Annotated in this window: 97 protein-coding genes and 1 riboswitch (1 of these 98 running past the window's edge); of the genes, 43 read left to right on the top strand and 54 right to left on the bottom strand. The window is 59.9% G+C overall.

Annotated features, from left to right (window positions below; all coding sequences use genetic code 11):
• Both BJ928_RS26705 and BJ928_RS26710 read left to right on the top strand, forming a co-directional pair.
• Nucleotides 1–1,134 (top strand): thioesterase domain-containing protein (locus BJ928_RS26705; RefSeq protein ID WP_245432558.1); only part of this gene is annotated, 1,134 nt, incomplete at its 5' end.
• Between the two features lie 127 nt (nt 1,135–1,261).
• The gene (locus tag BJ928_RS26710; RefSeq protein ID WP_052227811.1) at nt 1,262–2,287 is read left to right on the top strand and encodes an LLM class flavin-dependent oxidoreductase; all 1,026 of its coding nucleotides are present in this window, start codon (nt 1,262–1,264) and stop codon (nt 2,285–2,287) included.
• A 301-nt stretch (nt 2,288–2,588) separates the two neighbouring features.
• On the opposite strand, the gene serA is transcribed toward BJ928_RS26710, so the two are convergent.
• The gene (gene serA, locus BJ928_RS26715; RefSeq protein ID WP_047633674.1) at nt 2,589–3,827 is read right to left on the bottom strand and encodes a phosphoglycerate dehydrogenase; all 1,239 of its coding nucleotides are present in this window, start codon (nt 3,825–3,827) and stop codon (nt 2,589–2,591) included.
• 621 nt (nt 3,828–4,448) lie between these two features.
• Nucleotides 4,449–6,011 (bottom strand): sensor domain-containing diguanylate cyclase, encoded by a 1,563-nt coding sequence (locus tag BJ928_RS26725; RefSeq protein ID WP_047633672.1) that lies wholly within the window; start codon nt 6,009–6,011, stop codon nt 4,449–4,451.
• 128 nt (nt 6,012–6,139) lie between these two features.
• Here BJ928_RS26725 and BJ928_RS38600 point away from each other — a divergent pair, with 128 nt between their 5' ends.
• Complete coding sequence (locus BJ928_RS38600) at nt 6,140–6,454, top strand: hypothetical protein (protein WP_147413942.1); 315 nt, start codon at nt 6,140–6,142, stop codon at nt 6,452–6,454.
• A gap of 268 nt (nt 6,455–6,722) precedes the next feature.
• Here the strand turns inward: BJ928_RS38600 and BJ928_RS26730 are convergent, their stop codons facing one another.
• A complete protein-coding gene (locus BJ928_RS26730) occupies nt 6,723–7,634 on the bottom strand; it encodes a LysR family transcriptional regulator (RefSeq protein WP_047633670.1) in 912 nt (303 codons plus the stop codon).
• 89 nt (nt 7,635–7,723) lie between these two features.
• On the opposite strand from BJ928_RS26730, the gene BJ928_RS26735 reads away from it, so the two are divergent.
• Entirely contained in the window at nt 7,724–8,689 is a 966-nt protein-coding gene (locus tag BJ928_RS26735) for a nitrilase family protein (protein ID WP_052227810.1), read from the top strand.
• A 251-nt stretch (nt 8,690–8,940) separates the two neighbouring features.
• Entirely contained in the window at nt 8,941–10,539 is a 1,599-nt protein-coding gene (locus BJ928_RS26740) for a metallophosphoesterase family protein (protein ID WP_047633668.1), read from the top strand.
• A 100-nt stretch (nt 10,540–10,639) separates the two neighbouring features.
• On the opposite strand, the gene BJ928_RS38920 is transcribed toward BJ928_RS26740, so the two are convergent.
• Nucleotides 10,640–11,014, bottom strand: coding sequence for a hypothetical protein (locus tag BJ928_RS38920; RefSeq protein WP_183079457.1), 375 nt, complete (start codon nt 11,012–11,014; stop codon nt 10,640–10,642).
• 43 nt (nt 11,015–11,057) lie between these two features.
• On the opposite strand from BJ928_RS38920, the gene BJ928_RS26750 reads away from it, so the two are divergent.
• Entirely contained in the window at nt 11,058–11,819 is a 762-nt protein-coding gene (locus tag BJ928_RS26750) for a helix-turn-helix transcriptional regulator (protein WP_047633666.1), read from the top strand.
• Between the two features lie 38 nt (nt 11,820–11,857).
• Here BJ928_RS26750 and BJ928_RS26755 read toward each other — a convergent pair whose 3' ends face one another.
• The 11 genes from BJ928_RS26755 to BJ928_RS26805 form a co-directional block, all read right to left on the bottom strand.
• Nucleotides 11,858–12,796: a DUF3829 domain-containing protein gene (locus BJ928_RS26755; RefSeq protein ID WP_082011922.1), complete on the bottom strand. Its 939-nt coding sequence runs from the start codon at nt 12,794–12,796 to the stop codon at nt 11,858–11,860.
• A gap of 280 nt (nt 12,797–13,076) precedes the next feature.
• The gene (locus BJ928_RS26760) at nt 13,077–16,778 is read right to left on the bottom strand and encodes an autotransporter domain-containing protein (RefSeq protein WP_047633664.1); all 3,702 of its coding nucleotides are present in this window, start codon (nt 16,776–16,778) and stop codon (nt 13,077–13,079) included.
• 124 nt (nt 16,779–16,902) lie between these two features.
• Entirely contained in the window at nt 16,903–17,979 is a 1,077-nt protein-coding gene (ugpC, locus tag BJ928_RS26765) for a sn-glycerol-3-phosphate ABC transporter ATP-binding protein UgpC (RefSeq protein ID WP_047633663.1), read from the bottom strand.
• A gap of 12 nt (nt 17,980–17,991) precedes the next feature.
• A complete protein-coding gene (locus tag BJ928_RS26770) occupies nt 17,992–19,323 on the bottom strand; it encodes a D-tagatose-bisphosphate aldolase, class II, non-catalytic subunit (protein ID WP_052227809.1) in 1,332 nt (443 codons plus the stop codon).
• Complete coding sequence (locus tag BJ928_RS26775; protein WP_047633662.1) at nt 19,320–20,273, bottom strand: SIS domain-containing protein; 954 nt, start codon at nt 20,271–20,273, stop codon at nt 19,320–19,322. The genes BJ928_RS26770 and BJ928_RS26775 overlap by 4 nt, the downstream gene beginning before the upstream one ends.
• A gap of 12 nt (nt 20,274–20,285) precedes the next feature.
• Nucleotides 20,286–21,143, bottom strand: coding sequence for a carbohydrate ABC transporter permease (locus BJ928_RS26780; protein WP_047633661.1), 858 nt, complete (start codon nt 21,141–21,143; stop codon nt 20,286–20,288).
• A complete protein-coding gene (locus tag BJ928_RS26785; protein WP_047633660.1) occupies nt 21,143–22,060 on the bottom strand; it encodes a sugar ABC transporter permease in 918 nt (305 codons plus the stop codon). The genes BJ928_RS26780 and BJ928_RS26785 overlap by 1 nt, the downstream gene beginning before the upstream one ends.
• A complete protein-coding gene (locus BJ928_RS26790; protein WP_047633659.1) occupies nt 22,057–23,313 on the bottom strand; it encodes a sugar ABC transporter substrate-binding protein in 1,257 nt (418 codons plus the stop codon). Before BJ928_RS26790 ends, BJ928_RS26785 begins: the two co-directional genes overlap by 4 nt.
• Nucleotides 23,306–24,304, bottom strand: coding sequence for a BadF/BadG/BcrA/BcrD ATPase family protein (locus BJ928_RS26795; protein WP_052227808.1), 999 nt, complete (start codon nt 24,302–24,304; stop codon nt 23,306–23,308). Before BJ928_RS26795 ends, BJ928_RS26790 begins: the two co-directional genes overlap by 8 nt.
• Nucleotides 24,301–25,095 (bottom strand): DeoR/GlpR family DNA-binding transcription regulator, encoded by a 795-nt coding sequence (locus BJ928_RS26800; protein ID WP_047633711.1) that lies wholly within the window; start codon nt 25,093–25,095, stop codon nt 24,301–24,303. Before BJ928_RS26800 ends, BJ928_RS26795 begins: the two co-directional genes overlap by 4 nt.
• A gap of 185 nt (nt 25,096–25,280) precedes the next feature.
• Nucleotides 25,281–26,597 carry an alpha-glucosidase/alpha-galactosidase gene (locus tag BJ928_RS26805; protein WP_047633658.1) on the bottom strand — a complete coding sequence of 439 codons (1,317 nt, stop codon included), beginning with the start codon at nt 26,595–26,597 and terminating at the stop codon, nt 25,281–25,283.
• A gap of 110 nt (nt 26,598–26,707) precedes the next feature.
• Between BJ928_RS26805 and BJ928_RS26810 the strand changes: the two genes are divergently transcribed.
• Nucleotides 26,708–27,580 (top strand): helix-turn-helix domain-containing protein, encoded by an 873-nt coding sequence (locus BJ928_RS26810; RefSeq protein ID WP_047633657.1) that lies wholly within the window; start codon nt 26,708–26,710, stop codon nt 27,578–27,580.
• A gap of 3 nt (nt 27,581–27,583) precedes the next feature.
• Here BJ928_RS26810 and BJ928_RS26815 read toward each other — a convergent pair whose 3' ends face one another.
• Nucleotides 27,584–28,735 (bottom strand): MFS transporter, encoded by a 1,152-nt coding sequence (locus BJ928_RS26815; RefSeq protein WP_047633656.1) that lies wholly within the window; start codon nt 28,733–28,735, stop codon nt 27,584–27,586.
• Nucleotides 28,736–29,022: 287 nt separating this feature from the next.
• Here BJ928_RS26815 and BJ928_RS26820 point away from each other — a divergent pair, with 287 nt between their 5' ends.
• A complete protein-coding gene (locus tag BJ928_RS26820; RefSeq protein WP_147413943.1) occupies nt 29,023–29,928 on the top strand; it encodes a hypothetical protein in 906 nt (301 codons plus the stop codon).
• A gap of 137 nt (nt 29,929–30,065) precedes the next feature.
• Here BJ928_RS26820 and BJ928_RS26825 read toward each other — a convergent pair whose 3' ends face one another.
• Nucleotides 30,066–31,277, bottom strand: a complete 1,212-nt coding sequence (locus BJ928_RS26825; RefSeq protein WP_052227807.1) for an MFS transporter — start codon at nt 31,275–31,277, stop codon at nt 30,066–30,068.
• Between the two features lie 12 nt (nt 31,278–31,289).
• Nucleotides 31,290–32,114, bottom strand: coding sequence for an aldo/keto reductase (locus tag BJ928_RS26830; protein ID WP_047633654.1), 825 nt, complete (start codon nt 32,112–32,114; stop codon nt 31,290–31,292).
• Nucleotides 32,115–32,278: 164 nt separating this feature from the next.
• On the opposite strand from BJ928_RS26830, the gene BJ928_RS26835 reads away from it, so the two are divergent.
• Together BJ928_RS26835 and BJ928_RS26840 are read left to right on the top strand one after the other, a co-directional pair.
• Nucleotides 32,279–33,187: a LysR family transcriptional regulator gene (locus tag BJ928_RS26835; RefSeq protein WP_047633653.1), complete on the top strand. Its 909-nt coding sequence runs from the start codon at nt 32,279–32,281 to the stop codon at nt 33,185–33,187.
• A gap of 90 nt (nt 33,188–33,277) precedes the next feature.
• A complete protein-coding gene (locus tag BJ928_RS26840) occupies nt 33,278–34,720 on the top strand; it encodes a GAD-like domain-containing protein (RefSeq protein ID WP_063769466.1) in 1,443 nt (480 codons plus the stop codon).
• Between the two features lie 33 nt (nt 34,721–34,753).
• On the opposite strand, the gene BJ928_RS26845 is transcribed toward BJ928_RS26840, so the two are convergent.
• The 10 genes from BJ928_RS26845 to BJ928_RS26890 all read right to left on the bottom strand — a co-directional run bounded on the left by BJ928_RS26845 (nt 34,754) and on the right by BJ928_RS26890 (nt 49,598).
• Entirely contained in the window at nt 34,754–36,346 is a 1,593-nt protein-coding gene (locus BJ928_RS26845) for a bifunctional aspartate transaminase/aspartate 4-decarboxylase (RefSeq protein WP_047633652.1), read from the bottom strand.
• 27 nt (nt 36,347–36,373) lie between these two features.
• Nucleotides 36,374–38,062: an aspartate-alanine antiporter gene (gene aspT / locus BJ928_RS26850; protein ID WP_047633651.1), complete on the bottom strand. Its 1,689-nt coding sequence runs from the start codon at nt 38,060–38,062 to the stop codon at nt 36,374–36,376.
• Nucleotides 38,063–38,344: 282 nt separating this feature from the next.
• A complete protein-coding gene (locus tag BJ928_RS26855; RefSeq protein WP_082011927.1) occupies nt 38,345–39,178 on the bottom strand; it encodes an ATP-binding cassette domain-containing protein in 834 nt (277 codons plus the stop codon).
• 100 nt (nt 39,179–39,278) lie between these two features.
• Nucleotides 39,279–41,264 carry a Fe(3+)-hydroxamate ABC transporter permease FhuB gene (gene fhuB, locus BJ928_RS26860; protein ID WP_047633649.1) on the bottom strand — a complete coding sequence of 662 codons (1,986 nt, stop codon included), beginning with the start codon at nt 41,262–41,264 and terminating at the stop codon, nt 39,279–39,281.
• Nucleotides 41,261–42,163, bottom strand: coding sequence for an ABC transporter substrate-binding protein (locus tag BJ928_RS26865; RefSeq protein WP_052227806.1), 903 nt, complete (start codon nt 42,161–42,163; stop codon nt 41,261–41,263). Before BJ928_RS26865 ends, fhuB begins: the two co-directional genes overlap by 4 nt.
• 20 nt (nt 42,164–42,183) lie before the next feature.
• Nucleotides 42,184–44,547 carry a TonB-dependent siderophore receptor gene (locus tag BJ928_RS26870; protein ID WP_047633704.1) on the bottom strand — a complete coding sequence of 788 codons (2,364 nt, stop codon included), beginning with the start codon at nt 44,545–44,547 and terminating at the stop codon, nt 42,184–42,186.
• A 230-nt stretch (nt 44,548–44,777) separates the two neighbouring features.
• Nucleotides 44,778–45,713: a FecR domain-containing protein gene (locus BJ928_RS26875; RefSeq protein ID WP_047633647.1), complete on the bottom strand. Its 936-nt coding sequence runs from the start codon at nt 45,711–45,713 to the stop codon at nt 44,778–44,780.
• Nucleotides 45,714–45,808: 95 nt separating this feature from the next.
• Nucleotides 45,809–46,315, bottom strand: coding sequence for a sigma-70 family RNA polymerase sigma factor (locus BJ928_RS26880; protein WP_047633645.1), 507 nt, complete (start codon nt 46,313–46,315; stop codon nt 45,809–45,811).
• A 273-nt stretch (nt 46,316–46,588) separates the two neighbouring features.
• On the bottom strand, nt 46,589–47,038 hold the full coding sequence (cueR, locus tag BJ928_RS26885; RefSeq protein WP_047633644.1) for a Cu(I)-responsive transcriptional regulator: 450 nt from the start codon (nt 47,036–47,038) through the stop codon (nt 46,589–46,591).
• A 55-nt stretch (nt 47,039–47,093) separates the two neighbouring features.
• Nucleotides 47,094–49,598, bottom strand: a complete 2,505-nt coding sequence (locus tag BJ928_RS26890; RefSeq protein ID WP_047633643.1) for a heavy metal translocating P-type ATPase — start codon at nt 49,596–49,598, stop codon at nt 47,094–47,096.
• Between the two features lie 163 nt (nt 49,599–49,761).
• Here BJ928_RS26890 and BJ928_RS26895 point away from each other — a divergent pair, with 163 nt between their 5' ends.
• On the top strand, nt 49,762–49,965 hold the full coding sequence (locus BJ928_RS26895) for a heavy-metal-associated domain-containing protein (RefSeq protein ID WP_047633642.1): 204 nt from the start codon (nt 49,762–49,764) through the stop codon (nt 49,963–49,965).
• A gap of 245 nt (nt 49,966–50,210) precedes the next feature.
• Nucleotides 50,211–51,545 carry an acetyl-CoA hydrolase/transferase C-terminal domain-containing protein gene (locus tag BJ928_RS26900; protein WP_047633641.1) on the top strand — a complete coding sequence of 445 codons (1,335 nt, stop codon included), beginning with the start codon at nt 50,211–50,213 and terminating at the stop codon, nt 51,543–51,545.
• A gap of 181 nt (nt 51,546–51,726) precedes the next feature.
• Here BJ928_RS26900 and BJ928_RS26905 read toward each other — a convergent pair whose 3' ends face one another.
• The 4 genes from BJ928_RS26905 to BJ928_RS26920 form a co-directional block, all read right to left on the bottom strand.
• Nucleotides 51,727–52,818: a porin gene (locus BJ928_RS26905; RefSeq protein WP_047633640.1), complete on the bottom strand. Its 1,092-nt coding sequence runs from the start codon at nt 52,816–52,818 to the stop codon at nt 51,727–51,729.
• Between the two features lie 395 nt (nt 52,819–53,213).
• Entirely contained in the window at nt 53,214–54,419 is a 1,206-nt protein-coding gene (locus tag BJ928_RS26910; RefSeq protein WP_120296699.1) for an adenylate/guanylate cyclase domain-containing protein, read from the bottom strand.
• A gap of 28 nt (nt 54,420–54,447) precedes the next feature.
• Nucleotides 54,448–56,070: an MDR family MFS transporter gene (locus BJ928_RS26915; RefSeq protein WP_047633638.1), complete on the bottom strand. Its 1,623-nt coding sequence runs from the start codon at nt 56,068–56,070 to the stop codon at nt 54,448–54,450.
• A 77-nt stretch (nt 56,071–56,147) separates the two neighbouring features.
• The gene (locus BJ928_RS26920; RefSeq protein ID WP_047633637.1) at nt 56,148–57,374 is read right to left on the bottom strand and encodes an HlyD family secretion protein; all 1,227 of its coding nucleotides are present in this window, start codon (nt 57,372–57,374) and stop codon (nt 56,148–56,150) included.
• 137 nt (nt 57,375–57,511) lie between these two features.
• Between BJ928_RS26920 and BJ928_RS26925 the strand changes: the two genes are divergently transcribed.
• Nucleotides 57,512–58,414 (top strand): LysR family transcriptional regulator, encoded by a 903-nt coding sequence (locus BJ928_RS26925; RefSeq protein WP_047633636.1) that lies wholly within the window; start codon nt 57,512–57,514, stop codon nt 58,412–58,414.
• A 90-nt stretch (nt 58,415–58,504) separates the two neighbouring features.
• On the opposite strand, the gene BJ928_RS26930 is transcribed toward BJ928_RS26925, so the two are convergent.
• Complete coding sequence (locus BJ928_RS26930) at nt 58,505–59,587, bottom strand: LacI family DNA-binding transcriptional regulator (protein WP_047633635.1); 1,083 nt, start codon at nt 59,585–59,587, stop codon at nt 58,505–58,507.
• A 186-nt stretch (nt 59,588–59,773) separates the two neighbouring features.
• Here BJ928_RS26930 and BJ928_RS26935 point away from each other — a divergent pair, with 186 nt between their 5' ends.
• The 3 genes from BJ928_RS26935 to BJ928_RS26945 all read left to right on the top strand — a co-directional run bounded on the left by BJ928_RS26935 (nt 59,774) and on the right by BJ928_RS26945 (nt 63,393).
• On the top strand, nt 59,774–60,601 hold the full coding sequence (locus BJ928_RS26935; RefSeq protein ID WP_047633633.1) for an ABC transporter substrate-binding protein: 828 nt from the start codon (nt 59,774–59,776) through the stop codon (nt 60,599–60,601).
• Between the two features lie 68 nt (nt 60,602–60,669).
• Nucleotides 60,670–62,196 carry an amino acid ABC transporter permease/ATP-binding protein gene (locus BJ928_RS39750; protein ID WP_047633632.1) on the top strand — a complete coding sequence of 509 codons (1,527 nt, stop codon included), beginning with the start codon at nt 60,670–60,672 and terminating at the stop codon, nt 62,194–62,196.
• A 69-nt stretch (nt 62,197–62,265) separates the two neighbouring features.
• On the top strand, nt 62,266–63,393 hold the full coding sequence (locus BJ928_RS26945) for an FAD-binding oxidoreductase (protein WP_047633630.1): 1,128 nt from the start codon (nt 62,266–62,268) through the stop codon (nt 63,391–63,393).
• 110 nt (nt 63,394–63,503) lie between these two features.
• On the opposite strand, the gene BJ928_RS26950 is transcribed toward BJ928_RS26945, so the two are convergent.
• Nucleotides 63,504–64,337, bottom strand: coding sequence for an IclR family transcriptional regulator (locus BJ928_RS26950; RefSeq protein ID WP_052227804.1), 834 nt, complete (start codon nt 64,335–64,337; stop codon nt 63,504–63,506).
• A 130-nt stretch (nt 64,338–64,467) separates the two neighbouring features.
• Between BJ928_RS26950 and BJ928_RS26955 the strand changes: the two genes are divergently transcribed.
• From BJ928_RS26955 to BJ928_RS26990, 8 genes are all read left to right on the top strand, one after another.
• Entirely contained in the window at nt 64,468–65,553 is a 1,086-nt protein-coding gene (locus tag BJ928_RS26955; protein WP_052227803.1) for a succinylglutamate desuccinylase/aspartoacylase family protein, read from the top strand.
• The gene (locus BJ928_RS26960; RefSeq protein WP_047633628.1) at nt 65,550–66,488 is read left to right on the top strand and encodes a threonine/serine dehydratase; all 939 of its coding nucleotides are present in this window, start codon (nt 65,550–65,552) and stop codon (nt 66,486–66,488) included. Before BJ928_RS26955 ends, BJ928_RS26960 begins: the two co-directional genes overlap by 4 nt.
• Before the next feature lie 145 nt (nt 66,489–66,633).
• A complete protein-coding gene (locus BJ928_RS26965) occupies nt 66,634–67,653 on the top strand; it encodes a sugar ABC transporter substrate-binding protein (protein WP_047633627.1) in 1,020 nt (339 codons plus the stop codon).
• A 106-nt stretch (nt 67,654–67,759) separates the two neighbouring features.
• Entirely contained in the window at nt 67,760–70,330 is a 2,571-nt protein-coding gene (locus BJ928_RS26970) for an ATP-binding cassette domain-containing protein (protein ID WP_082011918.1), read from the top strand.
• A gap of 48 nt (nt 70,331–70,378) precedes the next feature.
• Nucleotides 70,379–71,353: an ABC transporter permease gene (locus tag BJ928_RS26975; protein ID WP_047633626.1), complete on the top strand. Its 975-nt coding sequence runs from the start codon at nt 70,379–70,381 to the stop codon at nt 71,351–71,353.
• Entirely contained in the window at nt 71,350–72,159 is an 810-nt protein-coding gene (locus BJ928_RS26980; protein WP_047633625.1) for a creatininase family protein, read from the top strand. The genes BJ928_RS26975 and BJ928_RS26980 overlap by 4 nt, the downstream gene beginning before the upstream one ends.
• Complete coding sequence (locus BJ928_RS26985) at nt 72,156–73,682, top strand: aldehyde dehydrogenase family protein (RefSeq protein WP_052227802.1); 1,527 nt, start codon at nt 72,156–72,158, stop codon at nt 73,680–73,682. Before BJ928_RS26980 ends, BJ928_RS26985 begins: the two co-directional genes overlap by 4 nt.
• Before the next feature lie 259 nt (nt 73,683–73,941).
• Nucleotides 73,942–75,699, top strand: coding sequence for a GMC family oxidoreductase N-terminal domain-containing protein (locus BJ928_RS26990; protein WP_052227801.1), 1,758 nt, complete (start codon nt 73,942–73,944; stop codon nt 75,697–75,699).
• 28 nt (nt 75,700–75,727) lie between these two features.
• On the opposite strand, the gene BJ928_RS26995 is transcribed toward BJ928_RS26990, so the two are convergent.
• The 7 genes from BJ928_RS26995 to BJ928_RS27025 form a co-directional block, all read right to left on the bottom strand.
• Nucleotides 75,728–76,021, bottom strand: coding sequence for a helix-turn-helix transcriptional regulator (locus BJ928_RS26995; protein ID WP_047633624.1), 294 nt, complete (start codon nt 76,019–76,021; stop codon nt 75,728–75,730).
• A gap of 62 nt (nt 76,022–76,083) precedes the next feature.
• Nucleotides 76,084–76,956, bottom strand: a complete 873-nt coding sequence (locus BJ928_RS27000) for a glycine betaine ABC transporter substrate-binding protein (RefSeq protein WP_047633623.1) — start codon at nt 76,954–76,956, stop codon at nt 76,084–76,086.
• Between the two features lie 67 nt (nt 76,957–77,023).
• Nucleotides 77,024–77,905, bottom strand: a complete 882-nt coding sequence (locus BJ928_RS27005; protein WP_047633622.1) for a proline/glycine betaine ABC transporter permease — start codon at nt 77,903–77,905, stop codon at nt 77,024–77,026.
• A 24-nt stretch (nt 77,906–77,929) separates the two neighbouring features.
• Nucleotides 77,930–79,162, bottom strand: coding sequence for a glycine betaine/L-proline ABC transporter ATP-binding protein ProV (gene proV / locus BJ928_RS27010; RefSeq protein WP_052227800.1), 1,233 nt, complete (start codon nt 79,160–79,162; stop codon nt 77,930–77,932).
• 449 nt (nt 79,163–79,611) lie between these two features.
• Entirely contained in the window at nt 79,612–80,619 is a 1,008-nt protein-coding gene (locus BJ928_RS27015) for an ABC transporter permease (RefSeq protein WP_047633621.1), read from the bottom strand.
• Nucleotides 80,620–80,744: 125 nt separating this feature from the next.
• Nucleotides 80,745–82,286: a sugar ABC transporter ATP-binding protein gene (locus tag BJ928_RS27020; RefSeq protein WP_047633620.1), complete on the bottom strand. Its 1,542-nt coding sequence runs from the start codon at nt 82,284–82,286 to the stop codon at nt 80,745–80,747.
• A 105-nt stretch (nt 82,287–82,391) separates the two neighbouring features.
• Nucleotides 82,392–83,348 (bottom strand): sugar-binding protein, encoded by a 957-nt coding sequence (locus BJ928_RS27025; RefSeq protein ID WP_047633619.1) that lies wholly within the window; start codon nt 83,346–83,348, stop codon nt 82,392–82,394.
• 370 nt (nt 83,349–83,718) lie between these two features.
• Here BJ928_RS27025 and BJ928_RS27030 point away from each other — a divergent pair, with 370 nt between their 5' ends.
• A complete protein-coding gene (locus BJ928_RS27030) occupies nt 83,719–84,861 on the top strand; it encodes a LacI family DNA-binding transcriptional regulator (RefSeq protein ID WP_245432560.1) in 1,143 nt (380 codons plus the stop codon).
• A 37-nt stretch (nt 84,862–84,898) separates the two neighbouring features.
• On the opposite strand, the gene BJ928_RS27035 is transcribed toward BJ928_RS27030, so the two are convergent.
• On the bottom strand, nt 84,899–85,462 hold the full coding sequence (locus tag BJ928_RS27035) for a manganese efflux pump MntP family protein (protein ID WP_047633618.1): 564 nt from the start codon (nt 85,460–85,462) through the stop codon (nt 84,899–84,901).
• 23 nt (nt 85,463–85,485) lie between these two features.
• Nucleotides 85,486–85,636: riboswitch (yybP-ykoY riboswitch) on the bottom strand.
• Nucleotides 85,637–85,851: 215 nt separating this feature from the next.
• Here BJ928_RS27035 and BJ928_RS27040 point away from each other — a divergent pair.
• The gene (locus BJ928_RS27040) at nt 85,852–87,231 is read left to right on the top strand and encodes a hypothetical protein (RefSeq protein WP_147413945.1); all 1,380 of its coding nucleotides are present in this window, start codon (nt 85,852–85,854) and stop codon (nt 87,229–87,231) included.
• Nucleotides 87,232–87,272: 41 nt separating this feature from the next.
• On the opposite strand, the gene BJ928_RS27045 is transcribed toward BJ928_RS27040, so the two are convergent.
• The 3 genes from BJ928_RS27045 to BJ928_RS27055 are packed head-to-tail and all read right to left on the bottom strand — an operon-like array spanning nt 87,273 to nt 88,985.
• Entirely contained in the window at nt 87,273–87,845 is a 573-nt protein-coding gene (locus BJ928_RS27045; RefSeq protein ID WP_047633617.1) for a hypothetical protein, read from the bottom strand.
• Nucleotides 87,835–88,398, bottom strand: coding sequence for a hypothetical protein (locus BJ928_RS27050; protein ID WP_047633616.1), 564 nt, complete (start codon nt 88,396–88,398; stop codon nt 87,835–87,837). The genes BJ928_RS27045 and BJ928_RS27050 overlap by 11 nt, the downstream gene beginning before the upstream one ends.
• Nucleotides 88,395–88,985, bottom strand: coding sequence for a hypothetical protein (locus BJ928_RS27055; protein WP_047633615.1), 591 nt, complete (start codon nt 88,983–88,985; stop codon nt 88,395–88,397). The genes BJ928_RS27050 and BJ928_RS27055 overlap by 4 nt, the downstream gene beginning before the upstream one ends.
• A 205-nt stretch (nt 88,986–89,190) precedes the next feature.
• On the opposite strand from BJ928_RS27055, the gene BJ928_RS27060 reads away from it, so the two are divergent.
• The 10 genes from BJ928_RS27060 (at nt 89,191) to BJ928_RS27105 (ending at nt 99,552) form a co-directional block, all read left to right on the top strand.
• A complete protein-coding gene (locus BJ928_RS27060; RefSeq protein ID WP_047633614.1) occupies nt 89,191–90,195 on the top strand; it encodes a LacI family DNA-binding transcriptional regulator in 1,005 nt (334 codons plus the stop codon).
• Nucleotides 90,196–90,254: 59 nt separating this feature from the next.
• On the top strand, nt 90,255–91,607 hold the full coding sequence (locus BJ928_RS27065; RefSeq protein WP_047633613.1) for a sugar ABC transporter substrate-binding protein: 1,353 nt from the start codon (nt 90,255–90,257) through the stop codon (nt 91,605–91,607).
• A 63-nt stretch (nt 91,608–91,670) separates the two neighbouring features.
• Complete coding sequence (locus BJ928_RS27070; RefSeq protein ID WP_047633612.1) at nt 91,671–92,615, top strand: sugar ABC transporter permease; 945 nt, start codon at nt 91,671–91,673, stop codon at nt 92,613–92,615.
• Nucleotides 92,605–93,453 carry a carbohydrate ABC transporter permease gene (locus tag BJ928_RS27075; protein WP_047633611.1) on the top strand — a complete coding sequence of 283 codons (849 nt, stop codon included), beginning with the start codon at nt 92,605–92,607 and terminating at the stop codon, nt 93,451–93,453. Before BJ928_RS27070 ends, BJ928_RS27075 begins: the two co-directional genes overlap by 11 nt.
• Nucleotides 93,454–93,481: 28 nt before the next feature.
• Nucleotides 93,482–94,678 carry a glycoside hydrolase family 172 protein gene (locus BJ928_RS27080; protein WP_047633610.1) on the top strand — a complete coding sequence of 399 codons (1,197 nt, stop codon included), beginning with the start codon at nt 93,482–93,484 and terminating at the stop codon, nt 94,676–94,678.
• 243 nt (nt 94,679–94,921) lie between these two features.
• Complete coding sequence (locus BJ928_RS27085; protein ID WP_047633608.1) at nt 94,922–95,875, top strand: BadF/BadG/BcrA/BcrD ATPase family protein; 954 nt, start codon at nt 94,922–94,924, stop codon at nt 95,873–95,875.
• A complete protein-coding gene (locus BJ928_RS27090; RefSeq protein ID WP_047633606.1) occupies nt 95,872–96,738 on the top strand; it encodes an amino acid ABC transporter permease in 867 nt (288 codons plus the stop codon). The genes BJ928_RS27085 and BJ928_RS27090 overlap by 4 nt, the downstream gene beginning before the upstream one ends.
• Nucleotides 96,735–97,523, top strand: coding sequence for an amino acid ABC transporter ATP-binding protein (locus tag BJ928_RS27095; protein ID WP_082011917.1), 789 nt, complete (start codon nt 96,735–96,737; stop codon nt 97,521–97,523). Before BJ928_RS27090 ends, BJ928_RS27095 begins: the two co-directional genes overlap by 4 nt.
• Before the next feature lie 67 nt (nt 97,524–97,590).
• Nucleotides 97,591–98,478, top strand: a complete 888-nt coding sequence (locus BJ928_RS27100; protein WP_047633692.1) for an ABC transporter substrate-binding protein — start codon at nt 97,591–97,593, stop codon at nt 98,476–98,478.
• Nucleotides 98,479–98,544: 66 nt separating this feature from the next.
• Nucleotides 98,545–99,552 carry a phosphosugar isomerase gene (locus BJ928_RS27105; RefSeq protein WP_052227816.1) on the top strand — a complete coding sequence of 336 codons (1,008 nt, stop codon included), beginning with the start codon at nt 98,545–98,547 and terminating at the stop codon, nt 99,550–99,552.
• Between the two features lie 7 nt (nt 99,553–99,559).
• Here BJ928_RS27105 and BJ928_RS27110 read toward each other — a convergent pair whose 3' ends face one another.
• Nucleotides 99,560–100,648: an ROK family protein gene (locus tag BJ928_RS27110; protein ID WP_052227798.1), complete on the bottom strand. Its 1,089-nt coding sequence runs from the start codon at nt 100,646–100,648 to the stop codon at nt 99,560–99,562.
• A gap of 246 nt (nt 100,649–100,894) precedes the next feature.
• Nucleotides 100,895–101,662: an SDR family oxidoreductase gene (locus BJ928_RS27115; RefSeq protein ID WP_047633605.1), complete on the bottom strand. Its 768-nt coding sequence runs from the start codon at nt 101,660–101,662 to the stop codon at nt 100,895–100,897.
• A gap of 266 nt (nt 101,663–101,928) precedes the next feature.
• On the opposite strand from BJ928_RS27115, the gene BJ928_RS27120 reads away from it, so the two are divergent.
• The gene (locus tag BJ928_RS27120) at nt 101,929–102,684 is read left to right on the top strand and encodes a glucose 1-dehydrogenase (RefSeq protein ID WP_047633604.1); all 756 of its coding nucleotides are present in this window, start codon (nt 101,929–101,931) and stop codon (nt 102,682–102,684) included.
• Nucleotides 102,685–102,723: 39 nt separating this feature from the next.
• Here the strand turns inward: BJ928_RS27120 and BJ928_RS27125 are convergent, their stop codons facing one another.
• Entirely contained in the window at nt 102,724–103,158 is a 435-nt protein-coding gene (locus BJ928_RS27125; RefSeq protein WP_047633602.1) for a PACE efflux transporter, read from the bottom strand.
• Between the two features lie 84 nt (nt 103,159–103,242).
• Between BJ928_RS27125 and BJ928_RS27130 the strand changes: the two genes are divergently transcribed.
• Complete coding sequence (locus tag BJ928_RS27130) at nt 103,243–104,145, top strand: LysR family transcriptional regulator (protein WP_047633601.1); 903 nt, start codon at nt 103,243–103,245, stop codon at nt 104,143–104,145.
• An 89-nt stretch (nt 104,146–104,234) separates the two neighbouring features.
• On the opposite strand, the gene BJ928_RS27135 is transcribed toward BJ928_RS27130, so the two are convergent.
• A complete protein-coding gene (locus tag BJ928_RS27135; protein ID WP_082011916.1) occupies nt 104,235–104,987 on the bottom strand; it encodes a Crp/Fnr family transcriptional regulator in 753 nt (250 codons plus the stop codon).
• 397 nt (nt 104,988–105,384) lie between these two features.
• On the opposite strand from BJ928_RS27135, the gene BJ928_RS39425 reads away from it, so the two are divergent.
• Nucleotides 105,385–105,999 (top strand): hypothetical protein, encoded by a 615-nt coding sequence (locus BJ928_RS39425; protein ID WP_245432562.1) that lies wholly within the window; start codon nt 105,385–105,387, stop codon nt 105,997–105,999.
• Nucleotides 106,000–106,108: 109 nt separating this feature from the next.
• On the opposite strand, the gene BJ928_RS27145 is transcribed toward BJ928_RS39425, so the two are convergent.
• The 3 genes from BJ928_RS27145 to BJ928_RS27155 form a co-directional block, all read right to left on the bottom strand.
• Nucleotides 106,109–106,636 carry a GNAT family N-acetyltransferase gene (locus tag BJ928_RS27145; RefSeq protein WP_047633598.1) on the bottom strand — a complete coding sequence of 176 codons (528 nt, stop codon included), beginning with the start codon at nt 106,634–106,636 and terminating at the stop codon, nt 106,109–106,111.
• A gap of 50 nt (nt 106,637–106,686) precedes the next feature.
• A complete protein-coding gene (gene plsY / locus BJ928_RS27150; protein ID WP_047633596.1) occupies nt 106,687–107,379 on the bottom strand; it encodes a glycerol-3-phosphate 1-O-acyltransferase PlsY in 693 nt (230 codons plus the stop codon).
• Between the two features lie 128 nt (nt 107,380–107,507).
• Nucleotides 107,508–108,053 (bottom strand): AAA family ATPase, encoded by a 546-nt coding sequence (locus BJ928_RS27155; protein ID WP_052227796.1) that lies wholly within the window; start codon nt 108,051–108,053, stop codon nt 107,508–107,510.
• A gap of 229 nt (nt 108,054–108,282) precedes the next feature.
• Between BJ928_RS27155 and BJ928_RS27160 the strand changes: the two genes are divergently transcribed.
• The 3 genes from BJ928_RS27160 (at nt 108,283) to BJ928_RS27170 (ending at nt 113,463) form a co-directional block, all read left to right on the top strand.
• A complete protein-coding gene (locus tag BJ928_RS27160) occupies nt 108,283–108,756 on the top strand; it encodes a VOC family protein (protein WP_047633595.1) in 474 nt (157 codons plus the stop codon).
• Nucleotides 108,757–109,251: 495 nt separating this feature from the next.
• The gene (locus BJ928_RS27165; RefSeq protein ID WP_245432564.1) at nt 109,252–110,373 is read left to right on the top strand and encodes an efflux RND transporter periplasmic adaptor subunit; all 1,122 of its coding nucleotides are present in this window, start codon (nt 109,252–109,254) and stop codon (nt 110,371–110,373) included.
• 9 nt (nt 110,374–110,382) lie between these two features.
• On the top strand, nt 110,383–113,463 hold the full coding sequence (locus BJ928_RS27170) for an efflux RND transporter permease subunit (protein WP_047633592.1): 3,081 nt from the start codon (nt 110,383–110,385) through the stop codon (nt 113,461–113,463).
• Nucleotides 113,464–113,565: 102 nt separating this feature from the next.
• Here the strand turns inward: BJ928_RS27170 and BJ928_RS27175 are convergent, their stop codons facing one another.
• Together BJ928_RS27175 and BJ928_RS27180 are read right to left on the bottom strand one after the other, a co-directional pair.
• Nucleotides 113,566–114,183 (bottom strand): LysE family translocator, encoded by a 618-nt coding sequence (locus BJ928_RS27175; protein ID WP_047633591.1) that lies wholly within the window; start codon nt 114,181–114,183, stop codon nt 113,566–113,568.
• Between the two features lie 220 nt (nt 114,184–114,403).
• A complete protein-coding gene (locus BJ928_RS27180; RefSeq protein WP_047633589.1) occupies nt 114,404–115,063 on the bottom strand; it encodes a response regulator transcription factor in 660 nt (219 codons plus the stop codon).
• Nucleotides 115,064–115,182: 119 nt separating this feature from the next.
• On the opposite strand from BJ928_RS27180, the gene BJ928_RS27185 reads away from it, so the two are divergent.
• On the top strand, nt 115,183–115,343 hold the 5' end (the start) of the coding sequence (locus tag BJ928_RS27185) for a hybrid sensor histidine kinase/response regulator (protein ID WP_047633588.1). The gene runs 1,621 nt beyond the window's last position; 161 of the gene's 1,782 nt are visible here — the first part of the coding sequence; it begins with the start codon at nt 115,183–115,185; the stop codon falls past the right edge of the window.

Below are 115,343 nucleotides of genomic sequence, written 5' to 3' on the forward strand. Positions count from 1 at the left end.
CTGGATCGTCGCGGATTGCCTGCGCCCGAGGGAGAGGCCTATGCGCGTCAGGCGTATGAGGCGCCCGAGGGGGATGTGGAGAGGCTGCTAGCCGGACTGTGGGTCGAGCTTCTGGGTGTGGAGCGTGTCGGCCGTCACGACAGCTTCTTCGAGCTGGGCGGTCATTCGCTGCTGGCCGTGAGACTTCTAGAGCGGCTGCGCCGGCTTGGACTTACTTTAACCATGAAAGATCTCTTTCAACATCCGGTGTTAAAGGATCTTGCTCACAAAGGCCGCGGCGTCTTCCCGGAGGAGGATCATCCAAAGGCCGTTCCGGTTCGCCGAGACGGAAGTGAATCGCCTATCTTTTTCGTCCCTTCCGGTTTGGGTGACTATTCCTATGCCTTTGAATTGGGACGAGAAGTTAGCGCCGACTTCCCGATCTACGCTTTGCCTTGGCCTTCCGCGAATGAACCATTTGTCTACACGCTAGAAACAATGGCTGCACGAGCGTTATCAATGGTTCGGGCGGTCCAGCCAAAGGGGCCATATCGCCTGATTGGGTACTCGGCCGGCGGTTTACTTGCCTATGCAATGGCGCGTCTCATGCTTGAACGTGGCGAGACCGTTTCGTTCATCGGACTAATCGATGTCTTACTGCCCTCGACGACGGACTCGATTCCGAAGTCAACAAAGCACATGATACTTAGCTGGCTTCAAACGATGGCTATGCAGCTCGGCTATCGTGATATTTCCTTACTTTATGATCGTTTCGACGATCTCTCTGCTACGGAACTGATACTGGAAGGTCGAAAGCTTGGCATCGCCAGCACCGAACTTGATGCTTCTGCTGAGATGATAATATGGGATCAGCGCAGGTATTTTGAGGAACTTGTGCAGTCTTATTCGGTACCGACTTTGCCTTTCGTCGTTCATCAATTCAACGCGAGCCGTAATGTCGATGCTACAGATGTTGCACCTGAATTATCGCTTATGCGGTGGCGAGATATTGTGCCCGCATCTCTCTTGAAGACGTATGCACTTCCTGGTGACCATTGGACTATGATAACCGAGCCGGAAAACAGACGTATTCTTGGCTGGCGGATTTCGGAGGTATTGCGAAAGCACATATCACCCACATCTGATGGCTCGTAATTTTCTTGATGTTCTCAAGAGTGGTGGGTGGACTTCGATGCCCCGGAGAAGTCGCCGAAAACCACACATACATACGGCTCGATCTGCTGGTGGGGATCTATACCGGCAGCCTTATGGAGAAAGATAAATGACGTCATCCGAGATCACAGTAATCGGCGCATGTCCGTCCTTTGGCGATGATATGACTGGTATCGAGTATTTGGAGAAAATCAAAACCTCCGCCACCCGCTCGGAGCGCTACGGCTTTTCGGCGATGCTTGTTTACTCCGACCATCAGCAATTCGACCCCTGGTTGGCGGCAAACTACCTCATGAGCTTTACAAAGAAAATCTCGCCGCTCATTGCCGTGCAGCCACTGTATATGCATCCATTCACGGTTGCAAAATCAGTCGCATCTCTGTCGTTGATTCATGATCGACCGGTGCATTTGAATTTCATCTCTGGTGGGTTTCCCCATGACCTGGAAGCATTTTGCGATACGGTTGCTCACGATCAGCGGTATGATCGTGTAGGAGAATACGGGGAGATTGTCCGAAGTCTGCTAAGTACAAAGCGGCCGCTAACCTATCGTGGCCACTACTACCAGGTTGATGGGCTTCATCTGCAAATTGCTGCAGGCATGAAATCCGATTGCGCTTCCATTTTTACAGTCTCCGGATCGTCGGCCGCGGGCATGGCCGTTGCCAAACGTCTAAAGGCGCGCGCAATAGAATATCTTCGGCCAGTGCATCACTATAATGGCATAAGCCGGCCGGAGGGGGTTGAATACGGAACGCGGCTTGGCATCATTTCCCGCCAATCAACGGAGGAAGCATGGGCGGTTGCGCGGAATCGCTATCCCGATGATGAGCTGGGGAGAGAGGTGCGGCAATATTACACTCGAGTATCCGATTCCGTATGGGTCAAGGAATTGGGCTCGGAAGTGGTCGTTCCTGAAGGCCATCCGTATTGGTTGGGGCCGTATAGCAATGGCCAGGCGTCTTGTCCGTTCCTGATTGGCGCACGCGAAGATGTTGCAAGCGAACTGGTAGGCTATCTAAAGATGGGGTTGCGCACATTTCTTGTCGAAGACCCTCTTACGGACGAGGACGCTTCCGAAATTCGAAATGTTTTCACAATGGCCGAAGAAGTATTTGCCCGTGCAAATCGATAGGGGCGAAGCCTTTAGGTTCCAGTAGGCGGCCCGGGATCATGGCGGCAATGGGATATTCTATTGACGCTGCGAAGGCGAAACTTGTCGTCGTGGTCCTGTGTTGGAGCCGCTTGCGCCCTAGACGATGACTGACACACCGTTCGGCTGATTTTCGAACGCCGCTCGAGGCCAATGAGATACCAACCGCTCTGGCACCGAGATTGCAGCGACGAACGGCCTCATGGTGCGATCGGCAACAAGGTGCATCTCGCCGATGAATTCGGGGGACGCAGCCAGTCCGCCTCCATGAAGGAAGCCGGTGTCAGTAAAGCAACCGAGTTCGTATCGTTCCAGGGATCTGGCGGAGTTCATCGTGGATCTCATCCGCCTTCTGGCCAATGCCTTCCGCTTCGATGACCACGTAGCCGGTGTCGCCATATGTCTGCAGGAATTCACCGACGATATTGAGGCCACGCGACGAAAAGATCGTGTTCAGACTGTTCAGGATGCCCGGGCGATTCTCGTGAACATGCATGAAGCGCGTGCCGTTTGGACGCGGGGGCAACTGCACTTGCGGAAAATTGACGGCACCCAACGTCGAGCCGACATCGGAATATTCGACAAGCTTCCTTGCGACTTCCCTTCCAATGCGCTCTTGGGCCTCCTCCGTCGATCCGCCGATGTGGGGCGTGAGGATTACGTTATCCAATCCTTGCAGCGGTGTTTCGAAGCGCTCGTTGTTTGATGCCGGCTCTTTCGGAAACACGTCCACTGCAGCACCTGCGAGATGTCCTTCCTTCAGGACCTTGGCAAGCGCATCGAGATCCACCACGGTTCCGCGCGAATTATTGATGAAAATGGCGCCCTTCTTCATCCTGCGCAGTTCGGTCTCGGTGATCATATTCTGCGTCGAACTGGTCTCGGGAACATGCATCGTCACATAGTCCGAGATTTCGAGAAGCTCGCCAAGCGTTGCCATCGAGTCGGAGTTGCCCTGACGCAACTTGTCCGAAAGATCGAAATAGCGCACGTTCATGCCCATGCTTTCCGCAAGAACGCTAAGCTGCGAACCGATATTGCCGTAGCCGACGATACCCAGCGTCTTGCCGCGCACCTCGCGGCTGCCGACAGCCGATTTTTCCCATCCGCCTTTATGGGCAGAGGCCGAGCGCGGGAAAATCTGCCGGGTCAGCATGATGATTTCTCCGATCACAAGCTCTGCGACCGAGCGAGTGTTCGAATAGGGAGCGTTGAACACGGGAATCCCGCGGCGGCGGGCGGCATCTAGGTCTACCTGATTAGTTCCGACAGAAAAGCAGCCGACGGTGATGAGCTTCTTGGCGGCGCTGAAAACTTCCTCCGTCAGCTGCGTACGAGAGCGAATGCCGACGATATGTGCTTCCGCGATATGATTTTTGAGATCCTTGTCATCCAGAGCCTTCGGCAAATGGACGAGATTGACGTAGCCGGACGACACAAAGTAGTCGACAGCGCTCTGGCTAATGCCTTCCAGTAGGAGCACGGAAATCCGATCGCGAGGAAGAGAAAGCTGTCCGGTCATTAAATTTCCTTCGGTTTTCGAATTCGACTGGGCCAAGGATACCGTGAGCTCACGGAGGCTTGACGATGGGGCGCGAAGACTTAGCGACCATCCACCCGTCAACGCAAGAGGAAACTCGGGCCGGCTCGAGAAGCTGGGGGCAAGAGCGTTGCTCAAGCAGTGTGGCGTTCCTTGTCTTGCCGCAAGGACAAGAGCTTTAAGATCGCAATTCTAGCGTACATCTCTTGGAATAGGGGGCTATGGATCACCCCGGAAGGCGGCTGATGAAAGGCACGGGACTTCACGAGGCCCCTTAAGACGAAGCCACGCGGCTTGCTCTTTCCGCCGCAAACCGCCAGCATATCGCTCGCCGGGGCTAGATCCCGGCGACTACCCTCATCCTGCACGCGCGAAATACTATCCGGCGGCGATCCGTGCGGGCGATGATGAATTCCGTCGAATGGATATCGAAACCATCGGTTGATCGATGATGCCCTCTCATTCCGGGGCGGGACATTCACTCGATGTCTTTTGCTGCAGCGTCCCTGTCGCCGGCGTTTCCAATCTGCGGAGCTTGTTGGAATCAATACCACCTCATTGGTGTGCTGCGTTGCGCGAGGATCCGTATCGCGCGAACGATAATCAAGCCGCCAGCGAGGGGTCGGCCACCACATATCTCTGCCTTCCGGCACGCTTTGCCCGGTACATGGCCTCGTCAGCCGCTCTAAGTAGGGAATGCGGTGTCTGTGAAGCTTCCGTCAAGAGCGCAATTCCAATACTGGCGGAAATCGAGATGCTCAGATGACCCATTGCATGGGGTGCCGAGACATTCTCGATAAGCGTCTCGGCCAACACGCGAGCGTCGTCGTTGCCGCTGTTGGCAAGCAGGATTGCGAACTCGTCACCTCCCAATCTCGCAACGACACCGGAAGATCCAACGCTGGCAGAAAGGCGCGAGGCGACGGAACATAGCAATTCGTCGCCGGCGCTGTGACCATGCGTGTCGTTAACTGCCTTGAAGCCATCGAGATCGATGTAGAGAACGGCCATGGTGGCTTTCATCTGCTTGCATAGCAGCATCTGCCCCTGGACCGCTTCGTTGAAGAGGGCGCGGTTGGCAAGACCGGTGAGCTTGTCGTGACGCGCCTCGTACTGCGCCGCTTTGAGAAGGTAGGACGCCTCGACCAAAGCTTGTCCTACCTCGTCGGCTTCCCGCAGATAGAGTGGGCCGACATTGATCTCCTGACCATATCCGAGCGCCAGAGCAGGCGCAGTCAGATCTGTGATCGACTTTGCAATTGCGCCCCCGACACGCCAGACAAAGGTTAGCACGAGTGCCGCAAGGAGCAATGGAATGGAGACGACCCATTTCAGCGAATCCCAAAGCTTCTGGGTAAAGAAGGCTTCCGGAATTGTCAGATAGGTGACCCAATGGCTGGTTTGCGATCTGCTGAAAAGCAGAATGGCCGGCGTTCCGTCGGCCGTTTTCGTCGGGAAATAGCCTTCGCTCCGGTTTGCCATCTGAGCTTGAATTTCGGCAGGAATTTTCTGGCCCACGAGATCGACCTTTCCCTTGGTGCGAGCGACGATGACGCCGCTGCTGTCGAGAACGCCTGCGACTTGGCCTGACGGCGCGTTTTCCTGTGGAAGTATTTGATCGATGCGCTTTGGGAACATGCCGATCGTCAGCGTGTACATGACATGATCGTCCCGCCGGATCGGAATCTGGATGGAAAAATGCGGTTGCTTGCTCACGGCACCCACAAAGAGATCGGTCACCATCGGGTGATCCGCTTCAAGGAGTTTTTCGAAATGCGGTGAGCGGCTGAACGGAAGTTTGGCACCGTAGGGGAGAAGGGTGTTGATGATCTGCTGTCCCGACGGCTCACTCAAGACGACGTTGTCGGCCTCCTGTTGAGCCTGTACCTCGATTGCCTGCTGATAGAAGCCCTGAAAGTCGCCGGATGTAAGGGAGGGAGAGGTGCCGAGAGCGCGTATCGCTCCTTCGGCTTCGATCATTTCGTGGTCAAGTGCCGCCGTGAGCGCGCGTGCCCTGGCCAATGTGTTGTCGAGAAGCTGCTGTCGTTCCGCCTTGAACGAGTAATAAGCGAGGCCCGTTCCGGCCAGTGCCGCGGGCACGATGCATGCCAGCACAAGGATGATCAGACTGGTGCGGATGGTTGGCTTCCAGCCAAATGCCTTCATCAGCTTCGATCCTGGTCCATGTCTCCAGGGTCCATTTCCCGACATCTGCTTTTCCCCCAAGGCGAGATCGCAGAAGCGGACATATCGCCGTAATCGAAGTTCTTGCCACATTGCATCGTGTCTTCATCATGCGCGTGCAGGCCCAGGATGTATTCAATAGCGACAACCCTGCAGCAACAAGCACAAATAAAGGCGAGAGAACTCGATATTTCGTTAAGACAATCGACAATCAAAGATCCCTTATGGCAGGCCAGCGCGAAGATCATACGACGGAAACAGATCCGTTCGTCGCATTCGGCGGCGGTTCGTTTGATATCGAGAGAAGGCGAGGAGGTCTGCAAGGCGCGTGTTCAAAATATCCGCTGTGGACGAATCACTGGCTTGCCTTGCCGAAAGGCGAACCAGCTCTAGTTTGCGAATCATTAATGATTTGTGAGGGTTAGTGATTTTGAGTTATGATTGGACCGGCGTCAGGACACGCCGTATCAAAGTGATCAAGATGGCGGCTTCGGTGGTGATTGCAGTGGCAGTCCTCGGCACGCCGACCATGCTTTGGCTGCATGGTTCGTTTTGACCATTGAGGTGCTGAGCCGCTCGGCCGATGATGTCGTGTCGGCGGCTATTGAGTGCCTTTCGGACAATGGGGTTGGAATGCATGACCCCATTGTCGGTAGCGCGCGCCATCGCACCGCCAATAAGTGGCCGAAGCGGTCAGGCTTTATCGTGGCAGCTGCCCGCCGGCGCATGGCCGAATTCAAGGTTCTTCGAAACGTGATCGACAAAACGGGCCAGCAGCGGGCTCGTGTGCTTGTCGTGCCAGCAAATTCCAACCGGCCAGGTCGATTCAGATCCGGAGAGCTGATGTTTGTCGCTGGAGCCTGTCAATGCCTGCACTCCGCGCCAGGGCAGGAACGCCGCGCCGAGCCCGGCGGAAACGATGGAGTGGACGGTCAGGATATCATCGGCATATTGTACGATACGCGGCTCGAAGCCGGCCAGCGAGCACCAACGCCTGATCTGATCGTCCAATCCCGGTCCGCGCATTGGTGAAAGTGCGACGAAGCCGAGCCGGTTCAACTCCATCAACTGGTCCTGGGCGGGCATTGTCGCTCCACGCGGAAGAACCAGCGCCAGCTGTTCTTCGATGACGGGCATGAAAGCCAACCCGCTATTTTCCTCCGGCGCCCGGCAAAAGCCGATATCGAGCCTGCCGTCGAGCAGGCGCTGATGCTGTTCCCGCGACGGTAGGTCGTTTAGCGTGATCCTGCAATCCGGTGTCGCGGCTCGAAAGCCGGCAATCAGTTGCGGCGCGACGACAAGGGTCGACAGTCCAAATCCAATATCGAGGTAGCCGGTAAGCCCGGCCATGGCGCGATGCATCTTCCGGTCGATATCGTCGTTCAATCGGAGCAGCGGGCGCGCTTCGCGCTGCAGGAGTTCTCCGAGCGGCGTCAGTCTCGCACCATGGCGACCGCGCTCGAACAACGGTCCGCCGATTGCCGTTTCCAGGGTCTGGATCTGCTTCGTCAGGGTCGATTGGGTGACGAACAGCTTTGCCGATGCCTTGCCATAGTGGCCGGTGTCGATCAGCTGGATGAAGGAGCGGAGAAGCTTTATTTCCATTCTATTTACGAATAATTTTAATCGATAAAGTCATTTTACGAAAGAGATGTCGCGTGGTCAAATGGCTTCAGGACAAAGGAGCAATGAAAATGGCACTCAAGATTTCATCCGTGCAGTTTCAGCATCGGGCCAATGACAAGGCTTACAATCTCTCGCGCATCGTGCACTTCACGGAGGAAGCCGTTCAAGCCGGCAACCAATTCGTCGTGTTTCCCGAGATGTGCATCTGCGGATACTGGCATGTTCCCAAACTCGATGGTCCTGCGCTGCAGGCGCTGGCGGAGCCGCTTTCGGGTCCGTCGATCAGCCGCGTGGCGGCCTTGGCGCGGGAAAAGGGCATTGCCATCGGCGCCGGCTTCCTGGAGTTAGGCGAGGACGGGAAGCTCTATAACAGCTATGCGGTCTGTATGCCGGATGGGCACACTCATTGCCATCGCAAACTGCATGCCTGGGAGCATCGCCTCATCTCCAGCGGCGATAGCTTCACGGTCTTCGACACGCCCTGGGGAATTCGTGCCGGCATCTTGATCTGCTGGGACAATAATCTGGTCGAGAATGCGCGCGCGACAGCGCTGCTTGGCGCCGAATTGCTGATCGCGCCGCACCAGGCAGGTGGTGGTCACTCGGTAAGTCCGCACGGGCTGAAGCGCATACCGGTCGAGAAATGGGCCAATCGCCATAAAGATCCCGAGGCGATCGAGGCGGAGTTTCGCGGTCCGAACGGTCGGGAGTGGTTCATGCGCTGGCTGCCGTCGCGCGCCCACGACAATGGAATGTTCCTCGTTTTCAGCAATGGCGTCGGACAGGATGAAGACGAGGTGCGCACCGGCAATGCCATGATCCTCGATCCCTACGGGCGTATCCTTGTCGAGACCTGGGCAGCTGCCGATGCGCGGGTGAGCGCCGAAATCGATCTTGCCCTGCTCGACAAGTGCACGGGCCAGCGCTGGATAAGAGGCCGCCGCCCGGAGCTATATGGTATCTTGGCCCAGCCCAACGCCAATGGCCTCTCGCCGATGGACGCACGCTATTCGGAAGCTTCTACCCGCATCTAACGGGTAGGGTCGATCCTATTGGATGAGCGGCCAGGACGGGAGTGTGGGGCAACTCCAACTGGGTGCTTAGTCTGGACGGGCGTTAATGAAGGAGCAATGGATTGATGCCCATGAATGCAGGCGGCAATCGGGCCGGGATATTTCCATTGGTTGCCGCTCTGCAATTGCAGCCACGGCCGGATTGTCGCGCCATATTCACAGTCTCGCGCTAGCAAGAAGAACCCCCACCCCACCTGCTAGAGCGCCCCGCCATGACAACACCGGATAGCGATAAGAACTTCGACATCAGCCGCCGCAGACTCCTTGCCGCCGCCGGCATTGGTACGGGCGTGCTGATGACAGCCTCGTTTGCCAGCGCTGAGGAGAAAGCGCCGGCACCGACCGCCGCCGGTTCGACGAACCCTGTGGCGACGCCACCGGTGGCGGGGCTCCATCTTCAGTTCGGCGCTGATGCTTCTGCTGAAATGGTCGTGTCCTGGCACACGTTGCAACCGGTAAAGCAGCCGCGCGTGCTCATCGGCCGCCTCGACGGCAAGCTCGAGCAGACGGTAGCGGCCGACGAAGCGAGCTATGTCGACGCCAAGTCCAATCAGACCGTCTATGCCTATCATGCCAAGGTCGGCGGCCTGGATGCGGATGCGTCCTATCTCTACGCGGCGATCCATGAAGGAGCAGAGCCGCAATTCGGCACGTTCCGCACGTCTCCACGCGGGCGGCACGCTCTTCGCTTTACCAGCTTCGGCGACCAGGGTACGCCAACCCTCGGCAGGGTCTTCGACCCGCCGGCCGGTGTGACGCTGCAAAGCACCACCTATATCAATGACAACCTCGGCTCGCCCGCCGCTGGCGACACCACGCTGGGCGTAGAGCGGTTGCGTCCACTCTTTCATCTCTTCAATGGGGACTTGTGCTACGCCAATCTGGCCCATGACCGCGTGCGCACATGGTGGGATTTTTGGAACAACAACACCCGCAGCGCCCGCAACCGCCCCTGGATGCCGTCTCCCGGCAATCACGAGAATGAGCTCGGAAATGGCCCTATCGGCTATAAGGCTTACCAGACGTATTTTTCCTTGCCGGCCGCCGATGGCCAGACCGATGTGACGCATGGCCTTTGGTACAGCTTCACTGCCGGCTCGGTGCGCGTGGTTGCCATCGCCAATGACGATGTGGTCTATCAAGACGGCGGCGATTCCTATGTGCGCGGCTATTCAGGCGGCGCCCAGAAGGCTTGGCTCGAAAAGGAGCTGGCCGCCGCCCGCGCGGATAAGGCGATCGATTGGCTGGTAGTCTGCATGCATCAGGTCGCAATTTCCACCGCCGACAAGTTCAATGGCGCCGATCTCGGTATCCGCCAGGAATGGCTGCCGCTGTTCGACAAATACGGCGTGGACCTGGTGGTGTGCGGTCATGAGCATCATTACGAACGTTCTCACCCCATCCGTGGCCAGCAGAATAATGAAACGCTGACGCCGATCCCCGTTGGAACCGCCACCGACGTGATCGATACCACCAAGGGCACGGTGCATATGGTGATTGGCGGCGGCGGTACTTCCGTGCCCTCGAACGAACTGTTCTTCAACCCGCCCTGCTGTCGCGTCATCATGCGGGTCGGCGATCTAAACCCTGACACGCACAAGCGCCCGCCGGTTTATGTCGTGGAAGAGGCCCCATGGGCGGCCGTGCGAAATGCTGCTCACGCTTATGGCTTTGCCGCTTTCGACCTCGATCCCGGCGGGCATCCGGGAGATCTTACGACGATCACCGTGACCTATTACGACGTGGTCGGCCCCGATGGTCAGATCGCACCGTTCGAAAGTTTCACCCTACGCCGTCCGCGGCGAGACTAAAGCGAGAGAAAGCCCCTCGCGTCAGGCGAAAGGTTCTGTCCTCGCGGCAAAAGCATCGCGATGGCTGGTTTCACCCGAGGAAACTGGCAATCCTTAGCTTTCATCGTGAGGCGGCCGCCTCGACTTGCTTGCTGTCTTGCGCCGTCTGAGGAAGAAGGCTGCCTGCGCCCCTTTCGTTCGTCGTGACGAAGGCTGGCGGTTGCCCATGCGATTCCAGGGGGTGTAGCAGTGCGAAAATTACGGCGAGCACCGGCAGCAGGATGGCGTTGCTGAACCAGAGGAACAGGCCGAACTTAATGAGGAAATTTTGCCGCTTCCGGTAACGCGAAATGTTTGGCGAGGCTGACACAGCAGGCTCCTTGTTCACCGTTGAATAACTGAAGTTATTGTGAACAAAGGCTATTTTCTCGCCAGCGTAAGCTTTGCCCTGTTTCGTCCGCATCTTGCCGCAAACGGTCTTGCCGGTGGCTAGCATGTGTGGAATTGTGAAGAAAATTACGCAAACAGGAAAAGAGCGAATGGTCCAGGGCGACCCCTATCTGTCCGACAGCCAGAACAGCGCCGTGGCGGTGCGGGTTCGTGAGGAGATCGCCCGACGGCGCATTTCCAGGCAGCGCCTTGCCAACGATGCACGCATCAGCCTCTCGACCTTGGAGAAGGCTCTTTCGGGGCATCGGCCCTTCACACTTGCGACGCTCATTCGGCTGGAACAGGCGATGGGTGTCATCCTGCGGGAGCCGGTCGGAACGCAAATGCCTGTTGTCAACGACAGGCCCGGCCATGCCGCCGAAGAGTTCGGCGCCTATTCTCGCGCTTCGGTGTCATGGCTGGAAGGCACCTATCTGACGCTTCGTCCGTCCTTCGGCGATGCGAAGGCGATCTTTGCCTATTGCACCGAGATCGCCTGGGATGGGGAGCGAACCTGTCTGAGCTTCCAGGAACGCGAGCGCAGCGACGCTTCGTTTTCGCAGCAAGGCTCCGTGTCGGTGCCGCATCTTTCGGGGCATATCTACCTGGTGACGAATTCGTCCGGGCAGTATCGCATGGCGATCTTGTCGAGGCCGAGCATTACCGGTGAGATGTTCGGCCTGCTGACGACATTGCGCGCCGGGCAGGGCTCGCATCTTACACCCGTCTCGACGCCACTCGCTCTCCTGCCGATGTCGGCTTTTGCGCAGCCGTCACTGGGGCGCGTCCTGGCAGACGATCAGAATCACGAAGCTTATTCGGCTATCATGCGCAGAATTACCGAAGAAAACTACGCCGGCTTCGTCGGTTAGACCGATCGGGCGCAAAATAACCGGCATCCCGCCGTTCGTCAGCCGCCGACAAATCGAAGAATGTCCGCAAGCATGGTGAGATCGATCTGCTGGCGGATGATCAGGAAGTCGGCGCGGGGACGATCGGCCGCGGCTTCCTTCAATTCGGCCGGCTTGCCCTTCATGTCCCGCAGGGCCTTGCGCAGCGGCACCGCAACGTTCTCGTTGAGATCGCGATCGTAGAAATTGGCAACCGGACTACCGTCCTTTGCGATATCATCGGCGAATTCCGTGCGGCGCTTGTCGGCAAGCGCGGAAATGGCACTCACATCGGCATCGATCTTCTTGAGGTCAATTGAGCCGCCTTTGCCCAGTTCCTGCGACAGGGCGTAGGCCTGCTGCCAGTCGGCCAGCATGGTGCGAGCGACATCCGCGCGGGGCGCTCCCGGCAAGCCCTTGTCGATGGCAGCGCTGGCGGCCTCGACATAAAGCGCACGCAGATCGTTCGATGCGGTGTGGCATGTCTTGCCGAAATCGATCAGCCGGGCGTCCAGCTCGTCACCCTTCTTGAACTTGTCGGACTTGTAGTCCTCGGCGTTGATGTAGTTCGCCAGGTCCTTGAAGACGGGAAAGCTCGCCTTGACCGTGTCGTTGGCCTTCTGCATCGCGGCGTTTAGACGCTGCTGGAGATCGGCCGGCAGAGAGGTGGGCGCTTGCGGCAAGGTGCTGAGTGTCTGGACATTGTAGTTCATCGCCAGAACAGAGGTGCGGCGATGGCGCCAACTATCGTAGTTGTTGGACTGCCACAGCGTCCAGGCTGCATCCGCACAGGCGCTGCGGACCGTTGCGAGGGACTGCAGGTAGTGAGAGATATCTTTGACATCCTGCGTCGCTGTCGTGGATTGCGCCCCGGTAGACGCATCGTCAGCCCAGGCCGGCATGGTCGCGCAGCTGAGGATCGCAACCACAGCCCATCCCGCAAAAGTAGCTGATTTCATTAGGATATCCTTGGTTCTCAGGTTTCAACTTCGCTGGCGAACAGATCAATCATCGTCCGCCTGCCGCGCGTTGCAAGTTAGCGCTCTCTGCAAAGGTCGATTTAATCGCCTACTATCGTCAAACGTGTTCGATCATATCGCGCGTGGTGCTTCAATATCGACTGTTATCATTGAAGTTTCGCAATTGCCTTCGCGCTTACGCGCACTAATCGCGACGCGGACACGAATGAGAGCTTGATATGACGACATGCCGGGAGCCTGCTGCGGCAGCGGTCCGCGATCAATACCGCGCCTGCAAGAGCAACCGGAAGAGGTGAGCGCGGTTCTCTGCACCGAAGTTGCCGTTGTAATCAAGCGCAAGCGAAATCTGCTCATTGAGTGCGATATCGAAGCCTGCGTTGACGACAAGCGAGTCCCGGTCGACGACGGTTCCGCTTTCGGTGAACATGTCTCCACCGGCGAAGGCCATCCGCGAGCTGATGTCGAGATCGCCGAATGCGTGTTGCCAGCCGAGTGCGCCGTAAAGTTTGGCCGGCATGTCTGCCAAGGCGACGTTTTGTTCGGCCCGAATGCCGAAGGTGGCAAAGGTGACGGCCGATCGATCGGCGCTGCCGCTGAGAGCCGCAGCTCCTCCGCCCTCCGAAAAGGCGCTGCTTCGCACGTCCGTAAAGGTCACATTGGCATAGGGCTCAAGGCGCGCGTCGCCAAGGGAAACATCATAGGCCAGTTCGCCAAACGCCTGTGCCGTATAGGCATTGTAGTCGGCACGCAGCGCATCGGAATAGCCAGAGAAATCGATGTCGCGGAGGGTGGAGACGGATTGCAGGCCGTAGCTGGCGCCAAGCCGAAGCGCCAGAGCGCCCCATGTCTTGCCGGCATAAAGCCCGACATCGTAGTTGTCCGTATCGGCATGGGCGGAGACATCGGATTGGCTGAACCGGCTGCGGCCGTAGCCCGCAAGTGCTCCGATGCGCCAACCCGTATCGTTGAGCGCGGTATCGAAGCCGAAGAGGATGCCGCCGGTGCTGGTACTGCCGTTGTCCGAGGAGGTCCAGCCGCCATAAGGCGTGCTCCAGAAAGATGCCAGGCCATTGACCGGATCGGCGAGAACCCCGTCGATGGCTTTTTCCGACGCCGTTGCCTGGTGCCGGTCGTCGCTTGCATAGGCAAGACCGGCATTGCTTGCTATCCGTGCCTGCTTGTTGCCGGCGGCAACGCCGCCCTGCATGTCGCGAAGCCGATCGATGGCGGCGTCGCGGACGAAGCGGCCATTGTCGAAAGACGTCCCTAACAGGGTCGTATGAATTTCGCCGGCAAGTTGCTGCAGCGCTCCGGATGCTTCATTCATACTCAGGACAGCGACGGCGCCGTACAGACTATTCGATGCCCCCAGACTTTCGATGCCGCGAGCTGCCGAACGCTGATTTGCGTTTGTGCCTGCGGCGGCGAAGGAGGTGTTGTTGCGCTCCAGGGTGAGATCGATCGTGCCGCCCGAATAGTCGAGGACAGGTGTGACGAAAGCGTAGTTCGACTGAATGGTGTCGAAGCCGCCGGAAACTCCGCCGGCAGCGGAGAGAATTGTATAGTCCGTAAAGGCCTTGAGGCCGTTGCCGGCCAGCGAGAGCGTTCCGCCGTTCAAGCTGACTGTCCCGGTGACATCGATGCGATCGGTCGATGTGCCGTTGCTTTCCACGAGCACGGTGGAGCCGCCTTGGGTGGTCAGATTGCCGTTGATGGTCAGCGTGCCGATGCCATTGTCGCCGGGGGAAAGCGTCGCGCCGGCGCCGACGACCGTCGAGCCGACCGAGCCGGTTCCGCCGAGCAGGCCATAGCCGCTGAGGTTGATCGACCCACCAAGTGTGCCGTCGACGATGAGACTGCCGCCGGAGATCGAGGTCACGCCACTGAAGGCGCTGGAGTTGCCGGTCAACGTCACGGCGCCTGCCGCAACATAGAGCGAACCCTTGCCGTCTATCGTCGCACCCAAAGTCTGCGGCGCGCCGCCGAAATTGAAGACGAGGGAGCCGTCGCCGCTGCCGAAGTGAATGGCGTCGACATCGAGGGTCGCCGCGCCCGTCGCGGTCTGGCCAAGCGCTGACCCGATATTGACCGACGCCGTCGAACCGGCCTCAGCCGCGATCGTCAGGCTTGACGCGGAAAGGGTCGAGCCGCCGCTCAAGGTAAGGCTGGTATCGCCCGCATTTCCGACAGTCAGCTTGTTGTCGACCGAAAGGACGGACCCTTCTCCTGTGACCGTGACTGCGCCGCTGCTGCCTGCCGCGTTGCCTATGGTGGCATTTGCGGTGTTGACGGTCCCGCCCTGGATGACATCCAGCGTGCCGCTTCCGGCGTCGCCGACAGTCAGGTTGCCCTGGTTGGTCCAATCGGAGCCTGTGCCGGTCACGGTCACAGCGCCGGTGGCACCTGCGGCCTTGCCGATGCTGGCGCTCTGGCTTGTCAGCGAGCCTTGCGACGACACCGCAAGGCTCCCCGTACCACCGTTGCTGCTACCGGCATCAAGCTCGCCGTCGATCGCCCAGTGACTGCCAGCGCCGCTGACGAGCGCATGGCCGTTGCCGCCGGCGTCGGTGCCGAGCGCGGCGTTGCCCGTTGACAGTGCAGCGCCTGCCAGGACCTGCACCGATCCGCTCCCGGCCGCGCCATCCTGCAGTTCGCCGCTCATGTCGAAATGGCTGCCATTGCCGACGACAATGAGCGTACCGCTCGACGAGGCTTCCTTGCCGAGCGTCGCCGTCGCAGCCTTCGCACTTGCCGATCCAGAGATCGTGAGGGAGCCGGAGCCTTCATTGCCAACGGTCAGGTCGGCATTGATATCCCAATGCGAGCCGGCACCATCGACGGTCACGGTACCGACCGAATTCTTGCCGTCGGCAACGACGACCGAACTGCTGGTCACTGCGCCGCCGGTACTGATATCGAGCCTGCCATTGGCGCCCGAGCTGTCGGCATCGGTGCTATCGCCACCGACCAATAGTGCGCCGGTATCCCACAGCGAGCCTGTCCCGCCGACCGTGACGGAACCGCTGGCGAAGCGGCCGATGATGGCCGAGCTACTCGACACGGCTGCACCGGAATAGATCGAAAGCGTGCCGGTCCCGCTGGAACCGATAGTCAGGAGCCCGCTGGTGGTCCATTGAGAGCCCAGCCCGGAAATCGCGAGAGAGCTGCCACTCCCGCCGCTTGCAAGCCCGATCGTTGCATTGCTGTTCGAAACGGTTGCGCCGGTCGCCACCACCATCGTCCCGGTGCCGTCCTGACCGACGACCAGATCTCCGTCGATCAACCAACTCGTTCCCGAGCCGGAAACCGATATGGAGCCTGAACTGCCGACGCCGTAACCAAGCGTCGCATCACCAGTGCTGGCGGTGGCGCCGTCCATCAGGTCGAAAGAGCCTTGCCCGTCATAGCCGACGAAGAGTGATTGGCCGCCCGAAAGCGTGAAGGACGATTGGCCGCTGACGGTGATGCTGCCACTGCTTCCCGCCGCGGAGCCAATGTAGGCGGGTCCCCCGCCTTGATATTGGCCACCGGCGCTGATCGTGAACGCGCCGCTTCCCTGATCGCCGACCAGAAGCGATCCGCCATTTTGCCAGTCCGCGGCGGCGCCAGTCAGGTCGAAGGTGCCGTGCGCCGCAGCCTGCGAGCCGATCGAGGCGGAAGAGCTTTGAAGTTTGCCCAGAACGGTGAGGGTCCCGTCACTGTCGAGGCCGACGGTCAGATCGCTCGTCGCAGCCGAACTGCCGGCTAGGATCTCGGCGGGAAAATTGCCGCCGTCGATGATGACCGAATTGAGCGAACTCGGGACGGATACGGCCGACCAGTTGCCCGCATTGTTCCAGTTGCTATCGACCGCGCCCGTCCACGACAACGGCGCTGCGACGGCTGCTGCCGAGGTAAGGCAGGCCGAAATCGGAACGAGAAAGGTCGATATGCGCAAGGCGGCGCGCGCAGCAGCCAGCATTGAAAAAAGCTTCCTACAACGTGATGTTGCACAGTTGTAGAAACGGCATTTATGGTTAACTTTCCGTAAATTCGGCTTCAGATTGTGTATTCAGGAGTGGAAGGGCACTTTGAGTGCAATGGGCTCAATTGCCCTTGCATCGAAGCCGTCGACCTGTCGCTCCGTCAAAGAGGTGCAACTTTCCGATATCGGGTTTCAGGGAAATGTGGTCGCCGGCCCGTGACCCGATGCGCTCGCGCAGGGCTATGACCAGATTGTCCGACCCGACGCTGGAAACAATAAGCGTTTCCGCGCCGGTGGGCTCGACGACGACGACTTCCGCAGCGATACCGTCTTTGCCAATCGCGATGTTTTCCGGCCGAACGCCGTAGACCACCTCGGCGCCGCGCGCGAGATCAAATCCTTCAGGCAGCGGCAGGCGAGCACCGCCATCGGCGATGAACTCGACCGGGCCGTCTGCGCTGACCTTGCCGCGGATGAGATTCATGCCGGGAGAGCCGATGAAGCCCGCGACAAACAGGTTGGCCGGCTGGTCATAGAGTTCGAGAGGGGAGCCGATCTGCTCGACATAGCCGTCGCGCATGACGACGATCCGGTCCGCCATCGTCATGGCCTCGATCTGGTCGTGCGTGACGTAGATGGTGGTCGTGCGCAGGCGCTGGTGCAACTGCTTGATTTCGGAGCGCATTTGCACGCGTAACTTGGCATCCAGGTTCGACAATGGCTCATCGAACAGAAACACCTGCGGCTGGCGCACGATCGCGCGCCCCATGGCGACGCGCTGGCGCTGGCCACCGGAGAGGTTGCGCGGATAGCGGTCGAGCAGATTTTCAAGACCCAGAATTTGCGCTGCATCGCGCACGCGCCGCTTTATCTCCTCCTTTGGCGCCTTGGCCAGGCGGAGCGAAAAGCCCATATTCGCCTCGACGGTCATGTGCGGATAGAGCGCATAGGATTGAAAGACCATTGCGATATCGCGGCTCTTGGGCTCGACATCATTGACCACCTTGCCACCGATGGCGACATCACCGCCGCTGATCTCTTCAAGGCCGGCTATCATGCGAAGGAGAGTCGACTTGCCGCAGCCCGACGGCCCAACCAGAATGACGAATTCGCCGTCGGTTATGTCGATATCCACCCCATGCAGAACTTCGAAGTGACCGTAGCTCTTGCGCACATTCGTCACGCTGACCGATGCCATATTGATCTCCAATTAGAAAGGCGTGTTGCTGATCGCCGACGCAGGCCATGCGATCGTTGCTGCAGAATAAGGTTCCAGCGCCGCATCGATCGCCGCAATGCAGAGATCGCGCGCGCGGGGCAGAACCTTTTTGGCGACCACTGCCGGATAGACCCGGCCGAGATACTGGCTGATCAGCGTTTCCGGAATATCGCCATCGAAGCGCGACAGCAGGGTCTCGACTGCCGCAGCCGCCTTGTCGTCCGGCCAATAGTAGCGGATGCGATCGCTATAGCTGAAGTGCCGCTGCAGGCGCTGTTCCTCGGCCGAGCCACTGTAATGGGAATTCCAGTGAGCCGGATTTCCGAGCATGACGGCCTCCATGGTCGCGTGGAGCGTATCGGGCAAAGCCCTTCCGGCGAGAACCGATGCGATGGCGTCGAGGCCATAAAGCGCCTCTCGCATGGCAAAGGTCAGGCCCGGACCGACCTTGAGGATGGCGAAGCCGCCATCGACGAGGGCCGTAAGCGCTCCTGTTGGTTGGTAGTCCGTGGAATGGGCCTCGAAGAGCATGCCGGGCATTTGCTCCAGAGCGCCAACCAAGCCACCTGCCCGATCCGGCCTGTAGAGGGCGACATTGGCATTGCCGAATTCGACACCGGGCTGAACGACGATGGCGACCACCCGCTCCAGGATTTTCCCGATACCGGCCTTCGCAAAGGCCGTGCGATGCACTGCCAATGTGTTCATCGCCGCTTCGGGTCGCGTGATCTCAAGCTCGTCGAGCGCATGGGTGGCGCCGCCGGGCGGCGGGACCTCGGTTCCAATAATATAGACGGGTGGCCGGCTGCCGGAGCGAAGGGCAGCCTCTTCCGCCACGCGGGCAAGCCGTGCGGCGCGCTCCGCCGTCAGCTCGTCGGCCAGGGCCACGGGCTCGCCGGCGCAGCCCATTGATGTATCGAGATGGATCTTTTCGAAGCCTGCCTCGATATAGGCCGCCATCATCGCCTCGGCCTTCGCCATCGCTTCTTCCGCCGGCAGCTTTCTCCACGGGTTCGGCCCGAGATGATCGCCTCCGAGGATGATGCGATTGGCGGGAAAGCCGACTGCGGCGGCGATGCTTTCGACGAAACGTCGAAAATCGCCCGGCGTCATCCCGGTGTAGCCACCATCCTGATTGACCTGATTGCAGGTCGCTTCGATGAGCGCGACCACCTTATCAGAAGCAGCACGCTTTAGCGCCGCCTCGATGACAAGCGGATGCGCCGAGCAGACCGACGTGATCCCGCGGGGCAAGGCTTCGACGCGGTCGCCGAGAAGTTTTTTCAGCGCGACGTGCCGGTTACGTTCGATGGACGCGGTCATCCGAGCATCACGACCTTTGTCAGATGGCGGGGCGAGACCGTATCGACACCCTTGGCCTGGGCGGCACGCTCGCCAAGAACCTGCAGCGCTGGTAGCACGCAGAGGCCCGCAAGTGCTGGATCGCAATCGACAGTCAGTTCCAGATCGCCCGGGCCGCCGAAGCCGATGACGGTCGCACCCTTTTGCTGCAGCTCATCCACCAGCAGCGTCTCGGCGGTCTTCTGGTCGGCACTGTAGAGCATGACGACCGCGGTGCCTTCGTCGACGAGGCTGATCGGTCCGTGTCGATATTCCAGCGGGTGGAAACCTTGCGTCACAATCTGGCTCATTTCCATCAGCTTCAATGCGCCTTCGAGAGCGATGCCGTAGAGCGATCCGCTGCCAAGGAAGACGAAATGCGACCGCCCCTCAATGATGCCGGGGAGAGCTTTGTCGAGCTGGGCTGCGAGATCCTGTGCAGATCGAACGATCGACGGCGGGATCTCCACACCGACCATCTGCATGCCCAGAAGCAGCATCAGGCTCGCAGAGACTGTCATGACGATGCCTTCGTCGCCATGGGTTGCCGCCTCGATCAGCCGGTCGCAATTCTTGGCAAGCGAGCTTTCCGGCTCGACCGTAATAGCGGTGACGAAAACGCCGGCTTTGCGGCTTGCCTTGGCGGCGGCAACTGTTTCCGTCGTCTCCCCGCTGCGCGAAAGGGCCACAAGATGAACCTTCTGCCAGCGCGGCCAGAAGGCGGCCGGCCGGTTAAGCCATTCCGCGCCCGGTGCTGCAATCGCCGGATAACCGGCAAGGTTGGCATGGGTCGCAAGCGACAGGGCGAGATTATAGGATGTGCCGCAGCCCAGAAAGACCGTCAATTCGGCATCGTGCGGGGCGGAGACCGATCCGATCGCCTTTTCCCAATAGGGGAATTGCTCGAAGATCACCTTTTCCGTCGTATTCATGCTAGCTCCGATTTACTTGACCGATCCGGCCAGCAGACCGCTGACGAGGTATCGATTGAGAAAGATGACGACCAGGGCGGGGATGATGATGGCAATCGATCCGCTTGCAGTGATCAGCCCATAGTCGATGAAGTTCTTGGTGACGAATTCAGGGATCAGCACCGTCAAAGGCTTCGTCGCCTGCGGCGAGAAGATGAGCGGCACGAGATACTGTCCCCATGCGCCAAGAAAGGTCAGGATCGCCGCTGCCGTAAGCCCCGGACCGGCGAGCGGCAGAACGATGTTGAAGAAGATGTAGAGCCTGCCGGCGCCATCGAGCTGCGCAGCCTCTTCCAGCGCGATCGGCAGCGCTTCGAAGACGCTGCGCAATAACCAGAGCGACAGGGGCAGGTAGGCCGAGACGTAGATCAGGGCGATGCCGACATAGGTATCGACCAGGTGCAGGCCGATCATGATCCGGTAAAGCGGGATCAGCACAGCATAGCCGGGAATTGCAAGGGTCGCGACGACGGCTGCAAACAGGAAGCCTCGTCCAGGAAACTGGATACGCGTGAACGCGTAGGCGCCGAGTGCTGAGATCGCGACGCAAAGGAGCGTTGCAGCCATCGAAGTCACGATGCTGTTGATGAGCGCGGCGCGAAATTGCGACCAGACCTGGACCCCGCCGATTCTCGCGATATCGATGCCGAACAGACGCGAGAAATGATCCAGCGTGAAATGCTGGGGAAAGAAATGGATGGGTCGCGCCGAGAAATCCTCGGTCGGGGTGATCGAGCTTGCGAGCGTCCAATAGATCGGTCCGAGCGACCAGATCAGGAGAACCGCGACACCGGCCCAGATCAGCAAACGATATGAAAGGCTCTGTTTCATCAGTCAAACCGGGTGTTGCGATAGACGCGCAGGACATAGACGAGCGAGACCAGCAGCGAGACCAAAGTGATCACAAGCGACAGCGCCATGCCGTAGGAGAAGCGCAGGTTCTGGAAGGTCTCGAGATAGATCTGGACGAGAACCGGCCGGGTTTCGAGACTTGAGCCAGCCAGGACCCATGCCTCATCGAAGAGGTTGAATGCGTTGACAGTCGCATTGGTCATGGCAACTGCAATGGCACTGCGCACCAGCGGAAGCGTGACGAGGGTAAACATCTGCGTGCGCGTGGCGCCGTCGATCCGCGCCGCCTCATAAAGATGCGCTGGGATGCTCTGCATGGCGGCAAGCACGATAACGACGGTCAGGGGCATCATGCGCCAGACGTGAACCACCGTGACCGCGATGATGGCGCTGGTGCGATCGTTGAACCAGACATGGTTGTCGAAAGGCAGGCCGACGGCCGAAAGAATGCCGTTCAGCAAGCCCGCACCGGGCTGATAGATCCAGAGCCAGATCACCGCATTGACGACACCGGGCAGCGCCCAGGGCAGCACGACGGCGGCAAGCAGCCAGCGACGGCCAACCTTGACCTGATTGATGAGCGCTGCGGCAAGCACGCCGAACACCGTTTCGGCCGCGACTGCCAGCACGACGTAGATGAACGTATTGATCCACGTCGTACCAAGCGGCGCGTCGGAAAACATGCGGGTGTAGTTTTCCAGCCCGACAAAGGGCGTGCCCGCCTGCATCGGATTGACCCTGTGCAGGCTGTCCCAGACGGTTCTTGCGATCGGGTAGAAGACAAGCGCCGCCATCGTGATCAGGATCGGCAAAACGAGCAGGACCCCAAGCGTGGTGTCGGTCTTGATGCCGACACCACGCTTTGTCCTGCCACCGGCAGAGATTGCGATTGTCATTGCGCCGATGCCTGCTTTGCAGCTTCGGCGATATTCTGCATGGCCTGATCAACGGTGACCTGGCCCTTTGCGGCGCTATTGATGGCCGTGTTCACCGCGCTTGAGAATTCCGGATACCAGGGGGGCGTGCCCTGCGGGAACAGCGGCTCGACGGTCTTCGATTGCGCCACAAGCGTGTCGCCGCTCAGCAACTGGCCGGCAGCATTGAGCTCGGACAATGCGGAAGTGCGCGTCGGCAATGCGCCGTTGGCCGCGTTCTTCTTCTGGAACTCCTTGCTGGTGAACCATTTGACGAAGGCGATCGCGGCCTCCTTGTTCTGCGAGACGCGCGGGATGGCAAGCGCTTCGGGAAGGCCGAAGCTGCGAGTTTCGCCGCTGGCCGTCGGAACCAGGATCGCCTCGACCTGGCCGGCGACCTTAGATTGCTTCGGATCGTTCATTTGACCGATCCTGCCCGGCTCGCCCGAGATCATGATGCTGGTCACGCCCTGGGCAAACATGCTTTCGTTGATCTGGCTGTCCTTGAGACCGGTGGAGGCCGGATCGACCAGACCTTCCTTCAGCAGCATCAGCTCGAAGGCGAGCGCCTTGTAGCCGGCCGAATCCTTCGAGACGAAAAGCGGCTTGAAATCCTTGTCGAACAGTTCGCCGCCGAAGGCTTTCGTCAGCAGATACCAGCTGGTCGACGCACCTTCGGTCGCTGAAAGCGGCAGCCCGATCGGATAGGTCGTGATCTTCTTTGCCTTGATCTGCTTGGCCGCGGCGACCAGTTCGTCGAGCGTCTTCGGCATCGTGGTGATGCCCGCATCGGCGAAATGCTTCTTGTTGATCAGCATGACGCGGAAGTCGTTGGTATAGGGCACGCCGAGCAGATTGCCGTTGACGGTGAAGATCTTGGAGACGCCGATATCCTTGACGGTATCAGCATCGATCACATCATTGAGCGGCAGATACCAGTCGGCGGCGCTGAACTGGCCGGTCCACGACCAGTCGAATTCAGTAACGTCAGCTGGCGCGGTGCCTGCGATCAGCGAGGTGACGAGCTTCGGGCGGATATCATCCCACGACAGCGTCTGCATGTTGACGTGGATGCCGGTCTCGGCTTCGAAATCGCCGGGAATGTTCGGCGCCTGCGGCGAAGGCATTAGGACCGTGATCGATTGGCCGGCGAGCGGTTTCGCATCCTGAGCGAGAGCCGGAACGGCGGCAACGAGCGCCGCTAAGGCGACGAATGGCAAAGTATATTTACGCATGTTCCCTTCTTTCCTTGTTATTGAGGTCTGCTTCACTGGAATGCACCACCGCAGTCTTTGCCGTGGCGGCGATTTGCGTGACCCAGCCGTCATCCACCGGCCAGTCGAGGAGACGGGCGGCCGCCAAGAGGGCGCCGCCGATGGGAGGAAGCTTCGGGCTTGCGGCTGGCCGGCCGATGCGCCGCTCGAGTGCCGCAAGCAGGGTGCGGCTTGCAAATGTTCCCCCGGCATAGGTCCAATCGGCCACAGCATCGCAATGCGGCGCTATGGCTTCGACATGCTTTGCGAGTTCCAATGCCGCCTGGTCGATCAGTTGCTTTGCCGCGCCATCACCGGCACGAGCGACGCGATCGACGAGAATAGAAAGGGCGGCGATCTCGGCACGCGGGTTTTCAAGTTCGCTGACCCATCCTCCGAGAGCGTTCACCGGGTCGATACTGTCGAGATTCAGGAATTCGAATATGGCTTTCGCAAGCGCAGTCGGGGCTGCACGCCCATCGAGGCTCTGGCTGACGAGACTGAGGGCCGCCCGCCCGATCCAATAGCTGCTGCCCTCGTCGCCGATGACGTCGCCCCAGCCGCCGACGCGCGCGGACAGGCCGGCGCCGTTGCGCGCCCAGGCCATCGAACCCGTGCCGGACAGGATCAGAATGCCGGGTTCGCCGGCAAAGGCGCCGAGATGGGCTGCGTCGACATCGTTGAGAATAAGCTGCCGTGGCTTGGGAAAGCTGCTTTCGATCGCTTCGCGCTGCTGTTCGGACAGCCGGGCCACCTCGCCATAGGCGGGCAGGGCTGCGGCGACGGCCGCCAGTCGTTCCTGTTCCAGGAAGGGGCGCAGCGCAAGATCCAGTTCGCGCCGCCAGTTCGGATTATCCATCGGGTTGACGCCGCCGCTACGCGACATCCGCAGCACGTTGCCGGCACGATCGGCGAGCGCGACCAGCACCTTGCTGCCGCCGCCATCGATGCCGAGGATGAGGTCGCTGCTCATTCCGGCGCTCCGAGATCCGCGATCGTCGCCTCGATGCCGAGATTGATAAGTTCGCTGCGCCAATGCGCGGAAAGACCGGCATCGGTGATGACCTTCGCAGCGCTTAAGGGGGCAACCTTATAGGTCGTCATCGTACCGAACTTCGAGGAGTCTGCGAGGACGAAACGATGCGCGGAACGGGTGAGCATGCATTTGTTGAGGCTCGCTTCGGCGCTATCGACGCTATAGATCGCGCCGTCGGGGCTGATGGCGCTTGCGCCGAGGAAGAGCTGGTCGAACCAGATGCTCTCCAGCATGGCTTCGGCCTGCGGCCCGACGAGCGACGCGTTTTCGCTGCGAAGCTGCCCGCCGAGCAACACGACTTCCAGATTGGGGATATTGAGGAATTCCTGCGCAACCGTCAGGCCGTTGGTGAAGATGCGAAGCGGCATCGGGTTCAGGCGGATGAGGCGGGCAAGCTGCAGCACCGTGGTGCCGGCATCGAGGAAGATGGCGGTGCGCGGCGTCAGCAGGTCATAGGCTGCCGTTGCGATGGCGCGCTTGGCCGACAAGTGCCGCTTGGCTCGCTCCTGAAAAGCAAGCTCCACCGACGAGCCCTCGGCAATGCGCGCGCCACCATGCACCCGATCGATCGCCCCCTCTCTTTCGAGAACCTGCAGATCTCTGCGCACCGTTGCCAGGGAAGCACCGATGGCGTCCGCAAGCGCCTGGATGGTCGAAAATCCGTTCGCATACAGATGGCTGCGAATGGCGTCGAGACGATCGACTTTGACTCCCCCGGCCTGGCTCAACGAAGGTTCCTCTTCCATTATCATTTCTATTTCGCTCAGATTTCCACCCAATAAGATCAATGTCAATCATAATTCTGATCTTTTATGATCTAATTTGAAGTTTGTCAGGTCCCATAAACAACAAGGCGCGGCTTCCTTTCGCGAGGAAACCGCGCTTGCGCGTGACGGCCCGATGCCGAATATGGCTAGTGATAGGCGGGCAGAAGACTGCCGTGCCGCTCGATCATGTCATCCACCATCTTCCAGATCTGATCCGGTGACAGCTCCGCCGACGTATGGGGATCGAGAAGCGCTGCCTGGTAGATGCGATCCCGCCTTTTCGTCAGTGCCGCCTCGACCGTCAGTTCCTGTACGGAAACGCTCAAGCGCATGACGGCAGCGAGCTGCGAAGGTATGCGCCCGATGCGGATCGGCTGAATGCCGTTGTGATCGACATGACAGGGCACCTCGACGATGCATTCGTCGGGCAGGTTCTGGATGAGGCCATTGTTCGGGACGTTTCCGTAGATCAGCGCAGGCTGGCCGCTGACGGCGGCATGAATGATGCCGGCTGCATATTCATTGCTGCGGCAAACATCGATCGGCTTGCCGCCTTCAAGATCGCGGCGCAGCTCGTGCCATTCGGCGATCTGGACCTCGCAGCGGCGGATATACTCATCCAGCGGAATGTTGAGCTGCGCGATCAGATCATTGCGGCCTTCCTTGATGTACCAGGACGTATATTCCGAAAAATGCTCGCTCGATTCCGTGACGAAGTGGCCAAGCCGTTTCAAAACGTCGAAACGGACGCGGTCGCCGGAAGGAACGCGCCCTTCCTCGGTCAGTGCGCGCAGGCGCGGATAGAGATCCTCGCGGCTGCCATCGGCCCGCAGCTTTTCATATTTGAGGAAGAAGGCGACATGGTTGATGCCGGCCGAGAGATAGTTGATATCGGCAATATCCTCACCGAGGCAATCGGCAAGATGGGCGGCGGTGTGCTGCACGCTGTGGCAAAGGCCGACGGTGCGAATGCTCGGGGCAATTTCCTTGATCGCCCAGCAATTGATCGCCATCGGGTTGACATATTGCATCAGGAGCGCGTTAGGGCAGACCTCTTCCACGTCACGGCAGATCGCTTCCAGCACGGGAATTGTGCGCAGCCCGCGGAAGATCCCACCGATCCCGAGCGTATCGGCGATGGTCTGCCGTAGCCCATGCCGTTTCGGAACTTCGAAATCGGTCACGGTCGCCGGCTTGTAGCCGCCCACCTGCATCATCAGGATGACGAAATCCGAACCCTGCAGTGCTTTTCGGCGATCGAGCGTCGCCTCGACGCGTACCTTGTCGAGATGAAGCGCCTCGCAGATGCGCTGCGCCACTATCTCGGAAGTCTTCAGGCGTTCAGGGTCGATGTCGAAGAGGCTGATGACGTAATCGCCACCGCTTTTGCTGGAAAGGACGTCGCCTAGAATATTCTGGGCGAAAACGGTGCTGCCGGCACCGATCAGGCAGATCTTTGGCATGGGAACTCTCCACAAGAGATGTCTGCGGAGTTAGATGCAGCATTTAAACTGGGATTTCCTCCTGCTAGTAAAGAAATTATTCCCGGATTCGCGCCAGAAAGCAGGCAACCGTGTCACGACTTCGCATATCCGCCGAGCGGGGAGCCCTGCTCGCATCGGAAGGTAATTTTCTGATCGAGCAGCATATCGCCGATGCGATGAATGCGGCGCATTGGCATGATCACGTCGAGCTGAACTTTCTGCTCGAAGGCGAGATGGCTTACATCTTCAATGGAAGGCAGGAACGCGTGGAGGCGGGGCGTCTGGTGCTTTTCTGGGCTGCCATCCCTCATAGGACGATTGCCGTGACGCCAGACGCGCCGCTCGTGTGCATCTACCTTCCGCTAACTGATTTCCTCGGTCTGCCGATCGATCGCAACGTCAGGCAGTCGATCATGCAGGGACGCTTTTCAGCGGATGCGCGTGCCCATGCCACGGATGCTATTCTCCTGCCTCAATGGGTGGAGGAGTGGCAATGCGGCGATGCCGCCCGGCGTCAATTGATCCGCGATGAGATCAAGCTCAGGATTAGGCGCTTCATCCTCGATATTCCGATCGGCGATCGCCCGATATCTCGCCAGTCCCAGGCATCCGGCGCCGGCATTGCCGTGGGTCGGGCCGAAACGCTGGCCGATCTGATCCATAGCCATTATTCCGAGCCGGTCAGCCTGCCGATGCTGGCGGGGCTTGCCGGAATGCATCCAAGCACAGCCAACAAGATTTTCCGCAGCGTACTTGGCATTCCGGTCAACGAATATCTCACGCGTTATCGCCTGGCGCGCGCGATGCAGCAGCTCGCCGAGACGGACACGCCAATCCTGCAGATCGCCTATGATTGCGGCTTCGGTTCCAGCAGCCGGTTTTACGATATTTTCAAGCGGCGAACGGGAACGACGCCGAGGCTGTTTCGCTCCTCTTTCTCGCGGGAAGGGGAGGTCGGGTAATCCTCATGCAAAGGCGCTGCGGCGCGTCGAAAGCGATCCGATGCCCATCAATGCGGCCAGGATGACTGGGATGCACACCAGATAGGCGGTGCGAATGCCCGCGTGCTCGGCGACGAATCCAAGCAATGGCGGCGCCAGGAAGAAGACGACGAAAGACATTTGTCCGAGGGCTGCGACGTTGATGTGGGCCGGGCGGTCGGTACGTTGTGCGGCAGCGGATACCACGAGCGGATAGACCGCGCTGCAGCCCGCGCCCATGAAGGCAAAGCCGACGAGCGCTACATTCGGATGCGGTGCCAGCCAGACGGCACAAAGCCCGGCGGTTGCAAGCAACAGCAGAGAAAGCGCAACCGAGCGGGAACCGTAGCGATCGACGAACCGGTCGGCAAACAGCCGCGCCAGTGCCATGAAGAAGGTGAACAGCGTCAGGCCGAGGCCGCCAACGAACGGCTCGACTTGGAACACGTCGCGCATGTAGATCGCCGACCAGTCGATGCCTGCACCCTCGACCAGGAACGCCCCGATGCCTATGACGCAGAGTGGCAACAAACCAAGCGTCGGCAACGCTATGTGGTGGGTCTCGACATGATCCTGCGTCGGACGCGCCGGCGCGTTGCGCATGCCGGCAATAGTGATGGAGCCGATGACGAGGACGAGGACGAATGTCAGGCCCAGATGCAGGTGCATCGTCACGCCCGCCTGCCGTATCACGGATGATACCAGGGCCGTCACGAAGAAGCCGAGGCTCCAGAAACCGTGGGCTCGGCTCATGACGCCGCGGCCGAGCTGCGCCTCAATGCGGTCGATCTCGACATTAAGGTTGATTTCGAGCGCGCCTGCCAACAGCCCCTCACAGAAGAGGACTGCGAAAACAAGGGGAGCTGCGCCCATCCATGGCACGAGCGCCAGGGATGCCGACGTGCCGAGCACGGTGATGAAGGCCGTCTTGCGGGCGCCAAGGCGGGCGACGATCGGGGGCGCGAAGGTGAGCGATATCAGCGCGCCGATCGCAGCACCGATCAGCGTCAGGCCAAGCTCGGATTTGTTGATCTGCAAGGCGTCCTGGAGATCGGGAAGGCGCGACAGCAACGCGCCCATCGAGACCGCAAAGAGAAAGAAGCAGACATAAATTCGCTGCTGCGGTTCAAGACGCATTTCCACGCTCCGGAGAATCTGGGCACGAGTGAGATGGAAAGGGTCTATCCGAAAGCAACCAGTGCTGGCAATACCGGCATCTTCAAATCATCAGACAAATTAGGTTGCCTGCCGATTTATCGAGCTCGCGATATAGGTCGGAAGCACAATCTACCGACTGGACAAATGAGTTTGCCGACCTAACTCCCCGGGTCGGACACGCAAAGATCGCATCGCTCTCCACGCTTTACCGGCGGGCGAGATTCCATCTTCATCCTTCGTCAACGAAATGAAACGGTAGATCAGATATGGGATTAGCACCTCTCACCAGGCCGATGGGCCAGACGCCGCAAACGGATTTGGACAGTTACAGGCTGATACCACTTTCCGGCTGCCCTGTTCTGGGGGGCGACACTGCATCGGGACTGCCATCGGGCGTGCTTTTCTCCGGTCGGTCGTTTGAAGCGTCAAGCGACAATTCCCTGTCCTGCTGTGGTCGCTACAGTCTGAGGAACAGCCTGCATCAGGGTGTTGCCGCACTCGGCAATGACGGCGATCTGATCTTTGCCGTCAACAGCTGGGTGAGCGGCCGTCGTTGCATGGTCATGGGTGCGTTCGATCCGGCAGGCAAGCCCGTTGCGCCGACCAAGTCCCAGCAGGATTGGCTCGGAAAGCATTTTCAGTCGCCCGAGCGTCCGATTGTTCTCGACACCAAGGCCAAGAGCGATATCGGTTTCAAGACGAATGGGCTCAATCCGAATGTCGGCGTCTATGTCGGCAACAAGACGATCATTTTCGATGTGCATGCCCGCCTTACGGATGGCAGCAAGCGCTCGCTTGAGGGCGGCGCGACGGTCACGACCGATTTCGACGGCAAGGTTCAGGATCAGGCTTTCACGCTGGCCGCCAAAGATGGCAAGGCTTCGCTTGGAGCCGGCTATGAGCGCAAGGGTACCCAGACCATAGAGACGGTGGAAGCGGCCTGGGACAAATGGTCGTTGGCGGGCAAGCGCTCCAGGAATGGAGCAAGCCGGGACCGTCAACTCGATCTCTCCTATCACCCTAACGACAAGATCACGATCAAGGCCTCCTGGAGACCGGACGTGAAGCCGCCGTCGACGCCGCCGCGCATAACCTCCTATTCGATCGCCAATCCGCCGGCTATTCCCAACTACAGCAATTACATGATCACGCTCGAGATCAAGTTGCCTTGAGACGCACGAGTGCGATCACATCAAGCCGCCCGCAGGTGGTAGTACCAGGCTGCGGGCGGCATGTTATTGGTGGCCAAACATCGAGAAGCTTTGATACTCCGCGCCTGATGTATGGCCCATGATGGTACGCGCGCTTGTCAAGCGCTGCAATTTGCCGCCAGTGACGACGATCTGCGCGTGCCGATCAACACCAGCACCAGGCCGACTGCCGCCAGCAGGCCACCGGCAATCGCGACGGCGGCATAGCCGAAGCCGAGGCTAATGACGGCGGCACCGGTGGCCGCTCCCAGAGCATTGCCGAGATTGAAGGCTCCGACATTGATGGAGGAGGCAAGCCCCGGCGCTTCCGCCGCTGCTTCCATGACCCGCATCTGCACTGGCGGGACAATGGCGAATGCTGCGCCACCCCAGACGAGAAGGCCGATTGCCGCGCCGATATGGCTGGTCATGGCCAACGGCAGGACGAACATGATAGCCGCAAGCAGGCCAAGGAAGATCTTGGTGGCGCCATCAAGCGACCAGTCGGCCAGGCGGCCGCCCAGCCAGTTGCCGATCGTGAAGCCGACACCGATCAACATCAGTCCGAGGGTTACGAAGCTGTTGGATGCACCGGTGAGCTCGGTCAGCGCCGGGGCAACGTAGGTATAGAGCGCGAACATCGCGCCTGCACCCATGACTGTCGTCGCCATGGCAAGCAGCACTGTCGGATGGGTGAGGACGGCAAGCTCCCGTCTCACGTTGGGCATTGCACCACGCTCGCCTTTCGGCAGGGCAAACCACAAGGCAGCGATGGCTGCGATGCCGATCAGCGCTGTTCCGGCGAAAGCCATGCGCCAGCCGATTGCCTGGCCAACCCAGGTGGCAGCCGGCACGCCGCCGATATTGGCGATCGTCAGCCCCATGAACATGGCGGCGACGGCGCTTGCCTGCTTTTCCTTCGGCACCACGCTTGCCGCCACGACGGCGCCGAGACCAAAGAAGGCGCCATGATTGAGACTGGTGACGAGCCGGGCAAGCAACAGTGTGAAGTAGCCGGGCGCCATGGCCGACATAAGATTGCCGATGGTAAAGATGCTCATCAGCAGGATCAGCGCAGTGCGTTTGCCGAAACGGCTGAAGGCGAGCGTCATGAAGGGAGCGCCGACCATGACGCCGATCGCATAGGCGCTGATCAGGAGGCCGGCGGTCGGGATCGAGACATCAACTCCTTTGGCAATCACCGGGAGAAGCCCCATCGGTGAAAACTCGGTCGTGCCGATGCCGAAGGCACCGATCGCAAGAGCGAGAAGTGCCCATTGCGCATGAGAGGATGTTTGGGCCTTTTCGGCCGTCGAAATCTGGGCGTTCATGTTGAAATCTCCTTAGACGTCCCATTCCGGAGCGAGGCCCGGCGGGCTGACGATCCGGCCATCCGGACGTGCGAGACTGGCGATGGCGGCCATATCCGCCTCGTCGAGGTTGAAGTCGAAGATCGCGATGTTCTCCTTGACGCGCTCTGGATTGGCCGTCTTGGAGAGCGCGATGTGGCCCTGTTCAATCAACCAGCGCAGCCCGACCTGCGCGGCGTTCTTGCCGTATTTGGCGCCGATCTGCTGCAGCAACTGATCCTTCGGCACCGCACCATCGGCCATGCCGTAGTAGGCGGTGATCGGAACGCCGCTTGCCTTGGCGGCGGCAACGAGCGCGTGCTGGGGTAGATAGGGATGGATCTCGACCTGATTTGTCACGATCGGCGTGCTGGAAAGCCTGGCCGATTCGCGCATCTGCGCGATATTCTGGTTGCTGACGCCGACGAAGCGGGTCTTGCCCGCCGCCTTCACCGTGTTCAGCATCTCGATCTGGTCGGCAATCGACACCTTGTCCGCCGGCCAGTGCAGCAGCAACAGATCGACGTGCCCGGTCTTGAGCTTGTCGAGGCTTTCATCGACCGAGGCGGCGAACTTGTCGACGCTATAGTTGTCCACCCAGACCTTGGTGGTCAGGAACAGGTCGTCGCGTTGCGTGCCAGCTGCCTCTAGGGCTCGCCCAAGTGCCGCCTCGTTCTGATAGATCTGTGCGGTGTCGAAATGACGAAAGCCGGCCTCCAATGCGGCCGGGATGACACGCTCCACTTCTGCGTCCGACATGCGGAAGACACCGAAGCCGAGGGCGGGAATGGTTGCGCCATGGGCGGTAACGCTTAGCATTGAAACTCCTTGCGAATATATCCTGCGGCTTCGCCGCTTTGGATGGATCGAGCGCCGCCATGGCGTTCGATTTCCTTGGGCTATGAAATAAGGGACATGTTCAGACTTGATAATCAGGCGAGTTTTCACATTATCTATGAAATGAAATCAAAGATGTGAGTCCCATGGATAATCGCGCGGGCGAAATGCAGGTGTTTCTTCGTGTCGTGGAGGCCGGCAGCTTCTCGGAGGCGGCACGCCTTTTGCGCATGACGCCATCGACTGTCAGCAAGCTGATCTCGCGCATCGAGGCTAGGCTCGGCGTGCGTCTGGTCGAGCGCTCGACACGGCGGCTGTCGCTGACCTTAGAAGGCCGAATCTACTATGAGCGCAGTCAGGCCCTGCTGCACGATCTCGACGAGGTCGAGCAGGAGCTGGCGCAGGGCGCGACCACGACGGGCGGCACGGTTCGGGTCAACATCTCCGTTGCCCTGGGTGTGCTCGGCCTGGAGCCGCTATTGCCGGAGTTCTGGCGGACCTATCCCAATGTCGTGGTCGACCTTTCACTATCGGACGAAATCGTCGACCTCTATCTCGACCGTACCGACATTGCTTTCCGGGTGGGGCCGCTGCCCGATTCAGGCATGATTGCAAGGCGCATCGGCATTGCCCGCCGCAAGATCGTGGCGGCACCGGACTACCTCGATCGATACGGGATACCGTGCTCGGTCGACGATCTCTCCCGACATAATTGCCTCGGGTTCAATTTCCGTCGCGTCGCGCCCGTCTGGCCGGTAAGAGAAAGCGGCCGCATCGTCGACCGTATGATGACGAGCTCACTGCTTGCCAATAACGGCGAAACCGTGCGCCGCATGGCGCTGGCGGGCGTGGGGCTTGCGCGCATGGGCGACTATCACGTGCGCGCCGATATAGAGGCTGGCCGACTTGTTGAAGTGCTTGCCGATGTCGTCGAGCCCGACGAGGAACAGATCCACGCGGTCTTCCTGGGCGGCGCGCGTATGCCGCAGCGCGTGCGCGTCTTCCTCGATTTCGTCGTGCCGCGCCTCCAGCAATTCCTCGATGCAGAAGCCTGAGCGTGTTGTCGCGATCAAGCAAACCGCGAAAGCGCATGCCTGAGCGATCGGGCATCTTGCCCGATGCCCACCGCCGTCCATATACAACCCATGTTTGATCGTCTTGTCCTTCCGTTTCGCCGCCCCGCTCTTCAGCGCTTCGTCGCAGTCCATCCGCCGTCGCGCCAGGTTTCCCGCGCTGACGGTGAGCTTATCGCTGCCTATGAAGGCATTCTTCCCGACAGCCTTCTCGAATTGTGGCGCCGGAAGGGGCTTGGATTCTATGGCGATAGGCAACTCGCCCTAATCGACCCGCGGCCTTGGCAGTCTGTACTCAACCGATGGATCGTTTCGCCGTCCGATGACGTGCGGCGCATCCCGATCGTGCTGACGCCCTTCGGCGTCCTTCTCTATTACCGCAAGCTGACGGCAACCGATGAGGATGTCGCCTTCATCGACCCTGTCTCGAAGAGAACGAGCGACCTGGCCTGGAGCCTAGATGAGTTCTTCAATCGGTTCCTTTGCGATGAACAATCGCTTGAATCGCTTATTTCTCCGGCATTGCTGCGGTCGGCACGGGAGGAGTGCGGAGCGCTCTCATCCGGCGAAGTTTACGAAATCGACCAGATGCTGTTTTCGATGCAGATGCTGCGGATCGCAAAGGTCGATGCTTTCGAGATGCACCGACGCCTTCGCGATGCCGTCGATCCGCCGAGGCCGACAGCCGAGAAGCCGACGACCGTGGCTGACGCCCTGCCGGTCGAGCATCGCTCGACATTCGAGAATATCGCGGACGGACAGGACTTAGCCGGCTTATACCTGTCTTCCTACAGCGACTGGCACAGGCTGCTGGCGCTTCGTCCGGACGGTCGTTACAGCCTGCTGTTCTGGCGCATCCATTATCGGAGCTTGGAACGCGTCGACGTGCGTTTCTACACCGGGACGTACGAAATCTCCCGCAACGCCGAAGGGGACGAGATCGTTGAGCTCGACATCATCCTGCGCGCCGGTTCTTCGGGTGGGGACGACAATGACGACCGCCTCGTGGTGATGCATTCGGGCGGAGCCAGCTTCCTCCTGCGTATCCACGATCTGGACCATATCGCGACGGCGATCGGCGGCTGGGACGAAATGGGGCGTAGCGAATATTATTTCCGCCGGATCACGCTGGATGAGGCTTTCCCTGAGGAATCGGACGACAGCCTGCCGGCGCCGCCCTTTGCCGATCTTCCACGCGTCCTGCAGGTACTGGTTCATGTCGAGCCGCTTCGTCCCACTATCACGCATGTGGAGGAGCCGGACCTCGATGAAGAAGACGACGGCGAAGGCACGGTCATGTGCACGCTCGATCTCGGCGAAGAGGATGGCTTGCGCTTCAACATGCCGCTCTACTCGCCTCCCGACACCGACCGCCAACTTAAAGGCTGGGTCTGGAAGATGGCTCCCCACGCATGCAAGGTCGGCGTCAAATATCGACGGGGCGAGGACGGTGCGATCGAACACGGCCCGGCTGTCGGCGACATATTGACGACCCGTGCGCCGGGCGAGCGCTAAGGGGTTGAATGGGCACAATGCCCATTCAGAGCCTCACTTCGACGGCTTTTTCTTGAATTCCGCATGATACTCGTCCGCCATCTTGCGAAGCGACCGGCCGATCGCCGCATATTCGTATTCATTGAGATTGGCCAGCGAAGCACGGCCGGAAGGCTGCTGAGTGCCGAAGCCGCGGCCGGGCAGGAGCACGATACCTGTTTCGTCGGCGATGCGGAACAGAAGCTCGTTGGCGGAGAACTTCTTCTTCACCCATTTGGCGAAGTCGGCGCCATAGAGTTTTAGCGCAATGTCCTCCAGATCGAGAAGCGTGTAATAGTCGACCGAGTTCGGATTGTCGGTCACCGGGATGCCGAGCTCGCGGTAAAGAGTGGCCTCGCGCTTGCGAATGACCTTCTTGAGGGTCGATTTATAGACATCGTTCTCGTCCATCAGCGCAAACAGCGAGAAGAACACCAGCTGGACCTGCTGCGGCGTCGAAAGGCCGGCGGTGTGGTTCAGCGCGACGGTGCGGCTGTCGGCGACCAGACGGTCGATGAATTTCAGCTTGCTGACGTCAGGCAGCAGCGAGCCGTAGCGGCGGTCGAGCGCCGTCTTCGTTGCCTTCGGCAAGGCGCGCAGCCTGTCGTCCAGAACATTCTTCTGATGGGTTGCGACGACGCCGAGACGCCAGCCGGTGGCGCCGAAATATTTCGAGAAGGAATAGACGAGGATCGTGTTGTTGGGGCAGGTCGCAAACAGCGAGCGGAAATCGTCGGCGAAGGTGCCGTAGACATCATCCGTCAGAATGATCAGATCCTGCCTGTGGTTCTTGACGATGTCAGCGATCCTGTCGAGGCTGCGGTCGTCGAGCTTTACCGAAGGCGGGTTGCTCGGATTGATGCAGAAGAAGATCTTGATCGCCGGATCCTTCAGCTTGTCGAGTTCCTCATCGCTGTATTGCCAGCCGTTCTTCGGATCGGCGTTGATCGCCACCTCCGTGAGGCCGTATTCGTCGAGTTCAGGGATTTCGATATAGGGGGTGAATACCGGCAGACCGATCGCCACCTTGTCGCCCTTGCTGACGATGCCGTTCTGCTTCAGCGTGTTGAAGATATAGGTCATGGCGGCCGTGCCGCCTTCGACCGCGAATAGATCGATACTGTCGCCCGTCAGCGAGCCGCCGATCATTTCCTTGACGATATATTCCCGGACGATCTGCTCGCTGATCTTCAGCATGCGCGGCGGCACCGGATAGTTGCAGCCGAGGATGCCTTCGACCATCTCATGCAGAAATTGCGAGCCGGAGAGGCCCAGCTGGTCGCGGACATAGCTCAACGCACGCTGCAGGAAGGCGACCCCCGCCTGATCGCGGTTTTCGCTGGTGAAGCGCTCGAAGCGCGCCTCGATGCCATCGATATTGGGCAGGCCGCCGATCCATTTCTGCATATAGGAATAGGAAAGCTCGGCCTCCGCGGCGGCAAAGAGCCCGAGGCGAAAGAAGGCACGGCGCGGCAGTGTCGCCATGAAGTTCGGATTGCCGCGACCGGCGTTCAGCATGGTGCGATTTTCTCTGGCCGAAGCCAGTTTAATAAGCTCGTCCTTGAGCTCGAAGGGGCTCAGTTTCGCAAACTTGCTGTAGTCGGTCATGGTTCTCTCCTTGCTCGGTGGAGCATGTCAGACGAAGGCGACGACGAGGGGGCCAAGCAGCGTCAGGAAGACATTGGCCAGCGCATAGGTTATAGCGAAGGGCGTGGTGGGAACGCTGTTGCCGGCCTTGTCGAGAATTTCGCCGAAGGCCGGGTTGGCGCTGCGCGAGCCCGAAAGGGCACCGGCAAAGATCGCCGTGTTGTCATAGCGCAGCACGTAGCGCCCGAAGAGCATGGTGATGATGAGTGGCAGGATGGTGACGACCACGCCGATCAGGAACAGCGAAATTCCGCTTTGCGCGATCGTGCTCACCGCCTGTTGCCCGGATTGCAGCCCGACAACAGCGACGAAGCCGGCAAGGCCGAGATCGCGCAGCAATGTGGAAGCTCCCGTCGGCATGTTGCCGATCGCCATGTTGCGGCTGCGATACCAGCCGAAGACGAGGCCTGCGAGCAATGCGCCGCCGCCGCTGCCGAGCGTCAACGGGATCGAGCCGATGCGCAGAACCAGAAGCCCGACGAGCAGGCCGACCACGATCCCAAGTCCGTGAAACACGAAATCCGTCTTGTCGCTCGGAACGATGACCGTGCCGACCTGCTTGGCGATGCGCTGCAGATCCTCACGAAGCCCGTGGATAGTTACCACGTCGCCGGCGGCGATGCGGGTGTCAGCGAGCAAATTGAGCGGACTTCCGCCGCGTTTGACCTGCAGGACGAAGACACCGTGACGCAAGTCCTTCGTCGCTTCGATGATTTCGGCCACCGTATGGCCGGCAAAGTCCTTGTTGGCGATCACGACATCCTGGGTCGTCACCACCATGTCCATCCCTTCGGACGATTGCAGCTCCGGTCCGATCGCTGCCGCCATTTCGACGACCCCGGCGCGCCGCCCGACCACGAGCACGATATCGTCGGCCTGCAGCTTCAGATCCGGTTCGACGCCGATGATCGTTCCGGCGCGTTTGACCCTTTCGATGGCGATGGTGGAGCCTGCGCCTGCGCCCGTCTCGATTTCGGCGATCGAGCGACCGGCGGCTTCCCGGACCTGGAAAAGGCGCCCCACAAGGTCAGGCAAGGCGGCAGCCTCACCGGTGCCGTAAAGCTTGGCTCCGGCCAGAAGGGCCGCCTCGGCCTTGACCGCGTCGTCGCGGATGCCGCGACCCATGAACCAGGGAAGGATGTTGACGCAGACGATGATCGCGCCGAACGAGCCGAAAATATAGGTTACGGCATAGCCGATGGCGACATTCGCCTGCAGGCGCTGCGCCTCATCGGCGGCCAGGCCGAGTTTGCCGATCGCCGAACTTGCCGTGCCGATGATGGCCGATTGCGTCAGTCCGCCGGCCGCCACGCCCGCTGCGAGCCCCTTGTCGAGCCCGAACATTTTGGAAAGCACGATGACGGTCAGAAGGCCGCTGATCGCAAGCACGGCAGCCATCAAGATCTCGCGGATCGACTGGCGCCCCAGCGAGCGGAAGAATTGCGGCCCGCTCTCGAAACCGACGGCATAGATGAAGAGGGCAAACAGCACTGTCTTGATGCCGTTGTCGATGGTGATGCCGATCTGGCTGAGGACGACGGCAACCAGAAGTGATCCTGCTACACCGCCAAGCTGGAACTTGCCGAACTGGAACTTGCCGATCCAATATCCGATCGCCAGGGAAAGAAAGAGAGCGATCTCGGGAGCTTGGTGAAAAATAGACCCTAGAAACGTCATCTGTTCCCCCGTCTTCCAAGTCTCGTCGATATGGTCGGATTAGAAGCAAGGGTTGCATTGCTGTCAAGAAAGACTTTTAGAAAAAGCTTAATAAGGACGAAACGAAGAGACCGGGTATTTGGCGCCATCCCAGGATGGCGCGCCAGAAGGCTTTAGGCCCTGCAGACACGGCAAACTTTGTATGGTGGAGTTTCTCCAGGCGCACCGTTCGCTGGGATGCCCAACGAACGCAATCTGCCGGCAGAGGCAGATCTCCGGCCAATATGTCGGCGAACCTGTCGATTAGACCGGTATCGCTATCGGGTGCCCGGATGCCGGATGCTGGACGATATCCATATCGAGGCCGTAGATCGCCCGCAGCTTCTCGGAGGTAAGGATATCCTCCGGTGGGCCATCGGCGATGATCCTGCCTGAATGTAGGGCAATGATGTGGTCGCAGAAGCGAGCCGCCATATTGACGTCGTGCAAGACGACGACGACGCCGAGACCCTTGGCATGGCTGAGGCTCTGGACCAGTGACAGCACCTCGATCTGATGCGCGATGTCGAGGGCGGAGATGGGCTCGTCGAGCAGCAGGCATTCGGCATCCTGCGCGACAAGCATGGCAAGCCAGACGCGCTGGCGCTCGCCGCCGGAAAGCGTGTCGACGAGGCGATCGGCCATGCCGGTGATGTCGGTGAGCTGCATGGCCTCTTCGACCTTGTCACGATCGGTCTGGCCGAAACGGCCGAGCGCCCCGTGCCAGGGATAACGCCCGAGCGCCACGAGTTCGCGCACCAGCATGCCGGCCGCCGCTGGTGTCGCCTGCGGCAGATAGGCGACCTTGCGGGCAAAAGCGCGATCGCCCCAATCGGCCAAGGGCTTACCTTCGAAGCGGATGGAGCCGCTTGCCGGAGGCTGCTGGCGTGCCAGCAGTTTCAGCAGCGTCGACTTTCCAGAACCATTGTGGCCGATGAGGCCGACCGTGCGCCGCGGGGCAAGCGACAGGCTCAGCGGCTGCAGCAGCGTGCGCCCCGATATAGCAAAGGAGACGGCATCGAGCTGGAAGAGCGCCTCGCCATTCAATGTCGAAACGCCTGCCGGAGCTAGCCGCGGTGCTTCAGAGGCAGTCGTCATCATCTTATCGTCCTTTATCACTTCGCCGCATTCGGCCGCAGATGGCTGCGTATGCGTCCTAGCAAGAGATTGGTCCTGCTCGCTACAATTATTCTTGAGTTTAGTGCACTTGTTTTCGCATCAGCCAGAGGAAATAAGGGCCGCCGATCAGGGTAGCGACGATACCGACCGGCAACTGGTTCGGAAACAACGCGACACGCCCGATGAAGTCGGCAAGGATCGTAAGTGCGGCACCGGCCATTGCCGCGGCGATCATGTGCGCAAGCGCGCGTTGGAAGCCGAGTGTGCGTGCGATGTGTGGCGCCATCAGGCCGACGAAACTGAGCGGGCCGATCAACAGCGTTGCCGCAGCAGCCGTAATGGCGGACAGGAGCAGGAGTGCGGTCCGGCTGACGGATATGTTGAGACCGAGGGCTTTCGAGGATGGAGCGCCCAGCGGCAATAGATCGAGCCAACGGCTAAAGAACGGCGCGATCAGGAGCGCGATGATTGCGACGGTGACGGCGATTTCGGCCTGCATCGGAGTGGTGCTGTATGTGGAGCCCGCCATCCACTGCAAGACGCCGTAGACTTTCGGCAGGCCGGTGCCGAGCAGCACGGCAATCAGCGCCGCAAACGCCGTATTGATCGCGATGCCGAAGAGAAGCACATGGTCCGGATTGTAACGGCTGCGCCGCGCCATCAGCAGAACCGTGATGAGGCTGACGACGGCACCGGCAGCGGCTGCTCCCAATTGCGTCAGCGGCGTGAAGGCCGGCGCCAAGAGAACGAGCAGGAGGATACCGACGGCAGCGCCGGTGCTGACGCCGATGACTTCGGGGCTTGCCATCGGATTGCCGGTCATGCGCTGGATGATCGTTCCCGAGAGGGCGAAGAGGATGCCGGCTGCGGCCGCGGCGGCCAGGCGAGGCAAGCGCCAAACCAGCAGCGATTGCATCTTCGCGGGGGACGCGAAGCTCCATCCGGAAAGCGAGGGGCCGAGAGAGAGCGAAATCCAGATTAGCAACGCCAATAGGGCAGCGGTGAGCGCCAGATAGAGAAGGGGACGCTGATTGCGCCGTTCCGTGGGCGGCGGCGCAGGTGTTTCCACGATGCGCAGCCGTCCCAGGAAGATGGCGATGAGGGGAGCGCCGAAAAGTCCGGTCGCGGCACCGGCAGGTATCTCCCGCATGAAGTTAGCGGCTTGCTGCAGGGCCTCGTCGGCAGCAAGCAACAGGATCGCGCCGATGATGGTGCTTGCGATCATCCGCTGCGGCAGTCTGCGAGCCCCGCTCGCACGGGCGATAAACGGTGCTGCAAAACCGACGAAGCCGATGACGCCGACTGCGCTGACCGTGAAGGCGGCGAGCATGACGGCAAGCACGATCGACAGCAGGCGCACGGAGGAAAGCGACAGGCCAAGCGATCTCGCTCCTTCGTCGTTCAACGACAATAGATTCAGCGGCCGCGCGAGAAGTGCCGCGCCGAGGACGCCGGCGACCGCGCAAGGGGCAAGGCGAGAAACGGCCGACCAGTCGTTCTGGGTCAGCGAGCCGCTGGCCCAGACAAACAGTCCGCTCATTCCCATGCTGTAGGAGAGGCTGACGGCGGCGGAAATCGCGCCGCAGACGAAGGTGATGACGAGACCTGCGAGGATCAGCGATATCGGCGCAAGGCGATGCGGCCATGCAATCAAGAAGACGAGCGCAAAAGCCGACAAGCCGCCGGCAAGGGCAATCAGCTCGCGCGCAGACGATGCGAGTGCTGGCGCCCAGAGGCCGGCAACCGCTAGGGCAAGATAGGCGCCCGCCGAGACGCCGAGCGTCGAGGGGTCGGCGAGCGGCGTGCGCAACACCTGCTGAAAGATCACGCCGGACAGGCCGAGCACACCGCCCGCGACGAGGGCGATGACGAAGCGTGGCAGGACGCTGTCGTGAACGAGAACCTGCGTATAGGAATTGAGATCCGGGCTGGCGAGCACTTGCCACCAGTCCTGGAAGGGTAGCAGGCCGGAAATCCGCGCCGCCGCCGAAACGATGGCGGCTGCAAAGAGCACGGCGACGATAATGGCCGGGCCCGGGCGAAGCCTGTCTTGCGTCGAGATCATGGCGCATCACCCTTTTCACCCAGGGCCGAGGTCAGAAGGCGTGAGAAGCGCATTGCGGATGGCAGACCGCCAGAGCCGAGTACGGCCGGCAGGAGGTGCAGCCGTCTTTCGCGAACGAAGGGAAAGGTCCGCCACAGGCGGTTTTCCGTCAGCCGAGCTGCCATTCCAGGCATGACCGGACTATCGAGTAGGATCATGGTGGCGTCGCCATAGGCTCCGAGTTTTTCCAGCCCGACAATGTTGAATTCTCCTCGGATCGTCGTGTCGGCATTGGTCAGCCCGCATCGCCGCAGCACGCCGCCATAGAGGCTGTCGGGACCGAAGAGGCTCACATGCCTGTTATCCAGCGGGCTTGCGACGAGCAGAGGTATGCTCGCTTGGCCGGAGAGGCGTTCGGTCGTGGCGGCCAGCTCGCCTCGGGTAGCGTCTACCAGACGCTTGCCCGCATCGGCAGCGCCGATCCTGTCTGCGAGCCCGAGCGTGGCCTTCTCGGCTATTTCCAGCACGTCCGGCGCGGGCTGAAAGAGGGTGGTGCCGTAGACGGGCGCGATACGCTGCAGCATAGGCGCGGCCTGTTGTAGCATTGGCGTTGCGACGATGAGCTGCGGAGCAAGCGCCTGGAGAAGCTCGAAATTCGGGGTAAACAGCAGACCCACATCGACCACGGAATCCGGAAGAACGGGATCAACCACGTAGCGGGCATACCAGGCGGGAGCCGGCACGCCCACCGGAACGACGCCGAGACTGACGAGCGTTGCGGCGATCCCCCAATCCAGCGCAGCAATGCGAGAGACGGGGCCAGCCGATGGACCGGGTAAGGCGGCAGCTTTCAGGGGGAAGCCGCCTGCCCAAGAGGCTGCAATGCCAGCCAATAGCGCGCGACGGCTGATGCCGGCCATCGGCGCCCTTGCGAATCCCCTCACCATTTATACCCGAGCGTTGCAAAGACGGTGCGGCGCATGCCGTAGACGCAGCCGATCGCGGTGCAATCGCTGACGAACTTCTTGTCGAACAGATTGGATACGTTCAAGGCGAATGTGGCTCCGCGCATCTCGTTCGAGAGTTTCCCGAGATCGTAGTTCAGCGCCGCGTCGAATACTATATGGTCCGGTATCTTCGCGGTATTGGCATTGGTCGTATAGCGGCTGCCGATGTAGCGGGCGCCGAACCCGAGGCCAAGCCCGTCGACCGCACCGTCCTGGAATTTGTAATCAGCCCACAACGAGGCGGTGTTTGCCGGCAGGTTAGCAATCCGGTTGCCTGCCGTCCCGTCGCTCGCCTTCAAGATCTCGTTATCCAGATAGGCGTAGGAAGCCGTGACGTTGAGCTCGTCCGTGAGGCTTGCGACGGCGGAAACCTGCGCGCCTCGGCTTCTGATTTCGCCGACCTGCGTCTGGACGACCGGCGCCGTCAACGTCTGGGTCACGTAATTCTGCTGCGTCAGATCATAGAGTGAAGCGGTTATGAAGCTATCGAAGCCCGTCGGCTGATATTTGAAGCCGACTTCATATTGCTTGCCTGTGGTCGGCTTGAAGGGGTCGCCGGTCGGGCCGACACCGATCGTTGGGCTGAAGGAGGTGGCATAGCTCACATAGGGCGCGAAGCCATTGTCGAAGAGGTAGGTGAGCCCGGCTCGCCAGGTAAAGGCGTGATCGTTCTGGCTCGTGCTGGTGCCGTTCAGGTAATTATTGCTATCGGTCGCTGCCCAATCCTGGCGGGCGGAAAGCAGGAGTGCCCATTTGTCGAACTTGAGCTGGTCCTGTGCGTAGAGACCGAATTGGCTTTGCCTCTGCTTCGCATTCTGGAACACCGGCGGCGTCGTGACCGGTTGGGTATAGTCGGGATTGTCGAGATCGAGCGATGGTCCGGCGCCATAGCGGGTGAAATTGTTCCAGTTCTTGTACTGATAATCGAGACCGAACAGGGCTTTGTGCGCGACGGCTCCGGTGTCGAAATCCGCCTCGGCCTGGTTGTCGATCCCAAGCGTGTTGAGCTGTTCCTGTGCAGTGTAGGCCGTCCGGTTCAACGTGTGGCCGTTGGCGGCGAGCGATGCAGGCTGCAATTCCGCATAGTCGACGCTCATATGCTGGAAACGCAGGTTCTGCCTGACGGTCCAGACATCGTCGAAACGATGTTCGAACTCGTAGCCGATGCTCTCCTGCTGGCGGCGCATGTGATCGAAATCCTTGTCCCCTGTGAAGAGGTCGGTCGGGAAATAGGTGCCGAGGCTTGTCGGAACGAGTGTTCCCGTCGTCGGCAGACGGCTCCAGAAACCGCCCTTCGGATCGTTGAGGTAGTCGCCGAGGATGGTAAGCTTGGTGTCTTCATCCGGCTTGATCGTGACGGCGGGCGCGATCTCGATGCGCTCTTCGCGCTGGTTTTCGACCTGCGTACCTGTCGTGCGTCCCAGCCCCGTCAGGCGATAGAGCAGCGTGCCGTCGTCGTTTACCGGTCCGCTGAAATCGAAGGCAGCCTGGGCACGGTTGTAGCTGCCGCTTTGCAGCTGGATTTCGTGAAGCGGCTCATCGGTCGGCTTCTTGCCGACCAGATTGAGAATGCCGCCAGGCGAACCCTGACCATAAAGAACGGAAGATGGGCCCTGCAGGACTTCGATACTGTCGAGGAAGAAGGGGTCGACCTTCGGCGCGCTCCAGGTTCCCTGCTGCAGCTTGAGGCCGTTGTAATATTGATCGACCTGGAAGCCGCGAATGAGAAAGTTGTCCAGCCGGTTGTCCGGGCTATCCGGCGTGGTGATGCCAGCGGAGTAGGCGATGGCCTGACGAACGGTCTGCGGCTTTTGAACTTCGAGTTGCGCTTTGGTCACCACCTGCACGGATTGCGGCGTTTCCAGCAGCGGAATATCCGTCTTCGATGCGACGCTGCCGTTGGTGGAGATAAAGCCGTTCTCCTTGCCCGCCTGCACGACAATGGGAGCAAGCGCCGTCGCCCCATCGGCGGCCCCAGAACCGGTAGCCGTGCCTGTCGGCTTGGAAATCGTCACCGTCGACGCGTTGGTGAAATGGTAGATGAGACCCGATCCCGCCAGGATCTTTTGCAACGCTTCCGTTCTGGTAAGAGATCCCTGGGCACCCTTGGAGCTTATTCCACGTGCAAGGTCGGCGCTGAAGAACAGCTGGACGCCCGTGACCTTGGAGAATTGAACGAGGGCCTGGGATAACGGCTGCGGCGCGATGTCGTATGAAACGCGACCGGTCTTTTCCGCGGCCTGGGCAAATGACGGGGTCGGCACGAAAGCAACGGTGCAGAGCGCGGTTGATACCATGAGTACAATCGCCAGCGAGCGGCTTTGCCGCAAGCTGCCCGCAGTGTTGTCCTGTCCTGATTCCTGATTTCCGTTAACGCGGTACCGCATCGCCCCACCTGCATCCTGCTTCCCGCCCATCGCGGGATTTCTGTTCGAGAGGGTCACGGATTGCTTCCCTCGAAACCTTAGACACCAGGAGGGCCGGAGCTAATGAATGAGTTGAGAAAAAAATTCATGTTTTTGCAATGTTAGCCGGCGCGATAGACCAGCGTGACATAGTTGGCGGCATTGAGGAGGCGAATGCCAAGCGTGTCGGCGATCGTCTGCAGGGCGCTTTCAGTGTGCTTTGTTTCGAAGATCGCGGTTACGGGTGTGTCTCCGATGCTCTCGCTCATGAGGATAATGCGGCCACGCCGATAGCGCTCCAGCTCGGCCAACACGCGCCTCAAGGGAACGTCCTGGAAGACGATGCGATCGCTGCGCCATGCCTCCACGGTATCGAGGCTCGCCTGGATCGGCTCGCCGAGCCTGCCACCGCCATAACTGACCTGCCATCCTTCTTCCAGCTGCAGATTGGCAAGGCTCTCCGTCTGCACCTGGACGGCATGTTCGCTGACTGCGACGGTGACGATATCCTCGACGAACTTCAGATCGAATTTCGTTCCCAGCGCCCGTGTCGTCCCGCCACCGGCCTGTACGAGAAAGGCGCGTTTCGGATCTGGGGAAACGTCAAAGAATCCTTCGCCGCGGTAAAGCTCGATGCGCCGTTCGGTCCCGGTGAAGAAGGTCGAGAGCGCCGAATAGCTGCCGAGCTCGATGGAGCTGCCGTCTTGCAGGCGGATCGTCCGGCGTTCGCCGATGTCCGTCGTATATTCGGCAAAGAGACCCGGCTGGCTCAGGGCATAAAGGCTGCCCGCTCCACCAATGAGCGCGATTGTGCCCAGCATGACGTTGCGTCGTGATAGCAGCGATCGGCCGCGGCGCAGCCGGTCGAACTCCGGCTGCATGATATCGAAACGGGCCCAGAGAGCCTTTGCATGCTTCCAGGCGGCGGCGTGTGCGTCATCGGCCGCGAGCCAGGCCTCGAACGCCTGCCGATCGGCGGCCGTGACCTTTTCGTCGCGCATGCGTACGAACCATTCCAAGGCTTCCATGACGATCGGATCGGTCGCGTCCTCGCTCATATCGCTCCAAAACCGAGAGGTTTCCCGCTCGATGTGCCATTGCTCTTAATCTTCATGACACTCCTACAGCGCAATCTAATGAACCGAGGGCCAGATTATTTGCCGCCGATTTTCCGATCGAGATCGGCCAGCGCAATAACGATGTGCGAAATGACGGTATTACGGGAAATGCCAAGGCGTACCGCGATCTCGTCGTAGCTCATGCCTTCGAATTTATTGAGGACAAAGGCTTCCCGCCTTTTGGGTGGAAGAGAGGCGACGGCCTGAAGCACCCGGCGTAGCTCGCAGCGATAGACCACCGTCATTTCGGGAGAGGGCTGCAGGTCCGGTATGGCGTGGAGTTCGGCGTCCGAAACCCCGACCTCGTTGTGCCGCTTGAGATCACGCAGGTGATTGAGCGCGAGATTGCGCGCCGTCGCTCTCAGATAGGCCGGGCAATTGTCGATATTGCCGCCGTCTACGGCTGCCAGTAATTTGACGAAGGTTTGATGGACAAGGTCTTCCGTTGTCGTCCTGCTGCCGACAAGGCGTCTGACAAGCCGACGCAATCGCCCCTGTTCCGACGTATACAAGCCGGCAATGTCTATGGTCTTGGCATTCATCAACTGCGTCCGGACTAGGAGCGGGTAAAGCCCATCACTCGGCAGTAGGTGATCGATAAAATCCTTGCAATCTCAATATTTTAGAGCGTTTCTAAAGTTGAGGACGCCGATATGGGGCTAAACCTGACATGAGGGAATAAGTCCTTGCTTTCATTCGATTTGCTCTATTTTAATCGAGTATTTATCTATACTAAAATCCTCATGTTTTTAGGCGTCTGTTGCCGTTCGGCAACGCGGTTGCCTGTCGTCGTCATGGTATTGTCGGCGTGATCCTCATTGCAGAGGACGCGCGATCGCGCCAGTTCGAGGCTGGATCGACAGGTTTTCGTCCTCGCGATCCGTCTCGAGCCGTTGCAGGATCGGGCAATGCGGACGATGGTCGCCGTGGCAGGAATTGACGAGCATGGTCAACGTATGCTCCATGTCCTGCAGGTCGGCGATCTTCTTCTTCAGCGCTTCGATATGGCCTTGCGCCAGGCGCTTGACCTCGGCGCTCTGGCGGGTTTCGTCGCGCCAGAGTTCAAGGAGTTCGCTGATTTCGGCGACCGCAAAGCCGAGATCGCGCGCCCGGCGGATGAAGCGCAGCATGTGGACGTCGGTATCGGAGTAGTCGCGATAGCCCGATGCGGTTCTGCCGGCGGCCGGAATGAGGCCGGTTTCTTCGTAGTAGCGGATCATCTTGGCCGAAACGCCCGATGCCTTGGCTGCCTGTCCGATATTCATGAATGCTCTCCTGACATGGAGCAGCCGGCCCGAAAGGCCCGGCTGCAGACGGTTGTTAGTCTACGACCTTGAAACGGCGCAGCCGCAGCGCATTGCCGAGCACGAAAACACTCGACAGGGCCATGGCGCCGGCGGCAAAGACCGGCGAGAGCAGGATGCCGAAGGCCGGATAGAGCGCGCCGGCGGCGACCGGGATCAGAGCCGTATTATAGGCGAAGGCCCAGAACAGGTTCTGCCTGATGTTGCCGATCGTCGCCTTGGACAAGGAGATGGCGTTAGGCACGCCCTGCAGGCTTCCCGACATCAGGACGACATCGGCCGCCTCAATGGCGATATCCGTGCCTGTGCCGATGGCAAGGCCGACGTCGGCCTCGGCCAGAGCCGGCGCATCGTTGATGCCATCGCCGACGAAGGCCACCTTGCCGTACTGGCGCTTCAACCGACGAACCGCCTCCACCTTGCCGTCGGGCAGTACTTCGGCCACGACCTCATCGATGCCGAGCCGTGCGGCGATTGCCTTGGCGGTGCGGGCATTGTCGCCGGTGATCATAGCGACCTTCAGGCCGAGATCGTGCATTGCCTTGATCGCTGCCGGCGTCGTCTCCTTGATCGGATCGGCGACCGCAATGATCGCCGCGAGCCTGCCGTCGATTGCCACATAGAGCGGCGACTTGCCCTGGTTGCCGAGGCGTTCGGCAGTGGCGGAAAAGCATGCAACGTCAAGCCCAAGCTCGGCCATGAAACGGTCGGCGCCGATCTCGATGCGCTTGCCGCCGGCCTGTGCCCGGACGCCGAAGCCCGTCACCGATTCAAAGTTCGACACGTCCGGCAGCACCAGATTTTCCGAAGCGGCTGCTTCGACGATCGCCCGGGCGATAGGATGTTCCGACTTGGCCTCCACTGTCGCAACCAGGCTCAACACGTCGGAGCGGTCGAAACCCGCTGCCAGTTCCAGATCGGTCAGCGCCGGTTTGCCTTCGGTCAGCGTGCCCGTCTTGTCGACGGCGACGACGCTCGCATCCTTGAGCAGCTGCAAGGCTTCGCCCTTGCGGAACAGCACGCCCAGCTCCGCTCCGCGACCGGTGCCGACCATGATCGAGGTGGGGGTGGCAAGCCCCATGGCGCATGGGCAGGCGATGATGAGGACGGCAACCGCATTGACCAGCGCGAAGGTGAGGGCGGGCGAGGGGCCAAAATAGAACCAGGCGGCAAAGGTCGCGGTAGCCACGACCATCACGGCCGGCACGAACCACATGGTCACCTTGTCGACCATAGCCTGGATCGGCAGCTTTGACCCTTGGGCTTCCTCGACCATGCGGATGATCTGCGACAGCACCGTATCGCCGCCGACGGCGGTGGCGCGGAGGGCAAAGGCGCCTTTCTGGTTGACCGTGCCGCTGACGACTTCGCTACCTGCCGTCTTCAGGACCGGGATGGGCTCGCCTGTTATCATCGATTCGTCGACATAACTTTCACCCTCGATCAGTTCTCCGTCGACCGGGACCCGCTCGCCGGGGCGGACCTCGACGATGTCGCCGGAGACGACTGAGTCGATCGGCAGATCGATCGCCTTGCCGTCGCGGCGAACACGCGCCGTCTTGGCCTGAAGATTGACCAAGCGCTTGATCGCTTCGGACGTGCGCCCCTTGGCCCTGGCTTCGAGCAACCGCCCGAGCAGGATCAGCGTGACGATGACGGCGGCGGCTTCGAAATAGACGTTGATCGTGCCAGACGGCAGCAGGCCGGGTGCGAAGGTCGCGACCAGCGAATAGCCGTAAGCCGCCAGCGAGCCGACCGCAACCAGCGAGTTCATGTCTGGTGCAAGGTGAAGGAGAGCTGGAAGCCCCTTTTGATAAAAGCGGATGCCGGGCACGAAGAGGACGAGCGTTGTTAGCGCAAGCTGAATATACCAGCTCCACTGCATCCCGATCGTTTCCGCGATCAGACCGTGGACGCCGGGGATGAGGTGCGATCCCATTTCCAGCAGAAAGACCGGTGCCGTCAATATTGCGGCGATGGCAAAATCGCGGGTGAGTTCCCGACGTTCGGCTTCTTTCCTTTTCGCACGTCCGGCTTCGTCGTCTTCGATCTCGCCGGGTGCGGTGGCGCCGATCGCCTTCGCCTCGTAGCCGGCGTCTTCGATTGCCGCGATCAGGTTGGTGACATCGGCAGATCCCTTGATCGTCGCCCGTTCCGTCGCGAGATTGACGGCGGCTTGCGTGACGCCGGGCACAGCCCTCAGGGCGCGTTCCACCCGGCCGACGCAGGATGCGCAGGTCATTCCTTCTACCAGGAGCTCGATGAAGCTGGTGGATGAGGCTGGCTTCGTGGGCACCGAATAACCGACATCTTCAACGGCTTCGACAAGCTTGGCATGGTCGACCGTGCCGCTCGTTGTGAGGCTTGCCCGCTCGGTGGCGAGATTGACCGACACGGTCTCGACGCCGGGTACAGCCTTTAAGGCTTTCTCGACGCGGCCGACGCAAGATGCGCAGCTCATGCCCTCGATGGGGAGGGTTATTGCAGCAGATAGATCTGTCTTTCGAACGGGGGCATTCATAGCCGCCTCCTTAATCCTATTCCGAAATTCGAGTTCGGATTGAAGATGGAGCTTCCAACCATGGGAAGGTCAATAGCATTTTTTTCGTCGTGTGGCACTTGACCTTCCCATGGTTGGAAACCCCACTTTGAACGCCGTGAGATCAAAACCAAGGAGATTTCTCATGGACCTCAAAATCGAAAACATGACCTGCGGCGGCTGTGCCAGATCGGTCACCAAGGCGATCCAGTCCGTCGATCCCGCAGCCAGGGTCGAGGCCGATCCCGCTACCCGCACGGTCAAGGTCGACACGACCGCGACAGGCGCTGCCCTTCGCAAAGTGCTGGAAGAGGCCGGCTATCCGGCGAATTTGGATCATCTGGGATAGCGATGATGGTCATGCTCTTTTCGAATGTCGCCGCAAGCATGCCGCGATGCTTAGGAATGGGGCCGATTTCACTTTTGCCTGCGCGAGCCTGATGTTCGGCTCTTGCGCAGGCAGCAGGTTACGCGCTTTTATGTAAGCGCGTTCTACTGCAGCGAAAGTGTTCGCAGCCGCCTCGGAGGAGGGCAGCTGCGATCCCGCAGTGGATGCCGATTTGTGCTGGCAGTGGCATTCAAGGGGAGGATTCGATGGCCGACAATTATCAGACGCAGTATCGCGAACGCGTGCGTCCCGCACATGAGGCCGTTGCCTTGATACCGTCGGGTGCGAAGGTCGCGATGCCGATCGCCGCCGGTCAGCCGCCTGCCATCCTTGCTGCATTGGCCGATCGTGCCCGGGCCGGGGCAGTGGAAGACGTCCGGCTCTATTATCTGTTGTGTACGGGTGTAGCCGGCTCCAGCGTATTTGAGTTCGAGCTGCGCGACCGCATCATCCCGATGAGCTATTTTCATGGAGGGGTGGACCGCGCACTCGACAAGAAGCGCATGGCGGAAATGTTGCCCGCCGGCGAACTTGTCCCCTGTCATTTCAGCCAGGTGCCGCGCTCGCTTGTCGAGCATGTCGGCGTCGATACGTTGGTCGCGACTGTTTCGCCCATGGATGCGGAGGGTAATTTCAGCCTCGGCGCCAGTACGGATTATGCGCTTGCAGTTGCCCGCAAGCCGGGAGCCCGGCTGATCCTCGAGGTCAATCCCAGCATGCCCTACGTGCGCGGCAATTGCATGATCCCCGTGTCGAATGTCGCGGCCCTTGTCGAGAATGACGCAAGCCTCCCGGCGCTTCCTGCCGCGCCCCGTTCGGAAGTAGACGATACCATCGGCGCGATCATTGCAGGGCTCGTGGATGATGGTGATTGCCTGCAGATGGGCATCGGTGCGCTGCCCGATGCGGTTTGCGCCGGCCTTTCCCAGCATCGCCATGTCGGCATCCATACCGAAATGATGACATCGGGGCTTGCCGCTCTGGTCAGGGCAGGCGTGGTCGACAACAGCCGCAAGCAGATCCATGTCGGACGAACGATCTTCACCTTTGCGCTGGGTGACAAGCCGCTCTACGATTTCCTGAACAACAATCCGGATGTCGAAGCGCATCCCGTCGACTATGTGAACAATCCGTTCGTCATCGCGCAGAACGACCGGATGGTGTCGGTCAATGCGACGATGCAAATCGATCTCAATGGGGCCTGCAATTCTGAATTCGTCAATGGAAGGCAGTTCAGCGGATCGGGCGGTCAGGTGGATTTCGTGCGTGGCGCCTATGCTTCGCGTGGCGGCCGCTCGATCATCGCCTGTCACGCGACGGCGGCCAAGGGAACGCTTTCGCGGATCGTTCCAACGCTGACAGGCCCGGTGACGACGTCGCGCAACGATATTCACATCGTCGTCACGGAATATGGCTGGGCCAATCTCAAGGGTAAATCTGTAGCCGAACGGGCAAAGGCGCTGATCGGGCTTGCTCATCCCGATTTCCGCGAGGAACTGGACCGGGCAGCCCATCAGGCGGGGCTTTACGGACGGGACTGATGCTATTTCGCCAGCGGCGAACGCGAGATCATCGGTCTCGCTCGAACAATAAGAAGGACCCGGAGGGAAACCGGATCCTTCCGGCTTTGATCGGAGGTCAACCGATCATTTTGAGAAGCCTGATGGATCGGTACATCAGGCTTCTCGCACCTGGTCCCAGGTAGACCAGGTAACTTGGCTATTAGAAGCTACGCTGGAAGCGCAGGATACCAGCCCACTGATCCTGGTTCACAGAATCGAAGTTGGTGTAGGATACTTCCGGCGTGATCTGCAGGTTTTTGACCGGGTTGAACCGGAGGTTCGTGGTCGCTGCGAAGATCTTCGAGTCGGTGTAGGCGAGCTGGAGGTTCCACTTCAGCTTTTCGTTGATCGGAACGCCAACGCCGCCCCAAACAGCCCAGTCACCCCAGCCGCACTTCGATGCATCGTTAACCGGGCAAGAAGAACGAGCCAGGTTGGTGCCGGCGTACTTGTTGAGGTTGTCGCCGTCCGTGTTCCAGCCACCCATCAAGAAGGCAGAGAATACGCCGAAGTCTGCATCAACACGAGCCTTGATGGCGCCTTCCGACTTGATCGAGTCGTAACCGCCAACGACCTTGAAGCCCCATGCGCCGGACTTGAAGCCAGCACCGGCAACAACGTCAGGAGCGTAGTGGTTGGCCTTGTCGTCCGATGCCCAGCTTGCGCCGTAGCCGGCGCCCGAACCGCTGGAATTGCTGTCTTCGAGCGAGACGACAGCCGTGAAGCCGTTGCCTGCGTCGTAGTTGTAGGTCAACTGGTTCAGTTCGTACGGGCCGTCATAGATCACGTCGTCGTTCATGACGTCGCCGGCGTAGCCCATGTAGTAGTTGAACTGCGAGTCGGCCTTACCGACGAGGAAACCGCCGAGGCTGATGTTGGCCCACAGCAGCTTGGTGCTGGTGGTGTTGCCTTCCTGCCAATCCCAACGGATGACCGTGTTGGTCTTCAGCGGGCCGTATTCGGTGTCAGTTGCCGTGTCGAGCGCCAGCTGAGCGCGGGTGTGCCAGAGAGTGCCGTTACGGCTGTTTGCATTGTAGGCATCGTACCACTTGCCTTCGGTACGGACCATGCCGCCGACCTTGAGGCAGGTTTCGGTGCCCGGAATGAAGAAGTAGCCTGCACCGTATGCGTCGCAGATGCGAACGTATTCCAGCGGCTCGGGCTCAGCAGCAACGATAGCGTCGGCTGCATGGGCGCCGGATACTGCTGCCAGCGCAGCAGCGGAGCCGAGAAGAAGGCTCTTGATGTTCATTTTTAACTCCTGGTTGTAACTAGTCGTACATATCCCGAGGAGCGAGTACAATAGGCTACCCTGGAAACGCTCTCTTGCAAACAGAAAGCAAAACCAGGCACTGCATCTGCAATAGACTGCCGGTATTATCCCCACCCCTATGGAACCTCGTTAGCTGGCGGCTGAAACAACAACCCCACCAGATCGCAAGCTAACCAGATCCTGACGACAGACCTATATACATTCAGGTTGTTTGTAAATCCGTTGCAGCAACATTCAGAAATGGAAAAAATAGCTGTTGATTTAATGCAACACATTTTTGGCGTGAGCGCATGAGAAAGAGGTGTTGCTCGACGCAATCGGCGTTGCGATTGAATATCCTCTGATGCGGCATCGCCGGCATCCAACGGATGCCTTCACTCGGCGATCGTAAGAAGCTCGATGGGCTCGGCAAAACCCTTCAACTGCCGCCGTCCGATCGAGATCGCATCCGGGATATCGGCCTGTTGCTGGAACGCCCCCGACATCAGCAGCGCTTCGCCGCCTTCGCTGCAGACATTTTGGATACGGCTGACGATATTCACGTCAGGACCGATCAAGGTGAAATCCAGGCGGTTGCCCGAGCCGACATTGCCGTAGCTCACCTCGCCGTAATGCAGCGCGATGCCAACCTTGATGCGGATTCCGTCGTAGTCGAAGCGCGCTATTGCATCGAGGATCGTCTTTGCCGCGGTCAACGCGGCGTTGCAGGCTCCGTTCGCATCGGCGCCGGGAAAGAATGCGAGAACCGCATCGCCCATGAATTTCAATATTTCGCCGCCTTCAAGGGTGATCGCCGGTACGACCTTATCGAAATAGGCGTTCAGCAGCCCCAGCACCGTGCCGCCGGGCACCCGATTCGAAAGTTCGGTGAAGCCGCGCAGGTCACAAAGGAGAAGTGCTGCCTCCATTGATTCGATTTCGCCGCGACGGATGTGCCCTGCCAGAATGCGGCTCGCCGTCATCGGCCCGATATAGGTGTCGAGAAGGCTGAGTTCGCATTGTCTGAGGACGCGCAACTCGCAAGTGTTACGCAACGCCGGCAGGATGCGCTCGATCAGATCCTGCTCGCCGGGCGCGAAGCCGCCTGCTCGCCGGGTGGCGAAGACAGCGCTGCTGATGGGCCCGTCGGCATTACAGAGCGGAGCCACGATCAACTGGACGAGCCCACGGCCGGAGAAGATGTCGATATGCTGCCATCGCCCATGCGGGCTCTCGCCCGGGCCGACGACGAGCGTCTCGCGCATCTCCTGTGCCTTTATGAGCGGCGTATTGGCCAGCGCGAGCCGCGAGCCGTGCTCCCGTTCGTGGATCTCGACCGGCTCGCCCGGTGCCCAGGCAAAGGTGCGGCCGACGAATTCAGGGTGGAGCGTCGCCAGGTGCAGCGTCAGCCGGTCGATGGGAAGGCCAAGCGCCTGGAGGCGCCGCCCGAGCCCACCGACGAGGCCCGCATCATCAAGAGCATGGCATTCGTCGCCCGTCAGCCATTCGATGAGGTTCAGGGTTGTCGCAGTGTTGACGCCGCTATGCGTCACTCTGGAGCTTACGGGTGCCGTCTTCGGCATATCGTGCAGCAAGGTCATGGCTATCTCCTCCTCCTTGCGACGCGGCTCAATGTGCCGCGCCGCCCGAGAGGTGACCGGGTTTCTTTAAAAGCAGGCTGGCGATCAGGGCGACGACCAGCGCGACGCCGAGCAGGTAGAAGGTGTCGCTGAAGGCCATGATATTGGCCTGCGTGCGCAGATCGGAAGCGATGGCGACAATGGCCTTGTGGGTGGCAAGCGCCTGATCGCTGACGCCATGGTTCATGAAGTAGTTGGTGAGGTTGGCGATGCGCGCACGCGTCGCCTCTTCGAACATGGAGACCGAATTGGTGAGAATGTTCGAGTGGAACTGCTCGCGTTTGGTGAGGAAGGTCTGAAGTGCCGCGATGCCGACCGCACCGCCGAGGTTGCGCATCATGTTGAACAGCGCCGAGGCGGAGCCGGCGTTTTCCTGTTCGATACCGGCAGTCGCGATTGCGGTCAGCGGCGTGAATGCGAGCGCCTGGCCGACGGCACGGACGATGTTCGGCCAGAAAAGCTGGTCGCTGGCGTAGTCGCCCGTCATGTAGACGTTCATGAAGTTCGAAGCCGCAAAGAGCGCAAAGCCGACGACGATCAGCAGACGGGCATCGAAGCGCTTCATCAGCCGCGGCACAAGCGGGATCAGGATCAACTGCGGAATGCCGGTCCAGGCGAGCACCATGCCGATCTGTTCGGAATTATAACCCTGAATGCGTGTCAGATAGATCGGCAGGATGAAGACCGAGCCGTAGAGCGCAATGCCGAGCAGGAAGTTGGCGACGATGCCAAAGCCGAAATTGCGGCGCATCAGCAAGCGCAGGTTGAGAAGCGGATGGGCGGCGCGAAGCTCGATGATAAGAAAGAGCGTCAGAGACACGGCAGCGATGACGGAAAGCCGGACGATAAAGGGTGAACCGAACCAGTCGTCCTTGTTGCCTTCCTCGAGCACGGTCTGCAGCGCGGCAAGGCCGATCGCCATGGTGATTATTCCGGGCCAGTCGCCCTTGGCCAGCAGTGAAAGATTCATCGGTGAGCGATCAAGCGAGGCCCAGAGCATGCCGACCATGAGAACGCCGGGCACGAGGTTGACGTAGAAAATATATTCCCAACCCCAGTTTTCGGTGAGATAGCCGCCGATGGTCGGGCCGATTGCCGGTGCGAAGGTCGCGGAAAGGGCAAAGAGCGCAAGGCCCATCGGCTGCTTGGGTTTCGGCAGCAGGGTGATGATGATCGTAAAGGCCATCGGGATCAGCACGCCGCCGGAGAAACCCTGTATGGCGCGCAGGATGATCATCTGCTGCAGGTTCGCTGCAAAGGCGCAAGCGACCGAGAAGACGAGGAAGAGGATCGCGTTGGTCAGCAGGTAGATGCGCACGGAAAAGACGCGGGCAAGCCAGGCGCTGAGCGGGATGACGACGATCTCGGCGATGAGATAGGAGGTCGAGATCCAGCCGCCGTCATCAGTGCCGGCGCCAATCGCGCCCTGAATGTCGGCAAGCGAAGCGTTGACGATCTGAATGTTCAGAACGGCCATGAAAGCCCCAAGCGTGGAACCGATCACGGCGGTCCACATGCGCAGTGGGGTCATTGCGGGCCGGGCGGCCGCTGCGTTTGCAGTGCTCGCGGGCGCGGCAGAGTTGTTGTTTGCGGCAATCTGAAGAGTGGCCACGGCGCTTCTCCTTCCGGCTTTTGCCAGAATAGTCTCATGACGGTATTGAGGTGATAATCGACGAAGATTAGGAAGGATCATCCAGCGTGGCTGGATAATCCCTGCGCAGCCACCGTCGAGGTTTGTGCGGCCTTCGTGTCGATTTCCGGCTCGACGGACATGCCGGAGCGCAAGAGGCCGGCGAGATTATCGTCGTCGATGACGATCTTCACCGGGATGCGCTGGACGATCTTGGTGAAGTTGCCGGTCGCGTTGTCGGGCGGTAACAGCGAGAATTCGAGCCCGCTTGCCGGCGAGAGGCTATCGACATGACCCTTTATTGTAACGTCCGGGAAGCTGTCGACCTTGATCTCGACCGGCTGGCCGGGGCGCACATAGGACAACTGCGTTTCCTTGAAATTTGCAACGACATAGACCGAATGGAGTGGCACGACAGCCATGAGCTGCGTGCCGGACGTGACATATTGTCCGACGCGGAGAGAGCGGGCGCCGACCGTTCCGTCGATGGCGGCAACGATATCGGTATAGGAAAGATTGAGTTCGGCCTGCTGGACGGCGGCGGCGGCGCGGTCGCGCTGGGCCACCGCCTGGTCACGTTGGGTCTGCAGCACCGGCACTTTGTTCTGCGCGGCAACGACTGCGGCCTGGTCGCGCTGGAGCGCGGCAACGGCTTGATCGCGGGCCGATTGCGTCTGTTCGGCCTGCGATTGGCTGCCGACGCCGTTGGTCGTCAGGCGAGCCGCACGGGCCGCGTCCGACACTGCCCAATTCAACGAGGCTTGCGAAGAGTCAGCCGTCGCCTTCGCCTGCGCGATCAGCGATTGTTGCAGCTGGATCTGTGCATCGATGTTGGAAATTGCGGCATCCGCAGCCTTGAGATCGGCTTTCACCTGGGAAAGTGCTGCCTGGAAATCGCGGTCGTCGATACGGGCGAGCACCTGGCCGGCCTTGACCTTGTCATTATCGTTGACCAGCACTTCCTTGATGTAGCCGGCGACTTTCGGCGCGATCGTGGTGTAATCGGCCTTCACATAGGCATCGTCGGTGGATTCGATGAAGCGTCCGACAGTCCAGTAATGGTAGCCGAAATCTGCACCGAAAGCGACGCCGGCGACCAGCGCCGCAATCAGCAGGCCGCGCTTGATGAGCTTTCCGCCTGCCTTGGGTGCGGCGGCGGTAACAGGCGCTTCGACAGCCGCACCCGGCACAGTCTCGGCACCTGGAGACTTCGCTATCTCGCCGACCGGAGCAGCGTCAGCTTGGCTTGCGTTTTTGAACGCTTCGTTACGGGGTAGTTCGACCATCGTCCGTTTCCTTCAATGCGCCACCCCTTTGCACGGGGCCTTTTTTGATGCGATGAAGATGCGTCCGAACGGTCCTTCTGATAATCTCCTCAAATTTGGAAGGATCATCAAGTCACAGTGGATAATCCGAGGACAATATGGATCGGTTGACCAGCCTCGCAGTCTTTGGCCGGGTGGTGGAATGTGGCGGATTTTCGGCTGCTGCCCGCCGGCTCAACATGTCCGTCACCATGGTGGGCAACCATGTGCAATCCCTGGAAGACCGGCTCGGTGTGCGGCTTCTGAACCGCACGACGCGCCGGGTCAGCCTGACGGAAACCGGTAAATATTATTATGAGCGCTCCTCGCAGATCCTTGCCGATCTTGAGGAGGCCGACCGGGCTGCTGGCGCGCTTAGCACGATGCCGCGCGGCACGCTGAAGATCTATACCAGCGGCGCCATCGTCCGCTTCCTGCTCCCCGTCATCGATGAGTTCATGACGCAATACCCCGCGATCTCGCTCGATTTCAACGTCGGCGAACGGTCGATCGACATGGTCGAGGAGGGGTATGACCTCATGATCCGAACCTTGCCGGCACCGGACTCGACACTCGTGGCGCGCAAGCTGGCGCCCTGGCGGCATATGCTCGTGTGCTCACCAGACTACCGCGACACGCATCCAATGCCCAAGGTGCCGGCCGATCTCGTGGAGCACAATTGCCTGCAATACACCTATTATCCGTATGGCGACGAATGGCGTTTCGAGGATGCCGACGGCAAGCAGGTTGGCGTCAAGATTTCGGGCAATGTCGTCTCGAACAGCGCCGAGACACTGCGCTTTCTGCTGGCAAGCGGCCAAGGCATCTTCCTTGCCCCCAGCTTCATCGTTTTCGAGGATGTCGCCGCGGGCCGCCTGGTGCGCGCCATGCCCGATTATCGGGCAGTGGAATTCACGATAAGTGCGATTTATCCGAATCGCAGCCATCTGCCGACTAAGGTGCGATTGTTCATCGACCTTTTGGCAGAGCGCTTCGTCGAACATCGCAAATGGATGACCTGAGTGGCCGATGCCTTTCGGGGCAGGTCACGCAGCTCAATCAAGGTTTCAAGATGTTCGAGGACTGTATAGAGAGTACGGCGACGCAAGGTATTATCGGCTGTTGCCGCGAGGTGGCGAGGTGACAGATCCGCGCTTGATCAGGCACGTTTTGATGGCAGTCCTCTCGGCCGGAAGATCCTTGCCGTTCAACCGCGATATCAGCCGCTCGGCCGCCTTTTTGCCCATCTCGTAGACCGGCTGGTCGATGACGGTGATCGGTGGCGTCGTGACCGTCGTCCAGTCGGCATCCAAGAACGATATCATCGAGATATCCCGCGGGACGGACAATCCCATTGCCTGCAAGCTCTTGAAGACCCGAAGCCCGACAAGGCTGTCAGAGGTGATGAGAGCGGTCGGCGGCGCGTCATCCTGCAGCAGGCTCTTTACGACGCCGTCCGTCCTCGGCTGGTCGGCTGCGCCAAGCCGCACGTAATATTGCGCCCTTTCGATGCCGGCATTCGCCTGCTCCTTCAATACGCCATCCACGCGTTCGCGCACCGCCGAATTGGTAATGCTGCGGCTGTCGCCAGGGAATTCGCTCTCGGTATCCATGGCGGATACATAGGCGATGCGGCGATGCCCCATCTCGAGAAGGTGGCGGGTGGCGATCATCGCGGCGTCGAAATCATCGCCCGTGACGGCATCGACGCCGAGCTCGGGGATGCTTCGGTCGAAGAGAACGAGCGGTACGCCGACGCGGCGTATGTCCTGAAGATGCTGCGTCCGGTCGCAGCGCGCGGGTGTTACGATCAATCCATCGACGCGCTTGCCGATCAGCAGGTCGACTGCCGATTTTTCCGCATCGAGCTCTTCGCCGGAATTGGCGATGATGACGTTGAAGCCGGCCATGCGCGCGACGTCGCTGATGCCCCTGACGGCGAGGCTGAAGAAGGCGTTCTCGATATCGCCGACGACAACCCCGATAATGCCGGATTTGCCTGTCGTCATGCTACGCGCCAGTTCGTTCGGCCGATATTCGAGTGCTGCTGCAGCAGCAAGCACCTGCTCGCGAACCTTGTCACTGACGACGCCATAACCGCCGAGCACGCGCGCGGCAGTGGCCTTCGAGACATTCGCTGCCCTGGCAACATCGGCGACGGTGACGGAGCGTTTCGAGGTGAGGGGTTCTTCCATTCGATGACGACTACAAGAGTTGTTGACGGACGGTCAATCTCAAGTTAACAAATATCAATTGAGACCGGTCTCTTTATATATGATACCGGTCTCTTGTCCAGATAATCTCTTGCCGATCTATGGGAGGAGAAGCAGACGCGCATGCATGAATGCCGATAAGAGCATCCTTCAGAGCGGAGAACGAACATGAAAATATCCCGCATAATCTCGGCCATGGCCGCGCCCCTGCGCGCCGGCGTGCTGGCCTATCTCGTAGCAGCAAGCGTCGGCCCCGCCGCCGCCGCCGACAATCCCTACAATCTCATCGATCCGGGCGTCATCAGCGTTGGCACGATGGGAGATTCCAAACCCTACACCTTCACGACGGCCGATGGTCAGTTCACCGGCTTCGACATCGAACTCTTCCTCAACGTCGCCTCCCGCATGGGTTTTCCCAAGGACAAGGTGACATTTACCGGCCAGGAATTTTCGGCTCTTCTGCCGTCGGTCGCCAATCAGCGTTTCGATGTCGCCGTTGCGGCCATCGGAACGACCGAGGGGCGCAAGAAGACGGTCGATTTCTCGGATGGTTATCTCGCCGGCTATCTCTCGGTTCTGACGTCCGATGCCTCGATCAAGGATGCAAGCGGCCTCAAGGGCAAGCGCCTCGGCGTCGTGCAGGGCACGCTGCAGGAGGTCTATGCCACCAAGAACTTTACCGGCACCGATCTCGTCAAATTTCCGGACAATAATTCGGCCGTCGCCGCGCTGAACAACGGCACCATCGACGCGCATTTCCTCGATTATGAAGCCGCCAAGCAGTATGGCGAGCGCTATCCGGCTCTGAAGATCGCGGTGAACATTCCATCCTTCGACGCACCCGCGGGATTCGTCGTTCATAAGGGTAACGACGCCTTCCGCTTGGCGCTGAACAAGGCGCTGCATGAAGCGATGCAGGATGGCACCTGGAAGACGCTCTATGAGAAGTGGTTCCCTGGTTCGCCAATGCCCGATCAATATCTTCCCAAGAAGTAAGGCCGCGCCGCCGTCCGGCTCGCCGGGCGGCGGCATTGGCTTGCCTTTAGAGTTTCATGGGGAATTGAATGGATTGGCTTGAAAACCTCCGCCGCAGCTTCCTTGACTGGGATGCCATGGCCGAAGTCCTGCCGAGCATGATCACGGTCGGACTGAAGAACACACTGATCCTGGCGGCAGCCTCCACCGTGCTCGGCGTGATCATCGGCATGGTGCTGGCGGTGATGGGCATCTCGCAGTCGCGTTGGCTGCGCCTGCCGGCGCGCATCTATACCGATATCTTCCGCGGCTTGCCGGCGATCGTGACGATCCTCATCATTGGCCAAGGCTTTGCCCGCATCGGCCGCGAACTCTTCGGCCCGTCACCCTTTCCGCTTGGGATCATCGCGCTCAGCCTGATTGCAGGCGCCTATATCGGTGAGATCTTCCGATCCGGCATTCAAAGTGTCGAGCGCGGCCAGATGGAGGCTTGCCGCGCGCTCAGCATGAGCTACGGGCAGGGGATGCGGCTGATCGTCATCCCGCAGGGGGTGCGGCGGGTCCTGCCGGCGCTCGTCAATCAGTTCATCGGAAACGTCAAGGATTCGAGCCTGGTCTATTTTCTCGGGCTGCTCGTCTCGGAGCGGGAGATCTTTCGCGTTGGCCAGGATCAGGCTGTCGTCACCGGCAATCTCTCGCCCCTCTTGCTCGCCGGCGTCTTCTATCTGGTCATCACCGTGCCGCTGACGCATCTCGTCAACTACATCGATGCCCGCCTGCGCCTTGGACGTCAGGGTCGCAGTTCCGGTGCGACGAGCGGCCTTGTCGAGGTCGGTGAGTTGGAAGCGGCGTCGGGCACGCAAGCGCGGCGCGATATTGTTGCCCGCTTCAAGGGCGGCGCCCTCAGCATCCGCGATCTCAGCATGGCCTATGGCGATCTTGAGGTGCTGAAAGGCATCGATCTCAATATTGCTCGTGGCACCGTGACCTGCATCATCGGCCCGTCCGGCTCGGGCAAGTCGACATTGCTCAGATGCCTCAACCGGTTGGTCGAACCGAAGCGTGGCGACATCCAGCTCGATGGCGAGAGCATTCTGTCCATGAAACCGGAAAGCCTGCGTCGCCGTGTCGGCATGGTGTTCCAGCATTTCAATCTCTTTCCGGATCACACCGCGCTTGAAAACGTCATGCTGTCGCTGACGAAGATCAAGAAGATGCCGAAAGCCGAAGCGCGGCGGATTGCCGAGACCCGCCTTGCGGAGGTGGGTCTTGCCGGGCGAAGGGATCACCGCCCGGCCGGCCTTTCCGGTGGACAGCAGCAGCGCGTCGCCATCGCCCGCGCGCTCGCCATGGATCCGGAAGTCGTCCTCTTTGACGAAGTCACGAGCGCGCTCGATCCGGAATTGGTGAAGGGCGTGCTCGATCTGATGGCCAATCTCGGGCGCCAGGGCATGACCATGGCGGTCGTTACCCACGAAATGGGATTTGCCCGCAAGGTCGCCGATCAGGTGATCTTCATGGACGAGGGCCGCATCGTCGAAGCAGGCCCCCCGCAACAGATCTTCGACAATCCACAAAGCGAACGACTGAAGCGCTTCCTCGCCGAGGTTCTCTGACAGACAGGGCCGGCGGCATCTCCGGCGGCTCGTTGATCGCAACATCCACTACTGACAAGGTTTTCCAACATGCATGCTTCCACTCGTCCCTCGAAAGTCGTTGTCGTCGGCGGCGGTATCTTCGGGGTTTCCACCGCCGTTCATCTGGTGCGGCTTGGGGTTCAGACAACGGTGATCAATGATGGTCCTCTCGCCAACGGCGCATCGAGCCGCTCGCTTGCCTGGCTCAATTCGGCGAGACGTCGCTCGGACGCCTATCATCGTCTGCGTCTGGCTGGCCTCGACCGCTATCGCACTCTATCAGCCAGATATCCCGATGCCGCCTGGCTGCGCTTCGACGGCGGCCTGACCTGGGATGCCGACGATGCCAGCAACGACATTGCTGCGGTCTTCGATTACGAGCGGGACCTTGGCTATCATGCCCAATTGTTGACGCCGGATCGGATTGCGAACGTGACGCCGGGCATCGATCCCCATTCCGTGACGCGGCAGGGCGCTATCTTCAATCCGGGAGAAGGTTGGGTCGATCTGCCATCCTTGATCGGTATTCTTGCCGAAGAGTTCCAGGCGCTGGGTGGTGAGATCGTCACCGATGCCGGCCGGGCGACGGTCAATGTGGAGGAAGGCCGCATGAGGGGCGTCACGACCGCCAATGGCGCCCATTGGCCGGCGGATGCCGTGTTGCTGGCCGCCGGGGGTGATGTGCCGGCAATCGTTGCCAAGGCCGGTCAACATATCGGCGATGATACCCCAATCGCGCTTCTGGTCCGCACGAAGCCGATCCATCATCCGCTAAAGGCTGTACTGAACACGCCACGCGTCGCCATCCGGCCGACCCCCGACGGGGCCTTTGCCCTGGATTCGGCATGGTCGGAAGAAGAGGTGATCGTGAACGCCGATGGCAGCTACGAGATCAAGACCTCAACCCTTACCGGCTTGCTACGGGAAGCCTCAAAGGTACTGGAAGGAAACCCGCAGCTCGAAATTGGCGATTACGGTGTCGGTCCCAAGCCCATTCCCGGTGATGGTGAGCCGGTCTTCGGCGAATTGCAGGCGATCCCCGGCTATTTCGTTGCGTTCAGCCACAGCGGGGCAACTCTGGGCCTGATCGCCGGCGAGCTGCTTGCCGACGAGATTGCCACTGGCAAGCGCCATCCGCTACTTACCGCCTTCCGGCCCGAACGCTTCGCCAGGTAGTTTGCTTCGAGGCTTGCCATTCGACTGCTATCACAGCGTTTGATTGGATCGCTTTCCACGGAAATGACCGGCCCACGCAGCCCTGGTGGCAGGTGGCATGTTCATCCGCATCATGATTTCAGCTGGTCTTGCATCGCTCCATAGTCATGCTCGACCGGCGATCTCACACGATTGGACAGCTTGGCCGATATTCGACCGCAAGCGGACCGCAATATCTCTGCCGTATGTTCGTGACGGCTTTCACGAGTGTGACGGTTGATATAGGCGATGATGACAGCGGCAACGGCATTGCCATCAGCGCCGAGCACCGGGCAGCAAATATCGGTGATACCGACAAAGTCTCGGCTCGGCCGAAGCTCGTACCCCTTCGATCTGATTTCAGCCAGATGCGCGGCGATCGTCTCGCGATCGCTTGCCACTCCGCTGTGGATGTCGCAGGCATCGATGATCCGGCTTGCGGCCTCCGGCGATTGAAAGGCCATGATGACCTGGCCCGACGTGGCATCCGCTGCGATGCGCCCATAGCCCAGCCGAAGGGTGAATGACATATCTTCCCCTCCCGGAACTGCCGCGGTTACCACGGTCAGACCATGGTTGATGACCACCAGATGGGCGGATTGCTGACTGTCGTTTGCAATCTTCGTGAGTTCGGGCATGGCGGCGCTCATCAGGTCTTGGGCATTCGGCGTGTGGAGCCCCAGCTTGAACAGCCGATCCGTCAGGGAATATGCGTCTGTCTCGGGATCGCGATCAATGTATCCCCGTTCCTGGAGCGCGACGAGCATCCGGAAGATCTCGCTCTTGGAGCGACCCAGACCGTCGGCGATCTCCTTCATTGTCAAGGCATGACGGGCTTCGGCAAGCAGCTCCATCACCTCGAGGCCCTTTGTCAAGGCGGGCGCTGCATAGGCGGGTTTGCCGCCATCGTTTTCGGTGTTGCTCATAAAGCGATTCCTTCCTTGGCGGCGACCATAATGAACTTGGATCTGCATTGCCATTTGTTTCATATAGAAACTTGACATCATATATGAAACTGTCATGCTGACATTAGAGACGAGCAATGAGTGAGTGGAAATGAACAAGCAGGCAGTCGCGACCGACCACGATAAGAAGCGCAACGCAATTTCTCCGCGGCGCAACAGCGTCTTCACCGCTATCGATTTCGATCGCGACGGAAAGCAGATCGGATATTTTCATGTGCCGCAGTCCCCTCATGATGACGCATGGGGAACGGTCCAGGTGCCGCTCGCCGTGGTCAAGAATGGTGCCGGTCCGACGATCCTGATCGAGGCCGGAAATCATGGCGACGAATATGAGGGGCCGATTGCCCTTGGCGAACTTCTGCGCGAGATCGACCCGAAGGATATCAATGGCCGTATCATCGCCATCCCCGCCATCAACGTGCGCGCCGTTGAAGCCGGCACTCGCACCTCTCCCGTCGACGGCCTGAATTTCAATCGCACCTTTCCGGGCGATTTCAATGGCACGCTGACCAGCCAAATTTCCGCCTATGTGCATGACTGCCTGTTCCCGATTGCCGATTACTTCCTCGATCTGCATTCCGGCGGTTCGTCGCTGATGATCCTCCCAAGCGCCATCATCGAACCGTCCCCAACGCCCGAAGGACATCGTCTGAACATCAAGGCAACCTTGGCTTTCGGTGCCCCGACCGTGGTCATGGTCGACAACCTCGGCGAGACCCGCACATCGACGGCTGCCGCCAATCTGCAGGGGTTGATCGTGATCGGTAGCGAGATGGCGGGCGGTGGTCTGGTCAGTCCGGATGCGCTGGATATCTGCCGTCGTGGCATCCGCAACGTGCTCAAGCATGCGGGAATCCTGAAGGGCGAGATCGACAGGCCGGCCGACGCCAATAGGCGGGTTTTGAAGGTTCCGGGCAGCGAGGGTTATATCATTTCCGACGAGGACGGTGTGTTCGAGCCCATCAGCCTGCTCGGCGCCGTCGTGGCGAAGGGGGAGATAGCCGGCCGGATTCATTTTTTGCGCACGCCGCAACGCGAACCGGTGACGCTCTATCACCCGATCGACGGCATCGTTTTTGCCAAGCGTCAGCCCGGACGGGTGAGACCCGGCAATTGTTGCTTCGTGCTCGCCAACGAATACCCGGAAGCGCTCGCAAGCGAGGAGCCGATCCGATGAGTGTGGAAGACATCAGGACGGCCGCCGCGCGCGTGAAGCCCTTCATCCGTAGGACGCCGGTGCTGAAGCTCGAGCATTGCATCGGAGCGGAGCTGCCCGCGGATTTTCATCTCAAGCTCGAATGCCTGCAGGTCAGCGGCTCCTTCAAGATCCGCGGCGCCGTCAATCGTGTGAAATCGCTGACTCCGGCGCAACTGGCAAACGGTCTCGTTGCCGCTTCAGGCGGCAATCACGGACTTGCAAGCGCCTATATGGCGCGCCAGTCCGGTGTACCGGCCACCATCTTCCTGCCGGCCAATGCCAGCCCGCTAAAGGAGCAGAAGCTCAAGAAGCTGGGCGCCGAGGTGCGCTACGCCGGATCGGTCTGGGACGAGGCGCATAACGCTGCCCTTTCCTTCGCAAGGGAGCATGGCGCCTTCTACATGCATCCCTTCGCCGACGAGGCGATCGTTGCGGGGCAGGGCACCGTTGCCATCGAGATGCTGGAGCAGATCCCCGACGTCGATCTCTACATCGTGGCAATCGGCGGCGGCGGCCTGATTACGGGAATGTCCGAGATCATCAAGGCGGTCAATCCTGAGGCGCGGATCATTGGCGTGGAGCCGGCGGGCTCGCCGACGCTGCATGCGTCCTTTGCGGCAGGCGCGGTCGTCAGGCTGCCGGAGGTGACGACACGTGTCGCGACCATGGCATGCGGGCGCACCGACGAGAGCATCTACGAGAGTGCGCGGCGTCACGTCGACGACATCGTCCTGATCGAGGACGACGACATGCAGCGGGCGGCTGAGCTTCTGTGGTTCGAATTCGGCATTGCTGCGGATTTGAGCGGTGCAGCCTCGCTTGCCGCGCTGATGGCGGGAGCCATCAAGCCAAAGTCTGGGGAGAGAGTTGCGGGCCTTGTCTGCGGTGCGGGCACTGACGGCTTGTCGAACTGATCGAAAACTGTGCCGCCGCTTCCAAGCGGCGGGCAATTACCGATATCGCCGACCATTACGGCGGGATGTCGGTCAAGAGTGAGAAGAGGCGGAAAACGCCCAAATGCCACCCATCAAAAACTGCTGATGGCAGAGGAGAACAAAAATGCGTATTATTTTGAAGGTATCCATCGCCCTTATTGCACTTGCGCTTGCCACACCGTCGCTGGCGGCCGAAAAGGTCCTCGGCGTTGCCGCGATCGATCTACAAAACTCGTTTTACGTCCGCATGAAGGAGGCCGGCGACGTTGCCGCGAAGGACTACGGCGTCAAATCCACCTGGCAGAGCGCCGAAGGCAGCCTGGAAAAGCAGGTCGGCATCATCGAGAATTTCGTCAACCAGCACGTCAGCGCCATCCTGATCGACCCGATCGATAAGAATGCCGTCATCCCTGCGATCAAGAAGGCCGAAGCGGCCGGCATTCCGGTCATCACCATGGGCAACAAGGTCGAGGCGGGTGAAAACTATTCGACGCTTTATCCGGACTACGACAATATGGCCATGGTCGCCCGCGCTATCGGCAAGTCCCTGGATGGCAAAGGCGAAATCGCTCTGCTTGTCGGCTCCCGCGGCAATTTCGTGTCCGACACCCGCGAAAAGGGCTTTGTCGATACGATAAAGAAGGAGTTTCCGGACATCAAGATCGTTGGCGTCGAGCCGACCGGCTGGGATGCAGCCAAGGCAACCAATGCCGCCCAGACCTGGCTGACGACCTATCCTGATCTGAAGGCCGTTGCCTGCATCTCCGACAGCCTCTGCCTGGCGGCCGATTCCGTTGCAAGCAGCATGGGCTCGAACCTCATCTATGGCGGCTATGACGGTGACGCCGAGATGAAGGAGCTGATCGACAGCGGCAAGATGGTGGTTGACGTGCTCACCGGCGCCTATCGTGTCGGCTATTGGAATGTCGCGGTGGCTGCACGTCTTGCCAATGGCGAGAAACTGCCGAAAGATCTCTACATGCCGACCTACTTCGTGAGCTCCGACGCAACGGCAGAGAAACTGAAGGCGGCCGGCCTGACCTTCGACCACATCAATACGGACAAGGAAGCCGTCGAGGCCAAGAACTATACCGAACAGCTCGGCCCGAAGGTTTCCGCTTCGCAAATGACGGTCGGCAAATAACCGGCTCCCGGCCGGTGGCGGCTCGTCCTGCCGCCGGCCTCATTTGCAGCACGCCCCGCAATCCTGTTGCTGCGTGTCAGGAACCCATTGTTCGAGAGAGGGCACGATGTCCCAGTCCCCGATCACATCCTTCTTCCGCCGTAACGAACCGGTGTTGATTGTCGTTCTGGCGATCGCCATCGCCGTGTTCGGCTGGATCGATCCCCGCTTCCTGACGGCAGGCAATTTCGTCAGTATCACGCAGCAAAGTGCGGTCATAGCCTTGGCGGCATTCGCCATGACGGCGGTCATCATCGCCCGCGGCATAGACATTTCGATCGGCAGCGCACTCGCCTTTGCCGGCGTGGCTGCCGGCCTCGTGTTTTCGGCGACGGGCTCGGCAACTGCGACATTACTTGCCGCCATCGCCAGCGGGGCTGCGATCGGCCTGCTCAATGGCTTGCTAATCGGCTTCGGCGGCATCTCGCCCTTCATTGCGACGCTTGCCACCATGGCATTTGCGCGCGGATTGTCGCTCAGCCTTTCGCATGCCTCCAGCCTCGAAATCACCGATCCGATCATCCTCTATGCCGGCCGCGCCACCTTTGGTCTGATCCCGGTATCGGTCATTATCGCAGCGATCGTGCTTTGCCTGTGGTGGTTCGTGCTGCGGCGAACGGTCTACGGACGCTGGATCTACGCGATCGGCGGCAACGCCGAAGCCGCGCGCGTCTCCATGGTGCCGGTGAACCTGGTTCGCATCTCCGTCTACCTCATCTCCGGCGCAACGGCAGGATTGGGCGCGATCCTGACCGTCGGCCGTCTCGGCTCGGCCCAGCCATTGGCCGGGACGGGTCTCGAGTTCACCGCCATCACCGCCGCTATCATCGGCGGAACAAAGCTGTCGGGTGGTCAAGGCTCGATCTGGGGAACGGCCGTTGGCGCGCTGCTGCTCGGCGTCATCAATACCGGGCTGTCCTTTCTGCAGGTTCCGCAGATCATCATCTACTATGTCACCGGTGCGCTCATCCTCGTTGCCGTTCTCTCCAGCCAGCCAGAAGCGATTAGGGGCCTCGTTCGTTCGGCACGCCGTCGAACGATATCGGTCGCCCCGGCGACAAGCGCGGTGGCGGCAGACGATGCGGCGCATTCGATCTCGCTGGTCGGGATCGGCAAGATCTTCCCGGGCGTCAAGGCGCTCGACGGTGTGTCCTTCACGGTTTCATCCGGTGAAGTCGTGGCGCTTGCCGGTGAAAACGGTGCGGGCAAATCCACGTTGGTAAAATGCATCTCCGGCGTCTACCGGCCCGACGAAGGCCAGCTGGTCATAGACGGCATGCCGGTGAGCTTCAGTTCCCCCAATGATGCAAAGGGCATCAGCGTCATCCATCAGCACTTCAGCCTTTCCCCCGATCTTACCGTCGCTGAAAACATGTTCGTCGGGCGTGAGCCACGCAATGCATTCGGCCTGCTCGACCGTCGCAGAATGCGCCGCGAAGCCAAGGCGATCCTCGAAGAACTTTCGCTCGACATCGATGTCGACATCGAGTTGCGCGCGCTGTCGGTCGGTCGCCGGCAAATGGTCGAGATCGCCCGTGCCGTGTTGTCCGATGCATGGTTCATGGTCATGGACGAACCGACGAGCGCACTCTCCAACCGTGAGCGCGACCAACTCTATTCGCTGATCGCCAGGCTGCGCGCCCGTGGCGCCGGAATTCTCTACATCTCGCACAAGATGGAGGAGATCTTCACCCAATGCGATCGCGTCGTCGTCCTGCGCGACGGCAAGTTCATCGGCGAGCGCAAGACGGTAGAAACCACGGAGGTGGAGATCGTCTCCATGATGGTCGGTCGCGAGGTCGATGACATCTTCCCGCATCTCGCAGCCGAGATCGGAGCAACGGCAATCGAAGTGAAGGATGTTTCAAACGGCAGGCTGCTGACATCCGCTTCGCTTTCCGTGCGCTGTGGCGAGATCGTCGCGCTTGCCGGACTGATGGGCAGCGGTCGGTCCGAAGTGCTTCGCCTGATCGCCGGCCTGGAGACACTGCATGCCGGCAGTATCGACGTCTTCGGGGAACGGCAGGCCGGCGGCAGCATCAAGGCCGCGAACAGGGCCGGCATCGTCTATGTTCCCGAAGACCGGCACCTGGAGGGCTTCGTCGGGCCTATGTCGATCCGTGACAACCTCTCGCTCGCCTGGATCAGGGGCAACAGCCGCTTTGGCATTCTGCCGATGCGCAAGATCGGTGCCCTGGCGCGCGAGCTCATCGCCTCGCTCGGCGTTCGGCCAGCGCAGCCGGGCAAGATGACGCTCGAGCTTTCCGGCGGCAACCAGCAGAAGGTCGTCATCGGCAAATGGCTCGCCACCAGACCACGGATCATCCTGCTCGACGAGCCGACACGGGGTGTCGACGTTGGCGCAAAGTCCGATCTGCATCACCTGATTGCAGGGCTGAAGCAAAAGGGTGCGGCGATCCTGATGGTATCGAGCGAATTGCCGGAAGTGCTGGGGGTCGCGGACCGGATCGTCGTCATGCGCGAGGGTCGTTCCGTTGGCGAACTGCCGCGCGGCGCAACCGAGGAAGAGGTCATGGCTCTGGCTTTCGGCGAGGCGTCGCGAACGGCAAGCATATCACCGGCACGCACACTTTCTGCTACGGCGGCAAATGTCCCTCTTGGAGCAAATGCGCGATGAACCTGGCCTACCATCAGACCGTCTTCACCGTGGAAAGGAAGGATTGAGATGATTTCCTCACGCAATATCCTCCTCAGGCGAGTTCTCGACCTTTCGCCGCTGATCCTGCTCGTGATCCTGGTGATCGTCTTCTCGGCGATCGATCCCCGTGTGATCGCTGGCCAGAGCTTGATCAACATCGTTTCGCAGGCAACGCCGATTGCCGTTCTCGCGCTCGGCGCCCTTATCGTCCTGCTGACCGGTGGCATCGACTTGGCAGCGGGTGTGGGTGTCGCGTTTTGCGCCGTCCTGATCGCGAGCCTGATTGATGCAGGAACGGGTCTTTGGGCGGCACTGGCGATTGGACTTGCGATCATGCTGATCGTCGGGCTGGTCAATGGCGCTATCATCGCGCTTCTGAAGATCCCACCCTTCGTGACGACGCTTGCGACCATGGTGGTGCTGCAGGGCGCGACCCTGGCGGTCGCCTCGAAGGGCGTCCTGATGCTGAAAGATCCGGTCCTTCGCTTCGTCGGCATCACCCGTTCCTTCGGCTTACCGAACATCATTTTCGCAACGCTGATCATCATTCTTGCAGCGGCAGTCCTGATGCGCATGACCCGGTTTGGCCTGCGCACTTATGCGCTCGGCTCGGATGCGAGCGCAGCCGAGCTTGCCGGCATACCGGTCAAGCGGCACACGATTCTTGTCTATGGCGCATCCGGTATCTTCGTTTTCCTGACGTCAGTGGTGATGATCAGCCGCGTGCCGGTCGTCACGCCGAACATCGGCGGCACCTCCCTGCTGCTCGATGCGATTGCTGCGGCCGTGCTTGGCGGGACGAGCATCTTTGGCGGACGCGGCACCGTCTGGGGCACGGTGGTCGGCGCCCTGATCGTCAGCCTTCTGACGACCGCGCTGCGGATTTTCGGGACCGATCCGTCGAGCCTCGATTTCTACAAGGGCGCGATCATCATGGCCGCGCTTCTGGCGGATACGTCGATGACCTACGCCAAGGCCCGATTGTTGGAGCCAGTGCGATGATCAGCCGTGATACCAATTTCGTCGTCCGTGGATCATCGGCCTTCGCGTGGATGACGACCGAGGACGCAGCCCGGCTTGCCGGCAACGGCGAGAAGAGACCCATTGCGTTGCTTCCGACGGGCGCTGTTGAGCAGCACGGTCCTCATCTGCCGATGGGCCTCGATATCTGGCTTGCATCCGCAGTTGCTGCCGCTGCGGCTGCGGGCGAGAACGGCATTCGCGTCTGCGAGCCCTTTGCCTACGGGTCGTCGGCCCATCACCGCGCCTTTGCCGGCACGATGAGCCTCAGCCCGCAGACCTTCATTGCGGTTCTCGTCGATCTCTGCAGCTGCTTGTGGCAGGACGGCTTTCTGCCTGTCATCATCAATGGTCACGGCGGCAATCGCGCGGCGATCCAGGTGGCAATCACCACGCTTGGATCTCAGGGCGTCGTTTCCGCAGGCTTTTCCTATTTCGATCTCATCGCGGATGTCGCAGCGAGGGTGCTGCCCGATCACGCCGGTGGCACCGGGCACGCCTGTGCGCTTGAGACCTCCCTGATGATGCATGTTTTGCCGGCAAGCGTCCGACAGAACCTGATCCCGGATGGTGCGACGCCGCCGTCCTGGCCCGACCCGCATCTTTATGCCGGCCCTGCGGTCAGCGTCTGGCGGCCGTTTGAGGCGATCCGCGAAAACGGCGTCATCGGCACGCCGTCGGAGGCATCGGCGGAAGCCGGCGAGCAGCTCTTCGTCGAAGCTGTACGGCGCAGCCGTCAAACCATTCTCAAAATTCAGTCTGAATATGGTCAAAGGAGCATCGCATGACGGTCCAATTTAGATCTTCGATCAACGGCCCCCATCTGCGCGGCATGCCGATCGTCGCACAGCCGACGGAAGGGCTGCGGATCGGCACGAACCGCATCGGCTCTAAATGGGTTCCGGGCAGCTCGGGCAAATATCTTCGCATCGACAGCCCGTCGACCGGCGAAGAGCTCGGCTACCTCGCTTTGTCGACGCGTGATGATGTTGGCCGTGCCGTGGCGGCCGCCGATGCCTCGCGCGAGAGCCTGCGGAAAATGGGTGTCTTCCAGCGTGCCGCACTTTGCATGAACATCGCCGACGCGATAGACCGCCGCACCGACGAACTGGCGCGTCTTCTCTGCCTCGAACAGGGCAAGCCCTTTCACACGGAGGCCAAGGCTGAGGTCGGTGCCGCGTCGCTCGGCTTTCGCAATGCTGCGGAGCAGATGAAGTGGCTCGAAACGGCCGCGTTCCCCGTCGCCGATGCCAACAAGCGCGCCTTCAGCTTCTTGCAGCCGAAAGGCGTGCTTGCGATCATCACGCCCTGGAACTTCCCGCTGGGTCTGCCTTGCCTCTACTATCTCGGTCCGGCGATCGCGACAGGCAATACGGTCGTCTGGGTGCCCGCGCCGACGACCTCGCTGATTGCCGTGGCGCTCATGGAATGCATGATCGAGGCTGGCTTGCCCGATGGATACATCAACCTTGTGCTTGGCGACGGCGCTGAAGTCGGTGACGAGGCGGTTATCCATCCCGGTACTCACGCCGTCGGCTTCACTGGCAGCTCGGCCACCGGTGCAACGATCGCCCGGCGTGGTGCCGGCAAGCCGCTGCTGCTTGAAATGGGCGGCAATGGTCCAACGATCGTGCTTGCCGATGCCGATGTCGACATGGCCGCCGAGCTTGTCGGCGCCGGCTGCTTCGCCAATGCCGGTCAGATCTGCACGGCGACCGAACGGGTCCTGGTGCACAAGTCTGTTCACGACCGTTTCGTCGAAGGGCTGATAAAGGCCGCGGAAAAAGTCCGCATGGGCGATCCCTTCGATCCGGCAACGACGATGGGCCCGATCAACAATGCGACGGCGCTCGACAAGATGCTGAGCCATATGGCCGATGCGGCTGAGCGCAAGGCAAGCATCGTCAAGGGCGGCAATATCGCCGCCGGCCTGCCGACCAATCTTTACTTCGAACCCACCGTCGTGACCGGCCTGACACGGGACAGTCTGCTCAATCGCGAGGAGTCCTTCGGACCGGTTGCGCCTGTCCTGACCTTCGAGACGGACGAAGAGGCGCTTGAGCTTGCGGCTTCCAGCCCCTACGGGCTGAACGCCTCCGTCTTCACCAACTCGATCAAGAAGGCGTTCTTCTATACCGAAAGCCTGCGCTGCGGCATCGTCAACGTCAACGAGAAGAGTTGCTATTGGGAGCCGCATATCCCTGCCGGCGGTGCTGCAGGCACGGAAAGTGGCCTTGGCCGCACCGGCGGTCGGCATACTCTTGTCGAGATGTGTGACCTCAAAACGATGACAATCGACATCACCCGATAAAAAGGTTCCGCCAAACATTGGCTTGGCATCAGGACGAGGGAGCATCGATGGCCACCAACCGGCATGGGATAAGCAGGGGACGCTGCCTCGGTGGCCGAAAGCTGCCATTCGCAAAGGCTGTGGGAACCGCCGGTCGGTTGCGCGGGCCTTGTCAGCCGCCGAAGCACGACCGAGCAGCCATCAATCGCTTTGCTGGAATGGCACTCTGAGGCGGGTGCCATTCAATTCAACCTTCTCCGGCCATCCAGGAATTATCGCCATGAATGCAGTGACTACCAATTGCGTGGACTACATTATCGTCGGCGGCGGTTCCGCAGGTTGCGTTCTCGCGTCACGATTGACCGAAGATCCTTCCGTTCGCGTGATCCTGCTGGAGGCCGGCATCGATGCTCCGACGCCGGAGCAATTTCCGGATCTCGCCAATCCCTATCCCGGTGTCGCTTATTCCAATCCGACATATACCTGGTCGGGGCTGAAGGCATCGTTTCCCTATACCGGCTCGAACCGACCCGAGGCGAAGGCGGCCCGCTATGAGCAGGCCAAGGTGCTTGGCGGCGGCTCGGCGATCAACGGTATAGGTGCCAATCGTGGTGGGCCTCACGATTATGATGAATGGGGCGAGATGGGTGTCGAAGGCTGGTCATGGGCCGAATGCCTCCTCTATTTCAAAAAGCTCGAACGTGATCTCGACATCGACAACGAGCTTCATGGAAAGACCGGCCCGTTCCCGATCCGCCGGCGAGGCGAGGTGCTCTGGACGCCGTTCACCCGGGCGATGCTGGCAATCTGCGAAACGAGGGGAATTCCCTTCCTGCCGGACCAGAACGGCGCCTGGCAGGAGGGCGTTTTCGAAATGGCGGTCAACATGGATGAAAGGGCCAGGCGTGTCAGCACGGCATGGGCCTATTTGACGCCGGATGTCCGCAGGCGACCGAACCTGGAAATTCGCACGGAGACGACTGTCTCACGCATTCTCATCGAGGCAGGTCGGGCGACAGGTGTGGTCGCGGTGCGCGGCAACGTGCGCGAGGCACTCTCGGCGGCTCGGGTCGTCCTGTCGTCCGGCGCGCTGGCAACACCTGCTATCCTCATGCGCTCGGGCGTCGGGCCGGCGACCCACCTCGTCGATTGCGGCATCAATGTCGTCTGCGATCTGCCCGGCATCGGGCAGAACCTGATGGAGCATCCCTCCGCCGGCCTTGTCCCTTATCTTAAACCCTCGGCCCGGCAAAAGGGTGTGCCCGACTATCACATCCCGATCGGCTACCGCTTTTCGTCCGGTCTTGAGGGTTGTCCCGAAGGCGACATGCACATGAATTTCGTGACACGCGCCGCGTGGCATTCCGTGGGACGCCAGCTCGGTTCAGTCTTCTTCTGGGTCAACAAGTCCTACTCGCGTGGCCAGCTGCTTCTGGACCCGGCTGCACCAGACGGACCGCCCCGCATCGACTTTCGCATGCTTTCCGATCGCCGCGATCTCGTGCGCCTTGCCGATGCTTTCGAGCGTGCGGTGCGATTGACCTCCGATCCAAGTCTTGGCGCCGTCGTGTCAGGCGTCTATGCCGGCGGCATGTCGGAGATCGGCAAGCGCTTTTCAAAACCTTCCAGACTGGGAGCGGTCATCACCGCCATTGGCGCCGTTGGGCTCGACGCGATCGGCAGTCTGCGTGAAAGGGTTTTTCCCTTCATGCTGTCGAATTACGACGATCCGAAACGACTGGCGGGCAACCGTGCCGATCTCGAGGCCTATATTGCCGAGATCGTCGGGGGTGTATGGCACCCATCCGGCACGTGCCGCATGGGTGCGGCCAGCGACAGGCTGGCGGTCACCGACAGCAGAGGAAAGGTGAGGGGCCTTGAGAGCCTCTACGTCTGCGATGCATCGCTCATGCCGACCATCCCCTGTGCGAACACGAATGTGCCGACGATCATGATTGCCGAGAAAATCGCCGACGGTCTGAAACGGCAGCCTGTTCGCGACACCGGTCACGGCGCGCGAAGCGGTGGGCCCGCTTGAAAGAGCTCAGCTGCGCCCACCGCCTGCATTAGAGAGTTTCGGACATTGCGACGGATGGTTCGCTGTTCCTCCAGATTGGGCCGATGCCTCGACCGCTCAAAAGCCAGGCCAGGCTGATATGAAGCGAGTCCGCAATCTCCTCAAGGTAGGCCGGATCGGGCTCGTCTCGGTCATTTTCCCAGGCTAGCCACATCTGCTTCGATACGGCTACCAGCAAAGCGGCATCCTCTGCGGAGAGCCCGCAGGCATCGCGCGCCAGTGACATGCGACCTCCGAGCGTGTCGTCGGCTGCAAGCGTCCAGTCTGGGGTCTGATTGCACATTCATGTCACCTCGATGTGGGAAGGAAGCCCCGCCGCGACGCGGCGAGGCTGCAATGGCGATGTCAGCCTTCGTTGCCGACCCAGGCCCTTACCTGTTCGGGATGGTCCTTGATGTACTTGTCGACTGCCTGATCGTAGGAGGTCGTCTGCGCATCAAACATTGCTGCCTCCAGGTCGGAGATCGGCAACTTCATGCGTGACAGGAAACCGGCAACCTTCGGGTTCTCACTTGCGAAGCCTTTCCTGGCGAGCACATCCACGTGCTCCGCCTCGCCAAGCGATTTCTTCGGATCGGCAATGTAGCGAAGCTTGTATTTGCCGAACATCCAGTGCGGGCTCCAGGACGTGGCCACAAACCATTTCTCGCTGCGCATGTCGCGGTCGACCGTGGTCAGCATGCCCGCTTCGCTCGAGACCTGAAGCTTGTATTTGTCGAGGCCATAGTCCTTGAGCGCCTTCTCGGAAAGGCGTGTCAGACCGGCGCCGGGATCGATACCCTGCACGGTGCCGGACAGCTTTTCCTGGATCTCCGGTTTTTTCAGATCTTCGATCGAGCCGATCTGGTCTTGCGGAATATAGGCAGGCACCACCCAGCCAAGCTTTGCACCGTCATAGACCGTGCCGAGCGTCTCCACTCGGTTCTTGACCTTGGCGTAGTAGTCGGCATGTGTCTGTGGCAGCCAGGCCATCATCATGGCGTCGAGATTGCCGCGGCTTACGCCCTGGTAAAGTGGCGCGACATCGGTCTGCACCAATTCAACCTTTTGGCCAAACTTGTCCGTGATCAACTTGGCGGCGAGCTTCGTGACGAACTCGGCGTCTGACCAGGCGGCCCAGCCGATCTTCACCGGCTTGCTATCTTCCGCCATTGCGGCTGCGGTCATACCGCTGCAAAGCGTGGCGGCAAGACCCAATGTTGCGAGTATCTTGAACATGGTTGTTGCTCCTTTCTGGAAGGGTCGCAGTTGGCGGCAGAGGCCGCCTTGCTCTCAGGTGAAAAGTTCAGGCCGTAGCCGTCACCAGGGGCTCGCTTTCACTCCTTCGGAAGAGCGATTGCAGCAGGGTGAGCCGGCGGGAGCCAAGGCTCTGGGTAATACGGTCGAGAATGACGGCAAGGATGACGACTGCCAGTCCTCCTTCGAAGCCGGTGCCGACATCGAGACGCTGGATGCCCGTCAGGACCGTGTTGCCAATGCCACCCGCGCCGATCATCGAGGCGATGACGACCATGGAGAGCGACAGCATGATCGTCTGATTGATGCCGGCCATGATTGACGGCATGGCGTTCGGCAGCTGCACCTTGAACAGCAGCTGCGCCGACGTGCAGCCGAAGGCATTGCCGGCCTCGACGAATTCGGGATGGACCTGGCGAATGCCGAGATTGGTCAGGCGCACCACTGGCGGCATCGAGAAGATCACCGTCGCGATCGCGCCCGGCACGGCGCCGAGACCGAAGAACATGGCAGCCGGGATCAGATAGACGAAGGCAGGCATCGTCTGCATCAGGTCGAGGATCGGGCGAACTGCGGCGGCGATCGCATTGCGGCTTGCCATGGCGATGCCGAGCGGCAGGCCGAGGATCATTGCCATGAGCGTGGAGGCAATCACGAGCGACAGTGTCTCCATCATCGCGCCCCACAGGCCCATGTGATTGACCAGGAAAAGCGAGACGCCGGTGAAGACGGCAAAGGCAAATCCGACCCGCCATAGGGACAGGAAGATAAAGATGGCAATGCCGACCGGCATCGGTATTGCGACCAATGCGCTCTGGATGGAGCCGGTAACGAAGCCGATGATTGCGGCAATGGTGTCGAGCGCGGGCGAAAAATTGTCGAGAATGTAATTGACGGCACTGTCGATGCCGTCGCCGATATCGAAGGTCATGGGATTTTCCGATTTGATTTGAGGTCAGCTGGCGCGGTCGAGCGTTTCGAGCAGCGCCGATTTGCTGATGGAGCCGAGATAGCGATTGCCGTCATCGACGACTGGCACGGGCCAAGGGCTGGCCGCGACCTTGCCGAGAACGCCGGAAAGCGGCTCGGCGGCGGGTATGGGCTCTATTTCGGGAAGAAAGGCGCTGCGGTAGGGATCGGCAGCATTTGCCCTTAGATTTTCGACAAGCGACGCATGGCTGACCATGCCGTGATAGGTCTTGTCGCGGCCGAGAATGATTGCATATTCCCGGTCGAAGTTTTTCATCCGCTCCAGCGCGGCCGCAGCCGAAACACCCTGGCGCTCGATGATCGTCACCTGGGTCTTGCGCGCGACGTCACCGGCCCTGAACACCTGGGAAACATCGACATTGCGGAAGAAGGAGCGGACATAGTCGTTGGCGGGGCTCATGACGATCTCGTCGGGCGTGCCCACCTGGATGACATTGCCGTTCTGCATGATGCAGATGCGATCGCCGATCCGCATCGCTTCGTCAATATCGTGACTGACGAAGACGATCGTTCGGCTGTGCTGCGCCTGCAGGCGCACGAGCTCGTCCTGCATCTCCGTGCGGATCAGCGGATCAAGCGCCGAAAAGGCCTCGTCCATCAGCAGGACGGTCGGCTCGTTGGCAAGCGCGCGCGCCAGGCCGACGCGCTGCTTCATGCCGCCGGACAGCTGATCGGGATGGCTGTTGGCATAGCCGTCGAGGCTGACGGCCTCAAGCGCCGCCATGGCCCTTTGGCTGCGCTCCGCTTCGCCGATGCCGGCCACTTCGAGACCGAAAGCGACATTGTTCAACACCGAGCGGTTCGGCAGTAGTGCGAAAGACTGGAAGACCATGCTGATTTCGCGTCGGCGCAGCGCGATAAGCTCCCGGCGCGGCATGCGGGTGATATCCTTGCCGTCGATTTCGATGGAGCCGGCGGTCGGTTCGATCAGCCGGTTGAGCAGACGAAGCAGGGTGGATTTGCCCGATCCTGAAAGGCCCATGATGACGAAGATCTCGCCGGCCTTGATGTCGAAGCTTGCATTGTTGACCCCAACCGAACAGCCGGTCGTGGCGTGAATTTCCGATTTCGACTTGCCGGCGCGGATCAGATCCATGGCCCTTGAAGGGCGTTCGCCGAAGATCTTGTAAATGTTCTTGAGACTGATTTTGGTCGAAGCCGGATGGACCGGCGCGTCATTTTCAGTTGCAAATGTCATAAAATCCTAGGCCTGCGACTCGATAGTCCAGGCATGCTCCTTGTTTTAATTATTCTTCGGTGACGACAGCTGAAATCCACAGATCAGAACGCTGTCTTCAAGTTCCCGATTCGACGATCACTGAGCCGGCAAACGGAAGTATCGTTTTGTCGATCGACAGGCCAAAAAGGCGCGAAAGACGGCGAAAAAGCATAAGAGAAATAAACTCTCCCGACAGGCGCAGGATCGATTTATGCCTCGACTTCTAGGCACGGGTTTTAGGGTGATAGACAGGAACTGTCCATAGAAATTTGAAATTATTTCGGCAGGCCGGTCCCGGGCGACGTTACCTTTGATCGCATCGGAGCGATATGCATCCCTTTGAAATATCATCGATTGGCCACCAGTCAGGCGGCATTTTTATGCCGCCTGACAATCTATTTGGCGGTCGGTTCCGGCTTGCTTCGACATCACGACTGCGGCTGTTCGGCGGGCTGGCGCGTCTCCGCTTGGCGTGCAGCCGATACCAGCCGTCGTTGAGCCCGGATCGCGCTCCATTGCTGATCGATCAGAACGCCGAGCAGGATGACGCCGCCCATGACGGCGAAGTTCAGCGAGGAGGGGATGCCGAGCAGATTGACGAGGTTCTGCAGCTCCTGCAGCAGGATCGTGCCGAGCACGACGCCGATCAGGGAACCTTCGCCGCCGCGCAGCGAAAAGCCGCCGAGGACAGCTGCGGCAATCGCATAGAGTTCATAGAACTGACCGTGGCTCGCCGGCGAGATCGAGCGCGTGTACATGGCGAAATAGATTGCCGAAAGCGCCGTCAGCACGCCGCAGATGATGTAGGCGACCGTCACCATCTTCGTGGTGCGGATGCCGGAATATTTCGCTGCTTCCTCATTCTTGCCGATCGCATAGAGATAGCGGCCGTAGACGGAGCGATGCAGGACGATCCACATGACGGCAGCAATGATCACAAGTGCGATGAAGGTGTTCGGCACACCGTAGAAACGGCCGGCGGTCAAAAATTCAAGGGCCGGGAAATTCTGTCCGAAGGCAAAGCCTGCCGTACCGTCGGCGGTATAAAAGCGCGCCGCGCCCCGATAGATCAGCAGGCCGCAGAGTGTGACGACGAAAGGCTGAAGATTGAGCCGCGTAATCAACCAGCCATGGACTGCGCCAAGTACGCCGCCAAGGACCAAGATCAGCGGCAGTGCGATCGCCCAGGGCATGTTCTGGACGGCGATGAAATCGATGAACAGCACGCCGAGTAGGGCAACGAGCGAACCAACGGACAGCTCGATACCGCCGGTAATGATGACGAAGGCCTGGCCGATCGACAGTATTCCGAAAAGACCGATGAGATTTGACGTATTGGCGAGGTTGATCGGCAAAAGGAAGCGCGGATTGATGATCGTCACGACAATGCCGACGACGATGATCAAGAGAAGCAGGCCAAGATCTTTCTTACTCATCGATATCAATTCCCATTGGCCGCAGCCGTTTGAGCAATTCCTGGAAAGTGCACAGCGGCTTTCCTGTAATTGCGTAAGAACAATGAGATAGAGTGGTTCAGCTGTCCGCGAAGAACTGAACTGCCCTAGTGTAATCTCTTGCCGACGGCCAGCAAAAGCACGTTTTCCTGACTGAACTGATCCTTGTCGAGAATGCCGGAGATCCGACCCTCATGCATGACGGCGATACGGTCAGAGACGCCGATTACCTCCTCCATGTCGCTCGATATCATCAAGATCGCGACGCCTGCATCGGCAAGCTTGCGCATGAGGCTGTAGATTTCGCTCTTCGCACCGATATCGATGCCGCGTGTGGGCTCGTCGAAGATCAACACCTTCGGATGCATCGCCAGCCATTTGGCGAGCACGACCTTCTGCTGATTGCCCCCCGAAAGCGTGCCCGTGCGAGTCGAGACCGACGGCGTCTTGATGGCGAGCTGTCTGCGTTGTGTTTCCGCGATGGCATTTTCCCGCTCCGGCGATACCATGGAGCGCCGCGCGAAGGCCGGAAGGTTGGGCAGGGATATGTTTTGCGAAATCGGCAGGTCGAGCAGAATGCCGTTCAGCTTGCGGTCCTCCGGCACCAGAAAAATGCCGTTGGCGACGGCGTCTCTCGCCGATCGCAGTTTCAGCTCCTGGCCACCAAGGCTGATGCCGCCGCCGTAGCTATGGTCGACGCCGAAGAGAACGCGGGCAAGCTCCGTCCGCCCCGAGCCGACGAGACCGGCAAGGCCAAGGATTTCGCCATAGCGAATGTCGAGGCTGACAGGCTGTGTTGGATAGGCGGCGGTTCGAACCGCGGTAATCTTGAGTGCGACGTCTCCCGGCGGATGCGCCGCTTCCACGGATCGCGCAGCCAGCGCTCGACCGATCATCAGCTTCACCATTCGGTCGTGGTCGATCGCATCCTTCGGCAATGTTCCGACGAGCGTACCGTCACGCAGGACGATGACGCGATCTGCGACGCGCTCGACCTCATGCAGGCGGTGCGAGATGAAGATGACGCTGATGCCGTCGGCTTTCAGCGAGGATATGACGGCCAGCAGCTTTTCGGTTTCGGCAAGCGGCAGGCTAGAGGTTGGCTCGTCGAGAATGACGAGCCGGGCGTTGATGGATAATGCCTTGGCGATTTCGACCATCTGCTGCTGGGCAAGCGATAGCGACGCCACCGGGGTATCCGGCGAGAAATTGGCACCGACACGCTTCAAAAGAGGGGCGACCATTTCGCGCAGACGGGCGCGGTCGACCAGCTTCAGCGCGCCGCCGCGCAGCGGTTCGCGGCCAAGGAAGATATTGGCGGCGACATCGAGATTCTCGAACAGATTCAGCTCCTGATGGACAAAGGCGATCCCCGAGGCGATGCTGCTTTCGACGGTGAACGCCGCATGCTCGGCACCGTCGAGCCGAATGTTGCCACGATCCGGTTTGACGACACCGCCAAGGATCTTCATGAGCGTCGATTTGCCAGCGCCGTTCTCGCCGACGAGACCGATCACCTCGCCGGGGTTGACCTCCATCGAGAAATTGTCGAGCGCCACGACGCCGGGATAGGTCTTGCCGATTCCCGAAAGGCTGAGAAAGGGCGCTGCGGCCTCAGTCGATAGCGATGTGTCCGAGCGTTGGTTCATAACGAATATCATGCCTGTGCGATGAGGCCTCGAAGGCCGCGGCGACGTGAGCAATTGCATTCGAGCAGCGCCGATCCTCGCAACCGGCGCTGCTGCGGGCTGGCCTTAGTTGCCGGCCATAGCCTTCAGGTTAGCCGCGTAGGCGTCGACATCATCCTTGCCGATGATCTTCGTCGGGATGATGATCAGCTTGTTGGCTGGAATTCCCGATTTGTCGCCCTTCAGATAGGCGGCCATCAGCTTCATGCCCTGATAGGCCCAGAGATAGGGCTGCTGCACGACGGTACCGGCAATGGTTCCTTCCTTGACGCCGCCGAGCGTGATCGGATCATCATCGAAGCCGACGACGGTGATCTGGCCGAGCTTGCCGGCTTCGCGCAGAGCTTCGTAGATACGTGGCGTGTTATAGGAGTAGAAGCCGACCATGCAGGTCACGTCGGGACTTGCGACAAGCGCGTCTTCGACGTTCTTCTTTGCTCTTGTCTGATCGATATCGTCGCCGCGGACGTCGACCAGTTCGATCTTGGTGCCGGCTATGCCGTCCTTCATGCCCTGGATACGCTCCTTGGCATTGTCGGCGCCCAAAAGCCCCACGAAGCCGATGCACTTGCCCCCGTTCGGCATGGCTTTCTTGGCGATTTCGGCGGCCTGTTTGCCGGCATCGACGTTCGAGGAGCCGATATAGGCGACGCGGTTGGTATCCGGTGCATCGCTATCGGTGGTGAACAGCGCGGTTTCCGAGCCGATCTTGTTCAGCCCGTCCGTCGAGGTCTTGGGGTCGACAGCAGAGACCATGATGCCTTTGACGCCGGCTGAGACCAGGTCTTCCATCAGTCGCTGCTGGATTGCGACCGACGACTGTTCGGGATATTTCAGCTCCATATTGAAGTCCGGCAGCTCCGCCTGGGCCTTCTTGACGCCGGCTTCGGCCGCCTTCCAGAAGTCGGATGCGCCGTTGACCACAAATGCGAGTGTCGGCTTGTCGGCGGCGTAGGTCGCCGTCGCATAGCTCAGCATCAGCCCTGCCGCAAAGGCGGCAGCGCCCCGTGTTAGGTACTTCATGATCATCCTCCCATAGACCCGCTATCGGGGTCTAGTTGCAACTCGCGGCAGACCGCTCCGACACCCCCTCCTAGGGTTCTCGTCAAGCGAGATACGGCACGTCCAGCCACGATCGCGACGGTATACGACTAATTTCGATTAGTAAATAGAATTAGTAATACAATTTCGTGGGGGCGAAGCTTCGGAATGCTGTGATTCTCGCTAGTTACTTCAATTATCAGCATTCTTGGGCTCGAAAGTGCTGGCAGAGATTGCATTCACATCCGTGGTGGTTGCCGAGATCGCTCAAATGATGATAATAAATATTAGCGCGCGGAGACGGCGATGGGGATTGCCGCCGGTTTCGCTTTACGGGAGATAAGACAGAGTTATGAAAAAAATATCGGCCGCAAATGGCGATCAGCTGGCCGACGACAGCGGGCTATCAAGACGAAACGGCCGCCGTCCCGGCAGCAGGGTCACGATGACCGACATTGCCAAGGCGGCAGGATGTTCACAGAGCGCAGTATCCTTCGTCCTCAACAATACGCCCGGCATGCGCCTGTCCCAGCAGACCCGCGAGAAGGTGATCGAGGCCGCCCGTCAGCTCGGCTATGTCGCGCCGGTGCTTGCCACGCCGCCCGCGCTCCTCTCGCCTTCGAAGCTAGATGGCATCATCGGTTTTGCTGTCGACCAGCTCGCGACGAGCCCGGAGGCCGTCGTTGCGATCGAGGGCGCGCGCCAGGCGTCGTGGAACGCTGGAAACGTCCTGCTCGTCGCGCAGACCATGAGCGATCCCGTCATGGAACCGAGAGCGATCAAGGCGCTCAGCAGCAGCGGCATCTCGGCGCTCATCTACATGACGATATTCACCCGCGAGGTGGAGGCGCCGGACTATCTCTACGATCTCAATATCCCGATCGTTCTTCTGAATTGCTACACGTCCGATTATGCCTTTCCCGCCGTTGTTCCAAGCGAGATAGCCGGCGGCCAGACTGCGACCCGGCATCTGATCTCGCACGGCCATCATCGGATCGCGACAATCACCGGCGAACCATGGATGCAGGCGGCTCAGGATCGGCTGACCGGCTATCGCCGGGCGCTGGCAACGGCCGACATTCCATTCGATCCCGAACTTGTCATAGAAGGCGATTGGTCGGCGAGCGCCGGCTATTCCGGCACCATGAAGCTGCTTTCGCTTCCCGAGCGTCCGACCGCAATCTTCTGCCAGAACGACCGCACCGCCATCGGTTGCTACGAAGCGCTGAAGGAAGCTGGGCTCCACATACCGGAGGACATGTCGGTCATGGGCTACGACGACGAAGACATCTGCCGCCATCTTGTGCCGCCCTTGACGACCTCGATCCTGCCGCACATGGCCATGGGCCAATGGGCGATCGAGCATCTCGAAACGGCAGTCCTGCCGCGCGAGCGACGCTATCAGATCACCAAACTCGAATGCTCGCTGGTCAAGCGTGCCTCCGTTGCCCCGCCTGGCGGCGTCAAGGCGGGGCGCAAGGCGCGGAAAACCTGATGGTCCCGCTGCCGTTCCTTTGCTGCGCCTTGCTTCGTCAGGCCAGCAGGTGCTCGTAGAGGATCGAGCCGCCAAGCCCGATCAGGGCAACGCCTGCAACTCCTTCGGCAATCCTGCCGAAGCGCTCCCCGATCAGTCGCCCGACCAGCATGCCACCCGATGACATCAGGAATGTCGCGGCGCCGATCGCCGTGGCGATGACAAGAATGTTGACCTGCAGAAATGCCAATGACACGCCGACAGCCATGGCGTCGAGGCTCGTTCCGATTGCGGTTGCCATCAGCACCGCAAATGACATGGTGGGGCGCACCTCCTTCTCCTCCGGCCTGTTGCGGATGGCGGCATGGAGCATATTGGCGCCGACGGCCGCGAGCAGGCTGAATGCGATCCAATGGTCGACCGCACTGACGAAGTTGGCGGCAGCCACGCCAGCACCCCAGCCGATGACGGGGGTAATTGCCTCGACGACGCCGAAGACGACACCGGTTCTGATCGTTTCGGAAAGGCGAGGGCGGCCCATGGCCGCGCCACGACCGACCGACACGGCGAAGGCATCCATCGACATGCTGAATGCCAGGACGATGATTGCAAAGAACGACATTTGAAAAGCCTCGCGGACGCGCAAACCGGGCATCCTCCGCCCTGTCCGAACCAGGCGGGATCTGCCACGGTCTTGCCGAGCCGACGGACCGGCTGAACGTCCCACGTGCGATGGCACGAGCCTGTTGAAACGTTCCCGCCCGATGGGCGGTGGCTACTCCCCGATACCGGTCGGATCTAGTGACTCCTTGCTCCGGCGTCAACCAGGAGGCGTGCAGAATCGTGCTAAAATTATCTTGATATTACATATATTTGACTTCAATGTCGCAGGTGCGAATGCACATGCAAATCATTCGCAGACATGTAATCTATGATTGTGAAGATTCCCCAGCTGAATGCTCGCATGACTGGGGCCAGCGCGAGTGCTCGATCACAAGGCCGGTGGATTGAATGACCACGGGATATCCCGTCCGCTTGCCGGCTTGTAGCGACATCTTGGCGATCGATGGTTCGATTGCTACTATGCGCACCATGACGGTTCTCTCCCAGGACACCAACCCGCCGCCGATCCGGTTCCTGTTCCGGCTGCCATCACTCACCCTGCAACTGCTGTGGCGTTTCTGGCCACAGCTAATGGCGCTGTGGCTCCTGGGGCTGATCGGCAATTCGCTTCTTAACGAACTTGCCGTCATGATCGGCCGGCTAAATGCCTTTGCGGGACTTTCCACCCTCGCTCTCGTCGTACTCCTGAAACTCGTCATCATCGTCGCATTGTTCGAGACCGTGCGGCCCGGATTGCCGTCGCTTGATGCCGCCTCGCGCGCTGCGGCTGCCCGGCCGGAAATCGATGCCACCGCCGGTTCCGTGGCGCCAAGCTTCACATCGATCCTCGCGCTGACGCTTGTGCCGTTCTTCGCCTATTACGCCGCCTGGGGGTTTCTCGGTGATACGGTCAGGGACTATTCCAGGCTGTCGCTCGACCTGATGCTGTTCGGCGAGGACTATAATCCCTTGAAATTCGGCAGTAGCGCCTGGCTCCTCGTATCGGTCGCCGTCGCTTGGGTGGTCAGGCGTTTCGCCAAATTCATGCATACGCGATCGAAAGCGCCCATTTGGGCTGTTATCATCGTCGTTTGCGAGGCGAACTGGGCATTCATCGGTCTCTTCGTCATTTCGACTTGGCAAGGCGACATCCGTTCCTGGATCGCCAAGCTTCCCGAAACGGTCGGGCATTTCTTCGGCTTTCTCAATCCGGTTGGCAATGCGGCGGCGGCAACCCTCTTTCCGCCGACGGCGGAGGACGCTTCCCTTTCCCTTTCCAGGCAAATGCGTGGCCTGTTCCTCTATGCTCTTTACCCGGTCGTCTGGTTGACGCTTGCCGCCTTGGTCTATGGCTATGACATCAATGGCGAACGCCCGCTGACGGAAGGTCGGCTGGCGCGCGCGGTCTCTCGCTGGCAGTCGCTGCCGAAGGCGATCCGCGACTTCGTTTCGCATTTCATCGCGGGGACGGCGAAACGCTACCGTGCCTTGGCCGAAGGCGTCGGCCTCACCCTGGGGTCCGGTCTTGGGCTGCTGCTGGCGGTCATTCTACTATACCGGCTGCTGGATTGGGGCGCAGCCTGGGCCTGGTACGGCACATCGAGGCTGATCGGCGTCCACGATCTGCCTCTATGGCACATGCTTGCCCAGGCAATATCGCTTTTCCTAGGCAGTCCCAGTGCGCCGGGCGACGGCGTCCTCGTGATGCCGATCAAGATATGCCTGCTGGCCGCGGCTCTGGAAATCGGTTTCGCGCAGGGACGGCAATGGCGCCGCGGCGTGGACTGACGTCTGGCGTCCGTCAGCATCTCTCCGGGACTTCCTTGGCTTCAGTTCAGCCGCAGTGGGAAGGATATGGCGTCCGGCCTTGTCGAGGCGAAACTCAGCTGTGCGGATAAGGAGGGAACCGCATCGGCCGGCACGACGAATTTCTCCTCCATGATTGTGCTTGCACCCTTGGCCGGCGGCTGGCGGGATATGGCATCGCAGCCGTCTATGGGGGTAGCCTTCGGATCGAGGTCGCGGCTGAGATCGTTGGAAAGAATGAAGTTGAGGGGCTGCCAGCGCCGCCCCTTCGGGTCCGTCAGGGTGAGACTGCATTGTGTCCAGGATTGCCCGACATCGTCTTCGGCCTTTGCCGCCAGCCTGACCACGACCAGGCGCATCTGACCGGGAAAGGTGATTTTCCCGTCACGTCCATCGCCGATCAATCTTGCCTGGTTGAGTGTCCAGGACGCCTTGGCATAGGTCTGTCCATCGACGCTGCCACTGACGCGCAACTCGTTTCGCCCGACGTAATCTTCGGCATTGCGCCATGCATCAATGGCGTAATTGGCCGCCAGCAGGACGGGCAGGCTTGCCAGGGATGCCCACCAGAACCGTCTTTCCCGCCTAGACGCCATTGGCACCGATCTCCACGCGGTCACGTGTCTCGACGCTTGCGCCGTCGAGCTTGACACGAATTTCCGAGTCCAGTTGAGGGGAGGGCTGTCTGGAAAGCACCAGCGTCATGTCGCTGGTTTCGCCTTCCGGCAGTTCGAAGATGAAGATGCCCGTCGTCGGTAGGCCTGGCTGCAAATCCTTGGATGGCATGAGGCGCGGAGCGCCGTCGGCGCGATGGCTTTGACGGTAAAGGCGACCGGACGCGCCCTCAATTGCCGCGGCCTGAATGGTCATAGTGTCATAATTCGACTGCAGCTCGACACTGACGATGAGCCAGACCCCTTCGGTCTGCCGCTCGATCGACTTGCCATAAGGGGCAAATGCGATCGTCTTTGTGCGCAGAACCTTGGCGACCTTGACGCTGAACGTCCTGCTCGACACGGTGTCCTTCTGCAGCCCGGCGGTTTCGATGGGGCCAGTCAGGATCGCATAGCTCGGGGTCGTCGATTGCAGAAAAGCCAAAAGCAGAGCGGTCACGCCGCCGAACAACAGGGAAAGCAGAAGCCGTATCAAGGACCGGCTCCCTGGCTCACTGAAAGCGGCAGGCTGATGCGCGCGACGTCACTCGGGTTGAACCAGCCCGGCGCGGCATAGAGATTGTCCTTGGGCTTATAGGTGGTCCCGACGATCACAACGCTCAGTGCTTTGGGAAGCGCCTGTGTTGCTGGCAATTGCCAGACGACCTTCACTTTTTCCGGCATCATCGGCTGAAGGTCCCAAAGCAAATCACTGTCCCGGACGAGATAGAATTGTGGAACCGGAGGGTTTGCGACATTTTCGAGCTTCAGCGCATCGCGATACAAGTTCGAGCTTTCCGCCGTCATGTTTTCAAGTGTCAAATCGAGCGTTAGCGCCTTCTTGCCATCGGGAACGCGTCGTCCGTCCGGTGTCTCGGTGGCGATGCCGCTGGAATTGAGGGTCACCATCCACTGACCGGCATCGACGGGCTTGCCGGGTTTGACCTGTGCCACCTCCGTTCCCGTGCGGGTTTCATAGATCGAGAGCCCGAGCGATAGCGCGCCCGCGAGAAGGCCGCCGAGACCGGCGATGATCCGCGTATAGAGTGCCTTGTTCGCTTTGCTGATAGCCGATTGGTTCATTGCGTGATGCGATCGGGTGGTGGCATTGGCCGCCGGCACCTGAAGGAAACAGGCGGCAATCTCTATTTGGATCAGTTGGTTGATACGACAAGGGCGGGTAGTGCGCGAGCGCAGGAATTATGTGTTGACAGAGCTAGAAAATGGACAAGTAAATCGATTTGCAAAAGCATTTGCAAATCGATTTACAATGCCGTAGCCTGATCCTATGACCACAATCGCAAAAGTTGCCAAGCGTGCCGGAGTGTCGCCGACCACTGTGTCGCATGTGCTCAATCACGCCGACCGCGTGTCGGCGGACTTGCGCAAGCGCGTCCATGAGGCGATCGCCGAGCTTGGCTATGTTCCGAACCCGCTCGCTCAAAGCCTCAGGACTGGCCGTACCAATCTCGTTGCCATGCTGATCCCGGATATTCGCAACCCCTTCTACCCGGAAATGGTGCAGGCGGCGCAGTCCGATCTCGAGGCGATCGGGGTCGATCTTTTGGTCTTCAACACCGATGTCCCGGGTGGCCATTCACAGGAACACGGGCAGCATTATCTCCGCCAGATCCGCAGTCGGCGCATCGACGGCCTCATCGTCGGGGATTTCGCGCTGCATGGCATGCATGACACGTTGCTCGAAATCGATCTTCCCACAGTGTTCATCGGCGACCTGCCGAACAAGGCGGTCGATAGCGTCAAGATCGACGATTTCGGCGGAGGTCATCAGATGGGAGCCTATCTTGCCAAGAAGGGCCATCGCCGGATCGCGCACCTGACCGGGCCGTCCTTCTTTGCCGAAGCCATGGCGCGTGCTGCCGGCTTCGAACAGGGTCTGCGCGACAACGGGGTCGAGCCGATTGACGAGTTGCGCCGAGAAGGAAGCTATCTCGGCCCCTCGGGGGAGGAGGCCGTCGATTGGCTTTTGACGAACCATGGCGACAACCTACCCTCAGTGATTTTCTTCGGAAACTACCTGATGGCGGCCGGCGCGCTCGCGGGGTTCTTCGATCGCGGTATCAGCGTTCCCAAGGATATCGGCATTGCCGTCTTCGGCGATCAGCCGCAGCTCGAATATGTCAGGCCACGCATTACGAGGGTCGGCAATACGCCGTCGCTGCTTGCTCATCGCGCAACTGAAATGCTGCTGGAGAGGCTTTCGGGCGCCTATACGGGACCGGCACGCTCGGAGGTGATCCCCTGCAATCTCCACGCTTACGATACCGCATGAAATGAGGCTCCGTCACCCGGGAGGAGTGTGGTGACGGCAAAGCAAAGAGGGAGGAAGTCATGACTGGTAAGGACAAGCTCATCACCGCTGCAACCCGTCGGAGCGTACTCAAGGGCGGGGCAATCATTGCCGCCGGTGCTGCTGCCGGATTGAGCGGTTTTCCCTATGTATCGCGCATGGCCGTGCGGGCGCAGGGCGCACCGCTGAAATTCTGGCAATTCTACGCGCCAGGCGGCACGGTGCCAAGCCAGGTCGACTGGTTCGAAAAAGCCGTTGCCGCCTGGAATGACAGCCACCCGCAGAAGGTGGAACTGGAATATGTCCCGAACGCCGAATACATCAACGGGCCGAAGCTTGCGACGGCCTTTGCCTCGGGCGAAGGGCCGGACATCTTTCTGATCTCGCCCGGCGACTTCCTGCGCTACTACAACGGCGGCGTCCTGCAGGATCTGACGCCTCACATCGATGCGAAGGAAGATTTTCCGGAGAGCGTCATCGCGAGCCGGATGGTCGACGGCAAGATCTATGGCATCCCGATGGAAGTCGAGCCGATGGCGATGTACTATTCGGTCAAGGCCTTCGAAGAGGCGAAGCTGAACGAGAACGACGTTCCGAAGACGTGGGACGATTTGCTGGAGCTCGCCAAGAAGCTCACGACGCCGAAGCGCTTCGGCGTGCTGTTTGAGACCCAGCCGGGCTACTATCAGAACTTCACCTGGTATCCCTTCTTTTGGCAGGGCGGCGGCGAATTCCAGACCAAAGACGGCAAGAGCGCCTTCGATTCACCCGCCGCGGTTCAGGCTTTGAAGTTCTGGCAGGATGCCATCAATTCCGGTGTGGCGCCGCGCCAGGTCATGGGAAGTGGTGCGAACGACACGGTTGCCAACCTCGCCTCGGGCTATTGCGCCATCCAGAATGTCGGCATCTGGGGCATCTCGCAATTGCAGAGCAACGCCAAGGATTTCGAATATGGAGTCTTTCGCCTGCCGACGCCGCCAAACGGCAAATATGTGACCGTTGGCGGCGGCTGGGCCTTCGTCGCCAATGCCAAGGGGAAGAACCCGGATGCGGCGGCACAATTCTGCGCCTGGGCGCTGGCCTCGAAGGATAAAGGCTCCGTCCAGCGCGTCGCTGACTGGTGCACCAAGGGCAAATCGGACATGCCGCCGCGCGAAAGTGCGCTTGCCGCTGGCGGCGAAGCCTTCAAAACCGGCATGATCGGCAAGTTTGCCACAGACGTCTATCCTGGAGCGCGTGGCGAGCCGCGCCTGCCGCCGGAGGTCTACAAGATCATTTCCGATGCCATCCAGCAGGCCCAACTCGGCGGTGCCGACCCGCAAGCGACGGCGACATCGGCCTCGCAGCAGCTCGACGCGTTCCTTTCGTCCTATAGTGGCGCACCCATTCTCTAGGAAGAACCGCCGGCCGCTGCAGTAGCCAGCTCTGGCGGCCGTCTCTCTTTTCGGGACGAGATCATGACGACAATTGCTGATGTGACGACAAGCGGTGCAAACAGCACCCGGAAGGGCCTTTCCGCCCGGCATCGCGAATGGATTGCGGGCTATCTCTTCGTATTGCCCGATGTGCTCGGCCTTTTCGTTTTTCTCGGCGTACCGATGCTTCTGTCGCTCGTGCTGAGCGTCTACGAGGTCAACGGCTTTGGCGGTTACAATTTCGTCGGTGCCAAGAACTATATCCGCATCTGGCATGATCCGTTGTTCTGGAAGGGCGCAAGAGTAACTGCTCTCTACGCCGTCATGCTCGTGCCTTCGCTTTATGTGACTGGCCTGGGTCTGGCGCTTCTCGTGCAGCAGACCAATCGCTTCAACGCGATCATGCGCTCGATGTTTTTCGCTCCGAACATGGTGAGCCTCGTTGTCGTCGCCCTTGTCTGGCAATTCATGGTCATCGACAAGATCGGCGTCGTCAGCCAAGCCATGGCCGGTCTCGGTCTTCCCTCGATTTCCTTCCTCGGAGATCCGAACTTTGCATTGATCACCGTCGTCCTCGTCAGCGTCTGGTTCCTGATGGGCTTCTATATGCTGATCTTCCTGGGTGGCCTGCAGGATATTCCAAAGGAATATTACGAGGCGGCGATGATTGACGGCGCAGGACCTATCAAGCGCTTTCGATACGTCACGCTGCCGCTTCTGAAGCCGACAAGCTTCTTCGTTCTCATGGTATCGATGGTAGCTGCCGTTGCCGGCGCGCAGGCTTTCGATATCATCTATGTCATGACCAAAGGCGGCCCCGCCAATTCGACGTCGGTACTGATCGTCTACATCTACCAACAAGCCTTCTCCTTCGGTGCTTTCGGCTACGCAGCCGCGATGTCATCGATCCTGGTCGTCGCGCTGATGATCGTCACCGCAATTTTCTTTGCCGTCACGCGCGGAGGACGTTTCGATCATGCGGAATAATGCTTCCAACGCCTACTTTTCGCGATCGCAGGTAACGATGGTGCGTTGCCTGTGGATGCTGATTGCCGGCATGCTGGCGTTGATGACGCTTTTCCCCTTGCTCTGGATGGTATCGATCGCCTTCAAGCCGGCAGCTGAATCCTTCTCGTCGTCGCTGATACCGGAATCACCAACATTCGACAATTTCATCTATGCGCTGACGGGCGTGCCCTTCATCCGCTACATGCTCAATAGCTTCTTCGTGTCGGCGACGGTGACGATCGTGGCGCTTTTCTTCCACACAATGGCCGGCTACGCATTGGCGCGGTTGCGCTTTCCTGGACGCGAGATCATCTTTCTGGCGATATTCTCCACTTTTCTTGTCTCACTGCCCGTCGTCATCGTGCCGCTCTTCATCATCGTCAAGGCGATGGGCATGATCAACTCCTATACGGGTCTGATCGTGCCGGCGATCTTCAATGCCTTCGGCATCTTCCTGCTGCGACAATATTATCTTTCGCTGCCGCGTGAGATCGAGGAGGCCGCCGTTATCGATGGCGCCGGCTACTGGCGTATCTACTGGAGCATCATCCTGCCCTTGAGTCGGCCGATGATGTCGGCGCTCGCCATCCTGTTCTTTCTCGCCAACTGGAATTCCTTCCTTTGGCCGCTCACTATCACCTCCAATCCGAACCTCTGGATGGTGCAGGTCGGCATCGCCAACTTCAAAAGCCAATATTCGGCGTCTTGGAACTACATGATGGCCGCCTCCACCATCGTCGCCATCCCCACCCTCGTTCTCTTCGTGATTTTCCAGCGGCAGATCATGGATTCGCTGAAGATCAGCGGTCTGAAATAGCCGTCTTCATTCAAGACAGGAGACTTCCATGAGTAATCTCGGCCTTTCACCCTTGCGCGGGCTTGCCAAGCTGCGCGAAGCAAAAACGCGGCGCTTCTCGAGTTACGACCGCACCGGCGGCAATGACGACCGCTTCCATATCGAACCGGGCAAGACCGAGATCATTGCCGAGCATTCGGGCGCCGGCATCATCACTCATATCTGGGCGACGCTTGCCTGCGAAAGCGATAACTTCCTGCGTAAGATCGTGTTGCGCGCTTACTGGGACGGAGAAGATGAGCCGAGCATCGAGGTGCCAATCGGCGATTTCTTCGGCATGGGCCACGGCCGCACCGCAAACTACGCCAGCCTGCCGATGCAGGCGAGTCCGGAGGACGGCAAGGCGTTCAACTGCTATTTCCCTATGCCATTCGGCTCGCACATGAAGCTGACGGTGACGAACGAGGCCGAGCACGACCTGCTCTTCTACTACTATGTCGATCTCGAACTGCACCAGACCCTCGAACAGGGCATGGGCCGTTTCCACGCGCAATATCGCCAATCGCGTCCGGAAGGCATGAACGACGCGGGTCTTACCAACGAGGAATATCTTTTCGGCGGCGAGAATGTCGACGGCAAGGAAAACTATACGATCCTCGAGGCCGAGGGCCGCGGCCACTATGTCGGCGTTCTCTATAGCGTCTATTCGCGCCGCCGCTCCGATGTCTGGGACTGGTACGGCGAAGGCGATGACATGATCTTCATCGATGGCGAACAGGGGCTTTGCGTGCCGGATACCGTGCGCAAGCCCGATCCGCGCATCGGTCCGAAGGCGGCGCTTATCGATCCCCGCCTGGAATCCGCACCCGGCGCCAACGATGCCTGGCCGCCGACGCTGCACGGCACCGGCACGGAGGACTATTTCAATACCGCATGGTGTCCGACCCAGGAATACAGTGGCCCCTATCACGGCATCATCTCGGCGGGTGGTCCGAACTGGACCGAGCCGGTGACGCTGTACCGCTGGCACATCGAGGACCCGGCGATCTTCCAGAAGCACATTCGCGTGACGATCGAACACGGCCATGCCAACCGTCGTTCCGACGATATTTCCTCGGTCGCCTTCTGGTACCAGGCCGAGCCGCACAAGCCATTCGGTGCATTCCCCGAGGTTGCGGAGCGCGTGCCGACCTTTCGCCGGCCGTTCAAGGAAATGAAGATCGCCGTCAAGAAGGCGAGAGGATGAGGCCTGCTTGAGGCAGCAAGTCTGACACGCGTTGGAGTTTCCCGTCGGAGCCCGCCTGATGGCGGGCTTCTTGGTTCTGAGGTCTGGCGCTCAACGGCGGATTTGCCTCCAAATTCATATCTTCCCATCGGCGGCTACGCTCTCCGGCAATCACGTTCAGAGCCGCAAGAACGCGGCATAGAGAAAATAGCTCTTGCGTGGCCTTTATAATTAGGTAAGTTACCTAATAAATGGATAGGGCACATGATTGCTGGCATAGATATTGGTGGAACCAAGACACAGTTCGTCGTTGAGGCCCGCGGCAAGATGGTCGGTGAGCGGATCGTGCACACAGCCGAATGGCGGGCGCGTATCGATCACGATGCCGACGCGCAGGCGCTCGTTTCGCTGCTTGTCGCAACGGCCGATACAATGCCTGAGATTATCGTGATCGGCGCGCACGGATGCGATAGCGACGATGATCGGCTTGCCTTGCAGGCAAGACTTGCCCGGCATTTGCGCGGCACGGTTCTGGTCCTCAACGATTCCGAATTGCTGTTACCGGCAGCGGGTAAGACGAGCGGTATTTCCGTCATAAGCGGCACCGGTTCGATTGCAGTCTCGCGCGATGCTGCGCGCCGGATGATCGCATCGGGCGGCTGGGGTTGGTATCTCGGCGACGAGGGAAGTGCCAGCGGCCTGGTGCGGGAAGCGGCGCGTACCATTCGCTTTGCGCTCGACCAGGGCGAGGCGCTCGATCCGCTCGGCCGCAGCGTCATGGCAGCTCTTGCCGTCTCCTCGCCGATCGAGATCGGCCGTGCGCTCGGCGAAATCGGATCGGCAGCCGGCATAGGCCGGCTCGCACCGCTGGTGTTCGAGGCAGCCGAGGCAGGTTCGCGCCATGCGGATAAGGTCATCACTGAGGCGGGTGCCTCGCTTGCCGTGCTCACAGCGCAATTGATCCAGCGCGGAGCGCCGCGCGGCGATGTCGTGACCGGCGGCGGCGTCATTGCCCGCCAGCCGCGGCTTCTTGCGGCCTTCAAATCTGCCCTCAATGAACGCCTTCCGGATCTCACGCTGACCCTTCTCGACGAACCGCCCGTGGCCGGGGCGATGGTGTTGGCGCGCAAGCTGAGCCTCGGCGACCTGCCGGCGACACTGCCCCTGCCGCATATCGACGGTGAATTGAGAACGGCCGGTGATTGGAGAGCCGCATGACCTCAAAGAAGATCATTCCCGCTCGAAACTGGGGACAGCGCGTGATCGCGGCCCTTTTGATCGCGGTCGTTGCGCTGCTTGTCTTCATGGTCGGGACAAGCCGCCACATCAACTGGTCGGCCGTACCGCAATATATCCTCGACGATACGATCCTGGATGGGATCAGGCTGACGATCCTGTTCACCATTTTGTCGATGGTCATCAGCGTTGTCGCCGGCGCCATCCTTGCCACGATGCGGCTTGCGTCCAATCCGGTGCTGTCCGGCTTTGCAAGCCTCTATATCTGGTTCTTCCGCGGCACGCCGCTGCTCGTCCAGATCATCTTCTGGTTTAACATCCAGCTTTTTATTCCAAGCATCGATATCGGCTCCATCCATATCGACACCAATTCGATCGTCACGGCTTTTGTTGCAGCCCTTCTCGCTCTCAGCCTCAACGAGGCGGCCTATATGGCGGAAATCATTCGTGGCGGTTTGCTCGCCGTCGACAACGGTCAGCAGGAGGCAGCCAAGGCACTCGGCTACACGCCGGTTCAATCCATGCTGCGCATCATCTTTCCCCAGGCGCTGCGAGTCATCATCCCGCCGATCGGCAACCAGACGATCTCGATGCTGAAGACGACCTCGCTCGTCTCCGTCGTGGCGGCTCAAGATCTGCTGACGCGTGCGCAGAATATCTACGCCCGGAACTTCCTGATCATCGAGCTGCTGATTGTCGCCAGCATCTGGTACCTCGTGATGACCACCGTTGCGTCCGCCATCCAACTCGTCATTGAAAGCCGGCTTGGAAAATCCACCAACCAGGCGCCCGGGCTTCTGCAAGGCGCGCTGCGCCTCATGCGCGCCGAGGGGAGAAACGGATGAATACTTCGATGATAGCGTCGGCAGCAAAGCCTATCGTCGAGGCGATCGACGTCCACAAATCCTTCGGCTCGCTCGAGGTGCTGAAGGGCATCAATCTCACCGTCGGCAAGGGCGAGGTCGTCTGCCTGCTCGGCCCATCGGGAAGTGGGAAGTCCACCTTCCTCAGATGCATCAATCATCTGGAGCGGATGACGGCTGGCCGGATTCTCGTCGACGGCCAGTTGATCGGTTATCACGAGCGCGGCGATACCTTGCACGAGATGAGCGGCAAGGAGCTTGCTGTGCAGCGCCGCGATATCGGTATGGTGTTTCAGCGCTTCAATCTCTTTGCCCATCAGGACGTGCTGACGAATATTTCGCAGCCCCCGGTCCTCAATCGCGGAAAATCGCGTGACGAAGCCGTCGCACGCGCGCGCGAGCTTTTGAAGATGGTGGATCTCGAGGGCCGCGGCAGCGCCTATCCCTATCAGCTCTCCGGCGGTCAGCAACAACGCGTGGCGATCGCCCGGGCGCTGGCCATGAACCCGAAACTCATGCTGTTCGACGAGCCCACATCCGCCCTCGATCCCGAACTTGTCGGCGAGGTGCTGAATGTCATGCGCAAGCTCGCAGCCGACGGCATGACGATGATCGTGGTGACACATGAGCTCTCCTTCGCCCGCGAGGTCGCCGACCGGATCGTGTTCATGGATCGGGGTGTCGTGGTGGAGGAAGGGCCGGCGCGCGAAGTGCTCGACAATCCCAAGCAAGAAAGAACCCAGGCGTTTTTGAGACGGATGCACTGACTGGCAGGCAGGCACCCGAATGAGGCCGCACGTCCTTCACGTGCACCAGCAAAAAAGGGGAATGACAATGACAGGGAAGACCAGATTCACCATCATGTTCGCGGCAGCCTTGCTCGCAAGCTCCACCGCTTGGGCGGCTGGTGTCGACCAGAAGCTGCACGCCATGCTGCCCGAAAAGATCCAGTCATCCGGCGAGATCAAGGTCGGCACCGAGCCGCAGACGCCGCCTTACGATTTCTACGGCGAAGACAATAAGACGATCATCGGCCTCGAACGCGAGTTGCGCGATGAGATGGGCACCCGGCTTGGCGTGAAGTTTACCGATGTGCCGGCACAATTCGCCAGCATCATTCCGGGCATCCAAGCAGGCCGTTTCGACATGGGCATGTCCGCGTTCGGCGATTTCGCCGAACGCGAAAAGATCGTAGATGTCGTCAACTATATGCTTGAAGGCACCAGCATCATCGTGCTTGAGGGCAATCCGAAGGGTGTCCACAAGCTGAAGGACGCTTGCGGCCTCAATGCCGGCGCGGTCCAGGGTTCGATCCCGCTTCAGCTCCTCGACAAGCAGAAGACGCTTTGCCCGGCAGACAAGCCGCTCAATGTCATGCAGTTCCCGTCGAACGATCAGATCAAGATCGCCCTGCAGAGCGGCCGTGTCGACCTTTCCATGGATACGACGGGTGTTGCGGCCTACAGCCTCCAGCATCAGCCGCCAGGCAACAAGAAGCTGGAGCTTGTGACCGGCGCCCAATATGCGGTCGGCTACCAGGCAATGCTCGTCGGCAAGGATGATCCGCAGCTGCGCGACGCGCTGGCTGCCGCCATGCAGTCGATGATCGACGACGGCTCCTATGCCAAGATCTTCGAAAAATGGGGCCTTGGCGAGAACAAGCTCGACAAGGTCACCATCAACGATGCCGCGCGCTTTGCCGACTACATGAAACTGGACTGAGATCCGCCTGTCCTCCGGCGGCCGCGATTGCTCGGCCGCCCCTCCTTCGAACATATGGAAATGACCATGACAGACAGAGTGCCCTTCCGCGAAGCGATCGCATTGCAGCCTGCTGCCCTCGACACCTGCTTCAACGCCGTCTCTAAGCGGCTGGAAATGCTCGATCTTGAGCCGGTGAGGCGCGGGCCGACGGTTCTCGTTGGCATCGGCGCCAGCCTGTATGCAGCTGTCGTTGCCGCGGCGCAGATGCGCGCTCAGGGCCTTCGCGCCTTCGCCTTGCCTGGCACCGATCTCTATGATGCGTCAGTCGATGCCGGCGAGGCTTATATCGCCTTTTCGGCTTCCGGCCGCAGCGAAGAACCAGCGCGCGCGATGGAACTTCGGCCAACCGCTCATTCCTATGGTATCGCCAAGGCGGACGGCACACCGATCTCGCGCGTCGTCAGGCATATGATCGCAACCGAGAGCGGCGTCGACAGCGGCCCGAATACGACGAGCTATCTTGGGTCCCTGCTGAGCGCGGCCCTGCTCATCGATAAGGCCGGGCGCTCGTCGGGGACGAACTGGGGACAGATTTCGGGACGCGCAGAGATTGTGCTGAAGCAGACGCGTGCTCAGGCCGATAAGGCAGCCAAGCTTCTCGCCGGAAAAAAGTCGATTGATTGCGTGGGTGCAGGCACTGCTCTCGGCACCGCCGGCTACGCGGCGCTCCTGATACGCGAAGCAGCTCGCGTCGCTGCCCAGGATTGGGATACGCTGAACTTCCTGCATGGACCGATGGAGCCGAACGACAGGGGTAGCGGCGTCCTGCTCTTCGGCAATGGCCGTGAGGTCAAGCTGGCGCAAGATCTGGCCGGTTTCGGCATTCCGTCGGTTCTCGTCACTGCGCGGACCGATATCGCGGATGGCGATAATCTCGTCGTCATTCATGTGCCGGCCTTCTCGGAAGGCATTGGCGATGCCATTTTGCAGGCCATTCCGGCACAGTTGCTGATTGCGACTCTTTCGGAGGATGCGGGTCTGCCGGTCTGCGAATTCCGCTACCGCCAGACCGATACCAAGCGCGATATCTGAGCCTTCCTCAGTTACCGAGCTGATCCGCAGTCAGTGCGGTCGGATAGAGGAAGGCAGTCTTGCCTTCTTCGCCCAGAAGTCTCGCCATGGCAAAGTCGATGGCGAGGCGAACGGCACCAAGGACCGTCGCCTGGTTCGACAGCTGGCCATTGACCACTTCCACCGGCCAGCACAATTCGTTCACGACGCTCCTCACGCCGGGCAGCAATTGCGGGTTCTGTCCGACGCCGCCGCCAAGCACGATCAACTGCGGATCGAGCACGCTGACGCAGGCCGCTGCGAGGTTGCCGATATCGCGGGCATGTTGCTCGACAATGGCACGTGCTGTCGCGGATTGGTGGGTGCGGGCAAAGAGTTCGCTGGCGCTCTTTGGTGGCGCGCCCTCATTTTCGGACCATCTTCCAGCTGCACGCTCGAGAAGGGCCGCGGAGCCCATATAAGTTTCCACCTGCTGCCATTTCGGTCGCTCGTGCTCCGACCATGGAAAGGGCAGGTGGCCGATTTCGCCCGCGCCGCCCTTGAAACCGCGGAAAAGCCGGCCATCCAAGACGATGCCCATGCCGGTCTTCACCCCGATCTGCATGTAGATCGTAAAGGAATACTGTTTTGCCGAGCCTTCGTGATACTCGGCAAGGGCCGCGCAATTGACGTTGTTTTCAAGCAATGCCGGTGCGCCATAGGCGGCCCGCAGCCGCTCCAGTACGGGTATCAGCGTCTCTCGCCCCGACAACCTTTCCAGCGATGCGGAGATGATGTTGGGCAGGGCGATCGCGATTGCGCGTAATGGTGCCGACCGCGCCTCGAACTCAGAAAACAATCGGGCGACGACGTCTTCGATCAGCAGGAACCGTTCATCGGCGGATTTGTCGATGAGTGGCAATTCTGCGGTTGCGAGAGTCGCACCGTCGAGGCCTCGCGCGACCGCGTTGATATGGGTCGTGCCGCAATCGACACCGATGACGAAGCCTGCCTTTTGGCCGAGCCCGTATGTGACTGAGGTTCGTCCGACCGAGCCGCGATTGATGCCGGCCGGTGCAAGCAGGTCGTACCGCTCAAGCTCGCTGACGGCTGCCGACATGGTGGGCTTGGAAAACATGAGCGCCGCGCTCAATTGTGGTCTTGTCGCAGGTCCACTGCTCGCAATCGTTCGCAGTACCGCCCGCGCGCTTTCCGTCAGCGGTGGCGCGTCAATTCCGGTCTGTTGCCAAGCTGTACTCAAAGGACACCCGGGGCGATGAAATTATTTGTAAAGCTCCCTTACCATCGGTGTTGCGAAATTAACAGCCATATCCCATTGAAAAATATCGCTTTGCTCGGATAAGTGCGCGCTGTTGCATTCCGATCAGATGGCGGTGAAGCCATTGTCGACGAAGAGATGGATGCCGTTGACGAAGTTGGATTCGTCAGACGCAAGATAGAGGGCCGCGCGGGCCACATCCTCGGGCTCGCCGATCCGGCCCTGCTGTGCCGCGATCGCCGCATCGGAGACGTCGACGCCAAGAGCTTGCAATTCGGCCACCTCGCGCAGCCCGTGCGGTGTGCGGATGAAGCCGGGGCAGACGGCGTTGCAGCGGATATTGCGATCGCGGAACTCGACGGCGATCGCGCGAGCAAACATATGCACCGCCCCTTTCGTGGTGTCGTAGAGCACCTCCATCGGGGTTGCGGCGACTGCTGAGATCGACGAGGTGCAGACGATGGAGCCGCCGCCGGCGGTGATCATGCCCGGCAGCACGGCCTTGGTCATCAGGAACATCGAGCGCACGTTGACGCCATGCAGCCATTCCCATTCCTCCAGCGTCGTTTCGAGAAACGGCTTGATGACGATGGTGCCGGCGTGATTGAAAAGGACGGTCACGGCACCGAAACGGCCCTCGATATCCTTCACTGCGGCGTTGACGGCTGCTTCGTCCGAGACATCAGCAACCCAATGATCGGCGGTACCACCGGCATCGCGAATTTCACGCACGGTCTGCGCCGCCGCATCGCCGTTTCTGTCGATGATCGCGACTGTTGCCCCTTCGGCGGCAAACAGACGCGACGCGGCACCTCCCATGCCGGTGGCGCCGCCTGAAATGATGGCAATCTTACCTTTGAGCCTGTCCGTCATCTGTTCCCTCGGATTACCGTGTTCCACTGCAAGAGACTATCGCGGAAAATGCGTCGAATCTATCGTCCCGTCTTTCCCGCGTCGATGCCGATCCCTTATTTCTTCGGCAATTTAGGCGGCAGACAGATCTGAACCGGGGGAGCTGTCGCTCAGAACAGCCGTCGATACACCCGCACCCCCAACTTCCACCCGTCATCATCTCCTTGAGGGGTATTGTCCCATCATGTTAGCACCGTGTCATCTATGCTGCATTTGGGAGTATTCTGATGAGATTGCGGGATAAGGTCGCCGTCGTCACCGGCGGGCAAAGGGGGATAGGCTTTGCCATCGCCAGGAAGTTCACGCGCGAAGGCGCTCATGTGACCATTGCAGATATCGGCAATGCAGCAGAGGAAGCAGCTTCGCTTTCTGCGATAGGCGCAAATGAAGCCCGTTTCATCAAAACTGATGTCGGGTCCGAGCGCGATGTCAAAAGCATGGTCGACGCCGTCGTTGCAGAACATGGACGGATCGACATTCTCGTCAACAATGCCGGTATCGAATTCTACAAGCCTGTGACAACGACGACCGAGGACGAGTGGGATCGGCTGATGAGGGTCAACCTCAAGGGCGTCTTCTTGTGCTCGAAGGCGGCGATCCCAGCGATGCGGCCATCGGGCGGGGTCATCGTCAATGTCGCCTCCGAATTGGGTCTGGTCGGAGAGGCGAACGTGGCGGCTTATTGCGCCTCCAAGGGTGGCGTTGTCATGTTGAGCAAAGCTATGGCGATCGATCACGGACCCGAAGGCATACGCGTCAATTGTCTTTGCCCCGGACCGGTCTCGACAAAGTTGCTGGAGGAGGTGTTCCTGGCAAGCGACGATCCCGAACGGATGCGCCGCAGTTTCGAGCAGCGCATGGTGCTGAACCGTCTGGGCACGCCGGACGAGTGTGCGGACGCCGCGCTTTTCCTCGCCAGTGAAGAATCGAGCTTCATGGCGGGGGCCAACCTCGTTCTGGATGGCGGTTGGACGACGCGCTAGCAAAGCGCGTCATCCCCGGTCATCGCGGGAGATGGCGTCTCACGACGCCTGCGGCATCGGCTGCATTCCAATGGGAAACACGCGGTCATAAGCGATGTTGAAGAAAAAGGCATAGACCAGGTAAAAGGCCACGATCGCAATATCCATTGCCAGCGCCGCCATCAGGCTGATCCCCAGATACCAGGCGATGAAGGGAATGAGCACGATGATCAGGCCTGCCTCGAACAAGGCCGTGTGGGCGATCCGGATCGGGATGGTCTTCTGCACGCTGCCCCTGATGCGCATCATCGCCCGGTCGAAGCCGAGATTATAGATGAAATTCCACACCGTCGCCGCCGTGGCGGAGATGATGCCGACAATCCCCATATGTTCAACGGGCTGATCGAACAACAAAGCGGCGCCGGGCGTAAAGATCGCCAAGCCGATGAGTTCGAACATGACCGCATGTCGGACGCGGTCTTTGAAGCTACGCATTTCAAAATCCTCTGTTGTTGATGATGGTGCTTCTATATGATATTTCTCATAGGTAAAGTTAGCTACTATCTGGATTTCTGATGGATGACTGTTTCACTTGAGCAATTGGAGGCTTTCGTAACCGCCGTCGAAGCAGGCTCGTTTTCAGCCGCGGCCCGACACCTGCGCAAGGCGCAGTCGGCGGTAAGCTTGCTCGTCTCGACGCTGGAGGACGATCTCGGCGTTAAGCTCTTCAGCAGGGCGACAAGAAACCCGACATTAACAGCGGCGGGGCGACGGCTGCTGCCGGAGGCGAAGCTGCTTCTAGACCGCCGCGAACATCTGATCGGCATCGCAAGGAGCTTCGAGGAACATGTCGAGACGCGGCTTGTCGTTGCGATCGACGAACTGTATCCCGAGTCGTCGACCGGTGCGCTGTTTGCCGCCTTTGCCGATCGCTTCCCGCATGTCGAGCTGGAGCTGCGGTTTCCCCCGACCAAGGATGTCGTGGGGCTGGTTCTGGACGGCAAGGCCGATCTCGGCGTGATGTGGCGGCAAGAGAATCTCCCGCCCACGCTCGGCTTTCATACGATCGGCTGGGTTCCTCTCATCCTGGTCTGCGGCCGCAACCATCCTCTGGCACAGTTCCCCGTCACCTGGGAGGAGCTAAAACGTCATCGACAGATCATGGTGACGAAGCGGAGCGACGGCATGGAAACCCACCGTTTGCGCGTCGCCGCGGAAGTGTGGTGGGTTGAAAGCCATTGGGTCATTTTACAGATTCTGCAGCAGGGGATCGGATGGGCGCTGATCCCAGCCCACATTCTCGAAAACTCGCCGCTCGCCCCTAACCTGGCAACGCCGGTGCTGCAATTCGACGAAGGTGCGCATCCAGTCGCGCTCGAGCTTGTCTGGCACAAGCAACGCTCGTCAGGCCCGGCGGCAAAATGGCTTCGGGAGCAATTCGCGGCAAACGGGATACACTATCGAAAGCTCGGGAAAGTCTAGCCGACGCCGGGCAGAGCCGCCTGCTTACTGCGCGACCACCAAGCTCATGTCTCAGCAAGCGATGGTTACAGGCGGCATTCCGGTATCGATTATCGCAGATAGGATGAGTCGAAATCGGCTAGGCGTTCCAGCCTTGCGCTATCGAGAAGTTCGACCTGTCCTTCATGAAATATCATGGTGTTCAACTCGCGCAATTGTCTGAGAACGCGATTAAAGTGGACGGTGGTCAGACCTAGCGCATCGGCAATCAACGACTGCGTTAACGGACATTGATAGGTCGTTCCTGTGCCGACACCCGCAAGATTCAATCTGGCACCAAGCTCGAGAAAGAAGTGAGCAGTCCTGTTGATCGGCCTGAGTCGCCCGATATCGACCAGGTGCTGTGTCACTATAGATTCGTCACGAAATGTGGACCACAGAATGGACATGGCCAGATGGTTGTCGGAAAAGAATGCCGCTAAAAGGTTATCAATGTCTATCTCTCCGACTTCGACACACGTTATCGCGCTGAGATTGTCATCGCAATCTGGAGATAGAAGCCGCCGCGCACCCAGAAGATCGCCCTGAACATGGAAGTTGATAATCTGTCTGGTTCCATTACGCAGGAGTCGATAGGAACATGCCCAACCAGTATAGATCAAATAGGCACTTCTAGCCTGTCTGTCCTCATGAATAATATCGCATCCCTTCATGTAGATGCGCTTGCGGGTGACAAGTGCATTCAGCGCTTCCTTGCCCAGAGAAAAGCCTGGCATATGAAAGGGTGAAAGATGCACATTCCGGCTTGTCGAGCTGGAAGGGCGGCTCAATTTGCCATTAAGCACAAGCAGATCATGCGGCATAAAAAGATGCCTTCAGGGTTTGAGATCGATACCCCCTCCCTTGCCGAGAATATTATAATGGAGAGCAGTCTTCGAAAACTTAACTCGAATTAATGATCGGTGAGAGAAGATGTGTGCTTTCCCGGGGTGATTTGAATATTTCCTCAAATGTTACAATGAATTAGAAGTTTCCGCATGGAAGGTCGGTGGTATCACGAGCTGAGCACTTCTTAGTGAAACAGTCGTGATATTCGTTCAACGCTGGCGCTGCGGCAGGCGAGTGCGGAGAAAATAGCCGGCCGATATGAGAGGCTGATCGCGTCTCTCCGGGTCTCGCCCAGATAATCAGCTAGATGAAATTTCTATGGAGAATAAGGAGTTAAGCCGGCGGCTGCCTCGTCATCGATGGTAACACGAGGTGACGGATTATGGCTTTGGTGGCCAATCATGGCTTTTGGGACGGTCGGCGGAAAACTCAATCGAAAGTAATCTTCGCTGGGGTCTGCACAGCTGTGGGGTTGAACGCATTGATCCAGATCATATCGGGGAGATGCGAAGCGGCTCAGACTGCAACATGTCGGCGCTCCTCAAGATCGCCGTGCTTTCGCAAACTCAAAATCCGCCTGTTCGGCAGAACCGGCAATTGCTCCTGATGGAGGTTGCAATGTTGAAAATGCCCAAACCGACGATCGTGTTCGCCATCTTGGGGGCAAGCTTTGCCGCTCTTGTGACGTCATCCGCTCCGAGCTTCGCTGCGCTAAGCTGCGCGGAAAGTCTTCAACTGACCGGAACGGAGTTGCGTGTTGCTCCGATGGGTCAACCAAAGAGCGAGGCCATGGGACTTTATTCTGCTGCGGTCGACGCCCATCGCAATCGGCAGGAGGGACAATGCGAGGGTGATCTCAATCGAGTCGATGCATTGCTTGACCCCACCGCATCTGGCGACGGCAATGTTGGCCTGTTCACGTCATCAGCCACGCCGTCTAGTCATAGCCACGGTCACGGCCACGGCCACGGTCACGACCGCCATTAGGCTTGCTCTCGCCGAAGGCGTGCAAGCGGTAAATCGCACACGACCCGCAACGCGTGTTGCGGGTCGTGGATTCTTCTGGGCTCGACACCGCTGCGTCTGCCATGCGCCTTTAAAGGGTCGTACCGTTCTCGGGACGAGATCTGGAAAAGAGCAGTCGGTTCATCTCAGGAACGAAGCGAACGATCCCAAAGCCTGCCGCTTCCAAGATCTTCCTGGAGCCGGCATTTTCGAGATGGGCAAATGCCCGGACTTCCCGAAGCTGTAGCCCATTGTCGGCCCGATGTAGAGCTGCCGCGACCAGCTCCGATGCATATCCGCGTCCCCAGGTGTCCCGACGGAAAAAGTATCCGATTTCGCAGCCCCAGCCCGGTTCAAACGGATCGTCGTACAAGCCGCCCCAGCCGATTATTTTTGCGTCATCCCTTCTGACAACAGTCCATGGCGCATATCCGTCGCGTCGACGCCGCCATTCGTAAGCGGCAATTCTGCGGCGACAGGCGGCGATTGTCTCGTCCACATGGGTGTAGCACATGGCCTCCTTATCCCCAAGGAATTCGAACAGAGCGGGGATATCCGACAGGCGTGAGGGGCGCAGTAACAGGCGCGGTGTTTCGATCTGAGATCCGAGGTTCTTCATGTGATTCTGCCAATGAAGATTTCAGGTATGGCCGAAGAGGTCGTCGACCTCTATGCTGAGATATCGAAGGGCGCCTTGGGTTTTGGGACGCTTTGCCCCAAACGCGGTTCCTGTCCGGACAGCAGCCGCTGAATATTGGCGCGGTGGCGCGCGATGACATAGACGCCGCCTGCTATTACCAACAACCGATAGGGCAATGGTTGCTCCAGAGCGAGGACGAGAGCCATTGCCGCCAATGCGGCAAGCATTGAGCTCAAGGAAACAATTCTGGACGTTGCCAGGACGATGCCGAAGATTGCGGCCGCACCCAAGCCGATCGGCCAGGATAGTGCCAGCAGGACGCCCAGTCCTGTTGCCGCAGACTTGCCGCCGGTAAAGCGCAGCCAAATCGAACGCCCATGTCCTAACAACACGGCAAGCCCGGTCAGGCAAGTGACCCACTCTCCCCAGACTTGCAGATCAAACCCTGTCGGCGCCGTGATCGATGGCAATGCAGGGAGCCAGGGATAGAACCAGCGAGCAAAGATGATCGCTACGGCACCTTTCAGCAAATCGATCGTAAGAACCGCCAGCGCCGGCCATTTGCCCAAGGTACGCAACACGTTCGTCGCTCCGGTGGATTTGGAGCCGTGTTCGCGGATATCGATCCCCGCAAGCAGCTTCCCCACGAGGTAGCCCGTGGGTGTGGAACCGATGAGATAGGCGATGATCAATCCGGCCACATTTGCTATCCAGAAAACCATGGGAGTAACCTTCGCGCTTCACTTCGGCTCATTCGTCATGCGGACCGCCCTCCATCCTCCGGTGCGGTTGCCGGCGCATGCGGGCCGAGTTCGCTCGTCGGCATGTAGTGGTCTACAACCTATGAGCCTTATGAAAAAGTCTCAATCCAATCTTGAATATGTTGCGCCGTTTCCTGGGCAGAGGAATTCGTATTGTCGATGGTCGTCCGATGCGTTGCCCCATCGTCGAAAAGCGAACGCTCGGCAACGAGCCGATCTAGAATTTCTGCTTTTCGGCTTTTTCCACGGTTGCCGCGATCTTCACTGACGATGCGACGAGTATTCTCGGCGGGAGAGCACATCAGGGTAACGGAAAAGAGCGGGCAGTTTCGCGCTCGCGCCAGATCAATGATCGCCTGCCAATTTTCCTCGAGAAAGCCGCTTGTTCCTCCACGGGCAACGACGCTCGTCAAGATGACGGGCAGGGTCGAGGGCAGTTTTAGAATCGTCGTGAAGGCCGCAGATCTGACGGCGCGGACCAGCTCATAATATTCAGAAGTTCCGCCCTCGGCCAAAGCATATCCCACATTCAAGATCGTGTGGTTGTCGAGGAGCCTGCCGCCCATGATCGCGCGCAATTCGCGCCCGGTCGTCAGCTTACCAACGCCCGGCCATCCGCTTATGTTGATCAGCATCGTGTGCTCCAATCGTATGTTGTAGCTCGTAAAGAAGTCCGTTTTCAGGGTCAGCCATAATCTGCTTCGGCCTGATCCAGGTAAAGCCTTGTTGACCAGCCGGATCTCGGACGCCCGGTGCCGATGCGATCATGCCTTTGCGAAATGATGCCGCCGGGGGTGGAGAAGTGCAATCCTGCGCCTATCTTGTGAAAGAAGAGAGAAAACGGAGCGCGAAAGGACCAAAGCGATGGCAAAGAACGCGATTTGCCTCTGGTATGATAAGGATGCCGAAGCGGCGGCCAATTTCTATGCCCAGACCTTTCCAGACAGCGCTGTCAACGCCGTCATAAGAGCGCCTGGGCACTATCCCGAGGGCAAGCAGGGAGATGTGCTGGTCGTCGAGTTTACCGTTGCGGGGGTTGCCTGCGTTGGCCTGAACGGCGGTCCGGCGTTCAAACACGATGAAGCCTTTTCATTTCAGATCTACACCGAAGATCAGCAGGAAACCGATCGCTATTGGAACGCCATCGTCGGCAATGGCGGTCAGGAAAGCGAGTGCGGTTGGTGCAAGGACAAATGGGGCGTGTCCTGGCAGATTACACCGCGCATTCTGATGGAAGCGCTTCGCGCGGGTGGCGATCCGGCAAAGCGTGCTTTCGATGCGATGATGACGATGCAGAAGATCGACGTTGCAGCGATAGAAGCCGCTCGACGCGGTTGAGAGATGTGCTTTGCTATCGAGTTAGCCAATGCTCTGGCTATGCTAATTGAGCATATCTGTCGCAGTGGTGCCCTCATTGCTTTTGTTCAAGACTCTATTAAATATGAACTAGGCATGGAAAATCGGCTGTTGTCGATCGAGCAATAACAACTTATGCTCGATCAAAATTGAGGCAGTCCAATGGCGTTTGACTGGTGAGGTTTGCATAGGATGGCCGCACGGAACGCCGCCAGTTCCATTCATTGCAACTTGAGACCGCCTTCAATGAACGCGGAACGCTATTCGGCGATGAATTTTCTGCGCCGGCAGTTTACCCGTTTAATCTTACCAATTCTGTCGATGATCGGTTACTGCGCATCTGCCGCCTGTAAGCCAGGCTATGCGTGTGGCCCCTGTGGTGCCGAAGGGTTGCCATGAGATCCGGCGGCACCCACATCATAACAACTCCTATCGACCTGTTAGCGAAGAGTAGAGTGACCACTCATGATAAAACGCATGATCATCATGCTGATCGTCATAGGCCTGATCCTTGGCGGGATCTTCGGCTTCCAGGCATTCAAGAACCGCATGATTGCGGCTTATCTGGCTAACCTCAAGTCGCCACCGCAGACGGTGTCGACGATTACCGCGGCGGCGAGCCCGTGGCAGACGACGCTGCAATCGATCGGCAGCTTCAATGCGGTTGAGGGCGCCAGTCTTTCGGCACAGGTCTCGGGGATCGTACAGACGATCGGTTTCCAGGATGGCCAGGACGTCAAGAAAGGCGATCTCATCGTGCAGCTGCTTGCCGATCAGCAGATCGCGACGCTCGACCAGTACAAGGCGACGATGGCGAACGCGCAAATTGCCTATGATCGCGACTCCAAGCTGATCAAGGCGAACACGATTGCGCAAAGCCAGGTCGACAGCGATCTGGCGAACTGGAAGGCCGCGCAGGCGCAGGTTGCTTCACAACAGGCATTGATCGATCAATACTCGATTCGTGCGCCTTTCGACGGGCATCTCGGCATCCGGCTGGTGAGCCTCGGCCAGTATCTGCCGGCGGGGACCGCTGTCGTCACCTTGCAGTCGCTCGATCCGATCCAGTTCGATTTTTCGCTGCCACAGCAGGCTCTCTCGCAATTGAAAGTCGGGCAGGCGGTAACAGCGACGGTCGATACCTACGGAAGCCAGAGCTTCGAGGGTAAGATCACCGCCATCAGCCCGCTCGTCGATACTCAAAGCCGCAATCTGACCATACGCGCGACCTTCCCAAATACCGACCGCAAGCTGCTACCCGGGATGTTCGGCAACATAACGGTCGTGGTCGGTGAACCGAAGGAATATATCTCCCTGCCGCAGGCCGCCGTTACCATCAACCCCTATGGCAATGTCGTCTATGTCATAACCGACAAGGGTAATGGGGCGGATGGAAAGCCGCAGCTCGTCGCCAATCAGAAATTCGTCAGCACAGGGCAGGCCCGCGGCGACCAAATCTCGGTGACGAAGGGCCTCAACGCGGGCGAAGTGGTGGTGACGTCCGGCCAGCTGAAACTCAACAACGGCACGCCTGTCATCATCAACAACGCGGTGCAGCCGTCGAACGATCCCAACGCGAACCCGGCAAACCCGAACTGAGGTGTGACGATGAATATCACCGATATCTTCATCAAGCGCCCTGTGCTCGCTCTCGTGGTCAGCGCGTTGATTATCGTCATCGGCTACCAGTCGTTCCGCTCGCTCACCGTGCGCCAGTATCCGCAGACGCAGAACGCGGTCGTCACCGTGACGACCACCTATCCGGGTGCGGCACCTGACGTTATCGCCGGCTTCATCACGACGCCGCTCGAAAACGCGATCGCCCAGGCCAATGGTATCGATTATATGACCTCGACGAGCACCAGCGGCACGTCGACCATCACCGTCAACCTTCGGCTCAACTACAGCGCCGATTCGGCGATGACCGAAATCAACGCCAAGGTGTCCTCCGTTCTCAATCAGCTGCCGACAGGTACGCAGCAGCCGATCATGACGGTCTCCATCGGCCAGTCGATCGACGCAATGTACATCGGCTTCCGCAGCGATGTTCTCGCCAGCAACCAGATTACCGACTACCTGACGCGCGTCGTTCAGCCTAAATTGCAGGCGGTCAATGGCGTTCAGACAGCCGAAATCCTCGGTGCGCGAACCTTTGCGTTGAGAGCCTGGTTGCAGCCGGACAAGCTTGCTGCCTATGGGTTGACCGCCGGTGACGTGTATACCGCGCTTTCGACCAACAACTACATTTCCGGCATCGGCACGACGCGCGGCCAGATGACACAGACGGTGCTGACGGCGCAGACCGACCTGCATTCTGCGGACGAGTTCAATGAGATGGTGGTCAAGCAGATCGGCAGCTCGATCGTGCGGCTGAAGGATGTCGCGACCGTTGCGCTCGGATCTCAAAATCCCGATGTCCAGATCGGCTTCGACGGACAGGACGGCGTGTTCATGGGGATTCAGATCGCGCCAACCGCCAACCTGCTCGATGTGATCGCCGGCGTGCGTGCGGTGTTTCCAGGCATCCAGGAGCAGTTGCCGCAAGGGCTTGAGGGCTACATCGTCTATGATTCCAGCACCTTCGTGACTACGTCGATCGATGAGGTCGTGAAGAGCCTTGTCGAAGCGCTGGTGATCGTTATTTTCGTGGTCTTCGCCTTTCTGGGCTCACCGCGATCGGTCGCCATTCCGGTCGTCGCCATACCGCTATCGCTGGTCGGCACCTTCGCGATGATGCTGATCTTCGGCTTCTCGATCAATCTTCTGACACTGCTTGCCCTGGTGCTGGCGATCGGTCTCGTCGTCGACGATGCCATCATCGTGGTGGAGAACGTCAACCGTCATATAGAAGAGGGCGCGACGCCCATGAGGGCGGCGCTCGATGCTGCACATGAACTGGTCGGGCCGATCCTCGCCATGACGGTCGTGCTGATTGCCGTCTACGTGCCGATCGGCTTCCAGGGTGGCCTGACGGGCGCCTTGTTTACCGAATTTGCGTTCACGCTGGTCGGCGCCGTCACCGTGTCCATGATCATTGCGTTGACGCTGACGCCGATGATGTGCTCGCGCATCCTGAAACCGCATCTCATCGATCGCAGCGGTTGGGAGGAGCGGATCTCCGATTTCATCGATCGTCGCTTCTCGGAAATCCATCGGCCCTATGTGCGCATGCTGCACGGCAGCCTGAACACTATACCGGTGGCGTTGGTCTTTGCCGTGATCGTGCTCGGTAGCATCTATTTCCTCTACACTAGCGCCAAGACCGAACTGGCGCCCAATGAAGACCAAGGCTTCCTCGCGGCACAGGTGACGAACCCGCCCAACGCAACGCTTCAGCAAAAGCTGCTCAGTTCCGACCAGGTCACCAAGATCTTCCACAGTTTCCCCGAAACCGACAAGACCCTGCAGGTCGAGGTGCCGGGTACCTCCTTCGAGGGCATGGTGCTGAAGCCCTGGGACCAGCGGACGAGAACTGCGGATCAGCTGCAGCCCCTGGTGCAGGCCGACCTGGCAAAGATCGCCGGTGGACAGGCCGTGGTCTTCCAGATACCGCCGCTGCCTGGCGCCAGCGGTCTGCCGGTCCAATTCGCCATCGGCAGCACCAGCGGTTTCGAACAGCTCAACGAAGTGTCGAACACCTTCTTGCAGGAAGCGCAGAAATCCGGCCAGTTTATCTTCATCACAAAGGATCTCTACGTCGATAATCCGCAATACTCGATCAAGATCGACCGCAGCAAGGCCTCTGCTCTCGGTCTGTCCATGAACAATGTCGGTTCGGCGCTCGCCTCCATGCTGGGCGGTGGCTACGTCAACTATTTCAGTATCGACAATCGCTCGTATCAAGTCATCCCGCAGGTGGAACAGCGCTCGCGGCAGACCATCGATCAGATCATGAATTATCCGATCGCGAACGTGAACGGCAGCAAGATACCCCTCTCGGCGATTGCGACCGCGACGCTTGAGGCCACGCCGCGTTCGGTCGCGCACTTCCAGCAATTGAACTCGGCCACCATCTCCGGCGTGCCGGCGCCGGGCGTTGCCGTCGGCGATGCGCTGAATACCCTCAAATCGATCGCGGCCCGGACATTGCCCCAGGGCTATTCGGTCGATTACGGCGGACAGTCGCGTCAATACGTGCAGGAAACGAGCGGCATGGCGACCACGTTCGCGCTTGCTCTGATTATCGTCTTCCTGGCGCTTTCGGCACAGTTCAACAGCTTCCGAGACCCGTTCATCATCCTCGTCTCCGTGCCGATGTCGATCGCAGGCGCGCTTGCCTTCATTAGCCTCGGCATCGGCGGCGCGACGATGAACATCTATACCCAGGTCGGCCTGGTGACGCTGATGGGACTGATCAGCAAGCACGGCATCCTGATCGTCGAAGTGGCGAACACCTTGCAGGCCGAGGGGAAAACCAAGCGCGAGGCGATCGAAGGCGCCTGCGGCATCCGCTTGCGTCCGATCCTGATGACGACGGGCGCCATGGTGCTGGGCGTCGTGCCGCTCATTCTCGCAACCGGTGCCGGTGCCGCCGCCCGCTTCAACATGGGCCTGGTGATCGCGACCGGGCTTGCCATCGGCACGCTCTTTACGCTCTTCGTCGTGCCGGCGGTCTACATGCTGCTCGCAGCCGATCATCACAAGAAGGATGCGTCCGAAACCGAGACGGAGCCGGCTCCCGCACATTGAGTGAGCCGGCGGTTGAGGCCGTTGCGATCGGGCTGAAGCGTGCCTGCCCATGATGCCGCAAGGCTCAAGGCAGGCATGTTTCTTTCTCCGGTTCGGTTCGCGTCAGCCATGCCGCTGCACGAGGATGACGCCGAGGGCGATCAGGAGAGAGCCGCAAGTCCGCGGAACCAGCTTGCCTCGGTTGCCGCGGGCAAACCGCCCGAGTGTCAGCGAGGCAAGGCCGACGGCGCTGACGTCGGCCATAGAGAAAATGATGTTGACGACCGTGCCAAGGACAAGGAACTGGGCCCAGACGGGCATCGCGGCGGCGGGATCGACGAATTGCGGCAGGAACGTCACGAAGAACAGCGCGGTCTTCGGATTGAGAATCTCGACGATGATGCTGTCGCGCAGGACGCCAGGCTTTAAGTCGGCGGTTTCGCTGCCATGCTCGCGCCAGCCGAGGAACATCGTAACCCCCAGCCAGACCAGATAGGCGGCACCGGCAAGCTTCATGACCGCGTAGACCGACGGCGCCTGTTCGAGCAGAGCCGCAAGGCCGATCGTTGCGGCGGCAATGTGAACATAGCATCCAAGATGGACCCCGAGCGCTGCCTTCAATCCCTCACGACTGCCATGTGCTAATGTCTGGGCGGTCATGTAGATGATGGCCGGACCCGGCATGCAGGCAAAGACAAGTGTCGCAAGGACGAACGACGTCCAGTGTTCGAATGAGATCACGGCGTATCCTCCACTCTTTCGAGGTTGCTCTCCCCACTGGAGCGACCCGGAGCGGCAGATTCCCGATGGGCTGTCGCTCGCCGGGAGAGCTACGCCTTATACGTGCTGCCTCATATACGACGCCTGTCGTATTTCGGCATGGAGGTGGGATCGCCTATTCTGCGCCGAATGGCACGCGAATCCTCGCATGCAGCGATTTCAGGAGGCGTGGATGCATGCTTCAGCCAACCGGCAATCCAAGCCGGACCGCATAGGCCGTCACTTCGGCAGTGCTGTGAAGACTAAGCTTGCGCATCAGGTTTTCCCGATGCTTGCGGGCCGTCAGCGGACTGATGCCGAGCCGCTCCGCCATGAGCTTCGCCGTCAGGCCCTGCGCCGACAGAAGCAGGATCTGGCGCTCCCGCAGCGTCAGGGGAATGGGCGAAACGATTTCTCCCGTGACTGGCACCTTGCCCGGCCGCTCCGGCCGCTCAACCGCGAACCGGATCGATTTCGCCAGATAGGTCCTGCCGCTTTTCAAGGCCGCGATCGCCTGGTCGAGTTCCTCGGGATCGCCGTCCTTGGTGAGGTAGCCGTTAGCGCCGGCCTCCAGCGCGGCTCGTACCGTGCGCGGTTCGACATTCGCCGTCAGCACCAGGATGCGCATGCGGGGCGCCAGCGTCCGGATTTCGGCGATGAACTGGATTCCGGCGACACCGGGCATGCCGAGATCGAGGGTCAGGAGGTCTGCGCGCGTGTCGCGCACGATATCGAGCAGCGCTTCGCCGTTGGCCGCCTCCGCAAGGATGGAAACGTCCGTCATGGCGGAGATCAGGAGCTTCAATCCCTCGCGGACGATGGCATGGTCGTCGGCGATGATGACAGTCAGCGGGCGATTCATGCGTATGCGACCTGTGGGTGTATGGTAACGAATCTATAGTCTGCAATCTATGTGAGACAGGTTACCGATAAATCAACCCGGCCGATGACGCCGGCTCAACCGACAACCGGAAGGTATTCATGCAGGACGACAAGGTACGCCAGGCACTCGTCGAGCTGTTGTATCGCAATTCCTATGGCGTGGTCATTTCGAACATCGTCACCTCTTCGGCGGCTGTCTACATTCTGCGTGAGGTCGTTTCGCTGACCTGGCTTCTCGGCTGGCTTGGTGCGCTCTATCT

The organism is Rhizobium sp. WW_1 (assembly GCF_003610155.1).
GTDB lineage: Bacteria > Pseudomonadota > Alphaproteobacteria > Rhizobiales > Rhizobiaceae > Rhizobium > Rhizobium tropici_A.

What these genes read in the sequence shown, in the direction of transcription:
- BJ928_RS27075 (WP_047633611.1), top strand. Translation starts at nt 92,605, where the DNA reads ATGCGGAATAATGCTTCCAACGCCTACTTTTCGCGATCGCAGGTAACG.
- BJ928_RS26805 (WP_047633658.1), bottom strand. Translation starts at nt 26,597, where the DNA reads ATGCCAAAGATCTGCCTGATCGGTGCCGGCAGCACCGTTTTCGCCCAG.
- BJ928_RS27070 (WP_047633612.1), top strand. Translation starts at nt 91,671, where the DNA reads ATGACGACAATTGCTGATGTGACGACAAGCGGTGCAAACAGCACCCGG.
- BJ928_RS26790 (WP_047633659.1), bottom strand. Translation starts at nt 23,313, where the DNA reads ATGCGTAAATATACTTTGCCATTCGTCGCCTTAGCGGCGCTCGTTGCC.
- BJ928_RS27145 (WP_047633598.1), bottom strand. Translation starts at nt 106,636, where the DNA reads ATGAAGAACCTCGGATCTCAGATCGAAACACCGCGCCTGTTACTGCGC.
- BJ928_RS26855 (WP_082011927.1), bottom strand. Translation starts at nt 39,178, where the DNA reads ATGACGACTGCCTCTGAAGCACCGCGGCTAGCTCCGGCAGGCGTTTCG.
- BJ928_RS26995 (WP_047633624.1), bottom strand. Translation starts at nt 76,021, where the DNA reads ATGTGCAATCAGACCCCAGACTGGACGCTTGCAGCCGACGACACGCTC.
- BJ928_RS26935 (WP_047633633.1), top strand. Translation starts at nt 59,774, where the DNA reads ATGAAAATATCCCGCATAATCTCGGCCATGGCCGCGCCCCTGCGCGCC.
- BJ928_RS26775 (WP_047633662.1), bottom strand. Translation starts at nt 20,273, where the DNA reads ATGAATACGACGGAAAAGGTGATCTTCGAGCAATTCCCCTATTGGGAA.
- BJ928_RS27170 (WP_047633592.1), top strand. Translation starts at nt 110,383, where the DNA reads ATGAATATCACCGATATCTTCATCAAGCGCCCTGTGCTCGCTCTCGTG.
- BJ928_RS27090 (WP_047633606.1), top strand. Translation starts at nt 95,872, where the DNA reads ATGACCTCAAAGAAGATCATTCCCGCTCGAAACTGGGGACAGCGCGTG.
- BJ928_RS26945 (WP_047633630.1), top strand. Translation starts at nt 62,266, where the DNA reads ATGCATGCTTCCACTCGTCCCTCGAAAGTCGTTGTCGTCGGCGGCGGT.
- BJ928_RS26785 (WP_047633660.1), bottom strand. Translation starts at nt 22,060, where the DNA reads ATGACAATCGCAATCTCTGCCGGTGGCAGGACAAAGCGTGGTGTCGGC.
- BJ928_RS26760 (WP_047633664.1), bottom strand. Translation starts at nt 16,778, where the DNA reads ATGCTGGCTGCTGCGCGCGCCGCCTTGCGCATATCGACCTTTCTCGTT.
- BJ928_RS27060 (WP_047633614.1), top strand. Translation starts at nt 89,191, where the DNA reads ATGACCACAATCGCAAAAGTTGCCAAGCGTGCCGGAGTGTCGCCGACC.
- BJ928_RS26795 (WP_052227808.1), bottom strand. Translation starts at nt 24,304, where the DNA reads ATGAGCAGCGACCTCATCCTCGGCATCGATGGCGGCGGCAGCAAGGTG.
- BJ928_RS27015 (WP_047633621.1), bottom strand. Translation starts at nt 80,619, where the DNA reads ATGAGTAAGAAAGATCTTGGCCTGCTTCTCTTGATCATCGTCGTCGGC.
- BJ928_RS27180 (WP_047633589.1), bottom strand. Translation starts at nt 115,063, where the DNA reads ATGAATCGCCCGCTGACTGTCATCATCGCCGACGACCATGCCATCGTC.
- BJ928_RS26950 (WP_052227804.1), bottom strand. Translation starts at nt 64,337, where the DNA reads ATGAGCAACACCGAAAACGATGGCGGCAAACCCGCCTATGCAGCGCCC.
- BJ928_RS26910 (WP_120296699.1), bottom strand. Translation starts at nt 54,419, where the DNA reads ATGACCTTGCTGCACGATATGCCGAAGACGGCACCCGTAAGCTCCAGA.
- BJ928_RS26975 (WP_047633626.1), top strand. Translation starts at nt 70,379, where the DNA reads ATGATTTCCTCACGCAATATCCTCCTCAGGCGAGTTCTCGACCTTTCG.
- BJ928_RS26735 (WP_052227810.1), top strand. Translation starts at nt 7,724, where the DNA reads ATGGCACTCAAGATTTCATCCGTGCAGTTTCAGCATCGGGCCAATGAC.
- BJ928_RS39750 (WP_047633632.1), top strand. Translation starts at nt 60,670, where the DNA reads ATGGATTGGCTTGAAAACCTCCGCCGCAGCTTCCTTGACTGGGATGCC.
- fhuB (WP_047633649.1), bottom strand. Translation starts at nt 41,264, where the DNA reads ATGATCTCGACGCAAGACAGGCTTCGCCCGGGCCCGGCCATTATCGTC.
- BJ928_RS26830 (WP_047633654.1), bottom strand. Translation starts at nt 32,114, where the DNA reads ATGCTAAGCGTTACCGCCCATGGCGCAACCATTCCCGCCCTCGGCTTC.
- BJ928_RS27020 (WP_047633620.1), bottom strand. Translation starts at nt 82,286, where the DNA reads ATGAACCAACGCTCGGACACATCGCTATCGACTGAGGCCGCAGCGCCC.
- BJ928_RS26955 (WP_052227803.1), top strand. Translation starts at nt 64,468, where the DNA reads ATGAACAAGCAGGCAGTCGCGACCGACCACGATAAGAAGCGCAACGCA.
- BJ928_RS26970 (WP_082011918.1), top strand. Translation starts at nt 67,760, where the DNA reads ATGTCCCAGTCCCCGATCACATCCTTCTTCCGCCGTAACGAACCGGTG.
- BJ928_RS26900 (WP_047633641.1), top strand. Translation starts at nt 50,211, where the DNA reads ATGGCCGACAATTATCAGACGCAGTATCGCGAACGCGTGCGTCCCGCA.
- BJ928_RS26815 (WP_047633656.1), bottom strand. Translation starts at nt 28,735, where the DNA reads ATGCGTCTTGAACCGCAGCAGCGAATTTATGTCTGCTTCTTTCTCTTT.
- BJ928_RS27030 (WP_245432560.1), top strand. Translation starts at nt 83,719, where the DNA reads ATGAAAAAAATATCGGCCGCAAATGGCGATCAGCTGGCCGACGACAGC.
- BJ928_RS27100 (WP_047633692.1), top strand. Translation starts at nt 97,591, where the DNA reads ATGACAGGGAAGACCAGATTCACCATCATGTTCGCGGCAGCCTTGCTC.
- BJ928_RS26740 (WP_047633668.1), top strand. Translation starts at nt 8,941, where the DNA reads ATGACAACACCGGATAGCGATAAGAACTTCGACATCAGCCGCCGCAGA.
- BJ928_RS26825 (WP_052227807.1), bottom strand. Translation starts at nt 31,277, where the DNA reads ATGAACGCCCAGATTTCGACGGCCGAAAAGGCCCAAACATCCTCTCAT.
- BJ928_RS26755 (WP_082011922.1), bottom strand. Translation starts at nt 12,796, where the DNA reads ATGAAATCAGCTACTTTTGCGGGATGGGCTGTGGTTGCGATCCTCAGC.
- BJ928_RS26820 (WP_147413943.1), top strand. Translation starts at nt 29,023, where the DNA reads ATGGGATTAGCACCTCTCACCAGGCCGATGGGCCAGACGCCGCAAACG.
- BJ928_RS26960 (WP_047633628.1), top strand. Translation starts at nt 65,550, where the DNA reads ATGAGTGTGGAAGACATCAGGACGGCCGCCGCGCGCGTGAAGCCCTTC.
- BJ928_RS27035 (WP_047633618.1), bottom strand. Translation starts at nt 85,462, where the DNA reads ATGTCGTTCTTTGCAATCATCGTCCTGGCATTCAGCATGTCGATGGAT.
- cueR (WP_047633644.1), bottom strand. Translation starts at nt 47,038, where the DNA reads ATGAATATCGGACAGGCAGCCAAGGCATCGGGCGTTTCGGCCAAGATG.
- BJ928_RS27065 (WP_047633613.1), top strand. Translation starts at nt 90,255, where the DNA reads ATGACTGGTAAGGACAAGCTCATCACCGCTGCAACCCGTCGGAGCGTA.
- BJ928_RS27110 (WP_052227798.1), bottom strand. Translation starts at nt 100,648, where the DNA reads ATGTTTTCCAAGCCCACCATGTCGGCAGCCGTCAGCGAGCTTGAGCGG.
- BJ928_RS27085 (WP_047633608.1), top strand. Translation starts at nt 94,922, where the DNA reads ATGATTGCTGGCATAGATATTGGTGGAACCAAGACACAGTTCGTCGTT.
- BJ928_RS26845 (WP_047633652.1), bottom strand. Translation starts at nt 36,346, where the DNA reads ATGACCGACTACAGCAAGTTTGCGAAACTGAGCCCCTTCGAGCTCAAG.
- BJ928_RS26880 (WP_047633645.1), bottom strand. Translation starts at nt 46,315, where the DNA reads ATGAATGCCAAGACCATAGACATTGCCGGCTTGTATACGTCGGAACAG.
- BJ928_RS27005 (WP_047633622.1), bottom strand. Translation starts at nt 77,905, where the DNA reads ATGACCTTCGATATCGGCGACGGCATCGACAGTGCCGTCAATTACATT.
- BJ928_RS26780 (WP_047633661.1), bottom strand. Translation starts at nt 21,143, where the DNA reads ATGAAACAGAGCCTTTCATATCGTTTGCTGATCTGGGCCGGTGTCGCG.
- BJ928_RS27155 (WP_052227796.1), bottom strand. Translation starts at nt 108,053, where the DNA reads ATGCTGATCAACATAAGCGGATGGCCGGGCGTTGGTAAGCTGACGACC.
- BJ928_RS27040 (WP_147413945.1), top strand. Translation starts at nt 85,852, where the DNA reads ATGACCACGGGATATCCCGTCCGCTTGCCGGCTTGTAGCGACATCTTG.
- BJ928_RS38920 (WP_183079457.1), bottom strand. Translation starts at nt 11,014, where the DNA reads ATGCTAGCCACCGGCAAGACCGTTTGCGGCAAGATGCGGACGAAACAG.
- BJ928_RS26895 (WP_047633642.1), top strand. Translation starts at nt 49,762, where the DNA reads ATGGACCTCAAAATCGAAAACATGACCTGCGGCGGCTGTGCCAGATCG.
- BJ928_RS26840 (WP_063769466.1), top strand. Translation starts at nt 33,278, where the DNA reads ATGTTTGATCGTCTTGTCCTTCCGTTTCGCCGCCCCGCTCTTCAGCGC.
- serA (WP_047633674.1), bottom strand. Translation starts at nt 3,827, where the DNA reads ATGACCGGACAGCTTTCTCTTCCTCGCGATCGGATTTCCGTGCTCCTA.
- BJ928_RS26980 (WP_047633625.1), top strand. Translation starts at nt 71,350, where the DNA reads ATGATCAGCCGTGATACCAATTTCGTCGTCCGTGGATCATCGGCCTTC.
- BJ928_RS27115 (WP_047633605.1), bottom strand. Translation starts at nt 101,662, where the DNA reads ATGACGGACAGGCTCAAAGGTAAGATTGCCATCATTTCAGGCGGCGCC.
- BJ928_RS27135 (WP_082011916.1), bottom strand. Translation starts at nt 104,987, where the DNA reads ATGCCGCATGATCTGCTTGTGCTTAATGGCAAATTGAGCCGCCCTTCC.
- BJ928_RS26835 (WP_047633653.1), top strand. Translation starts at nt 32,279, where the DNA reads ATGGATAATCGCGCGGGCGAAATGCAGGTGTTTCTTCGTGTCGTGGAG.
- BJ928_RS26750 (WP_047633666.1), top strand. Translation starts at nt 11,058, where the DNA reads ATGGTCCAGGGCGACCCCTATCTGTCCGACAGCCAGAACAGCGCCGTG.
- BJ928_RS27080 (WP_047633610.1), top strand. Translation starts at nt 93,482, where the DNA reads ATGAGTAATCTCGGCCTTTCACCCTTGCGCGGGCTTGCCAAGCTGCGC.
- BJ928_RS27025 (WP_047633619.1), bottom strand. Translation starts at nt 83,348, where the DNA reads ATGAAGTACCTAACACGGGGCGCTGCCGCCTTTGCGGCAGGGCTGATG.
- BJ928_RS26905 (WP_047633640.1), bottom strand. Translation starts at nt 52,818, where the DNA reads ATGAACATCAAGAGCCTTCTTCTCGGCTCCGCTGCTGCGCTGGCAGCA.
- BJ928_RS27045 (WP_047633617.1), bottom strand. Translation starts at nt 87,845, where the DNA reads ATGGCGTCTAGGCGGGAAAGACGGTTCTGGTGGGCATCCCTGGCAAGC.
- BJ928_RS26890 (WP_047633643.1), bottom strand. Translation starts at nt 49,598, where the DNA reads ATGAATGCCCCCGTTCGAAAGACAGATCTATCTGCTGCAATAACCCTC.
- BJ928_RS27125 (WP_047633602.1), bottom strand. Translation starts at nt 103,158, where the DNA reads ATGCGTAGCTTCAAAGACCGCGTCCGACATGCGGTCATGTTCGAACTC.
- BJ928_RS26875 (WP_047633647.1), bottom strand. Translation starts at nt 45,713, where the DNA reads ATGAGCGAGGACGCGACCGATCCGATCGTCATGGAAGCCTTGGAATGG.
- plsY (WP_047633596.1), bottom strand. Translation starts at nt 107,379, where the DNA reads ATGGTTTTCTGGATAGCAAATGTGGCCGGATTGATCATCGCCTATCTC.
- BJ928_RS26925 (WP_047633636.1), top strand. Translation starts at nt 57,512, where the DNA reads ATGGATCGGTTGACCAGCCTCGCAGTCTTTGGCCGGGTGGTGGAATGT.
- BJ928_RS27095 (WP_082011917.1), top strand. Translation starts at nt 96,735, where the DNA reads ATGAATACTTCGATGATAGCGTCGGCAGCAAAGCCTATCGTCGAGGCG.
- BJ928_RS26920 (WP_047633637.1), bottom strand. Translation starts at nt 57,374, where the DNA reads ATGGTCGAACTACCCCGTAACGAAGCGTTCAAAAACGCAAGCCAAGCT.
- BJ928_RS27000 (WP_047633623.1), bottom strand. Translation starts at nt 76,956, where the DNA reads ATGTTCAAGATACTCGCAACATTGGGTCTTGCCGCCACGCTTTGCAGC.
- BJ928_RS27165 (WP_245432564.1), top strand. Translation starts at nt 109,252, where the DNA reads ATGATCATCATGCTGATCGTCATAGGCCTGATCCTTGGCGGGATCTTC.
- BJ928_RS26870 (WP_047633704.1), bottom strand. Translation starts at nt 44,547, where the DNA reads ATGGTATCAACCGCGCTCTGCACCGTTGCTTTCGTGCCGACCCCGTCA.
- BJ928_RS26985 (WP_052227802.1), top strand. Translation starts at nt 72,156, where the DNA reads ATGACGGTCCAATTTAGATCTTCGATCAACGGCCCCCATCTGCGCGGC.
- BJ928_RS26730 (WP_047633670.1), bottom strand. Translation starts at nt 7,634, where the DNA reads ATGGAAATAAAGCTTCTCCGCTCCTTCATCCAGCTGATCGACACCGGC.
- BJ928_RS38600 (WP_147413942.1), top strand. Translation starts at nt 6,140, where the DNA reads ATGCGCGTGCAGGCCCAGGATGTATTCAATAGCGACAACCCTGCAGCA.
- BJ928_RS27160 (WP_047633595.1), top strand. Translation starts at nt 108,283, where the DNA reads ATGGCAAAGAACGCGATTTGCCTCTGGTATGATAAGGATGCCGAAGCG.
- BJ928_RS26965 (WP_047633627.1), top strand. Translation starts at nt 66,634, where the DNA reads ATGCGTATTATTTTGAAGGTATCCATCGCCCTTATTGCACTTGCGCTT.
- BJ928_RS26930 (WP_047633635.1), bottom strand. Translation starts at nt 59,587, where the DNA reads ATGGAAGAACCCCTCACCTCGAAACGCTCCGTCACCGTCGCCGATGTT.
- BJ928_RS26725 (WP_047633672.1), bottom strand. Translation starts at nt 6,011, where the DNA reads ATGAAGGCATTTGGCTGGAAGCCAACCATCCGCACCAGTCTGATCATC.
- ugpC (WP_047633663.1), bottom strand. Translation starts at nt 17,979, where the DNA reads ATGGCATCGGTCAGCGTGACGAATGTGCGCAAGAGCTACGGTCACTTC.
- BJ928_RS27055 (WP_047633615.1), bottom strand. Translation starts at nt 88,985, where the DNA reads ATGAACCAATCGGCTATCAGCAAAGCGAACAAGGCACTCTATACGCGG.
- BJ928_RS27105 (WP_052227816.1), top strand. Translation starts at nt 98,545, where the DNA reads ATGACAGACAGAGTGCCCTTCCGCGAAGCGATCGCATTGCAGCCTGCT.
- BJ928_RS26990 (WP_052227801.1), top strand. Translation starts at nt 73,942, where the DNA reads ATGAATGCAGTGACTACCAATTGCGTGGACTACATTATCGTCGGCGGC.
- proV (WP_052227800.1), bottom strand. Translation starts at nt 79,162, where the DNA reads ATGACATTTGCAACTGAAAATGACGCGCCGGTCCATCCGGCTTCGACC.
- BJ928_RS26770 (WP_052227809.1), bottom strand. Translation starts at nt 19,323, where the DNA reads ATGACCGCGTCCATCGAACGTAACCGGCACGTCGCGCTGAAAAAACTT.
- BJ928_RS27130 (WP_047633601.1), top strand. Translation starts at nt 103,243, where the DNA reads ATGACTGTTTCACTTGAGCAATTGGAGGCTTTCGTAACCGCCGTCGAA.
- BJ928_RS26710 (WP_052227811.1), top strand. Translation starts at nt 1,262, where the DNA reads ATGACGTCATCCGAGATCACAGTAATCGGCGCATGTCCGTCCTTTGGC.
- BJ928_RS26865 (WP_052227806.1), bottom strand. Translation starts at nt 42,163, where the DNA reads ATGGCCGGCATCAGCCGTCGCGCGCTATTGGCTGGCATTGCAGCCTCT.
- aspT (WP_047633651.1), bottom strand. Translation starts at nt 38,062, where the DNA reads ATGACGTTTCTAGGGTCTATTTTTCACCAAGCTCCCGAGATCGCTCTC.
- BJ928_RS27120 (WP_047633604.1), top strand. Translation starts at nt 101,929, where the DNA reads ATGAGATTGCGGGATAAGGTCGCCGTCGTCACCGGCGGGCAAAGGGGG.